Here is an 81,833-nt window from a genome sequence, read left to right as displayed (position 1 = left end):
AGTACATCGACACGCTCACCCTGCCCGCCGACGGCGCCTACCGGTTCACGATCAACCCCAAGGACGCCTGGACGGGCACGCTGACGTTCGCCTTGACGGGCGTCCCGGCCGACGTGGCCGTGGCGAGCGCGCCGGACGCCGCCCCGGCCGCGGTGGCGATCGCCAAGCCGGGCCAGGGCGGGGCGGTGATGTTCACCGGTACGGCAGCCCATCGCCTCTTCATCAAGCTGGCCATTCCGGCCGGTGCGCCCGCCTGCGCCCTGGACGTGCGGCTGCTCAAGCCCGACGGCACGGAGCTGGTCAAGGACACCTGCGTCTACCAGGCGGCCGAGTACATCGACACGCTGGAATTACCGGCCGCGGGGGCGTACAAACTGACCTTCAACCCGCAGGACGCGTGGACCGGCACGATCACGGTCACCCTGGTCGACGTGCCCGCCGACGCGCAGAAGGCGGCGACCGTCGGCGGGGCGGACGTCGTGGTCACCACGACCAAGGCCGGACAGAACTCGGCGGTCACCTTCACCGCCACCGCCGGGCAGAGCATCAAGATCACCATGGTGGACAAGACGTACACGAGCTGCCTCACCACGGAGCTGTGGCCGCCCACCGGCGCTCGCCTGTGGAACTCGTGCCTGTCCAAGAACAGTTCACGCGTCACCGCCCTGACGGCCGCCGGCACCTACACCCTGAAGATCAATCCCCAGGACGCCGAGACGGGGGCGGCCACCATCCGCGTCGCGGTCGGCACCGCCGTCGCACGCGTCGGCAAGCAGGCCGCGAAACCCGACGAGACGGCCCAGAAGGCGCTGCCCGACGGGGTGAAGCGCGGCGCGGCCATGGCGACGTTCACCGCGAAGAAGCACAAGGAGGCGAGCCTCACCGGGGTCGTGAAGACCACCGCGGGGCTGCCGCTGCCCGGCGTCACCCTGCGCGCCGACGGCCGCGAGGCCCGCACGGACGCCAAGGGCGCCTTCCACCTCACCGACCTGCGCCAAGGCGTGCGCCGCCTGCGCATCGACGGCCGTAGCGCCTCGACGAGCAAGCTCAAGTACGGCGTGTTCGACGTGCAGGTGCCGCTCAAGGCGGGCGACAACGAGCTGTTCTACACGCCGTACCTGCCCGCCCTGGACACCGACTACGAGATCGACATCCCCTCGCCGACCACCAAGGAGGTCGTGCTCTCCAACCCGGGCGTGCCCGGCCTGGAGGTGCGCATCCCGGCGGGCGTGACGATCGAGGACGCCGACGGCAAGCCCGTACGGCGCGTCGGCGTCACCCCGATCCCGGTGGACCGCACGCCGATCCCCATGCCGGACGGCGTGCGCGTGCCCGTCTACTACACGGTCCAGCCCGCGGGCGGTCGTCTGGTGGGCGGGACCGCACAGATCACCTACCCGAACTACCTGAAGCTCCCGGCGGGGCAGCGGGTCAACTTCTGGCACTACGACAAGAGCGGCGAGGGCTGGGAGATCTTCGGCGCGGGCAAGGTCGATCAGGCCGCCCGGCAGGTCGTCCCCGACGCCGGTACGGCGATCTCCGACTTCGACGGCGCCATGATCAACGTGCCGGGCAACGAGGAGCCGCTGTGGAAGTGGCTGCTGAAGTTCCTGAACTCCTCGGGCGACCCCGTCGACCTCGGCAGCGGACTGTTCACCCTGAGCCAGACCGACCTCATGGTGGACGACGTCATGCCGCTGACCGTCAACCGCGGCTACAACCCGGGCGACACCCGCAAGCGCTCCATGGGCATCGGAAGCAACGACCTGTACAACATGTACCTGTCGTCGCGGAAGCAGTACCAGGAGGCCGACCTCAACTTCCCCGACGGGTCCCAGGTGCACTATGTGCGGACCTCGCCGGGCACCGGGTTCTGTGACGCGGTCTTCGAGGCACGCGACACCTCGCCGGAGTTCACCGGGTCCACCTTCCACTATGTGGGCGGGTGCAACCAGGGCGGCTGGCACCTCAAGCTGCGCAACGGCATGACCTACGTCTTCGGTGACGAGGCGCCGTTGCAGGAGATCCGGGACGCGCAGGGCAACACCGTCAAGATCCTGCGCAAGTACAAGAACAGCTTCGGCAGCTACCTCGGGCCGATCACGGAGGTCCGCTCGCCGAACGGGTTCTGGCTCAGCTACTCCCACGACGCCGCCGACAAGGTCACGAAGGTGGAGGACAACGCGGGCCGCTCGGTCACATACGGCTACGAGGGCGACCGGCTCAAGACCGTGACCGGCCCCACCGGCCAGACCACCACCTACGGCTACGACACCGCGGGCCGGATGAACGCCATCACCGACTCCCGCGGCCACACCTACCTGACCAACGTCTACGACGCCAACGGCAGGGTCGCCACCCAGACGATCCTCGGCCAGGGCACCTACGCCTTCACCTACGCCCTCAACGGCTCGCGAGTCGTCGCCGCCCAGGTCACCGAGCCGGACGGCGCCGTACGCAAGACCACCTACGACGACCTCGGTTACCTGGCCACCGACACGCAGGCGGCGGGCACCGGCCGCGAGCACACCATCCGGATCACCCGCGACCCGGACAGCGACCTGCCCAGAACGATCGACGACGGCCTCGGCCGCACCACGACGATCACCTACGACCCCGCGGGCAACCCGCTGGAGCTCAAGGGCGCGGCGGGGTCGGCCACCGTGACCGGCCGGGCCACGTACCAGGGCACTCCGTACGGCAGGCCGGACACGCTGACCGACCCCACGGGAGCCGTCACCCGCTTCGAGTACGACGCGCACGGCAACCCCGAGAAGATCACCGACGCGATGGGCCGCACCTGGAAGACCAGCTACGACGCCCAGGGCCATCCACGCACCCAGACCACCCCGCAGGGGCGCGTCACCACCTACGACTACGTCGACGGCGCTCTGAGCACGGTCACCGACCCGGCGGGACGCAAGACCCGCTTCGTCCGGGACGCGGCCAACCGCGTGATCGAGACGATCGCCCCTGACGGGACCTCGACCGGGCGGGTCTACGACGCGGCCGACATGCTCAGGTCGGTCACCGACGCGGGCGGCGACGAGACGACCTTCGACTACGACGAGAACGGCAACATCACCTCGGTCAAGGACGCCCGCGGAAAGATCACCTCCTACGGCTACGACAACGCCGACAGGCTGCTCGAACGCACCGACCCGCTCGGGGCGAAGGACACCTTCACCTACGACGGCATGAACCGCCTGTCCACGGTCACCGACCGGCGCGGCAAGGTCACCGAGTACCGCTACGACGAGCTCGGCCGCGCGACCTTCACCGGCTTCGGCAAGAACGGCCAGAACTACGAGTCGACGCAGAGCGCCCAGTACGACGACAGAGGCCGCATCCGCGAGCTGACCGACAGCACCACCGGCGCCGGGAAGATCACCTACGGCTACGACGACCTCGACCACCTGACCGCCGAGACCAGCTCGGCGGGGACCGTCGGCTACACCTACGACGCGGCCGGGCGCCTGAAGTCCATGACCGCCTCGGGCCAGCCCGCGGTCGGCTACGACTACTTCCCCAACGGCCTGCTCAAGTCGGTCACCCGGGGCGCGGTCAGCACCGTGTACGGCTATGACGACGACGCGAGGATGACCTCCAAGTCACTGCCCGGCGGGATCACGGCCGCCTACGGCTACGACGACTCGGGCCTGCTGACCTCGATCGGCTACAAGCGGGGCACCACCGGCGTCGGTGACGTGGCCTACGACTACGACCGGCTCGGGCGCCGGACCCGGATGCGCGGCACCCTCGTACGCGCCCAGCTCCCCGCGCCCGCGACCGGCCTCACCTACGACGACGCCAACCGGCTGACCGGCAACGGCGGCCGGACACTGGGCTACGACCCGGCGGGCAACCTGACCTCCGACGGCGTCTTCACCTACGCCTGGAACGCCCGCGGCGAGCTCGTGACGGTGTCGGACGGCAGCGTCACCACGACCCTCGGCTACGACCCGGCGGGGCGCAGGGTCGGCAGCACCACGGGCTCCGACACCACCCGCTTCCGCTTCGACGGCGACGCCCTCATCGGTCAGAGCGGGCCCGGCGGGGCGGACGTCTCCTTCCTCAACGGCTTCGGCCAGGACGAGGCCCTCGCCAGGATCAGCGGCGACGGCCAGGTCCAGGGGCTGCTCCCCGACGCGCTCGGTTCCACGCTGGCCCTGACCGACGGCTCGGGCCAGATCACCACCACCTACGGTTACGACCTGTTCGGCTCCACCACGTCCTCCACGGCCGGCGACTCCAACACCGTGCGCTGGACCGGCCGGGTCTCCGGCGCGCCGATCCCCGGCGGGCTGCAGGACAACAGATCCCGGCTGTACTCCCCGTCGCTGCGCCGGTTCGTCTCCGAGGACACCATCGGCTTCGGCGGCGGCTACAACCTCTACGAGTACGCGCTGGGCGACCCGGCCGACTACACCGACCCCGACGGCACGATCCCGCCGCAGGTGGTCGCGGCCGTCGGCGCCTGCGTCGGCAACGGCCTGATCAACACCGTCGCCGGTGCGCTGCTCGGCCGCAAGCACTCCTTCGGCGACTACGCCCGGGGCTTCGGCAAGGGCTGCCTGGAGGGCGCCCTGGGCTCGATCACCTTCGGCGGCACCAAGTTCGCCCGCTTCGGCAAGTACGGCGATGAGGCGGTGGAAAGCCTCGGCAAGACCTGCCGTCTGACCAGCAGCTTCGTGCCGGGCACCAAGGTACGGATGGCCGACGGCAGCGCCAAGGCCATCGAGGAGGTCGCCGTCGGCGACCGGGTCCTGGCGACCGACCCGGCCACCGGGAAGACGAGCTCGCAGCCGGTCGTGGCCACCATGACCAGCCAGGGCGCCAAGGACCTGGTCAAGGTGGGCATCGCGGGCGGGGTGCTGGTCGCCACCGACAACCACCCGTTCTGGGTGCCCGCGCTGAAGACCTGGCTGCCCGCCTCGGAGCTGCGGCCGGGCATGTGGCTGCGTACTTCGGCGGGCACCCTCGTCCAGGTGTCGGCGGTGGAGACCGAGCACCGCGACAGCCAGCGCGTCCACAACCTCAGCGTGGACGGCCCGAACACCTACCACGTGGTCCAGGGCGGGACCGACGTCCTCGTCCACAACAGCCCGCGTCCCAAGTACCCCTGCGGCTGGCTGTCCCCGTCGGAGTGGGCCAACTCCGTCAAGCGCGAGATCCGCGACAGGTACCGGGGCGACGGCGGCTTCGAGAGCGGGCGGCACGGCGAAGGCTTCAAGGCCGCCGCCAGAGACCTCGAACGCTTCATCAGGGAGCACCCGGGTATGCTGCCGGAGATCGAGAGGGAGCTGCGCGCCACCGCCAAGCGCTGGATGGCCAACGGCAGATCCACCGGCCACTCCGGAGGATGGTGAGCGGTGCCCGCTGACACCCCCAACGCCGGACCCGCCTCGATCGCCGAGTTGATCGAGGCGGCGGAGGACGGGCCGGAGGTTCCTGAGACGTTCGGGCGGCTGCTGCGGGAGAGCGAGCGGCTGCTGAAGGAGGCCCCCGGCTCGGCCGACGCCCACTACGTGCGGGGCTACGCTCTCTACCTGCTGGGCGCCCACGCCGAGGCGCGGGCCGCCTTCGAGCGGGCGGAGCTGCTGCGGCGCGGGCATCAGTGGGCGCTGTTCCACCTCATCGTGCTGGCCTACCGCGACGGTGACCACGGTGCGGTGCTAGGCGCCTTCTCCCGGCTGGAGCGCGCCTACTTCGAGGGCGAGGACAAGCTCTGGCGTTACCTGGTGGCCTGGGAGTACGCGCTGTGCTCGGCGGTCCGGCTCGGACTGGACGAGCACGTCGCCGCCCGCCTGCCGGAGCTGATCACCGACTACACCGACCGCCAGGACGACCCCGAGGAGATCCTGGAGCGGCCGGGCAGGCTGCTCCAGCTCTACGGCGAGCAGCCCGAGGGGCCGCTGCGCGACCTGCTGCGCGAGCAACTCGCCCGGCTGGTGCCCGGCGGCTGGATCCGCCCAGGCGATCTCTAGGCTTTCTCACCCAGCAGGGTGTCGCCCCAGTGCCCGCCGGGAGACACGCCGGGTGGGCACGCCCACAGGCCCGACCCCACGTGCCGGATGTAGGTCGAGAGCCGGTCGTCGGTGGCCAGCCTGCGCTGCACGGGCACGTACTGGCGGCGCGGATCGCGCTGGTAGGCCAGGAAGAACAGGCCGGCGTCGATGCGTCCCTGGGTGTCGCTGCCGTCCACGAAGGAGTAGCCGCGCCGCAGCAGCCGTACACCGCCGTTGGACAAGGGATGGGCCAGGCGCACGTGGGAGTCGGCGGGGAGCGCGGCCGGGCTGAACTTGTCGCGCTCGCCCTTGCCGCCGAGCGGGGCGCCCTCGGTCTTGGTACGGCCGATCGTGGCCTCCTGGTCCTCCCTGGAGGCCTGGTCCCACGCCTCCAGGTGCATGCGGATTCGCCGCGCGACCAGGTAGCTGCCGCCCGCCATCCACGCGGGCCCGTCGGCGGCGCCCACCCAGACGTGCTGGTCGAGCGCGGTGTGATCGTCGTGCGGGATGTTGTCGGTGCCGTCCTTGAAGCCCATGAGGTTGCGCGGGGTGAGCTGGGCGGGCGTGGTCGAGGAGGTCTTGCCGTAGCCGAGCTGCGACCACCGCATGCTCACCCGGCCCAGCCCGATGCGGGCCAGCGTGCGGATGGCGTGCACCGCGACCTGCGGGTCGTCGGCGCACGCCTGGACGGCGATGTCGCCGCCGCCGCGTGCCGGGTCGAGCTTCTCACCGGGGAAGGGCGGTAAGTCGGCCAGCGCGGGAGGCCGCGAGGCGGCCAGGCCGAAGCGGTCTTCCCCCGCCCGCTCGAACAGCGTGGGCCCGAATCCGACGGTCATCGTCAGGCGGGAGGCGGGCAGGTCGAGGGCCTCGCCGGAGTCGTCGGCGGCGCTGACCCGGCCCGCCGTCATCGACTCGGCGGCCCTGGTCCAGGAGACCAGGAGCGCGATCAGCTCCTCGCACGTGCCCACGGCCACGTCGAAGGCCGCGAAGTGGAGGCGGTCCTGTACGGGCGTCGCGATGCCCGCCTGATGCGGCCCATGGAAGTCCACGACCTGCGCCGGGGCCGCGCTCGCCGGCGGCTCCGCCTCGCCCAGCAGAAAGGCGCCCGCCGTCGCCGCCGCCCCGGCCACCACACCCGCGCCGGAGGCGGTCAGCAGCCCGCGCCTGCTCAGTCTCCCCACCGAACCTCCCTCCGAAGATCTTGACCTTATCCTGCCGCCCGGCGGCCGGTATCTCGCCTCCCGGCCGGCCATCGGTCAGCCGGTCGGTGGGGCGGATCAGCCGTTCGGAGGGGCGGAGAGTTCAGCCGTCGATTCATGACATGGGGTGATGTGCGGCTTGTGGCCGGATGGAGAGGCTGATGGTCTCCAATCGAAAAGGGGCGAGACCCATGCCAGAAATGAGCGATGGGAGTACGAGCGGCGCAGCGGTGAGTCGTCGTGGGCTGCTCGCCGGTGCGGGTGCCGTGGCGGTCACAGCGCTGGGTACCGGGGTGGCCGCCGCCGCGGCGGGGCCGGAGGCGACGGGGTTCGGGCCGGTGACGGTACGGCCGGGCGACCTGCGCTACGACAACCTGTTGCGCGGCAACAACTTCCGGTTCGCGGGCCGGCCGGACGAGATCCGCGTGGCCGGGTCGACCGATCAGGTGGTGCGCGCGGTGTCGGAGGCGGTGCGGTCCGGTCGGCGGGTCGCGGTGCGCAGTGGCGGGCACTGCTTCGAGAACTTCACCGCCGATCCGGCGGTGCGGGTGCTGCTCGACCTGTCTCCGATGGACGCGGTCGGCTATGACGCCGACCGGCGGGCGTTCGCCGTGCAACCCGGAGCCACCCTGGGGCAGGTGTACCGGACGCTGTTCAAGGGCTGGGGCGTGACGATCCCTGGGGGCGGCTGCCCGGAGGTGGGTGCCGGTGGGCACTTCGCGGGCGGCGGGTACGGGCCGCTGTCCCGGCGGTACGGCTCGGTGGTGGATCACCTGTACGGCGTGGAGGTCGTGGTGGTCGACCGCGACGGCACCGCCCGCGCGGTGGTCGCCACCCGCGAGCCGGACGACCCGAACCATGACCTGTGGTGGGCGCACACCGGCGGTGGCGGCGGCAACTTCGGCGTGGTCACGCGGTACTGGTTACGCTCGCCCGACTCCACCGGCACCGACCCGTCCAAGCTGCTGCCGGCCTCGCCCCGGCGGATGCTGCAGCACGTGGTCTTCTGGTCCTGGGAGCACATGACCGAACAGGCGCTCACCGGGCTGCTGCGTAACTTCGGGACCTGGCACGAGCGCAACAGCGCGCCCGGCTCTCCGTACACCGGGCTGTACGGGATCCTCCTGCTGTCGCACCGCGCCGGCGGAACCGTCACGCTGGTCGCGCAGATCGACGCGGACCTCCCTGACGCCGACCGCATGGTGACCGGCTTCGTGTCGGCGGTGACCGCCGGTGTCGACCTCACGCCGGCGCTCGACATCCGGCGGACGATGCCGTGGCTGCACCGGATGACCTGGCCGGGCAGCGGCGAGCCGGGTGACGTGCTCAACCGGCGGTACAAGATCAAGGCCGGCTATCTGCGACGCTCGTTCACCGAGAGCCAGCTCGCGGCCGTCTACCGCAACCTGACGAACGAAACCGGGGGGCCGGACTCCGGCATGCTGCTCGTCGGCTACGGCGGCCAGGTCCGTGCGGTGGCGCCCGGGGCCACTGCGATCGCCCAGCGAGACGTGGTCATGAAGGCGGTCTATCAGACCATCTGGGGTGACGAAAAGGACGACGCGGCCAACCTCGCCTGGGTCCGCCACTTCTACCGCGACGTGTACGCCGACACAGGCGGCGTGCCCGTACCCGGCGAGGTCAACGACGGCTCCTACATCAACTACCCGGACGCCGACCTGGCCGACCCGGCGTGGAACACCTCAGGCGTGCCCGCGCACCGGCTCTACTACAAGGACAACTACCCACGCCTCCAACGGGTGAAGGCCCGGTGGGACCCGCGCAACGTCTTCCGGCACGCTCTGGCCATCGAGCCTGCGACATAGGTGGCAGATCTTGCCGCCTTCTGAAGGTTCTCGCAGCTCAAGCCGGTGATTCTGGCCGGGTAGGGTGGCGCAATCTCCTCGTTATCCCATTTTTCCTACTCGTTGAGTAGGTTTAGCGGCATGAAGCGGGTGGAGCTCGACGATCGGCGGTGCCGGGCGGATCGTGCCCGGCAGGTGGCCGACCTCTTGAGAAGACAGATCATCCACGGCAGCTTCCCTCATGGGCAGCTGCCGCTGGAGGCGGTGCTCGCCCGTGAGTTCGACACCTCGCGCAACACCGTCCGGGAGGCGCTCGACCTGCTGCGCGAGGAGGGCTTGGTCGAGCGGAGCCCGGGCGTGGGCACCACCGTGGTGGCCGAGAAGTACCCGCATGGGCTGCATCGCCTGCTCGGTCTGGCCGAGACCCTGCACGAACACGGGCGGGTGACCAACCAGGTCCGCACGATGACCCTCATGGAGCCGCCCGCTCCGGTCAGCCACCGGCTCGGGCTCGCGCCCGGTGAGCAGGTCGTCTACCTGGAACGGCTCCGCAGCCTGAACGGCCTGCCCCTCTCGCTCGACCTCACCTATCTCGTACGTGACGTCGGCGAGCCGCTGTTCGACGCGGACCTGGCGAACAACGACATCTTCGTGCTGCTCGAACAGATCTCCGGGCAGCCACTCGGCATGGCCGAACTCACCCTCGAAGCCGTCAACGCCGACCCGCACACCGCCGCCGCGCTCGGTACGCCGCGCGGAGCCGCGCTGCTGATGGTCGAGCGGCTCACCCACCTGGCCGACAGCAGGCCGGTGGACCTGGAGTTCATCCGTTTCAGAGGCGACCGGCTGACGATGCGCGGCCATCTGCGCCGCACTGAGCCCGGCCGACCCGAGGACAAGGAGTAGGTATGGCCCTGATCACCCAGCGTGTCGAGGTCCCCGTGACGATCGACGAATCCCTGTGCATCGACGGCTGCACGCTGTGCGTCGAGGCGTGCCCGCTCGACTCCCTGGCGATCAGCGACGAGACCGGCAAGGCGTACATGCACGTCGACGAGTGCTGGTACTGCGGCCCCTGCGCGGCCAGGTGCCCCGTGGACGCGGTCACCATCAACATGCCCTACCTGCTGAGATGAAGGAGATCGCGGTGCGCAAGATCCTGACGGCGGTCCTTCTGCTGGCCGCCACCGCCTGCTCGGTCTCCGGCGCCACGAGCGGCGACACGGGCGGCGAGGGGAAGACGAAGCTCGTCGTCGGCTACCAGTCCAAGACCATCAACACCGTGACGGCCGGAACCCTGCTGCGCTCGCTCGGCTACCTCGAGAAGCGGCTCGGCGGCAAGTACGCCGTCGAGTGGCAGGACTACGACACCGGTGCCCCCATCACCGCCAAGATGGTCGCCGGAAAGATCGACATCGGCTCGATGGGCGACTACCCGCTGCTGATCAACGCCTCCCGCACGCAGTCGATCCCGGCGGCCCGTACCGAGTTGATCTCCATCACCGGCTACAACGCGCGCGGCGGGCTGAACATGGTCGTCGTCCCGCCCGCGTCGAAGGCGCGGACCCTGGCCGATCTCAAGGGCGCCAAGATCTCGGCCAGCGTCGGCTCGGCCGGGCACGGCACGCTGGTCCAGGCGCTGGAGAAAGCGGGGATCACCGACGTCGAGACGGTCAATCACCAGCCCGCCGTCGGCGCGGCCCAGCTCGAGTCGGGTGGCGTGCAGGCGTACGCCCAGTTCGTGGCCTGGCCGGGGCTGCTGGCCTTCCAGAACAAGGGCCGGCTGGTCTACGACGGCTCGGCCCTGGACGTGCCGACCTTCCATGGCGTGGTGGTACGTCAGGCCTACGCCAAGGACCACCCGGAGATCGTGGACGCCTTCCTCAAGGCGCAGATCGACGCCACCCGCTATCTGCACGAGCACCCTCTGCAAGCCGCGGAGTCGGTGGCCCGCGCCACGGGCCTGCCGCCCGAGGTCGTCTACCTGTACAACGGCCGCGGCGGCATCGCCACCTTCGACGTCACGCTGAAGCAGTCCCTTCAGGCGGCACACGAGCATGACGTGGCCTACCTCAAGCGGATCAGCGCCGACTTCTCCGGGGTGAACGTCGCCTCCTTCGTCAACGACGCCTACCTCCGCAAGGCGTACGGGCCGGCGTACGACGCGGACCGGGCCTCGACCGTGAACCCCGCCCCGATCACGGGGAAGGACACCGTCTGCGGAGTGGCCGTCGACGATCCCAAGACCGCCTCGGAGCTGTGGCTGAGCGGGGAGAGCGAGACGCTGGCCGCCGCCACGCCGACCTGCCTGCTCCGGCAGGTGGCCGCCGCGAAACAGCCGGTACGGGCGGCCTACGTGCCGGACACCGCCACCGGGACCAGGTGGTTCGCCGACAAGTCCGTCTGGCTTCGGGATCCGGCCGCCGCCGCGAACGCCAGGTTCCTGCCCTTCACCACCGAGGAAGGGGCCGACGCCTACCGCAAGGAGCACCCGAAGACCGAGCCCGTCGCCTATGAAGCCGCGTTGAAGGGAGCGGGAGGTGACGCCCGATGACCACGGAGACAGAAGCCGGCACGACGTCCTGGACGGCTGCCGCGCCCGCGGTCCCGCCTCCCGTGCGGAGCCGGGCTCGGAGCGGTGCGGGGAAGGGACGCCGGTGGGCGGTCAGGGCGGGCTCGCTCCTGACCGTAGCCGCCCTGTGGCAGCTCCTCACGGTCACCGACGCGCGGCTGTGGCTCAGGTTCGACCGGCTGCCCACGCTCGATGAGGTCGCCGCGCGGTTCGCCGGGCAGCTCGCCACCCCCGTGTACTACCTCGACCTCCTGCAGAGCCTGATCAGGATCCTGACCGGATTCGGCCTGGCCGCGGTCGCCGGGATCACCGTGGGCCTGCTGGTCGCCAGGTCCCGCACGACGGGGGACGCGCTGCTGCCGCTGCTCGAAGCCGTCCGCCCCATTCCCGCGATCGCGCTGGTGCCGGTGGCGATCCTGCTGTTTCCCACCGATGAGCAGGGCATCGTGTTCATCACGTTCACCGCCGCCTTCTTCCCGGTCATGGTGAGCACGCGGCACGCCGTACGGGCGCTGCCCACGCTCTGGGAGGACGCGGTCAGGACGCTCGGCGGCGGCCGGCGCCACGTGCTCTGGAACGTGGTGCTGCCGGGCATCCTGCCCGGCGTGTTCGGCGGGCTCTCCGTCGGCATGGGCGTGGCCTGGATCTGCGTCATCTCGGCGGAGATGATCTCCGGCGAGTTCGGGGTCGGCTACCGGACCTGGATGTCGTACACGATCGTCGACTACCCGGCCGTCATCGTCGGCATGATCACCATCGGCCTGCTCGGCTGGCTCACCTCGGCCGCCGTCGAGCTGGTCGGGCGCCGGTTGACCCGCTGGCTGCCCCGGGCGGAAGGGAGCAGGTCGTGACCCTCGGCCTCACGTTGGAGTCCCTGTCGCTGGGGTACGCCCGGGATCCGGTCCTGAGCGAGCTCGATCTGGCGGTCCGCCCCGGCGAGGTGCTGGTCGTCGTCGGCGCGTCGGGCTCGGGCAAGTCCACGCTGCTGCGCGCGCTGGCCGGGCTGCTGCGGCCGTACGGAGGAAGGATCGTCGCGGACGGAGCGGAGATCGCGGCCACCTCGCAGGACCGCGCGATGATCTTCCAGGACGACGCGCTGCTGCCGTGGCGGACGGTCCTGGCCAACGTGGAGCTGCCGCTGCGCATCCGCAGGCTGCCCAGGCGTGAGCGCCGGGCCGCCGCGCGGGAGTGGATCGCCCGCGTCGGCCTGGCCGGGCACGAGGACCGGCTGCCGCGCGAGCTGTCGGGCGGCATGCGGCAGCGCGTGCAGCTCGCCCGCGCCCTCGCGGGAGCGCCCCGCGCGGTGCTGATGGACGAGCCGTTCGGCGCGCTCGACGCCCAGACCCGCGCCGAGATGCAGGCGCTCCTGCTCGACGTGCTCGAAGACACCAGGGCGACGGTCATCTTCGTCACCCACGACGTGGACGAGGCGCTCCTGCTCGCCGATCGGGTGGTGGTGCTCGGCCGCGGCGGCGTTCGCGCGGTGACCGAGGTGCCGGGGCCCCGCGACCCCGGCGCCGACAGAGCCGGGCTGCGCGCCCAGATCCTCAAGGAGCTGTGAATGGACATCCCCTCGATCGAGGACGGCCTGCGCCTGGAGTGCGAGGTGCTCGTCGTCGGCGGAGGCACCGCGGGCACGATGGCCGCGATCACCGCCGCGGAGCAGGGCGCCCGGGTGCTGCTGCTGGAGAAGGCCCACGTACGGCACAGCGGCGCGCTCGCCATGGGCATGGACGGCGTCAACAACGCCGTCATCCCCGGCAAGGCCACCCCCGAGGACTACGTCGCCGAGATCACCCGGGCCAACGACGGCATCGTCAACCAGAAGACGATCTACCAGACCGCGACCAGGGGCCACGACATGGTCCGCCGCCTGGAAAGCTACGGGGTGAAGTTCGAGAAGGACGAGCACGGCGAGTACGCGGTCCGCAGGGTCCACCGCTCGGGCAGCTACGTGCTCCCCATGCCGGAGGGCAAGGACGTCAAGAAGGTCCTCTACCGAGTGCTGCGGCGACGCGACATCCGGGAGAGGCTCCGCGTCGAGAACCGCGTCATGCCGGTCAGGGTCCTCACCTCGGAGGGCCGGGCGGTCGGCGTGGCCGGGTTCGACACGCGTTCCGGGCGTTTCGTCACGGTGAGCGCCGGAGCCGTGATCCTCGCGACCGGCGCCTGCGGCCGGCTCGGCCTGCCCGCCAGCGGCTACCTGTACGGCACGTACGAGAACCCGACCAACGCGGGCGACGGCTACGCCATGGCCTACCACGCCGGAGCCGAGCTCAGCGGCATCGAGTGCTTCCAGATCAACCCGTTGATCAAGGACTACAACGGGCCGGCCTGCGCCTACGTGGCCAACCCGTTCGGCGGCTACCAGGTCAACAACAAGGGGGAGCGGTTCGTCGACTCCGACTACTGGTCGGGCCAGATGATGTCCGAGGTGTCCGCCGAGATCGCCTCCGCCCGGGGGCCGATCTACCTCAAGCTCTCCCACCTGCCCGACGAGACGGTCACGGAGATCGAGAACATCCTGCACACCACCGAACGCCCCACCCGTGGCACGTTCCACGCCGGGCGCGGGCACGACTACCGCAGCCACGACGTGGAGATGCACATCTCGGAGATCGGCCTGTGCGGCGGGCACTCGGCGTCGGGCGTGTGGGTGGACGAGCACGGCGCGACCACGGTGCCCGGCCTGTACGCGGCCGGCGACCTGGCCTGCGTGCCGCACAACTACATGATCGGCGCCTTCGTCTTCGGCGACCTGGCCGGCGCCCACGCGGCCGAGCACCACCGACGCGGCGGGCCCCTGCCGGAGGATCAGATCGCCGCCGCGCACGAACTGGTCTACCGGCCCCTGCGCAACCCGGACGGGCCGCCGCAGCAGCAGGTGGAGTACAAGCTGCGCCGCTTCGTCAACGACTACGTCGCCCCGCCCAAGACCGGCGCCAAGCTCGAGATCGCGCTGGAGTCCTTCGAGCGGATGCGCGACGAGATCGCCTCGATGGGCGCGCGCACCCCGCACGAGCTCATGCGCTGCGCCGAGGTCGACTTCATCCGCGACTGCGCCGAGATGGCGGCCCGTGCCTCGCTCACCCGTACCGAGAGCCGGTGGGGCCTCTACCACGAACGCGCCGACCAGCCAGGACGCGACGACGAGGGGTGGCTGTTCCACCTCAATCTCCGCCGGCGCGGGGGGGCGATGGAGTTCGTCAAGCGCCCCGTGGAGCCGTACCTGGTGCCGGTCGAGGAGTTCTCGCCGGTCGCCGCCGAGCCGGTCGTGCTGGCCGCCCGGACCGCGACCGCGGTGCGCCGCCACGAGGTGCGCCGGGAGGCCCGCGCCGCGGTCGGCCGCTCGCCGCGCATCCTGGAGCTGCACCGCCTCGCCGAGGAGCAGCCGTCGGTGGCGCGGCTCGCCCCCTACCTCGCCGACGCCGACCCGAAGGTACGCCGGGCCGCCATCGCCACGCTCACCGAGACGGTGCCGGAAGGGACGGGCCTGGCCCTGGCCGGCGCCCTCGCCGACGAGCACGGCACCGTGCGCCGGGCGGCGGCCACCGGCCTCAAGGAGCTGGTCGAGGTGCTGCCGGCCACGCCCGAACTCGGCGCGGCCGTGACCGGGTGCCTGTCCGGCGGGGACGCCATGGTCCGGGCCACCGGCCTGGACGTGCTGCGCGCGATGCGGCTCGGCGACGCCGGGACGTTCCAGGCGGCGCTGGCCGATCCGGACCACCGGGTGCGGATCGCGGCGATCCGCGCCCTGGTCTCCCTCGACGAGGCCGACGCGGTGGCCACCGCCGCGACGGACCCCTCCAGAGAGGTACGCGTCTGGGCGGCCAAGGGACTGGGCCTCATCGGCAAGCCGTCGGCCGCGCTGGCCGCTCTCGCGGGCGACGCCGACCCGCTGGTCAGGGCCGCCGCTCTGGAGTCGTCGGGCGAGGTGGGGACACCGCTTGCGGCCGAGGCCATCCGGGGGCTGGACGATCAGGAGTGGCAGGTGCGGGTGGGGGCGGTGCGCTGTCTCGCCGCGGCGGACCCGGCCACGGCGCGGCGGCCGCTCGTCGGAGCGCTGGCGGACCCCAACCTCGACGTGCGCAAGGCCGCCGTGCTCGCGCTCACGCCGTGGGCCGCCGCCACGGAGGTGGCGGACGCCTTGCGGACCGCGCTGGCGGACTCCGACGCCGACGTCCGCTCCTACGCGAGAAAGGCGCTGACTGACTGCTGAGAGGCTCGTCTCCCGGCGTGGAACGGCATGGAACGCCTCATATAGAGAGCGCGAAAAAAGCCAGAGCCGCACTCCACGATAGGAGACTCGCATTGCGGAGGGGGCGCTACACGACAGGGAGGACGACGGTGCGACAGGGGTCGCCCGTCAGGCGTGCCGCCATCATGAGGGCGGCGCTTGAGGCCTTCCTGCAAGAAGGATTCGCCCGGACCAGCGTTGACACCATCGCGACCAAGGCCGGTGTGTCCAAACGCACCATCTATGACTATTACCAGGACAAAGAGCAGCTCTTCCTGTCGGTGATCCAGGAGGCCGGCGCCACGCGGAACGCGGAGTTCGGCGACCTGCTCGACCGCACCCTGGGCCAGGTGCATGACCTGGAGGCGGCCCTGCTGGCCTTCGGCCGCGAGTTCGCACACGCCGTGGTTCGTTGCCCCGAACGTTCGGCGATCACGAGGTTGATGATCGCTGAAGCGGTGCACTTCCCCGAGCTGCTGGACGCCTGGCGTCCCGTCGGACCGGCTCAGCGGGAGCTGGCCGCGCGCCTGGCACGGCTGGGCGAGCAGGGCCTGCTCGACGTGCCGGACCCCGTGGTCGCCGCGGAACACCTTGAGGTGCTGGTCGCCGGTGTGCTGAGCAACCGATCACTGTTCGGCGCGGCTCCGCTCGGAGAGGGTGAGATCGAGAGGGTGGTGATCGATGGGGTGAAAGCATTTCTCCGCGCTTATCGCACAAAACCGGATACTCCGTAAACCCCGTTTCGGAGCTGCGCCGGCCATCGAACCAGCTCCTTAATTTCCAAACCGCTGGACACTCGCGTTCCGGGAAACTAACTTCCTCGCTCGGGGGCATTCTTCTCAATAGCCACATATGTCCCCACATCATCGGGAGGGGGAACCTATATGGAGATCACGATCACGCAGGTAGAGGAAGTAGAGCTCACCTGCGGTAACAGCAACAGCTGAAACTCATCGCGGGATTGGTGACCCGCCTGTCGCCAATCCCGTGTCCGTGTCCCCGCTTGGAGCGGATATTGTCTCGCGTTCTGGTCAACCCGGCGTTTCCGCTGTTCATTGACGACCACCGGGAACTCGTCCGGCTGGGCGACCTGCCGGGAACGGGAAAGGTGCTCCAGTCCGCCGCCCCCGCCCTGCGCGAGCTCGTACGCCGGTGCGCCGCCACCGCGCTGCCCCGCGAGGAGCTGGTCAGCCTCACGGCCGGGATCGGCGGCGTCACGGCGGCCGAGGTGGACCAGGCCATCACCGCCCTGCTCACGGCCCGGATCCTGGTCGAGGAGCAGGAGGTCGAGCTGCTGACGCGCCACGGGCCTTCGTCGCGGCAGGCGCTGTTCTTCTCCATGTTCCAGCCCGCGTCACGGGCCGCCGAGATGATCGGGGACCTCGCCGGGCGTACCGTGGCCGTTCTCGGCGTCGGCGGGATAGGCGGCTTCGTCGCCCTGCAGCTGGCGACGGCCGGGGTGGGGCGGCTGCGGCTCGTCGACCAGGACGACGTGGACGAGTCCAACCTTCACCGCCAATATCTGTACAAGGCGGAGGACGTCGGTGACCCGAAGGTGGAGACGGCCGCCCGCAGGCTCGTGGAGCACAGCCCGGCGCTCAAGGTGGAGACGCACCACCGCACGCTGACCGGCGCCGGGGACGTCGCGGACGTGGTCGCCGGCGCGGACCTGGTCATCGCCACCGCCGACAGCCCGCAGCCGCAGATCCGCCGCTGGACGAACGCCGGTTGCCTGGCCGCCGGGGTGCCGTTCCTGCCGGGCGGGTTCACCCAGCACCTGGGCATCGCGGGGCCGTTGGTCGTGCCGGGGAGCTCGGCCTGCCTGGCCTGCCTGGACGAGGAGCTGCGGGTCCGCAATGGCGGGCGGGAGCTGCCCGCCGTACAGAATCAGGGGCGGATCATCCCGGCGTTCGGCCCGCTCTGCTCGATCGTGGCCGGGTTCCTCGCCGCCGAGGCGATCCGGTTCCTCACCGGAGTGGTCCCGGCGGCCCTGGCCGGCCGGGTGGTCCACTTCGACCTCCTGACGATGATGACGGCGGAGCAGTCCGTCACCCGGCTCGACACCTGCCAGGTCTGCGGTGCTCCGGCCGAGAGTGCGTAACGTCCTGCACCAGGCACGTGACGTGGCGGCGCGCGCTTGAGAGGCTTCCCCCATGCGCGAGATCCCGACCATTGACGACATGGCCGCGTTATTGCGGGAGCTGTGCGAGCGGTTCCCCGCGATCTGCAGGAGACGCCTCATCGGCGCCTCCCGCAAGGGCGAGCCGCTGGAACTGGTCTCGATCGGAGACGGCCGCCAGAACGCCCTGGTGTTCGGCGGTCCGCACGCCAACGAGCCCGTCGGCTTCCTGACCGTGCTCCGCCTCGCCTCGGCGCTGTGCGAGAACGCGGCCGAGCGGCAGGGGTTCACCTGGCACTTCATCGCGTGCGTGGATCCTGACGGCGCCCGGCTGAACGAGGGCTGGTACGGCGGGCCGTACACGATCAGCCACTATCACCGGCACTTCTACCGCCCGTCCATGAGCGACCAGCCCGAATGGACCTTCCCCATCCCCTCCGGGCGCAAGCGGTTCGACCGGCCGCTGCCGGAGACGCTGGCCCTGATGCGGGTCATCGACGAGCTGCGGCCGGCGTTCATGCTGTCGCTGCACAACGCCGACTTCGGCGGCGCGTACTTCCAGATCAGCCGCGACGTGCCCGGCCTGCCCGCCGAACTGGCCGCGATCGCCGCGGGCCAGGGCGTCCCGCTGGACCTGGGGCCCATCGACACCGTCGGCTACCAGGTCGCGGGGCCCGGCGTCACGCTGCTGCCACCGGCCGAGCACATCGACTTCGTCGAGACCGGCGGTGACGCGCGCACCCCTCGTACGTACGGGGCGTCGAGCTGGCACTACGCCGACCGCTACGGCACGTTCACGCTCATCGCCGAGGTGCCCCTGTGGACCACTCCGGGGTGCGACGACCCCTCGGACGCCGGGCTCTCCTTCGGGCACCTGGTCAAAGCGGCCGCGGTACGGCTGCGCGAGGAGCTCGAACCGCTGGCCCGGGCGCGTACGGACATCCGGTCCCAGTGCGTCGCGCACAGCCCGTTCCACGCGGCGGTCGACGACACGCTCGCCGTCTCCCACCTGCTGATCGCCTCGCTGGAAGGCGCCGTGGACCGGGAGGACGCCGCCAGGACCGTCACGCGGGCCGAGGCGAGCGGCATCCACGACACCGTGCGCCGCCTGCCGCTGCGGGCCTGCGCCATGTTCCTGCGGCTGCTGGAGGCCGAGACGGCGGCGGGCAACCACCAGGCCGCCCTGACGGCCGTCCGGGCCACGCTGGAGGAGCGCCTGCGGCGCCTCTGCGCGGCTGCGGAGGAAGAACTCGTCCCGTCCGTCGATCCGATCGGCAGGATCGTCACGATCCAGACGGAAGCGGCGCTGGCGACCGCCCGCCGCCTGCGCTTCGCCCAAGGGTGAGGGGCGAAGGGTGCCGATGCCCTTCGCCCCTCCGGCCCCTGGGAGTGCGGACCGGCCGTCGCGCCAGGCCAGGTGGGGGACCAAGGTCGACCGTGCGCGACACCCCTGACGCTAACCCGGCGCCACCTCCGGGTCTGCGCATGATTACTCAGAACGGCCCGCGGATGGGGCCGGTCAGATCTTCACCGAGAGTGAAGCCGGTGGAGGCGGCAGCATGTGCACCCTCGCGGAGCTGATGTCGAAGTACAGTCCCACCAGTTCCAGTTGCCCGGCTCGTACCTGTTCGTCGACCTTGCGATAGGTCCGCAGGTTCTCCAGTTGCTGCTGCACGTTGACCTTGCACAGCCGGTCCAGCGCCCCGGCGTCGAGCGGTTCGTCCGCCGTCTCGATGAACGTGGCCAGGCTGTGGTAGCCGTGCCGCAGCCAGCGCCGCAGCCCCGGCAGGCTGCCCGCCTTCACCCCGCCGCTGAGCAGCCCGGACATCGCCCCGCAGCCGGAGTGCCCGCACACCGTGATCGTGTGCACGCCCAGCACCTGCGTCGCGTACTCGATGGCGGCCACGACGGAGTCGTCATGCGGCTCGGCGCCCCTGCGCGGCACCAGGTTGCCGATGTTGCGCACGGTGAACAGGTCGCCGGGGCCGCTCGCGGTGATCAGGCTGGGGATGACCCGCGAGTCGGCGCAGGTGATGAACAGGTGCGTGGGCTGCTGCTTGCGGGCCAGCTCGGTGAAGATGGGCCGCACCAGCGGAGCCGTACGCCGGTGATACTCCCGCGCACCCGCCGTCAGCTGGCACTCCACGCTGGCCGGACGGGGGCCGCCCGGAACGGGCATGCCGTGCCGGGCGGGGCGGCTGTGGCGGTGCGACCACGGCAGCCACCACCGGTCCGGCGCCCTCGGCGGAGTCTTGGACCGGGACCGGCGGGTTCCGCTGGCCGCCATGGCGTACCACTCGTCGTGTATCTCGTCGATGTCGACGCTGCCGCCCAGCCGCTCGTGGTTCAGCCGCCAGGAGTGGATCGCCTCGAAGGCGGCATTGTCCATGAAGTCGATGTTCAGGTCGAGGTCCACGGCCGCGCCGGGCGGGATGGCGCGCAGCTCATGGGTGAGCCGGGGCACGCCCAGGAAGGTGAGCGAGCCGGAGATCGTCGCGTGGAAGCGCCCGTCCTGCTCCGGCCGCGTCTTGACGGTGACCCAGGTCAGCCGCCGCAGCGCGAGCAGCGCGGCCAGCGCGAGACCGGCCAGCACACCCTCGGCGAGCCCGAGGACCAGCACGCCCCCCATCGTCACCAGGTAGACCGGCACCTCGCCGTGGCCGTGCACCTTCCTGACGTGGCCCAGGTTGACCATCTGCACGCCGATGAAGACGAGCAGCGCCGCCAGCGCCTCCATCGGGATCAGCTTGATCATCCAGCCGAAGCCGAGGGCGAACACGAGCACCCACACCCCGTGCAGGAACGCCGAGAGCCGGGTGCGCCCGCCCGCCTGCACGTTCGCGGTGCTGCGGACGATCACGCCCGCCACCGGCAGCCCGCCGAGCGCTCCGGAGACCATGTTGGCCACGCCCTGCCCGCTCAGCTCCTGGTCGAGGTCGGCACGGGGGCCGTTGTGCATGCCGTCGACCGCGACCGAACACAGTAGCGACTCGACCCCGGCCAGCAGCGCGACGAGCAGCACGGACGCCACGATCCGGTGCCAGTCGCCGGACGGCAGGACGGGGACGGTCCATGAGGTGACGCTGTCGGACAGGTCGATGCGGGTGACATCCCAGTTGAACGCCCACGCGGTCACAGCGGCCACCAGCAGCGCGGCCAGCGGCGCCGGCACCGCCTTGACCCGCTTGGGCAGGCGCGTCCACAGCGCCAGCATCGCGATCGTGAGCAGGCCCACCACGACCGTGTGGCCCTGCATCTCGGCGAGCTGCGCGGGCAGCTCCACGATGTTGGCCAGCGCCGAGCGCTGCGGCTGGCCGCCCAGCACGATGTGCAGCTGGGAGAGCGCGATGGCCACGCCGACGCCCGCCAGCATGCCGTGGATGACGGCCGGTGAGACCGCCAGCGCCGCCCTGGCCGCCCGGAACACCCCGAGCACCAGCTGCACCAGCCCGGCCATCAGCGTGATCATGCAGGTGGCCCGCCAGCCGTACGTCTGCACGAGATCCGCGACCACCAGGGACAGGCCCGCCGCGGGCCCGCTCACCTGTACGGCGGAGCCGCCGAGCGCGCCCGCCACGATGCCGCCCACCATGGCGGCGATCAGCCCGGCGGCGAGGGGGGCGCCCGAGGCCATCGAGATGCCCAGCGAGAGGGGCACCGCGATGAGGAACACCACGAGTGAGGCAGGCACGTCGTACCTGAGCGTGCTCAGCACGCGACGCAGAGTGTCGCCGATCATACGGCAAACCCTATTGCCCCGCGCGCCGGGGCCTTGAGGGGTCCTTGGCGGCTTTACAGATTAATGAGTGGCCGCCTCACTCAGCCGCTGGTCAGCGGTAGTAGTCGGGGAATTCCTGCTCGGGGGTGGTGGCGCGACGACGCCCGCCTTGGCTGCCGCCACCGGGGGCGCCCTGCCGGGCGCCTGCGTCGGGCGCGCCGCCGTAGTTGGGCCAGGCGCCGCTGCCCGCCGGCGGATCATTCCAGCCCGCCGGGAGCTGGCCGGGCGGAATGCTGGTGATGTCGCCGGTCTCGTACGCGAAGGTCTGCGCGATCTGACCGGGCGGGAGGCTGGTGATGTCACCCGTCTCGTACGCGAAGGGCGCCGGCTGCACGGGCGGGGCCGACAGCACGTCGTCGTAGGCCGAGACCGAACGCGCGGGCGCCGTGGGGGTGCCGGTCGCGGGGGAGGGGCCGGTCAGCGGGTCGGAGTCGTCGGCCACGGCCCAGCCCGCGCGGACCTCGTAGGACGCCGGATAGGAGGCGCGGGGGGCGGCGGCGGGCTGCTGCGGCTCGAACGCCGGCCAGGAGTCGCTCGACGGGGCGCCGGGCGCGGGGTCGTCGAGGATGTCGTGCTGCTGAAGCGCGGGCCACGAGCCTGACGCCGTCGGCACGATCGGCGGGTTGGTCCAGGTGGTCTCGAGCGGGTCGGTGTTGGCGCCGTAGATCGTGAACGGGGCGCTCGTCGGCGCGCCGTTGATGGGCGAGACCGGCGTGGCGGGGAACGAACCGCTGTTGGCGGCCGGAGTCGCGGGGAAAGCTCCGCTGTTGGAGGAGGCCGGCGTGGCGGGGAACGAACCGCTGCCGACGGCGGGGAACGCGCCGCTGGAGGTCGCCGGGCTGTTGGTGCTCAGCGACGTGGCGCTGCCGACGGCCGGGAAGGAGCCGGTGCCGGATCCGGGCTGAGGCCGGTTCGGCGGCGGCACCTGCTGGGCGCCCACGCCGAGGATGCTCATCACGTCGGGCGGGGTCGGGGCCGAGAACGTCACCGTGCGCTGGTCGGCCATCTCGGCGGCCGTCGGGGCCGGACGCTGCGCCGACTCCACGAGATCGGCCAGGCCGGACGAGGCGGCGGCGGCCGCGGGGGTGGGCCGCTGGGAACGCGAACGGTTGGGGCGGTTGGGCAGCGGTGCCTGGACGGTCGCCGCGTTGGGGTCGGCGGTGACGGGCTCGCGCTTGGCGGGCCGCTGCTCACGCTTGGCGCCGGGCCGCTGCTCGCGCTGGGCCGCCGTCGGCTGCTTCTCGCGCTCGGCGGGTCGCCCGGCGGGCCGTTCGGAAGGACGCTCGACGGGGCGAGAGGCGCCCTTGCGCGCCGCGACCGTGCCGCCGGCGCCGAAGCCGCCTTCTTCCGCGTCGCTGCGGATGTTGGCCCAGAACTCCTCGTCCTCGACGTCGGTGTGCGGGTTGCCCCACTCGTCCACGCCACGCTTGCCGCGCTGACCCGTGCGTACCGGCTTCGCCTTGGCCTCGCCGATAGGACTGAAGTCAGGGCTGAAGTTGTTCATGCGCGGTTCGCTCTTGGAGAACTCGTCCGTGGAGCGCGTCTGTGTCCTCTCATCCTTCTCGGCCATCTGCTTCAGCCGCTCAGGAGGGAGAGAGCTCTCCCGACGGTTCATAGAACGCATGCCCAGTGCCACGACGACGAGCACGAGGAGCACGACAGCGACCAAGCTGACTACGACCGCGATCATTGCACCACCCTCAAAGCCATGGCCTCCCTGCGGCACCGGTGAGATCGCGCGGCCATCGACGCGACCTTCCCCCTTTGATCACCAGCACCTAGCAATTGGATCTGATTGTGTCGGACCACTATGAGCGTTGTCACACCCTACGTGAAGAATTGGTAACTATTACTACGTTTAGTGATTGGTTTCTCACTGGATGTTCACCACCGTGAGCCGGCCGCGGGCGATGGTCAAGTCCGCGATCTTCTTCAAGACATCGGAGAGGGGGGAGCCCTCCGGGAGATCGACCTTGCCGCTCAGCGAGTAGACGCTGAACCGGTAACTGGCGTTCTTCACACATGGCGGCTGATAGCCCGCCTTGCCGCTGGTCACCTTCGCCTGGCTCGCGCCTTCCGGCGGGCTCGCGGCGGCGTTCGGCCCCAGCTCGGTCGTCGTCGCGGGGATGTTGTAGAGCACCCACTGGACGGCGGATTCTGATGGTGAGTGAGAGTCGACCACGATGGCGATCGACTTGGCGTCGGACAGGGGTTCGCTGGACCAGCGCAGCGGCGGGCTGCCCTGGGCGCCATCGCAGGAGAACTCGCTCGGCAATGGTTCGCCCTCGCGCAACTCCGGACTCGAGACGTTGATCTCAGCGATCTCCTTGGCCTGGGACCTTCCGACGAGGAAGTTGCAACCGGACGACGCGAGCATGACGGTCACCACTGTCACAGAGACAGCGATGCGTCTCACGCGTCTTGCCGTGTTACACAGCCCCATGCCGCATGATGCTACGCGGCTATCGGCCGTGCGCCGACCGTTTCGCGAGGGTCGGCGGTCGGTAAAGGACGGCAAAGCCGCCACAAAGCGGGCATGGGGGAGTGAACTTCGCCACATCCTGAGCGCCGCTGTTCTCGGCCCGCAGGCGGTTCGCCGGGGCGGGGTGGTCGCGGACGGCGCCGGAGAATCCTGCCGCGGCCTGCTGGTTCTCGAGGCCGGGGAGGCCGGGGCGGTTCGCCCGGCGGTTCGAGAGGTGCGGGGATCGCGAGTGTGGGCACCGTGTGCGGGGGTTCCGCCTCCGCCACCCCGGCGAAATCGGGGCGCCAGGTCGTCAGCCGCGGACCCGGCCTTTACCTGAGACGGCCTGTGCGCGGTGCCCGGTCAGGGCGGGAACACCTCGTCGAGGCTGGACATGCGGCAGCGCTCCCACTGTGGCCTACGGCACCGACACTTCTCCGATGACATCCGCCGCCTCTGGGAGATCACTGACGCGGGCGGGAGTCATAAGCTGGCCCTGTGACGACTTCTGGCCCGTTGCGTGATCCGGAACACCGTGTGTCGCCCAAGGCCGTCCGGCTCTGGCTGGCCGAGGCGTTGTTCGGGTTCGTGCTGCTGGTGGGCTGCTCGATCCTGGTCGCGCGCTGGGTCGGGGGGAGCGGGTGGGCGTGGGTGCCCGGCTGGTTCGCGGACGATCCGTGGCTGCTGCCCGTGGGGGTGGGGGTGCTGACCACCCCGTTCCTGATCGCTGAGCCGTTCGTGCGCTATGCGGTACATCGGTGGGAGTTGTCGGGCGATGTGGTCTACACCCGGTCGGGGTTCCTGACCCGGGAGTGGGTCTTCGTGCCGATCAGCCGGATCCAGACGGTCGACAAGGCGCAGGGATGGGTCGAACGGCTGCTCGGGCTGGCGACGCTGGAGATCCGTACGGCGTCCCACGCGGGGTCGTCGACGATCAAGGGGCTGGACTACGAGGTGGCGGCGGGGCTGGCGGAGGAGCTGGCGCGCCGGGCGGAAGAGCTCAGGGACGATGCCACATGACCGAACCTCCCCCCCACCCCACCGCACCACCTGGTCCCGAGGGCCCGCCTCCACCACCCTCGGCACCCCCGGTGCCCGTGCGGGCGCCGTTGCGGCTGAGTCCCAAGGTGCTGCTCATCCAACCGGTGCGGATGATCCCGTCGCTGCTCCTCCCGCTGGTCGGGCTGCTGTTCGTCGGCGGGTTCTCCGGCAGGTCGTACCTCTGGGCGGCGGTCGGGGTCGGCGTCACGTTCGCCTTCGCCGTCGTCCGGTGGGCGGTGTTCAGCTACGAGATCGTGGGCGACCGGCTGGAGATCAAGCGTTCCCTGATCAGCCGGTCGGTCCGTACCATCCCCCTGGAACGGGTACGCGGCGTGGACGTCTCCACCCCGCCCATGCACCGGCTGCTCGGCCTGGCCGTACTGAAGATCGACACGGGGGCGAGCGGCGACGCCGAGGAGGGCAAGCTCGACGGCGTCACCCTGGAGGAGGCCGAACGCCTGAAGTCGGTCCTGCTCCGCCGCACCCGCGCGGCCCGCGCCGCCGAGCACCCCACCGCCACCGGCCCGGCCCCCGCGTCTGACGGCGCCTCCCACTCCGTCGCCGTCACGGATTCGGCCGGCCCACCGCGCGCCACCGCACCTGGGCACACGGCGGAGGCCGATCGGGAGATCATCAGCGTTCCGTGGACCTGGCTGCTGTACGGCCCGCTGTCCGGCGCGTACCTCCTGACCCCGTTCGCGCTGGCGGGCGGCGCCGTGGGGTTGGCGTTCCAGTGGGGGGACGACCTCGGCTTCGGCCGGGACGCCGCGCTGACCGTCGGGGAGTGGCTGTGGGAGCACCCCTACCTGCTGCTCGCCGTGGTGCTGCTGCTCGTGGTGGCGATGCCGGTGGTGGGCGGCGTGATGTACGCGGTGTTCAACTGGAACTTCCGGCTCACCAGCCGCGACCGCTACCTGGTGGCGGAGCGCGGGCTGATCAACCGGCGCAGCGTGTCGCTGGAGGCCCGGCGTGTACGCGGCTACGAGATCGTCGAGGGACTCGCCGAGCGCTGGGCGGGCGTCGCCCGCGTCTGGGCCATCGTGACAGGACTCGGCGACACACAGACGCGCGGTCAACTCCTGCCGGACGTCCCGCGCGCGGTCGCCTTCAAGGTCACCGGCGACGCCATCGGCTCCTACCAGGCCGAACTCCGCCCCCACCCACCCATCGCCCGCAACCGCCGCCTCTTCCGCGCCATCGCCCCATGGCTCCTGCCGGCCGCCGTCACCGCGCTGACGGCTCTGCTGACCGCCCAGTCGGCCTGGTGGATCGCGGCCGTGGTCGCCCTCCTCCTGGCGGGCGCGGGGATCCCCCTGGGCCTCGACCGGTACAGGTCTCTGGGACACGGATACGACGGCGTACGCCTGGCGGTCCGCTCCGGCTCCCTCCGCCGATCACAAGCCGTGGTCGAACGCCGCGCGGTGGTGGGCTGGCACCTGAGGCAGACCTGGTTCCAGCGGCGGGCCGGCGTGTACACGCTCACGGCCGGGGTGGGAGCAGGCAAGGGCGGCTACTCGGCGATCGACGTCTCCCAGTCCCAGGCGATCGGCTTCCCGGCCGAGGTGACGCCGGAATGGCTGGCTCCGTTCATCGAGAAGGGGGAGTAGGCGGGCGCGCGTTGCGCACCGCCGCTCCCGGGGGGCTTGCCGCTCACCGGGCCGTGGAGGTCCTGCCTGGTTTTGAGACCACCGACGAGCCGCCGGGCGACCGGTGTCGGTTCGGCGACGGCGGGTCCCAGCGTCGGCAAGGGGCCGGGGCCGGGTAACCGGCGTGGTGGGTCGGCAGGGTCGGTCACGACGGCGCCTGGGTGGCGCTCGGGCAGGTGTGATGGCGTTTCCAGCCGTCAGTGCGGGACGGCGCGTTCCGGCGTCGGTACAGGAACGGCGCGTTCAGGCACTGGTACGACGGGGCGAGGCCGGGGCCGGGCGCCGGTGCGGTCGGTGGCTGGTCGGTTAGTCCTGGCGGCGGGCGCCGAACATGATCTCGTCCCAGGTCGGTACCGAGGCGCGACGCCCCCTGGAGCCCTTGCGCGGCTGACGGGCCGCGGGGGCAGGCGGGGGAGAGGGCACCGGGACCGGGGGCTCCTCCTTGGCCGCCGGCTGCTCGGGCTTCGCGGTGCCGTCCTTGCTCGTCCTCGCGGCCGGCACGGCGGGCTCAGGCGCGGCCGGCTCAGCCTTGGCCGCCGCAGGCTCAGCCTTGGATTTGGCCACTGCGGGCTCGGGCTTGAGTTCGGCCGCTGCGGGCTCAGCCTTGGGCGCGGACTTGGGTTCCGCCGCTGCGGGCTCAGCCTTGGTGGCCGGTGTTGGGGTGGGTGCGGGTGTCGCGGAGTCGGCCTTGGGCTCAGGCTTCGTGGGCTGAGGCTTTGGCTGTGGTTTGGGCGCGGCTGCGGTGGGCGCGACTGCCGACTGCGACGTTGCCTCGGGCGCGGCCTTGGAGGGCTGCTTGGAGGCGTCGGTTGCCGTTGCGGGGGCGCTGGTGTCCGTGGCAGCCACCGCCTCGGGGGCAGGCGGTGTCGTGACGGCGTCCGGCTTTGCTGGGGTCTCGACCGCCGTGGCGGCTTCCTGCCCAGCGGCTTCCTGCACCGGGGCTTCGGTCTTGCCCTCCGTGGCCGGGGACGTTTGCGGCGTGGTCACCGTGGCGGGGCCACCGGACTGCGACTCGATAGCGGTGTCGCTGGACTGCGACGCGATGACGGCCTCGTCGGACTGAGGCTCAGCGACCGCCCCGACGACCTTCGACTCGGTGAGTGCGCTGCTGGTTGGCGTCTCGGGGACGGCGATGGTCGCCTGCGACTCGGCCGTGACACCCAGGGCGGGCTGCGACTCGGCCGTGACTCCCGTGGCGGGCTGCGATTTGGCCGCGACCTCCGTGGCGGGCCGCGACTCGGCTGGGGGTGGTGTGGCCGGCTCCGGGACAGTGCTGGGCTCCGGAGTCTCGGAAAGGCGTGCGTTCTCCGCTGCCGGGGTGTCGGTGCGTGCCACCGTGGGCACGGCAGACGGTGAATCCGCAGCCGAGGACGCATCGGTGGTGGGCGCCGACTGCGCAGAGGCCTGCGCGGCGGATGCGGGCGCCGAGTCTGCGACAGCAGCGTCCGTGACTGGGGCGTCCGAGATGGCAGCCTTCGTAGCGGCGGTGTCCGTGGCAGGGGTGTCCGAGACACGGGCGGTCGCCGTGGCGGGTTCGGCTATGGCCGGGGCCGTTGTGGCAGCGGCGTCAGACGCGGGGGCTGAGGTAGCAGGGGCAGGCGGCGCGTAGTTCGCCGGCTCTGTAGCGCGGTCAGCCGCCGCAGGAGCGCTCGAAGCCGGGTTTCCGACGGCGGGGGCGCCAGTGGCCGGGCCGTCTACGGCGGGTGCGTTAGCGACCGAGCTGTCCACGGCGGGCGCGCCGGCGGCAGGCCCGTCCACGGCGCGGGCGCTGGTGGCCGGGGCCTCAACAGCGGGCGCGTTGGCGACCGGGCCCTGTACGGCGCGGGCGCTGGTGGCCGGGTCTTCAACGACAGGCGCGTTGAAGACCTCGCCCTGCACGCCGGCTGCGCCGGTGGTCGAGCCCTGCACGGCGGGCGTGCCGGCAATTGGCGTCTCTACGGCGGGTGCGCCGTAGGCCCCAGCACGCGTACCAGGGGTCGTGGCCGGGGGCAGCGTGAAAGCGTCCTCGGTGGGACGGTTACCCGAAGGCGCGACGTCACGGGTCGCCGGGGCGTAGATGGCCTCGCCGTCCCGGCCCGCCGGGCGGTCGGGAGTGCGGGGAGTGTCGTAGCCCGGGAGCCAGGGCGAAGGCTCGCCGGGGCGGCCGGCGTCCTGTGCGGGCGGCTCGGCACGGTAGCCGGTGTTGTGCGCGGGCGGCTCGGCGCGATAGCCGGGGTCCTGCGTCGATGGCTCGGTACGGTAGCCGGTCTCCTGCGCGGGCGACTGGGTACGGTAGCCCGTCTCCTGAGCGGACGGCTCGGCGCGGTGGCCGGTTTCCCGGGCGGCGGGCTCGGTGCGGTAGCCGGGCTCCCCAGCGGGCGGCTGCGAGCGATAATCCCGAGAGGGAGGGTCTGAGCGGTGGCCGGGCTCCGCCGTACGGCCCGAAGGGTCGGCCGGGGCACGGTCGAAAGGGGCCTCGCGGGCGGGGGTGAAGGGGGCCTCGCGGGACGGGGTACGGCTGTAGGACGGCTCCGTGCCCCTCGGCTGGTAGCCGACCGCCGGCTCCTGCGACTCGGGCTCGTGCCGGACCATCGCGGGGAACGGCAGCGGGTCCGACGCGAGCGGTGGCACCGGCTGCAGCTTGGCCACGCGCGGCGTGAACGGCGTGACCGTGGTGTCCTCCACCACGGGGCTGGGGTCGAAGTCGGCGGCCGAGAGCCGCATCGACTCGTCGTCGTGCGGCGTGACGTGCCGCCTGCGCGGGTCGAAGAGCCACTCCGCGTGCCTGGTGTGACCGTTCCAAACGTAACCGAGCTTGACGCGCCAAAGGCCGTCGTCGCGCTTGGCGGAGTCCCAGTCGATCTCGTCGGTGGGCACGCCGCGCCGGGTCAGCCGTTCGGCGACGAGCTCGCCGAGCGTCGGGCCGGCCGAAGATTCTCCGGGCATGCGTACGGACACGCGCTGCGCCTGTTGGGCCACGTACTCGCGCTCCTGGAGCACGGGGCCCTCGAACCAGCGGACGCGTTCGACCGGGATGCCCGCTGTCGCGGCGATCTCCTCGGCCGTTTCTCCGGCGCGAATGCGGGCCTGGATCTCCTTGGGGCGCAACGGACTCTCCACTTCGATCTCGTACTGGCCGAGACGGGAGAAGTTGCCGCGGACGGCAGCACGGAGCCGGTCGTCCACGGGAAGCGTGAACCGAGTACCTCGCCCTGCTGTCGCCAGCACGAGATAGGTACCGTCCTCACTTACCGCGACGAGTCGGAGCTCCTGCATGCGAGTCCCTTCGTCAGCGTGCTGCTCATTCTTCCCCCGGACCCTTGAGTCTCTCGCGTGTGCCGGTTGCCTGCCAGCACCGTACCCGGCATGTCCGAACATCGCCTTCATGGGATAGCCCAGTGGCGTTGTGACGCCGGTCACATTTGTAGATTCCATCATGTTCAGGGTCTGCCGGTGCGCATTGCCCTCGACGGATTCTGGCGAATAGTGTCCCGCGCCGCCGTGCACTTCAGCCAAGACGCCAGAACGGATGGGTTGGCACCCGGATGGAGCTCCAGGTAGCGGGCGGCGGCTCCGGCCAGGTAGGGGGATCTGGTGGAGTACGTCTCGCCGGTGGGGGCCAGCCGGCACCCGCCCGTGTCCGCGGACGCGACGACGAACACGCCGGACCGTGCCAGGCGGGCCATGGCGGTTCGCAGGGCCGGGGAGCGGGCGCCGTCGATCGAGAGATTGGCGACGGCGGAGCCATGGGCGTGTCGGCGTACCCAGTCGAGACCGGCCAGGACGTCCGACAGGCTGCCGGAGCCGCCGCAGCCGAGCACCCGTACGGAGGCGATGCGGGCCCGCGGCGCCACGCCGTGTGACCGGCCGGCTATGACGCGCGCCACCCGCGTGCCGTGGCCGCCGCAGTCGTCGCCGGTACGACCGGTGGCGTCGAAGGCCCGCCAGGCCCGATCTCCGAACCCGCCCGCCCTGCGCGGGCCACCCATCGGCTGCCCACTGACGCCGCTGTCCACGATATAGACCGTGACACCTCTCCCGCGGGCCCGGGAAGGCCCGGTGATCGGCCTGGCGTGGATCGGGCGGGCGGCCCCCGTGATCGGCATAGGGTGGATCTCGCGGTCGGGTTCGATCGCCAGGACCCGCGGATCCGCGCGGAGCTCCGCCAGTTCGGTCGCGTTCACCCAGGTGGCGAAGCCGGGGATGGCCGCGGTGTAGAAGCGGCGCACCCGCCATCGCATCGCGCCGACCAGGTCACGGGCCGCGGCCCGGTTACGGGCGGTGACGATGTACGGGCGCGTAGGCTCGATGACCGGCGGCCGGAAGGCGAGACCGGAAGCGGGCGCCATGGCGAGGGGAATCGCGGTGGTCACGGCCGTCGCCACGGCCGCGGCGAGGTACAGGGAGGGCAGGCCGATTCGTCGGGGCACGAGCGACGAGGGTGTCTGTCGCACACGTCACAGGAACAACAGGACACGCGCTCGCGTCTATTCACGAGAAAGCTCTTTACCGAACACAGGCGAGCACAGGCGAGAAAGGACTGATCCGAGGGGATGAGCGGCGAGCAGCGGAAGTTCGAGCTGAGCGTGCCGCAGATCGCGGGTAGTGCCCTGGCGGCCGTCACGGCCGCGGTCGCGGCCTCATACCTCGGTGTGGGGGGAACGGTGATAGGCGCGGCACTGATGAGCGTGGCCAGTACGGTCGCCACCGCCGTCTACACGCACTACCTGAAGCGCACGGGCGACAAGGTCAAGCAGCACACGGTGATCGCCTGGCGCGAGTACGGCCCTGAGCGGCCGCCACTGGAGCGGGACGAGGGCCAGGGCGAGCTGGCGACGGCCGTACTGACAACGGTGCGGGAAGGCGAGGAGAGCCGGGGCGAGTCCACGCTGGTCATGGCGCCGATCGAGGTGCCGGCGCCGAGGCGCGTGCCGTGGGCGAAGACGGGCGTGGCCGCGGCGCTGGTGTTCGGGGTGAGCATGGGCGGCATCCTGGCCTACCAGACGATCGCTCAGACGACCGTGCACGACCAGCTCACCGGCGCCAAGCCGGGGACCAAACGCGACGAGGCGCCCGCCAAGGAGAAGAAGCGTTCCGAGGAGCCCGCGCTCCAGCCTCGGACGACGTTCTCCGGCACCCCGGCGACACCCAGCGACACGCCGACCGGATCGCCCACGCCGACGGCCTCGCCGACCCGCACGTCCCAGAGCCCGACGCCGGCGCCCACCGCCACGGGCAAGCAGACGAGCAAGAACACGGTGGAGCCGTCCGCCCCGTCCGCGACCACGACGGCCCAGGACCCCGGCGACCTGACCGAGGAGACGTCCGTGCCGACCGAGGTGCCGCAGTCGCCACCGGTGCAGCAGGACAAGGAGACGCCGTGATGGTGGGCCCCTATCCCAGCACCGTCTCCAGGTAGGCGTTGCCGAACAGCCGCCCGGGATCCAGCCGATCCCGCAGCGCCACGAAGTCCGCGAACCTCGGGTACACCTTCTCGAGGTAGGCCGCGTCCCGGGTGTGCAGCTTGCCCCAGTGCGGCCGCCCGTCCAGCCGCGTCATGATCTCCTCCACCCCGGCGAAGTACGCGGGGTTGGGCGTGGGCCGGTACATGTGACAGGCGATGTACGCCGACTGGCGGCCGTACGCCGTGGACAGCCAGGCGGTGCCGGGCGGCGTGACCCGCACCTCCACCGGGAACGTGATCCGCCACCCCATCCGCTCCACCAGCGCCCGGGTCTCCCGCAGCGCCTGGCCGAGGTGCTCGCGCGGCACCGCGTACTCCATCTCCAGGAAGCGCACGTCCCGCCGGGAGGTGAAGATCTTGTACGACGCGTCCACGGCCTCCGACTCGCCGAGCGCGGCGGCGCTGACCCCGTTGATCCGCGGGATCAGCCCAGGAAATCGCGCCCCCACGGCGCAGGCGGCGCCGAACAGCGTGTTCTCCAGGAACACGTTGTCCAGCCAGTACTTGACCGCGCCGGGCGGCCGGGCCGGGCCGGGATCGCGGTTGTTGGTCTTGACCAGGCAGGCGTCGGTGTGCGGCAGCCAGAAGAAGTCGAGATGCTCGTTCTCCGAGGTCAGGGAGTCGAGCGAGTCGAGGATGGCGCTGAGCGTCATCCTGCGCCGCCGGTTGCGCAGCAGGAAGGCGGGCTCCACCCGGAACGTCACCGAGGTCAGCACCCCGAGCGCGCCCAGCCCCACCCGGGCCGCGTCGAACAGGTCCTCGCCGGGGCCGGCCGTCACCACCGAGCCGTCCGCGAGCACCAGCTCCAGCGCCACGACCTGATCGGCCAGGCCGCCGCTGTCGCGTCCCGTGCCGTGCGTGCCGGTCTGGATGGCGCCCGCGACCGTCTGCTCGGTGATGTCGCCCATGTTGGCCAGCGCCAGCCCGCGCGCGGCGAGCAGCGAGTTCAGCACCCGCACCGGCGTGCCGGCGAGCACGGTGACGCGGTCGCCGGTGACGGACGTGAGGCCGGTCAGCGCGGAAGGGCGGAGCATGATGCCGTCGGTGAGGGCCACCCCGGTGAAGGAGTGGCCCGTGCCGATCATGCGCAGGCGCCGGCCGCCGGCGGCGGCGTCCCCGACGGCGCGTACGACGTCCTCGGTCGACGCCGGCGTACGCACCTCGGCGGGCGCGGCCGTCTGGTTGCGGGCCCAGTTCGTGAAGGCCATGGCCGCCCTTGCGCTAGAGCTTCGTTCCGTTAAACGTGAACGATACTCAGTTCTCCCAGCCTTCGGGAACCGGGAAGGCGTCCCCGGGCTGCAGGTTCTGCGACTTGATGACGTCGGAGACCTTCACCAGCGTGTAGCCGCGGCTCTGCAGCAGCTTGACGAGCGACGGCATCACGTCGACGGTCTGCTTCACCCAGTCGTGCATGAGGATGATGCCGTCGCGCTTGGCCACGGCCAGCGTCTGCTTCTTGATCTCCGCGGAGTTCTTGGTCGCCCAGTCGCGCGAGCCGGCGGTCCAAAGGATCATCGGCATGCCGAACTCGGCCGCGACCTCCGAGGTCTGCACGTCCAGCATGCCGTACGGCGGGCGCAGCAGTTTGGGCTCGACGCCCGCGGCCTTCTTGACGGCGTCCTGGGTCTTCTGGATCTCGTTCTTGACGGCGTCCGGCTCGATGGTGGTGAAGTTCGGGTGCGAGTAGCTGTGATTGCCGAGCTCGTGGCCCTCCTTGGCCATGCGCTTGACGAAGGCGGGGCGGCTCTTCACGTACTGGCCTTCGAGGAAGAACGTCGCCTTGGCGTTGTACTTCTTCAGCGTGTCGAGGAGCGTTCCCGCGTACTTGCCCGGCCCGTCGTCGAAGGTCAGGGCGATGCACTTGAGCTGCGCGCAGTCGACTGCCTTCGCCTTGGCCTGGGCGACGGCAGCGGCCTGGACGGGCGCTTTCGGGGTGGGGGCGGCGGATGCCGCCGTTGGTGTCAAAGTGACGGCAACAGCCGCGATAGCAAGAAGTGAAACGATTTGTCGGGACATGCGAAAGCTTTCGTGTGTGAAGGGTGTTGCGAGGGTTGTCCCGACGGTAGCGGATCAGTTCCCGGCAGGTGAAGGCGCCTCGGGAAGTCTCAGCAAACCCGAACCTCCGATGCCCACGACGACCGCGACCGCCGCGGCGGCGAGCGTGAAGCCGTACGCGTTGGACGCCCCGAACGCCTCCGTGAGCCGCCCACCGGCCCAGGCCCCGATCGCCACCCCGAATCCGATCGAGGTGGAGATCCATGCCAGCCCCTCGGTGAGCACCGCGGACGGCACGAGCCGCTCGGTGAGCGAGAAGCCGGTGATGAGCGTCGGCGAGATCGACAGCCCGGCGAGGAACAGGCCGAAGGCCATGATCCGCGCGTCACCGATGAACATGATCGGCAGCAGTCCCACCACGAGCAGCCCGAGCGCCCGCACGAACCGGCGGCGTAGCGAGAGCCGCCAGTGCCGCGAGCCGAACCAGAGCCCCGACACCATCGACCCGCCCGCGATGGCGGCCAGCAGGAACCCGGAGGCACCCTTGACCCCGTGCTCCTCGGCGAAGGCCACCGTGATCAGGTCGATCGACCCGAACACCGCTCCCAGTGCCAGGTAGACGCAGGACAGCAGGGCGATCCCCGGGATCAGGATGGCCGCCCCACCGCCGCCGTCACCCGGCCGCACCGCCGGCTGGGTGCGCCGCTGCGCCGCGAGCGCGAGGGATCCGCCGAGCATGCAGATCAGCGCCACGAGCAGTCCCATGTACGGGTTGACCGCCGTGGCCAGCACGGTGACCAGCGCGGGCCCGGCAACGAAGATCATTTCGTCGGCGACGGACTCGAACGCGAACGCCGTGTGCAGCTTGGCCGAGCCGGCGTGCAGGGTCGACCAGCGCGCCCGCACCATCCCGCCCAGGGACAGGGAGGTCGCGCCGACCGCCAGCCCGGCGGCGTACAAGGTCCATTCGGGCAGCCCGAAGCCCGCGGACAGCATGAGCGCGGCCAGCGAGAGCCCGTTCACGATCGAGAAGGGCACGATCACCCGGGCCTGCCCGAACCGGTCGACCAGCCGCGCGGTCAAAGGGGCGGCCACCGCGAAGGAGACGTTGGTGGTGGCCGCGACGGCGCCCGCGGTCGCGTAGGACTCGGTGAGGCCGGAGATCAGCAGGACGATGCCGATGCCGAGCATGGACATCGGCATCCGGCCGATGAAGCCGGCCAGCACGAATCCCTTGACGCCGGGCCCGTTGAACAACCCCCGGTAAGGCCCGACCACGTCTGTTCCCCTCCCCAAGTGCGTCCCAACCTTTACGCACGCGCTGACCGGACAGCAAGTGATTTTTCCGGCAACTCGGCTAACGTGTGCCGGGTGTCCGGTCTTCCCTCCTTCCGTGCCGTCCTGATCGTGATCGCCTCGGTCATGGCCGTTTCGGTCGTGGCCGTGGGGGTGGCGCTGTCCACGCGGGACGACCTTTTCGCCAGTACGGCCGACAAGCAGCCGGTACGGAAGGCGCAGAAACCAGCCCAGAAGCCGCAGCAGCAGACCGCCGGTCTGGACAAGATCGTGCCCACCGCCGAGCCGGTGAAGGACTTCGGCGAGGGCGGCCCCAGCGTCACCCCGACCCCGCCCCGCGTGCTCGCGATCGCCCGCGCCGAGGTGCCCAAGCCCACCCGCTTCGCCCTGGCGAAGCTCAAGCACGTGCAGAAGGTGGCCGTCGTCGACGCGGGCTCCGTCAAGGTGTCCGGCACCGGCCTGAACCTGCTCGCCGTCGACCCGGCCGACTTCCGCTCCTGGACGCCCAAGGCCGTCGCCGACCAGCCCGCCGTGTGGAGCGCGCTGTCCAGGGGCGAACTGGTCGCCGACACCGCCACGGTCCGCAGGCTCGGCATGATCCTGGGCGCCGAGTACCAGGTGGACGGCGGCCCCCGGCTGCGCGTCGCGGCCTCGGCCACGCTCGGCCTGACGGGGATCGACGGCCTGGTGGGCGCCGACATGGGCAAGGCGCTCGGCCTGGCGCCGGGCGTCGCGGTGCTGCTGCACGGCAAGTCCGCCATCAGCGAGCCGGGCGTACGCAAGCTGCTCGGCAAGGGCGCCCAGGTCGTGACGCTGGGCGCGCGTCCCAAGGCGAAACCGAAGCAGACGGCCACGGCCACTCCGCAGCAGCAGGTCAACGTCGGGCGGCCGAGCAGCTACCTCGACCTCTACAAAGCCTCAGCCACCCACTGCCCCGGCCTGTCCTGGACGGTGCTGGCGGCGATCGGCCAGGTGGAGAGCGGGCACGGCCGCAACAACGGCCCGTCGAGCGCGGGCGCGCTCGGCCCGATGCAGTTCATGCCCGCCACCTGGAAGCACTACGGGGTGGACGGCGACGGCGACGGCAAGGCCGACATCTGGAGCCCGTACGACGCGGTGCCCGCGGCGGCCAAGTACCTCTGCGCCAACGGCGCCGGTCAGGGCGGCCAGAAGCTCCGCAAGTCGATCTGGTTCTACAACCACTCCTGGGACTACGTGAACAAGGTGATGGGCATCGCCGAGGCGTACGCCCGCGCCTACACCTGACGCCGCCGGGGCGGCGGGCAGCAGGTGAGCGCGCAGGGCTGCGGCTCGGGCTCGTCCATCAGCTCGCGGACCATGCGGACGAAGGCCGGGTGGACGCCCGCCGTCGCGGCCCGCTCCATGGGCAGGCCCAGCTCGGTGGCGACCTGCCTGGCCTCGGTGTCGAGGTCGTAGACGACCTCCATGTGGTCGGAGACGAACCCGATCGGCACCAGCACGACCGACCGGGCGTCGGTCTTGCGCAGGTGATCACAGACGTCCGGCTCCAGCCACGGCACCTCGGGCGGCCCGCTGCGCGACTGCCACACCAGGTCCCAGGGCTGGGTGCGGCCCAGCGCCGCGTTGACCAGCTCGGCGCTCCTGCGCAACTGCGCCTCGTAGAGGCCGCCGTACGGGCCCGCGGTGCGCGCCATCGAGACCGGCACGCTGTGCGCGGTGAACACCAGCCGGGCGTCGTCGCGGCCGAGCCGGTCGAGCGCCTGCCGGACGTGGTCGGCCATCGCGGCCACGAACCCCGGATGCTCCCCGAAGTGCCGCATCTTGACCAGCTCGGGGCCGCCCTTGACGGAGATCCTGGCGATGTCCTCGTAGTACTGGCGGCAGCTGGAGTATCCGGCGAAGGCCGAGGTGGCGAACACCGCCGCCTTGCGGACCCCGTCGTCCTTCATCCGCAGGACGGTCTCCTCGCCGAACGGGTGCCAGTTGCGGTTGCCCCAGTAGACGGGCACACCGACCACGGGTCGCAGCGCCTCGATGAGCTCGCGGTTCTGGCCGTTGATCGGGCTGACCCCGCCGAACCCCTGGTAGTGCTCGGCCACCTGCAGCAGCCGCTCACGCGGCACCCCTCGGCCGCGCACCACATTCTCCAGAAACGGCAGCACGTCGTCAGGACCCTCGGGCCCCCCGAACGACAGCACCAGCAGAGCGTCGTAAGTCCCCACGTACCAACCCTATTCCCGCTAGGGACCGCCCTCGCCCGCGAGGAAGGAAGTGCCGTCGCTTGGCTCACGGAGGGGGGCAACAAGCAGGTAGGTTCGATGGAGTGAGCGCATTCGACGATATTCGTGATTACGTTGCCATCCCCCGGGTTCTCTCGCTGAAGCTCTCGCCCGACGGTTCCCGGTTGGTCTCCGCGGTCCAGTCCCTCAACCCCGACGGCAAGTCGTACGGCACCGCGCTCTGGGCGATCCCAGTCGACGGCGAGCCGTACCGGCTGACCCGCTCGGCCAAGGGTGAGAGCGCGGCGGAGTTCACCGGCGCGGGCGATGTGCTGTTCACCTCGGCCCGTCCCGACCCGACCGTCAAGGACGCCACCGACGAGGTGGCCGCGCTGTGGCTGCTGCCCCGCTCCGGCGGCGAGGCCCGGCAGGTGGCCGCCCGGCCCGGCGGCATCGGCGCCTTCCGTACGGCCGGCGACGTGGTGGTGTTCGCCTCCGACGTGCTCACCGGAGAGGAGGCGGCAGAGGAGGAGCGCCGCAAGGCGCGCAAGGACGCCGGCATCAGCGCGATCCTGCACGAGAGCTACCCGATCCGCTACTGGGACCACGACCTCGGCCCGGGACGTACCCGGCTGTTCGCCGCGAAGCTCGGCGGCGACCGGCTGGAGGACGTGCGCGACCTCACTCCCGACCCGGGCGAGGCGCTGCGCGACGTCACCTTCGCGCTCACACCTGACGGCGCCACCGTGGTCGCGACCTGGCGTACCTTCCTCCCGGGCGGCGAGCAGCGGGTCGACCTGGTCGCCATCGACGTGGCCACCGGCGAGCGGCGCACGCTCTTCACCGACGAGGGCCACGACTTCGGCGGCCCGCTCGCGATCTCGCCCGACGGCACCCGCGTCGCCTGCGTCCGCGAGCGCGTCGGCGGCATCGACGTCTCCGTCCGCAACGAGCTGTGGATCGGCGCCCTGGCCACCGGCGAGGCCCGCGGTTACGCGCCCGACCTGTTCCCGATGGACGTCGAGTGGGCGCCCGACTCGTCGGCCGTCTACCTCGTGGCCGACCACCAGGGCCGCCGCCCGATCTTCCGCGTGCCGCTGGACGGGGAGGTCGCCCGGCTGACCCAGGACGACGCCGCCTATCTCGGGCTCAACCCCTCGGCCGACGGCCGGTTCGTCTACGCGCTGCACAGCGGCGTCGACCGCGCCCCCGGCCCGGCCAGGATCGACACCGCCACCGGCGAGATCACCGACCTGCCCTCGCCCGCCCCGCGCCCCGAGGTGCCCGGCACGCTGACCGAGATCTCCGCGACGGCCGACGACGGCGCCACGATCCGCGGCTGGCTCGTGCTGCCCGAGGGCGCCTCGGCCGCCAGCCCGGCGCCGTTCCTGCTCTGGATCCACGGTGGCCCCGTCGCCTCGTGGAACGACTGGCAGTGGCGCTGGCAGGCCTGGATCATGGCCCAGCACGGCTACGCCGTCCTGCTCCCGGATCCGTGCCTGTCCACCGGCTATGGTCAGGAGATGATCGAGCGAGGCTGGGGCGACTGGGGCCCGCGCACGCTCGCCGACCTCGACGCGATCGTGGACGTGGCCGTGGCCAGGGACGACATCGACGGCGAGCGGATCGGCGCGATGGGCGGCTCGTACGGCGGCTACATGGCCAACTGGATCGCCGGCCACAGCGACCGCTACAAGGCCCTCGTCACCCACGCCGCCCTGTGGAACCTCGACCAGTTCGCCGGCACCACCGACGCGGCCATGTACTGGCAGCGCGAGTTCGGCGCGCCCGGCTCCGAGCGCTACGCCAAGCTCTCCCCGCACCACGGGCTCGGCGACATCACCACCCCGATGCTCGTCATCCACGGCGACAAGGACTACCGGGTGCCGATCGGCGAGGCCCTGCGTCTGTGGTGGGACCTGCAGCGCAGCAACGTCGAGTCGAAGTTCCTGTACTTCCCCGACGAGAACCACTGGATACTCAAACCCGGCAACGCCGTCGCCTGGTACGAGACCGTGCTGGCCTTCCTCGCCCAGCACGTGCTCGGCCAGGAGTGGAAGCGCCCGGACTCGGTGGCGTGATGAAGGATCGACGGGCTCTGCTCGAACTGGCCGAGGACATCGCGCGCGAGGCGGGCGACATGCTGCTCGCCAAGCGGCCCACGATGTCGGAGGTCGTCGAGACCAAGTCCAGCCCCACCGACGTGGTCACCGCCCTGGACACGGCCTCGGAGCGGCTCATCCGCGCCCGCGTGCTGGAGGCCAGGCCGGACGACAGCATCCTGGGCGAGGAGGGCGGCGAGGCGGCCGGCGGCTCCGGCGTGCGCTGGATCGTCGACCCCGTCGACGGCACGGTCAACTTCCTGTACGGCCTGCCCGAGTGGGCGGTGTCGATCGCCGTCGAGGTGGGCGGCGAGATCGTCGCGGGCGTGGTGAACGTGGTGCCGCGCGGCGAGGTGTTCACCGCCTCGCTCGGTGGCGGCGCCTGGCTCGCCGGCGAGCGGCTGCGCTGCAACACCGGCGTGCCGCTGTCACAGGCGCTGGTCGCGACCGGCTTCGGTTACCTGCGCGAACGCCGGGCCGTACAGGCCCAGGTGCTGGCGTCGGTGCTGCCGCGGGTACGCGACATCAGGCGGGGCGGCTCGTGCGCCGTCGATCTCTGCTCGGTGGCCTCGGGCCGGGTGGACGCCTACTACGAGCGGGGCACCAACTACTGGGACTTCGCCGCGGCCGGACTGGTCGCGACCGAGGCGGGGGCCAGGATCGGCGGGCTGAACGGCAGGCCGTACAGCAACGACTTCGTGCTCTGCGCGGCGCGGGGGCTGTTCGAGGAGCTGCACGACCTGCTCGTACCGCTGGATCCGCAACGCGACGCCTGACGCCGTGACGTGACGGCGCGAAACGGCCGGAGCCCCTCTCCAGGGCTCCGGCCGTTCTGTCACACCAGGCACCGATCAATGAGGCAACGAGACGCCGTTGTCATCCGCCAGGCGGCGCAGGTCCTCGATCTCGGCGGTGAGGGTGTCGGCGAGGAAGTCGTCCCCGGCGCACCGGGCCTCCCGGAGGCCCTTGTAAGCCTGGTCGAGGCGGCTTTCGATCGTGGTCGTGAACTCGCCCATCTCACCTACTCTCTTCAGGGGTTGCGGGGCGAAGCGCCCAGCGCGCGTGGCACCCAACGAGGCACACGGCGATGGGTGTCCACCAGGCATACCCCGGCCTGTCGCATACCAAAACATGAATTTGGCTGTGCCTTGCAGCACAGCCGCCGCACATGCCTTACCGTGCGCTTATCGCAGGTGTGGGCAGAATGAGGCAGCGGATCCGGAGAGAGGTGCCAGTCGTGCGAGTGCTGGTTGTAGAGGACGAGCGAGTGCTCGCCGACGCGATCGCGACCGGTCTGCGGCGCGAGGCCATGGCGGTGGACGTGGCCTATGACGGTGGTGGCGCGCTGGAGCGCACCTCCTACATCGACTACGACGTGATCGTCCTGGACCGCGATCTGCCGGTGGTGCACGGGGACGAGGTCTGCCGCCGTCTGGTGGAGCAGCGTACGGCCTCGCGCATCCTGATGCTGACCGCGTCCGGTGACGTCGACGACAAGGTGGAGGGGCTCGGCCTGGGGGCCGACGACTACCTGGCCAAGCCGTTCGTCTTCGTCGAGCTGGTCGCCCGGGTGCGCGCGCTCGGCCGCCGGTCCGCGCCCGCGCTGCCGCCCGTTCTGGAGCGGGGCGGGGTCCGGCTGGACCCGGGCAAGCGGCTGGTCGAGCGTGAGGGCAAGGAGATCGTCCTCACGAAGAAGGAGTTCGCGGTCCTGGAAGAGCTGATGCGGGCGGAGGGCGCCGTCGTCAGCCAGGAGGACCTGCTGGACAAGGCGTGGGACGAGAACATCGACCCGTTCACCAACGTGGTGCGGGTGACGATGATGACGCTGCGCAAGAAGCTTGGCGATCCGCAGGTGATCGAGACGGTGCCCGGAGTGGGATACAAATTGTGACAGAACGGCCGGAGCGCGAGGCTATGCCGACGCACCCGATGATCAGCCCCCATTCGGAGCGGGCGGTGTCGCGGAGCAAGCTGATGCCGCCGGTCCCGCCGCCGAGCGGGCCGCCCGTCTGGGACGGCCCGCCGCCACCGTCGTACACCCGGCCGCAACGCACCACGATGGAGCGGGTCAAGGCGCTGCCGGGCAGGCTGAGCATTCGATGGCGGCTCACCATCACCTACGGCTCGCTGTTCTTCGTGGCCGCGGCGGTGCTCCTCGTCTCCATGTACGTCATCGTCGGCACCGCGATCAACGTCGTGTGGCCGGAGCTCAACACCGACAACATCGACGCCATCGACGCGGCCATCGTGCACGCGCGGTGGTACGCCGCGAAGGACCAGACCGTCGCCAGCGCCCGCGACGCGCTGCTGCAGAGCTCCTTGATGGCGCTGGCGGGCGTCGGCATCCTCGCGGTGATCCTCGGCTACTTCGTCGCCGACCGGGCGATGCGGCCGGTTAGCCAGATGACGGCCACGGCCAAGAAGCTCTCCGAGAGCACTCTGGCCCATCAGCGCATCGACCTGGAGGGCCCGGACGACGAGCTGAAGGAGCTGGCCGACACCTTCGACGCCATGCTCACCCGGCTCAATCTCGCTTTCGACACCCAGCGCAGGTTCGTCGCCAATGCCTCGCACGAGTTGCGGACCCCGTTGACCATCAACAGGACGGTCCTGGAGATCGCGCTGTCGGATCCCGAGGCGTCGCAAGATCTCAAAGCGCTGGGGCGTACCCTGCTCGAAGTCAACGCGCGCAACGAGAAGCTCATCGAGGGTCTGCTGCTGCTCGCCAGGAGCGAACGCGAGCTGGCGGTACGCAAGCCGCTGGACGTCCAGGAGGTCGCCCAGACGGCCGTCGAGCAGGTGACTCCATTCGCCGAAGATAACTCTGTAACCATCACCACCGAACTGGTCAGCGCGCCTACCATAGGCGATCCGGTGCTCTTGGAGCGCTCGGTGAGCAACCTGCTCGAGAACGCCATCAAGTACAACATTCCAGAAAACGGAAAAGTATGGATCCGAACGGGAATGGTGGACGGGGCACTGGTTGTTCAGGTGGCCAACACGGGGCAGCACGTCCCGGCGTACGAGGTGAACACCCTGTTCGAGCCCTTCAGGAGGCTCCACGCGGACCGCGTGGATTCGGCCAAGGGATCAGGGCTGGGGCTGTCCATCGTTCGTGCTGTTGTGCAGGCTCACGGTGGAAATGTGACCGCCGTGCCTCGGGAGGGCGGAGGACTTGTGGTGACCATTCGGCTGCCGAGCCGCTGATCCGGCGTGTTGCACCACGGCGGGCGTCTCGTTCTCGCCGCACATGTGGTTGGATGTGCCGTCGAACACGGTGGTGCATGCCGCCAAGGCTGTGGGTTTGGCCATATTTGGCTAACCATTGGCGATGGCAGCAGGCCCTGACGTGTTGGGAGGTTCGTGCTTCCTTCCTGCTGGGTACCGATGCAAAAATTCCCCCGGCGGAACGGGCACAAGATGAGGCTCCTGGACGTTAGAAGACGCGCGATGAGCGCGAAGACTTATAGATGAGGGGGATGGAGCAAGCACAATGGCTACCGATTACGACAGCCCGCGCAAGACGGACGACGACCTGGGGGAAGACAGCCTCCAGGAGCTCCAGGCGCGGCGTACCGACAAGTCGTCGGGCAGCATCGACATCGATGAGACGGATCTGGCCGAGTCGCTCGAACTACCCGGTGCAGACCTGTCGAACGAAGAGCTGAGCCTGCGCGTGATCCCGCGCCAGGCTGACGAGTTCACCTGCTCGCGTTGCTTCCTGGTGCATCACCGCAGCCAGCTGGCGTCTGAGAAGAACGGCCAGCAGGTGTGCCGGGAGTGCGCCGCCTGACGAAGGAGGCTCCGCGTGGCCGCACCTGAGAAGGACCGGCAACCAGGAAACGAGATCGCCGACCCCGATCAAGAGGTCGGCGAGCTCGTAGGCAGGCTCGCCGACCCCGGTGAGCTGGAGCCGGCCGAGCGGCGTCGGCTGCTCGGCCGTCTAGCCCGCACTCTGGCCTCTGGCGCGAACAAGGCGCGTGAGACCGGGGTCGGGCGCGGACGCTGGCTGGCGGATGTGTTCATGAACATCGCGCCCCGCATCCCCATCAGAGATCTGCACACGCTTTCCGAGCATCATCACGGACTGACCGGCGAGCAACTCGCCGACGACCTGGTGCGCACCGCCCAAAAGGCGACCATGACGGTAGGCGCCATCGGCGGAGCGCTCGCCGCGGCCGAGTTCGCGGCACCACCCCTTCTCCTCTCCGCCCCCGCGCAGCTCGTCGCCGAGACGATCGTGGTGGCCGCCATCGAGGTCAAGCTGCTGGCCGAACTGCACGAGGTCTACGGCGTGCGCGTCGAGGGCACCGGCACCCAGCGCGCGGCCGCCTTCGCCGCGGCCTGGGCCAAGCAGCGCGGTGTCGACCCCCTCAGCCCCGCCTCCGTCTCACTCGCCCTCGGCGCGGCCACCAAGACCGCCGTGCGCAACCGCCTCCTGCGCACCCTCGGGCGTCACCTGACCACGCTGGGCCCGTTCCTCACCGGCGCCGTCGCCGGCGGCGCGCTCAACCGGATCGCGACCAAGAAGCTGGGCCAGGCCATCCGCGAGGACCTACGCGGCAAGCTGCCGCCCGGCGGCCGGTCGCGGGAGCTGGACCAGGGTTAGACCCGCAACCCGTCGAACGTCATCTTGAGCAGCGCGTCGGCCAGGTCGTCCGCCGATCCGCCGCGCGGCGGCCGGTACCACTCGGTGATCGAGTTCACGGTGCCGAACAGCAGCCGCGTCACCAGCGACGGGTCCACGTCGGGCCGGATGCCGCCGGCCGCCGCCGCCTCCTTGACCAGGTGGCTGACGAACCTGTCGATCTCCCGCCGCCGCTCCAGCGCCGCCTGCTCGGTCGCGCTGTTGCCCCGCACGCGCAGCAGCAGCGTCACGTACGGCAGGTGGTCGACGAGGATGCGGACGCTCTGCCGTACCACCCATTCCAGGCGGGCGATCGCCGGGCCCGAGGTGGCGCGCTCGTCGGCGATCATCGCGAACAGGCCGCCGAGCGCCCGGTCCAGCGCCCGCGCCAGCAGCTGCTCCTTGCCGGGCACGTGGTAGTAGATCGCCGACTTGGTGACGCCGAGCGCCCTGGCCAGGTCCTCCATGCTGGTGCCGTCGTAGCCGCGCTCGTTGAACACGTCCACGGCGATGGCGAGCACGGACTCGGGATCGTGTCCGCGTTTTCCCCGGCGGGTCGTACTGGTCGCCATATGGCTAAGTATCCCGCTCATCCATGACTCGCCGGAGTTTGCCCACCGAGCGCTCCAGCGTCTCCGGGTCCACCACCTCGACCTCGACCTGCACGCCGATCGTGTCCTTGACGGCCCGGCGCACCGCCTCCCCGGCCGCTGCGCGGGCCTCTGTGCCCGCCTCAAGGCCCCGCCGCGCCTCGACCTTCACCGTCATTACGTCGAGCCGCCCCGGCCTGGTGAGGTGCACCTGGAAGTGCGGTGACAGTCCCGGCACGCGCAGCACGATCTCCTCGATCTGGGTCGGGAAGACGTTCACCCCGCGCAGGATGATCATGTCGTCGGTCCGGCCCGTCACCTTCTCCATCCGCCGGAACGCCGGCCGCGCGGTGCCGGGCAGCAGCCGGGTCAGGTCGCGGGTCCGGTAGCGGATGATCGGCAGCGCCTCCTTGGTGAGGCTGGTGAAGACCAGTTCGCCCGTCTCGGCCGGGGCCCCGGTGAACGGGTCGACGGTCTCGGGGTAGAAGTGGTCCTCCCAGACGTGCAGGCCGTCCTTGGACTCGACGCACTCGTTGGCCACGCCGGGGCCCATCACCTCCGACAGGCCGTAGATGTCGACGGCGTCGAGGTCGAAGCGGTCCTCGATCTCCGCGCGCATCTCCTCGGTCCACGGCTCGGCGCCGAAGACGCCGATCCGCAGCGAGGACGCGCGGGCGTCGAGGCCCTGGCGGTCGAACTCGTCGAGCAGCGCCAGCATGTACGACGGCGTGACCATGATGACGTCCGGCCGGAAGTCGGCGATGAGCCGCACCTGGCGGGGCGTCATGCCGCCGGAGACCGGTATCACCGTGCAGCCCAGCCGCTCGGCGCCGTAGTGGGCGCCCAGGCCGCCGGTGAACAGGCCGTAGCCGTAGGAGATGTGCACGATGTCGCCGGGCCGCCCGCCAGAGGCGCGGATCGAGCGGGCCATGACCTCGGCCCAGATGTCGAGATCGTTCTTCGTGTAGCCGACCACCGTGGGCTGCCCGGTGGTGCCGCTGGAGGCGTGCACCCGCGCCACCCGCTCCCGTGGCACGGCGAACATGCCGAACGGGTAGCAGTCGCGCAGGTCCTGCTTCGTGGTGAAGGGGAACTTCGCCAGGTCGCCGAGCTCCTCGCAGTCGGCGGGGTGGACGCCGTGCTCATCAAACTTCTGCCGATATTTCGGTACATTTTGGTATGCGTGGTGGAGTGTCCATTGGAGGCGCTCCAGCTGGAGCGCCATGAGCTCGTCGCGCGATACCCGCTCGATCGGGTCGAGCTCTCCGGGCCGAGGGGCGGCGCCGAGTCTCATCGCATCTCCCTGCTGCGGCCACGGAACTCCGCGACCACCTCGCCGTCATCCTTCTTCACCGTGATGTCGTAGATGCCGCTCCGCCCGTAGCGGGTGCGTTCGGCGGCCTCGGCCACCAGCACGTCGTCCGCGTGGGCCGGCGCCACGAAGGTGATCTCCGCGCCGGCCGCGACCGTCACCGGGCCGTGGCTGTTGCACGCGCAGGCGAACGCGGTGTCGGCCAGCAGGAAGACGTAGCCGCCGTGGCACAGCGCGTGCCCGTTGATCATCCGCTCGGTGACCTTCATGCGGCACACCGCCCGGCCGGCCCCCAGCTCCGTCAGCTCGATGCCCAGGGCCGCGGAGGCGGTGTCGGCGTCCATCATGCGGCGCGCGCTCTCCAACGCAAGTCTCCCTTGTCAACTGACCGAATGTTCGGTAAACACTTCACCGTCCGGCCCGATCCCTGTCAAGAGACGGACGGAACCCCCCGAGGTACGCCTGAACGGGAGGAAACCATGGTCAAGCCGTTCGCCTCGTCCGCCGATCTCGGCGAGAAGCGGCAGTCGCTGGAAGTGCTGGCCGAGGGCGTCTACGCGCTCACCGCCGAGGGCGACCCGAACGTCGGCGCGATCGAGGGCGAGGACTTCCTGGTCTGCTTCGAGGCGCTGGCCACCCCGGTCGCCGCCCGCGAGTGGCTCGCGCGGCTGCGCGAGCACACGGACAAGCCGATCAGATACCTCGTGCTGTCGCACTATCACGCGGTACGGGTGCTGGGCGCCTCGGCGTTCGGGGCCGACGTGATCGTCACGCACGACAAGACCAGAGAGCTGATCGCCGAACGCGGCGCCGAGGACTGGGCCAGCGAGTACGCCCGGATGCCCCGGCTGTTCAAGGAGCCCGGCTCCATCCCCGGCCTGACGTGGCCCACGGCGACGTTCAGCGACCGGTTCACCATCGCGCTCGGCGGCGGGCGCGGCGACCTGGTGCTGGCCTACTGCGGGCGCGGGCACACCGAGGGCGACCTGGTGGCCTGGCTGCCGGAGCGGCGCATCATGTTCGCCGGCGACCTGGTCGAGTCGCAGGCCGCCCTCTACACCGGCGACGCCTTCCACCGCGACTGGTCCACCACGACGCTCGACCGGGTCGCCGCGTTCGGCGCGGAGACGCTGGTGGGCGGCAGGGGAGCCGTGGCCCGCGGCGCGCGGGGGGTGGAGGCGGCCATCGCGCAGACCCGCGACTTCCTGGCCGTGATGCTGCGCGAGGTCGGCCGGGCCCACGAGGGCGGTGGCACGCTGAAGGAGGCGTTCGCGAACACCCACCGGGCGCTCGAACCCCGTTACGGCGCCTGGCCCATCTTCGAGCACTGCCTGCCGTTCAACGTCTCGCGGCTGTGGGACGAGCTCGACGGCGTCGAACGACCGGTCATCTGGACGGCCGAACGCGACCGCGCGGTCTGGGAGCAGCTCCAGTCATGACCGGCACCGGCTCTGGGATCGGTCCCGGCGCTGAGAGCGGGACGAGCGTCGGGGGCGGGGACGCGACCGCCGCGGTCATCGTCATAGGGGCCGGGCCCGTCGGGCAGACGGCGGCGCTGCTGCTGGCCCGCTGGGGGCTGCCCGTGCTCGTCCTCGACCGGAGTCCCGCGCGCGCCGCCACGGGTTCCAGGTCCATCTGCCAGCAGCGGGACGTGCTCGACATCTGGTCGGCCGTCGGCGCGGGCCGGATCGCCGAGGAGGGCCTGGCCTGGACCACCGCCCGCACCTACTACCGGGACCGCGAGCTGTTCTCGTGGACGTTCGGCGGCCAGGGCCCGCTGCCGCCGTGCGTCAACATCTCGCAGTCGCGCACCGAGCGGATCCTGGACGACGCCATCGCCGCCCAGCCGCTCATCGAGGTGCGCTGGGACCACGAGGTCACCGGCCTGACCCAGGACGCCGAGGGCGGCGTCACGGTCCGCTGCGGGGAGCGGGTGCTGCGCGCCCCCTACGTGCTGGCCTGCGCGGGCGCCAAGGCCCAGCCGGTACGCCGGGCGCTGGGCGTCACCTTCGACGGGGAGACCTTCGACGACCAGTTCCTCATCTGCGACATCAGGGCCGACCTGCCCGGCTGGGAGCACGAGAGGCGCTTCTACTTCGACCCCGAGTGGAACCCCGGCAGGCAGGTCCTCATCCACCCCTGCCCCGGATCGACGTTCCGCATCGACTGGCAGGTCCCGCCGGACTACACCCCAACAGAAGCCGATATTTCGCGAAAAATCAGGCAAATCATTGGTGAGCGGGACTATGACCTGCTCTGGCGGACCACGTACCGCTTCCACTCCCGCATCGCCTCCCGCATGCGGGCGGGCCGGGTGCTGCTGGCCGGTGACTGCGCCCATCTGGTGGCCCCCTTCGGCGCCCGGGGCCTCAACTCCGGCGTGCCCGACGCCGAGAACGCCGCCTGGAAGCTGGCCTTCGTCGCTCACGGCTGGGCCCCGGAGGAGCTGCTGGAGACGTACCACATCGAGCGGCACGCGGCCGCGCTGGAGAACCTGGAGGTGACCGGCGCCACCATGCGCTTCCTGGCGCCGAGGACCGAGGGGGAGCGGGCGCGCCGGCGGGCGGCGCTGGAGAGCGGCGTGCCCGAGGAGATCGACTCCGGCCGGTTCGCCGAGCCGTACTGGTACGTCGACTCACCGCTCACCACGCCCGACCCGAGGCGTCCGTTCGGGGGCCGGCCCCCCAAGGGGGCGAGTCCGGCGCCCGCTCCCGGGGTGGTCCTGCCCGATGTTCCGCTTCCGGGCGGCGGCCGGCTGCGCGAATTCTGCCGGGCCGGAATCCTTGTCCTATTGGGCGATATGTGCGATTCACGTTTGTTTGCGCAGGTCCTGGGCAAGGTCACTACGGCGCCGCTCGCCGTGCGGGAGTTCGCGGCATTGGACCGCTCCGGAGACCTGGCGGAGACGCTGGGTGTGGAGCGGGGCGAGGTCTGGATCGTCAGGCCGGACGCCCATGTCGCGGCGATTCTCTCCCAAGCGAAGCCCGAGCGGGTGGGCGCCGCCGTGAGCCGCGTCCTGCGGCTCGCGAAGGATGGAGTCTAGGAGGACCTGGGTGAGTGGCCGTAACTCGTTTATGATCGTCGCGAACCGGTTGCCGGTGGATCGAACGGTCGAGCCGGACGGGACGGCCTCATGGCGCAGGAGCCCAGGCGGGCTCGTGACCGCCATCGCTCCTGTCATGCAGCGCCGGCACGGCGCCTGGCTGGGCTGGCACGGCGCCGCCGACGAGCGCCTGGAGCCGTTCGACCAGGACGGCATGAGCCTGATCCCGGTGCCGCTCTCGGCCAGTGAGGTGGAGCTCTACTACGAGGGCTTCTCCAACGCCACACTCTGGCCGCTCTATCACGACGTGGTGGCGCCGCCGGTGTTCGAGCGCGGCATGTGGGACGCCTACCGCGCCGTCAACCAGCGCTTCGCCGAGGCCGCGGCCGAGGTGGCCGAGGAGGGGGCGGTCGTCTGGGTGCAGGACTACCAGCTCCAGCTCGTCCCCGCCATGCTGCGCAGGCTCCGGCCGGACCTGCGCATCGGCTTCTTCCTGCACATCCCGTTCCCGCCGGTCGAGCTGTTCTGGCGGCTGCCCTGGCGCAAGGAACTCGTCGAGGGGCTGCTCGGGGCCGACCTGGTGGGCTTCCAGCTGCCCGGCGGCGCCTCGAACTTCCGGCGGCTGTGCCGCAGGCTGCTCGGCCTGCCGTACAAGGGGAACGAGATCTTCCTCGACGACCGGATCGTGACCACGCAGGCGTTCCCCATCTCGGTGGACTTCGGCGAGCTCGACAGCATGGTGCGCGAGGAGCACATCATGACCCGCGCCAAGGAGATCAGGGCCGAGCTCGGCGACCCGGAGCACGTGCTGCTCGGCGTGGACCGGCTCGACTACACCAAGGGCATCGGGCTACGGCTGGAGGCGTTCGGCGAGCTGCTCAAGGAGGGGCGGCTGAAGCCCAACGAGGCGGTGTTCGTGCAGATCGCCACGCCTTCGCGCGAACGGGTGGAGGAGTACCGCCGGTTGCGCGACGACATCGAACTGCAGGTCGGCCGGATCAACGGCGAGCACGCGATGCTCGGCCTGCAGCCGATCCAGTATTTCCACCAGTCGTACGGGCGGGAGGAGCTCGCCGCGCTCTACCTGGCCGCCGACGTCATGGTGGTCACGCCGCTGCGTGACGGGATGAACCTGGTGGCCAAGGAGTACGTCGCCTGCCACCACGACCTGCGGGGCGCGCTCGTGCTCAGTGAGTTCGCCGGGGCGGCCGACGAGCTGCGGCAGTCGTACCTGGTCAATCCCTATGACGTCGAGGACGTCAAGCGGCAGATGATGACGGCGATGCGGGCCACGCCGCACGAGCTGTCCCGGCGGATGCGGACGATGCGCCGCCGGGTCGCCACCTACGACGTGGACCGCTGGGCCGGAGAGTTTCTCAATGCCCTGGAGTCACCTGCTTCACCGTCTTCCACGCCTCATAACGCTTCTTGGCGGTCCGGTTGACCACGATCTGCGCCACGGACATCCCGACGCCCATCACCACGGCGTAACCGATCGCCTCGCCCATGCTGACCTCGGGTGAGTCGGTGTCGATCGGCGGCTCCTTGCCGGTGGCCTTCACCCAGACGAACCCGAGGATCTTGCGCGCCGCCCAGGCGGTGACCAAACCGACCAGACCGCCGATGACCCGCCAGGCGAGGTCGGGCTTGTCGTCTGCCATCCGAACGTCTCCTTCCGCTTTGTAACGAACACTAGTCTGCAACGCCTCCCAGGCCGGTGAAGCCGTACCATATGGAGGCATGAATCAGCAGCGACTACGCCATGCCGCCATGCCGGAAAAACCCACTCTCGACGGCTTGGAGCAGGTATGGGTAGCGCGCTGGGAAGAGGACGGTACCTACCGGTTCGACAGGTCCAAGACGCGCGAGCAGATCTACTCGATCGACACGCCGCCTCCCACCGTCTCCGGCTCCCTCCACGTCGGTCACGTCTTCTCCTACACGCACACTGACACCATCGCCCGTTTCCAGCGGATGCGCGGGCGCGAGGTCTTCTATCCCATGGGGTGGGACGACAACGGCCTGCCCACCGAGCGCCGGGTGCAGAACCACTTCGGCGTCCGCTGTGACCCATCGGTGCCCTATGACCCCGACTTCACACCTCCGGCCAAGCCCGACCCCAAGCGGCAGGTCTCCGTCTCGCGCGGCAACTTCATCGAGCTGTGCGAGCGGCTGACCGCCGAGGACGAGAAGGCGTTCGAGGAGCTGTGGCGGCGGCTGGGGCTGTCCGTCGACTGGTCGATGACGTACGCGACCATCGACGCTGGGGCGCGGGCCGCCTCGCAGCGGGCCTTCCTGCGCACCCTTTCGCGCGGCGAGGCCTATATGGCCGAGGCGCCCACGCTGTGGGACGTCTCCTTCCGCACCGCCGTCGCCCAGGCCGAGCTCGAAGACCGTGAGTGGCCGGGAGCCTTCCACCGGGTCTCCTTCTACGGCGAGAAGGGGCCGGTCTGGATCGAGACGACCAGGCCCGAGCTGCTGCCCGCCTGCGTGGCCCTGGTGGCGCACCCCGACGACGAGCGCTACCAGCCGCTGTTCGGCACCTCGGTGCTGACGCCGCTGTTCGGCGCCGAGGTGCCGGTGCTGGCCCACCACCTGGCCGAGCCGGACAAGGGCTCCGGCATCGCGATGGTCTGCACGTTCGGCGACATCACCGACGTCACCTGGTGGCGGGAGCTGGCGCTGGAGACCAGGCCGATCATCGGCAAGGACGGCCGCCTGCTGCCCGAGCCGCCCGAGGGCGTCGAGCAGGAGCCGTACAAGGAACTGGCCGGCAAGACCGTGCACAGCGCGCGCGAACGCGTCGTGGAGCTGCTGCGCGAGTCGGGCGACCTGGACGGCGACCCGCGCCCCACGCGGCGGATGGTGAAGTTCTACGAGAAGGGCGACCGCCCGCTGGAGATCGTCACCACCCGTCAGTGGTACATCCGCAACGGCGGGCGCGACCCGGAGCTGCGCGAGCGGCTGCTGGACCGGGGCGCCGAGCTGCGCTGGCACCCGCCGCACATGAAGGTGCGCTACGACAACTGGGTGCGCGGGCTGGCCGGCGACTGGCTGATCTCCCGGCAGCGCTTCTTCGGCGTGCCGATCCCCGTCTGGTATCCGCTGGACGAGTCGGGCGAGCCCGACTACTCCCGTCCGCTGGTCCCGCCGGAGGACCTGCTGCCGATGGACCCCTCCTCGCAGGTGCCCGACGGCTACACCGAGGACCAGCGGGGCGTGCCGGGCGGCTTCATGGGCGATCCCGACATCATGGACACCTGGGCGACCTCGTCCCTCACGCCGGAGATCGCCGGCGGCTGGGAGCGGGATCCCGACCTGTTCGGCCGGGTCTTCCCGATGGACCTGCGGCCGCAGGCGCACGAGATCATCCGCACCTGGCTGTTCTCCACCGTGGTCAGGGCGCACCAGGAGTTCGGCACGCTGCCGTGGCGCGACGTGGTCATCGCGGGCTGGATCCTCGACCCCGACCGCAAGAAGATGTCCAAGTCCAAGGGCAACGTCACGACGCCGCTCGGGCTGCTGGAGGAGTACGGCTCCGACGCGATCCGCTACTGGGCGGCCAGCGGGCGGCCCGGCACCGACACGGCCTTCGACACCGGGCAGATCAAGGTCGGCCGGCGGCTCGCCATCAAGATCCTCAACGCCTCGAAGTTCGTGCTCGGCTTCCCGGACACCGAGGCGGCGGTCACCGAGCCGCTCGACCTGGCGATGCTGGCCCAGCTCTCGGCCGTGGTCGAGGAGGCCACCCAGGCGTTCGAGGGCTACGACTACACCCGGGCGATGGAGGCCGCCGAGCGCTTCTTCTGGGCGTTCTGCGACGACTACCTGGAGCTGGTCAAGGCCAGGGCCTACGAGAGCGGCCCGGCGGCCGCCTCGGCGCACGCGGCGCTGCGCCAGGCGCTCGACGTGCTGCTGCGGCTCTTCGCGCCGTTCCTGCCGTTCGTCACGGAGGAGGTCTGGTCCTGGTGGCGTCCCGGCTCGGTCCACCGCGCGGCCTGGCCGTCGGTGCCGGCGGGCGCGGGTGACCCGGCGGTGCTCACCGTGGCCTCCGACGTGCTCGCGCGGATCCGCAAGGCCAAGTCCGCGGTCAAGCTGTCGATGCGCGCCGAGGTCTCCCGCCTCACCGTGTCCGGCCCCGAGATCGCCCTGGTACGGCTGGCGCAGGACGACCTGTGCGGCGCGGGCAACGTCGAGGAGTTCGTCCTCGATGACGGTCCCGAGTTCGCCGTCGAGGTCACGCTCGAGCAGTAGCCGCTAGTAGTCACAGACCCCCGAGGGGAAGATCGCCTCAAGGCGGGACCGCTCCTCGGGGGAGGGGCGCCACGAGCCGTACAGGCCGCGTGCGATGGCCCTGGACACCGGCTGCAGGCGGCACTTGTAGACGCCGCCCTCCAGCGGACCGCCCGCCACGACGCGCGAGGTGGAGTACAGCGGGAAGCGCGCGGTGCAGGCGCCGGCGGCGTGGTGGTCCAGGATGCCGTCCCACACGTGCGGGCCGGCGGCGATCTGCGCCCCGGTGGTGCTGAAGCAGCGGTCCACGGCCGCGGCGGGCTTGTTGCCCGCCACCCCGCGCCACGGGCGGGCGCGGAGGTTGGCCATCCACTGGTCCATCACCCGCAGCGCCTCGGGCGTCTGGTCGAACGCTGGCCCGTCGGGGCGGGCGTCGGTGAACCAGATGACCTGGTTGCCGGCGTTGCCGTCGTAGTTCAGCATCCGCTGCCGTGAGACGAACGACTGGTGCGCGTCGTGCATGTCGAGCTGGTCTTCGAGGTAGTGGCGCCAGTCGATGACCGGGATGGCGATGTCGCCCTTGAACACCAGCCCGCTGCGCTCCACGTTCTTGATCGCGATCGGGTCGCCGGTACGCCGCGGAGCCGGGTCCCCCGTCTGCTGGTTGCGGGCGCTCCACGGGTCGAACTGGGCCGGATCCTGGCAGAGGGAGGGGGTGAACGGGCAGCCCTCCTGCACCATGTCCTTCGACTCCTTCCAGGAGCCGGCACGCGCGTTGACGTCGAGGAACTCCGCGGGCGTGATCAGGCCCTTCACCAGCGAACCCAAGCCGTACTGGACGCCGACGTTGTCCCAGGTGGAGCGGGCGTAGCCGTCGGGGGCGACGCCGTAGACCTCGCGCAGGTCGTCCCAGTGCGTCCACTGGACCGTGTCCTTGACGCCGGGCGGGTCCATCTTGGCCCACTCGGGATCGTTGCTGGAGCTCCACAGCGGGTTCATGGTCAGCGGGGTGAGCCCGCGCCAGCCCTTGACGCACTCGTCGGAGCCGGGCTTGCCGGTGTAGGGGTTGTCCACGGTGTCGCTGGCGTTCATCCCGATCAGCGCGGTCCGCGAGTCCCAGGACGCCCAGCGCGGGTTGTGGTCCATGTACCGTTCGAGCAGTTCGCAGTCGCCGACGTGGATGGTCTGGGTGACCATGTCGGGATAGGAGTACTGCGGGATCGCCGCGTCGATCACCTCGGTGCCGTAGTTCTGCCCGTAGATGTACTGCTGGAGTGCGCCGCCCGAGCCGCCCACGCCGACCGTGTAGAGCGGCACGCCGTACCGCTCGATGAACCGCTCCTTCACCATCAGCGCGGTCTCGCCGCCCAGGATCAGGTTGTAGTGCGTCGAGGTGCGGGTGCCCGACGAGTACAGGATCGCGTAGCCCTTGCCCAGGCCGTACACGTCGAGCGCGCTGCCGCCGAGCGTGCCCTGGTCGTGGCCGATCCCCACGCCGCCGTCGAAGCGGTAGATCGCCCGGCCGTTGTAGCCGTCCTCCAGCATCGCGATGGAGTAGAGGAAGCGGTTGATCACGCCGCGCTCGCGGCGCACCACGAAGTCCACCGTCCGGCCGTCCATCGTGGTGGTGGTCGACATGTCCGCGGGACGTTCGGCGGGCATCGTCTTGAACGTGCCGTCCGTCGAGCGGTAGAGCCGCTCCGTCAGCACCGGCGCGAAGCAGTCCCTGCTCCACCCGCCCGTGGTGCGCATGCCCTGGCCGTCCTGGTTGTCGGCGACCGGCGGGCCGAGCCCGCTCCGCTCGGTCTTGCACAGGAACGGGTACTGGTGCGGCCCCGAGAAGATCGGTCCAGCGATCGGGTGGTTGCGTAACTTCAGGGTCTCTTTGAACGGCCCGGCCAACGCCTTGATCGTGTTGTCGCCGTCGATCAGCCCGGTCACCAGGCCGCTGAACGACGCACCGCCGGGGTCCGGCTTGAACGCCGCGGTGACGTCCTCGCCGTTGCGCAGCACCTTGAGCCGCATGCCCTGGCTCACCTGTACCCGGATCAACGCGTCGCCGCCGCTGACCCGGTCGGCGCGGCTGGACAGCACATCGAGGGCGGGCTCGCCGCGCGAGGCGAGGGCGGGCACGGGGGCCGCGACGAGACACGCGATCACGGCGGTGATGGCGCTCACCTTAACCAGCGCGACGGTCTTCATGTGCATGACGTTCGCATGTGATCATGCCGTTGCCCAGACCCGATCTTTTATCCGCGCGCATCCATTCCGCTCACGTGCCAGTCTTGAACAGTGCTGACTGACCGCCCAACCAAGCTCGTGCCACCCGTGCTGGCCAAGATGGCCGCCTGGTGCCTGTGCCTGATCCTCGTCGGCGTGGTCGTCTACTTCTTCGTCCAGGGCATCGCGCGGCTCAGCTTCGTGGCCCTGCCCGTCGCCATCGCCCTGTTACTGACCGCGCTGCTGTTCCCGCTGACCAGGAGCCTGCGCGAGGCGGGCATGCGCCCCATCTACGCCACCTGGATCACCATGCTGGTGGCGCTCGCGGTGCTCATCGGCACCGGCTGGCTGGTCGGCGCGCGGGCCACCGAGGAGTTCCCCAACCTGGTCGAACAGGTCCAGTCCACCGCCCGCGACGTCCAGAACTGGCTGATCACCGGCCCGCTGCATCTCAAAGAGGCGCAGATCACCAGCTACGTCGACGAGATCGCGACGATGGTCAACGCCCAGCGCACGGCCATCACGAGCACGGTCCTGACCGCCGGAGCCGTCGCCTTCGAGGTGCTCGCGTCCCTCGTGTTGCTGCTGTTCGTCACGTTCTTCCTGCTCAAGGACGGGGACCGGATCTGGTCGTGGTTCCTGCGGGGGTTCGGCTCGATGTCGCCGCGGGTCGACCGGGCGGGCCGGGCCGCCTGGACCACGCTCTCCCACTACGTGCAGGGCACCGTCGCGGTCGCCGCCGTGCACGGTTTGATCATGGGCATCGTGCTGGCCGGCATGGGCGTGCCGCTCTGGGCGCCGCTGGCGGTGCTGATCTTCTTCGCCAGCTTCATCCCGATCGTCGGCATCTTCTTCGCGGGTACGATCGCCACCCTGGTCACACTGGGTGCCAAGGGGCCCGTCTACGCGCTGATCTTCATCGGCATCCTGATCGTCGAGCAGCAACTGGAGAACCACGTGCTCCAGCCGCTCATCGTCGGCCGGGCGCTCAACTTCCACCCGCTGGCCATCATCCTCGTGCTGGCCGTCGGCGGCATCCTGGCCGGCATCGCGGGAGCGGCGGTGGCCGTGCCCGTGGCGGCGGTGATCTACCGGGCGCTGCCCGAGCTGGTGCACAAACCGATCGCCCTGCCGCCGGCCCCTGCCCGGCCACCCGACTCCCCGATCCCAGCCCCGACCGAGGCCCCGATCCCAGCCCCGACCCCGGGCTCGGGCGGCAAGGACGATAGTCCGTCTGACAGCGAGTAATCTCGTCACCCGTGACCACCTCACCGAGGGACGCCCGAGTTCGGGGGTCTTCTCCCCTTTCCCGGTGGCCCGACACTCCACCCGCCTGTCTGGTGCGACCGGAGCGCGGGCGGAAGGGCGTACCTTGAGGCTGAGGGGGCGCATCGCCGCCGAGCACCACGACCGTGAGGTGAACCCTTGACCGACGTGCAGGTCCTCATCCAGCGACTCGACGACGGGTTGCCGGTGCCGTCCTACGCCCATCCGGGCGACGCGGGCGCCGATCTTTACGCGGCCGAGGACGTCGAGCTGCTGCCCGGCCAGCGGGCCGTGGTCGGGACGGGCCTCGCGATCGCGCTGCCCGACGGCTACGCCGCGTTCGTGCACCCTCGCTCGGGCCTGGCCGCCAAGTACGGCGTCACGCTGGTCAACGCGCCAGGCACGGTCGACGCCGGCTACCGCGGCGAGATCAGGGTGACGGTGATCAACACCGACGCCAAGGAGCCCTTCCGCCTGAGCCGCGGAGACCGGGTGGCCCAGTTGGTCATCAAACGCGTCGAGCGGGCGGCGTTCACCGAGGTGGAGCTGCTGCCCGGCTCGGCCCGCGGCACCGGCGGTTTCGGATCAACAGGACGTTAACCAGGGAGAGTGAGCACAGTGTTCCGACGTCGCCGTCGTGAGCAGCCGGATCAGGCGGCAGAGCAGAAGGCCTCCGCCGCCCCCATGCGCGAATCCGGCCCATGGGACGCCGACGAGCCCCACCCCGACACCGACAGGATCGATCTCGGCGGGCTGCGCCTGCCGCACAACCCCGACTTCGACCTGCGGCTGGCCTCGGTGGGTGACCAGAACGTCGGTGTCGTCGTGCTGTACGAGGAGAGCTCGCTGCAGCTCCAGGCACTCGCCGCGCCCAAGACCATGGGCCTCTGGGACGAGGTCCGGGCCAAGATCCTGTCGGGCGCCAAGGACCTCGCCGAGCAGGAGGGCCCGTTCGGTCCCGAGCTGCTCGGCGACATCGTCGGCGAGGGCAACGCCACCCGCAAGGCCCGCTACATCGGCATCGACGGGCCACGCTGGTTCCTGCTGGCGATGATCAGTGGCCGGGCCGCGCTCGACGAGAACGTGGCGAACGTGCTCCTCGACTTCGTCAGGGATGTCGTGGTCGTACGGGGCACCGAGCCGATGGCCCGGGAAGAGGCGATCACGCTGCGCCGCCCCAACGAGCAGAGCGCCGAGACGGACGAGAGCCAGGGGATCAACCCGTTCAAACGAGGACCCGAGATCAGCGAGATTCGCTGACCGTTCCTATCACGTAGGCTGAGTCATCATGAGTACGGCAGAACCTCCGAAACGCGGGGGATTGCGCGGTTTCTTCAGTCGGCTGGCCTCCACCCAGTCCGAGATCGAAGCCCAAGAACTACGGGAAGACGTCGACGAGGTCGGCGCTACCCCCATCGTCTCGTGTGGCGGGCGGCGTCGCTTCTGCGTAGCCGGTACGCTACGTACCGTGACACTGCGACCCAGAGGCGGCGCTCCCGCCCTTGAGGCCGAGCTCTACGACGGGTCGGACGTGATCGACCTGGTGTGGCTCGGCCGCCGCAAGATCGCGGGCATCGAGCCCGGGCGCACCGTCAAGGCAGAGGGCCTGGTCAGCATGCAGGACGGGCGCAAGGTGATGTTCAATCCTCGCTACGAGCTGCGCCCAGGGAGTTGATCAGGTGAGTGCCGAGGCGGAAGAGGTCGCCCACGACACCGTCGAAGCGGCGGTGCGAGCCCAGCTCGCCAAGGCGTTCGGCGGCGTGCGGGGCATCATCGAGGCGGCGGTGCCGACCATCGCGTTCACGCTGTCATGGATCTTCACCGAAGACCTGAAGATGTCGCTCATCATCAGCGTCTCGCTGGCGGTCGTGCTGCTGCTGGTCAGGATCGCGCAGCGGTCGACGCCGCAGTTCGTGATCAACAGCCTGATCGGCATCGCCATCGGCGCGTTCTTCGCCAGCCGCACCGGCGACGCGAAGGACTACTTCCTGCCCGGCATCCTGTGGAACGCCGGCTACTCACTCGCGATGCTGCTGTCGATCGTCACCCGCTGGCCCGTGGTCGGGTTCCTGATCGGCTCGGTCACCGGCGACCCCACGGCCTGGCACAAGGATCCGGGCATCGTCCGGCTCTGCACCAAGCTGACCTGGATGCTGCTGATCCCGTGCGTGGTCAGGGTGGCCGTGCAGCTGCCCGTGTGGCTGTTCGGCGGCGGCGACGAGGCCGTGGCCGCCCTCGGCTTCGCGAAGATCGTGATGGGCTGGCCGCTCCAGGTGGCCGCCCTCGGCGCGATGCTGTGGCTGCTCGGCAGGGGGCGAACGCCGATCAAGCCGGTCGCCCCCGCCTAGCCGCCCACTTAGCCGCTCAGTGCTGTGAGAGCAGGTGCGCGAGCTCCTGCTCCACCTCCTGGTTGGCGACGAACAGCAGCTCGTCGCCCGCCTCCAGCGGATCGTCGTTGGTCGGCACCAGCACCCGGCCCTCGCGCAGGATCGCGACCAGGGCCGAGTCGTTCGGCCACGGCACCGAGCCGGCCCGCTGGCCCACCACGGGCGCGTCCTCGGCCAGGGTGAGCTCGACCAGGTTGGCCTGCCCCTGGCGGAACGTCATCAGCCGCACCAGGTCGCCGACGCTCACCGCCTCCTCGACCAGCGCGCTCAGCAGCCGCGGCGTCGAGACCGCCACGTCCACGCCCCACGACTCGTTGAACAGCCACTCGTTGTTGGGGTGGTTGATGCGGGCGACCACGCGCGGCACGCCGTACTCGGTCTTGGCCAGCAGTGACACCACGAGGTTGACCTTGTCGTCGCCGGAGGAGGCGACGACGACGTGGCAGTTGCTGAGGCCCGCCTCGTCGAGCGAGGCGATCTCGCAGGCGTCGGCCAGCAGCCACTCCGCCCGCGGCACGCTGTCGATCTTGATGGCGCGGGGGTCGATGTCGATCAGGAGGACCTCATGGCCGTTCTCCAGCAGTTCGGCCGCGATGGACCGGCCCACGGCCCCGGCCCCGGCGATGGCGACGCGCATCAGTGGTCCTCTTCCGGTGCCAGGGCCAGCACCTTGTTGATCCGCTCCATGTCGTTCTCGGCGGCGACCACGTGCAGCACGTCGCCCTCCTGGATCACGGTGTCCTCGGCGATGACCAGGGCCTCGCCCATGCGGTTGAGGTAGGCGGCGCGGGTCCTGGCCCGTGCCTCGAGATCGACGACCCGGGTGCCGATCCAGCCGGGATGCGTGGCGACCTCCGCCAGGATCACGGTGCCGGTGGGGTCGCGCCAGAGCGGCTCGGCGCCCTCGGGCAGGATGCGGCGCAGGATCTGGTCGGCGGTCCACCGCACGGTGGCCACCGTGGGAATGCCCAGCCGCTGGTAGACCTCGGCCCGCCGCGGGTCGTAGATGCGGGCCACCACGTTGTCGACGCCGAACGTCTCGCGCGCCGCGCGCGCCGAGATGATGTTGGAGTTGTCTCCGCTGGAGACCGCCACGTACGCGGCCGCGGACTCGATGCCCGCCTCGGTGAGCACGTCACGGTCGAACCCGACGCCGGTCACCCGCCGCCCGCGAAAACCGGCCCGCAGCCGGCGAAAGGCCTGAGGGTCGCGATCGATGATCGCGACCGTGTGGCCGTTGTCCTCGAGGATGTGGGCCAGGGTCGAACCGACCCGGCCACAGCCCATGATCACTATATGCATACTCCCCCGCACTTCGCGGTCGGCCGGTTGCTCGACACCAGTATGGCCCGATAGGGGAGCGCCCCGTCGGCGCCCCTGGCACGGGGGGCTAGCATTTCGTTACGTGGCGAAGGTAACGGATCTTGTCAAACGCGTGCTTGTGGGGCGGGCGCTAAGAAGCGGCCAGCTTCACGAGCAACTGCTGCCCAAACGCATAGCCCTGCCGATCTTCGCCAGCGACGCCCTGTCCTCCGTGGCGTACGCGCCGCAGGAGATCCTGGTCATCCTGTCGCTGGCGGGCGTGTCGTTCTACTCCTACAGTCCGTGGGTCGCGATCGCCGTCGTGGTCGTGATGCTCACGGTCGTGGCCTCGTACCGGCAGAACGTGCACGCCTACCCGAGCGGCGGCGGCGACTACGAGGTGGCCACCACCAACCTGGGCAAGAACGCCGGGCTGACCGTGGCCAGCGCGCTCATGGTCGACTACGTGCTGACCGTGGCCGTGTCGGTCGCCAACGGCGTCGACTACGTGGGCGCCACGATCCCGTTCGTCGGCGAGCACAAGCCGGCCGTCGCCATCGCCATCGTGATCCTGCTCACCGTCGTCAACCTGCGCGGCCTGCGCGAGTCGGGGGCGGCCTTCGCCATCCCGACGTACGCGTTCATGCTCGCGGTGCTGGGGTTGATCGCCTGGGGCGGCTTCCGGCTGCTGGTGCTCGGCGACGACCTGCGGGCGCCCAGCGCCGGGTTCACCATCGACGCCGAGCAGGCGAACCTGACCAGCTTCGCCGCCGCCTTCCTGATCCTGCGCGCCTTCTCCTCCGGCTGTGCGGCGCTGACCGGTGTCGAGGCCATCAGCAACGGCGTGCCCGCCTTCCGCAAGCCCAAGAGCAAGAACGCCGCCACCACGCTGCTCATGATGGGCCTGGTGTCGATCACCATGTTCGGCGGCATCATCGCGCTGGGCCTGGCCTCGGGCGTGAAGGTGGCCGAGCCGTCGGTGGTCGCCCACGACCTGCACCTGCCGGACGGGTCGCCGGTCGGCCCCGGCTACTACCAGCAGCCGATCATCTCGCAGGTGGCCGACGCGGTCTTCGGCGGCGGCTCGCTGCCGTTCGTGGTCATCTCGGCCGTTACCGCGCTCATCCTGTTCCTCGCCGCCAACACCGCCTTCAACGGCTTCCCGGTGCTCGGCTCGATCCTGGCCCAGGACCGCTACCTGCCCCGCCAACTGCACACCCGCGGCGACCGGCTGGCCTTCTCCAACGGCATCGTCATCCTGGCGCTGGGCGCGTGCCTGCTGCTGTGGGGGTTCAACGCCGACGTCAGCCGCCTGCTGAACCTCTACATCGTCGGTGTGTTCGTCTCCTTCACGCTCAGCCAGATCGGCATGGTCATCCACTGGACGCGCCATCTCAAGACCGAGACCGACCCCAGGATCCGGCACCAGATGCACCGCTCCCGGGTGATCAACTTCTTCGGCGGCATCATGACCGGGCTGGTGCTGGTCGTGGTGCTGCTGACCAAGTTCCTGGTCGGCGCCTGGATCGTGTGCTTCGCGATGCCGGTCCTGTTCCTCATGATGAAGGCCATCCGGCGCCACTACGACAACGTGGCGGCCGAGCTGGAGATCACCGAGGAGTTCGACGAGTCGATGCTCCCGGCGCGCAACCACGCGATCGTGCTCGTCTCCAAGATTCACAAGCCGACGATGCGTGCCCTCGCCTACGCCCGCGCCACCAGGCCGTCCACGCTGGAGGCGATCACCGTCGGCGTCGAGGGCGCCGAGGCGCGGCACCTCCAGGACGAGTGGGAGCGCCTGGGCATCCCGGTGCCGCTCAAGATGCTCGACTCCCCGTACCGGGAGATCACCCAGCCGATCCTCGACTACGTCAAGACCCTGCGCCGCCGCTCACCGCGCGACGTGGTGACCGTGTTCATCCCCGAGTACGTGGTCGGCCACTGGTGGGAGCACCTGCTGCACAACCAGAGCGCGCTGCGGCTGAAGGCGCGGCTGCTGTTCAAGCCGGGTGTGATGGTGACGAGCGTGCCGTGGCAGCTCCACTCCTCCGACCGGCTCAAGGGGCGGCGCGAGCCGTTCGCGCCGGGCGCCTCGCGCCGCGCGGGACCCCAGGTCGTCCGGAAGGACGCCAAGGCGAAGGACGAGGTCAAGGCGAGCGACCACTCTCTGTAGCAGGGTAAGCCCGGAAAGTGGCAGGGTCGGCCAGGGCATAGGGTGTCCGTGTGGAACAGGCATCTCTCGAGCTGACGGTAGGTCCGGTCGCCCATGGCGGCTGGTGCGTGGCGCGCCATGAAGGGCGAGTGGTCTTCGTACGACACGCGCTGCCGGGCGAGCGGGTCATCGCCGAGGTCACCGAGGAGACCACCCGCTTCCTCCGGGCCGACGCCGTGCAGGTGCTCGACCCGTCACCCGACCGCGTGACCCCGCCCTGCCCCTTCGCCGGCCCCGGCCGCTGCGGCGGCTGCGACTGGCAGCACGCCACCCTGGAGGCGCAGCGCGGCCTCAAGGCCGCCGTGGTCGCCGAGCAGCTGAGCCGGCTGGCCGGCATCGAGCGTGCGGTCGTGGTCGAGGAGGTGCCGGGCGCCAAGGACGGGCTCGGCTGGCGCACCCGCGTCCAGTTCGCCGCCCGGCCCGGCGGCGAGCTCGGCTTCCGCAAGCACCGCTCGCACGACATCGAGGTGGTCGACGCCTGCCTGATCGCGCACGCGGAGGTGGAGGCCGTCGGGGCCGAGCAGCGCGAGTGGCGCGGCGCGGCCGTCGTCGAGGTGATCGCCTCCTCGGCCGGCGACCGGGCCGTGGTGGTCAAGCCGCGGCCCAGGCGCAGCGTGACCGTCCCGGACCTCGACGCGTCCGCCTCGATCCTGCTCGACCAGGGCAAGGGCCACACCGTGCCGCGCAAGGGCTCCGGAGTGCTGCACGAGCAGGTGGGCGACCGGGAGTTCAGGGTGGCGGGCAGCGGCTTCTGGCAGGTGCATCCGGGGGCCGCCGAGACCCTGCTCGACGCCGTCCTGTCCTACGCCGCGCCGGAGCCCGGAGAGTGGGCCCTGGACCTCTACTGCGGGGTCGGCCTGTTCGCCGCCGGTCTGGCGGAGGGCGTGGGGGCCGAGGGCGCGGTGTTCGGCCTGGAGTCGGAGGCGGCCGCCGTCCGCGACGCCCGCGCCAACCTACGCGACCTGCCGCAGGCCCGGGTGGAGCGGGGACGGGTGGAGGAGGCGCTGGACCGGTTCCAGATCGAGCGCGCCGACATCGTCGTCGTCGACCCGCCCCGCTCGGGGCTCGGGCGCGAGGTGGTCCACCGGGTCGCCGCGCTGGAGGCGTCGCGGATCGTGTACGTCTCGTGCGACCCGGCGACACTGGCCCGCGACCTGTCCTGGCTGGGCGACGACGGCTATGAGCTGGTGGATCTGCGGGCTTTCGACGCCTTTCCGATGACTCATCACGTGGAGTGCGTGGCACTGCTGGCCAGGAAGTAGCACGTGCTCAGTTGAGATAGAAGAGGTGCTCAACCGGGCGATCGGGGCAGGAACGACACTCGAAGAGGTACACACTGCCCCCGCCCGACACCATCAGGCCGGGCGGGTTCTCCGCGGCCGCGGCTCGTTCGGACCGGGAAAGGTAGATCTCCGGCCCGCTGTCGTCGTCGGGCCGATCCTCCACCGGGAGCCAGGTCTGCCAGGACTTCCCATCGAACTCCTCATAGGCCACGGTCAGAAGATGGTGGATGGGCTGTCCGCACCTCTCGCAGCTGAACGAGGTCGTCGAGCCGTTCCATCCGCGCGGATGACCACCGACCTTGGTTCCGGGGGCTGTGCTCAGGTGGTAGAAGTAATCCCACCCGGTGGTCTCCTCGGACCGGTGCAGCCGGTCGTCGATCTCGTCGCGCAGCTCCTGCGGTATGTCGTCCCAGTCGGGGTATTCCGTCACCTGCTCTGGGTGCACCACACAGGGGATGGGAACGTGACCCTCGGGAGCGTCAGCGGGTTCCGGGGGCGTGGCGAGCACATGGCGGACATCTGCCGCGTTCCTCCAGCGCACCTGCGGCAAGGGGCAGCGCTCGTAAGGGTCCTCCCCGTGGTTGAACGGGCACCACAGCACTTGGAGCAGATCGCTTCCCTGCGGGAACGGCACACCGGGCGCGTCCGCCGCGTAGAGCTGCACGACCGGCACCATGGGCACCACGGCCTCGTGGCGGGTGGCGTCCTCCAGGCCGTCGTCGTTGTAGTGCTCCTCGGCGCACAACGGCCAGGGCTCATCGGCCGGCCAACTCAGCGGCCCCCCGACAGAGCTGTCCTCGTACGACGGGGATCCCGCACGCGGATGCAGCCGGAGCGCGTTTCTGCTGAGCGGCTTCAGCTCGGGAAAGAGTTCCTCCACAGCTACCGGCCGAGGCGGAGTATGACGGGCCATTACTCACTTCTCCGATGACGTTCCGTTCCGGACGCGAGGACCTTACCGGCTGGGTCCGACACTCGGCCCGGCTCACGCCGTCGGGGGCAGGTCGGCGAGCCACCGTTTCACCGCGCGGGCCGTACGCAGGCGGATCGCCGTCACCTCCGGGTGGCGGGTGATGCGGTCGGCGGTCTGCGTCCTGCGGCGCTGATGGTGCGTCCATGCCCACCGGATCGGGTGATCGGGTTCGAGCCAGGCGCTCCAGTCCTCCCGGTTGCCGTTCCACAGCTCGCGCCGGGTGATCGCGCGGCCGAGTGAGCGGCGTACGACCCGCCACATCACGGTGCGGCGCGGCAGGTCCAGCCAGACGGCCGTGTCGGCGCGCTCCCAGAGGAGGTCGCCCAGGAAACGGTGGTACTGATCCTCGGTCACCCACCGCTCGCCCCGGCTGAACTCGTCCACCTCGGCCTCGAACTCCGGCCGCTTGACCCAGCCGGGACCGTGATGCAGGGCGTCGAGCTCATGGCGGGGCAGGCCGAGCCGGGCGGCCAGCTTCCTGGCGAGCGTCGTCTTACCCGACCCGGAGATGCCGCAGACGATGATCCTGTTCACCGTGCCAGTTTGACGGCTCGCCCAAATGGGTGCTGGATGGGACGACAATGAACCCACCCTCCGAACCGGACGGCCGCCTGACGGCGTTCGGCAACCAGTTGATCGAGGTGCACCTCTGGCTCCGTGAGGAGCTGGCCCGGCTGCGTGAGGACGTGCACGCCCATCCCGACGCGCAGGCCCGTCCCGAGCGGCTGCGGGAGCTGCGGGCCCACTGCCTGACGTTCTGCTCAGCCGTGACCAAGCACCACAGCGGTGAGGACGAGGGGGCCTTCCCCGCTCTGGCGGAGCAGTTCCCCGAGTTGCGTCCCGTACTGGACGAGCTGGCCCGTGACCACCGGCAGGTGGCCGACATCATGCGCCAGTTGCAGGAGCTGCTCGGCGACCTGGACGCGGATCCCGAACGGGTACAGGCCGAGCTGGACGGGCTGGCCGCCCTGCTGGAGTCCCACTTCGTCTATGAGGAGAAGCGGCTGGTCTCGGCGCTCAACGCGCTGGACGCCCCGCGCTGGCGCGCGTCGGTGCCCGCCTTCCTCAGCCGAACGCCATTGGCATAGTTTCGCGGCCCTGCGGCGTCCTTGCTTGGTGACACGGCGAGGAGGGTCTGTGAACGCAGGACGTCAGGCGGACATCTGAGAGCGATCGCCTAGCCGACACGAGCCCGAGGGCCCCAGGTCCAGTTCTGGTTCGTGTTGCCCGGATCGCAGCGCGAGCCGAAGACCTGCCCCTTGTCGTTGCTGTTCAGGCAGGTATCCGGCGACATGCCCTTCCACTTGATCAGGAACCGGTCGCCGAAGTTGGTCTTGATGGTGGTGAAGGTGAACCGCTGATGCTTGAGGTCGGCTCCGCAGCGGCGTACGAGCACGAGCGGCCCTTTGGGCGCACCGATGCAGAGCTTGCCGTGGAAGTCGGCGCTGGCGAGTTGGGAGCGGGCAGTGCGGTTCCATAAGTAGCCCTGGAGGCCGGGCTGGCACTCCCAGGTCCGCGCGATGTTGCCCATCCGCCGAGTTGAGCTGTCGCCGGCGATGGTGAGGCACATCAGGGTGGAGACGTTCTTGATCACGTATCCGCTGTCCGCCAGCGCGGGCGCGGTCGGTGTCAGGGTGGTCAGGACGGTTGCCGCGAGGGCCACATTTGCGATCTTTGCCGGTCTTCTCATGGATCGGCATGCTATCCAGACCGCGAGCGGCGAACGATCTTCAGAGCCACCCCATCCGCTGCGCCGTACGGATGGCTTCGAGGCGGTTCTGGGCGTTCAGCTTGGTCATCGCGCTGGACAGGTAGTTGCGTACGGTCCCCTCAGTGAGGTGGAGTTCGGCGGCGATCCGGGCGATCGTCGCGCCGTCGCCGGCCAGTCGCAAGGCGTCCCGTTCGCGGTCGGTCAGGGGGCTGTCGCCGGCGGCCATCGCCGCCGCGGCCAGTTCGGCGTCCAGGTAGCGGCCGCCCGACTGGACCTTGCGGATGGCCATGGCCAGTTCCTCGGCCGAGGCGTCCTTGCCGAGGAAGCCGCTCACCCCGGCCGCCATCGCCCGGCGCAGGTATCCGGGCCGTCCCAGGCTGGTCAGGATGACGATCTTGCACAGGGAGCTGATCTGCTCCGCCGCGCTCAGACCGTCCATGCCGGGCATCTCGATGTCGAGTACGGCCACGTCGGGGCGGTGTTCGACGACGGCGGCCAGCACCTCGTCGCCGCGGCCGACCTGGGCGATCACCTCGATGCCCGCCTCCAGGTCGAGCAGGGCCGCGATGGCGCCGCGGACCAGGTGCTCGTCGTCGGCCAGCAGGACGCGGGTCGTCCCCCCGGGAGCGGGTACGCGCGTCGTCATGCCGGCACCGCCGCCCGCAGCAGGTACGCGCCGTCGCCCGTGCAGGCCGTGGACAGCGTGCCGCCCGCGGCGCTGACCCGCTGCGACAGGCCGCCGAGCCCGTCCGGCGCGTGGTCGTTCACCGGCCCCTCGACCCCGTCGTTGGACATCTCCAGCACCCCATCCTCGATCGTGATCGTGCAATGCCCGGCCTTGCTGTGCTTGAGCACGTTGGTCGCGCCCTCGCGGACCACGGTGGCCAGCAGCGTGCGGGTCTCGGGGGTCAGCGAGGCCGTGTCCGCGCGGACGGCGCACCGTACGTCCGCCGCCTCCAGGACCGCCCGCACGCTGGCGAGGACCTCGTCGAGGTCCAGGGCCCGATAGTTCTGTACGGTGGAGCGCACCTCGCGCAGCGTCTGCCTGGCCAGGTCGCGTACCTCGAACATCTCACGCGCGGCCGCCGAGGGATCCTCGCGCAGTGTCCGCGAGGCGGCCCCGGCCCCGGCCGAGATGTCGGCCAGGCTCTGGCCGAGCAGGTCGTTCAGGTCGCGGGCGAAGCGCAGCCGTTCCTCCGACACCGCGAGCATGGCCCTGGCCTCCTGGCCCTCGTGGGCGTCCTTGGCCACGCGCCACAGCCACAGGTTGGCCAGGATGCCGCCGGTCACGATGCCGGTGATGATGGTCTGGAGCAGGAAGATCTCGATCAGGAACCCGGTGGCCAGCGTGATGTACACGTTGACGACGACGATCGACCCGATGGCCAGGACGAGGGTGGTGCGCCTGCGGACGTACGGGGCGAGCATCCCCAGCCACACGGGGATGGCCCAGATCAGCAGGAGGACGGACAGAAGCAGCGTGATGACGCCGGAGACCGCCAGGATCACGGTCGGCCGCCGCCCGCCCCTGACGGCGATCCTGAACGGGCCGGTGGCCAGCCCGATCAGGATGAGAAGCAGGACGGCCGCCGCTGCCGCGAGCGCCCCGGGGAAGCCCTGCTGCCACCGGATGGTCAGCTCCAAGAGCCCCATCAGGGCGAGCAGGTTGGCGACGTCGGAGCTGCAGAGCATCAGCCAGCGCACCTTGTCGAGCCGGCTCGCCCGCCGAAGCCGGCCCCTGCCGCGCAGGACGTGACGCACGCGGGCGACCCGCCTCGCGCGGGCGACCTGCCCCATGCAGGCGCCCCGCCTCATGCGGGCACCGCCGCGCGCAGCAGGAACTCGCCCGCGGGCGTGGGAGCCGCCGTGAACGTGCCGCCCGCGGTCGTCATCCGCTCGGCCAGCCCACGCAGGCCGCTCCCGGCCCCGCTCGCGGGCCCGTGGACGCCGTCGTTGCGCATCTCCAGCACGCCACCGTCGATGACGATCGCGCAGCGCGTGGCCTTGCTGTGTTTGAGCACGTTGGTGGCACCTTCGCGGACCGCCCAGGCGAGCAGCGCGCGGGCGGCGGGGGACAGGTCGTCGGCCCTGGCCTCGATGACGCACTGGGCGCCCGCCGCCTCCAGCGCCACGCGTACCCCGGCGAGCTCCGCGTCCAGGTCGAGCAGCCGGTAGCCGTCCACGGCCACCTGCACCTCGGCGAGCGACTCCGCGGCCAGGCGGCGTACCTCGGCCATCTCGGCCGCGGCCTTGCCCTCGTCGAGGGTGGCCAGCTTGGCGGCCAGTTCGCTCTTCAGCGTGATGACGGACAGGCTGTGGCCGAGCAGGTCGTGCAGGTCGCGGGCGAAGCGTAACCGCTCGTTCGCCACGGCCAGCGTGGCCTTGGCCTCCCGGCCGTCGTAGGCGTCCCTGATCGTCCACCAGAGCCAGCGCCAGAGCTTCATGGTGGCGGGCAGCAGCACGGCGGACAGCGTCATGGTGATCAGGACGACCGGCCACGGCTGGTCGGTGACCGCCGACAGGTAGACGGTGATCAGCGCGACCAGCACGGCGCCCACGCAGGCCGTCGCCCGGAGCGGGAGGTAGAGGGCGAGGACGGAGAGCCAGATGATCCCGGCCATGCCCCACGACCCGTCGGCGGTGGAGGGCGGCATGAGCGCCAGCGCGCCGGCCGCGAACAGCCCGCCCGCGGCCAGCTTCACCGCGGGACGCGGCCGGTCGTCGAAGGCGTTCCGCATGACGAGGAGGCCGAACGCCAGCGAAACCAGCAGGCAGCTCTCGGCGGCCACCGCGTGCGGTACGGAGATCCTCCGCTCGTTGGCCAAGGCGATGATCGGCAGCGTGAGAAGGACGGCCATCAGGACGACTGAGCCGTCCATCCAGTAGATGAGGATCTTCTTCGCTGTCTCCGGACGGGTCGCCATCTCACCCCTCCATCGCCGACACAAGCCACGTTGCTCACAAAATCCTATGGCCGTCGTGGGGGCGGCGCGGTGTGGTCGGGGGCATTCTCCAGGTGTCGTCCCATGTGTGGTGGTACGTCAGCGGATAATGGCCTTATGAAGTTGCGGATCTTCACCGAGCCCCAGCAGGGTGCCACCTACGATGACCTGCTCGCCGTCGCCCAGGCCACGGAACGGCTGGGCTTCGACGCGTTCTTCCGGTCCGACCATTACCTGCGCATCGGGGCGGGCGACCCGGGCCCCGGTTCGACCGACGCCTGGCTCACGCTGGCCGCGCTGGCCAGGGAGACCTCCCGGATCAGGCTGGGCACGCTGGTGAGCCCGGCCACGTTCCGGCTGCCGGGGCCGCTGGCCATCAGCGTCGCGCAGGTGGACCAGATGAGCGGCGGTCGGGTCGAGCTGGGTCTCGGCACCGGCTGGTTCGACCAGGAGCACACCGCGTACGGCATCCCGTTCCCGCCGGTGGGCGAGCGGTTCGGCCGGTTCGAGGAGCAGCTGGAGATCATCCAGGGGCTCTGGACGGCGGAGAAGTCCTACTCGTTCGAGGGCAGGTACTACCGTCTCGTCGACTCGCCCGCCCTGCCCAAGCCGGTCCAGCGCCCGCACCCGCCGATCATCATCGGCGGCACCGGGGCCAAGCGCACGCCCCGGCTGGTGGCCACCTTCGCCGACGAGTACAACGTGCCGTTCAGGACCCTGTCGGACACAGGCGAGGCCTATGACCGGGTACGGGAGGCGACGGCCGAGACCGGCCGTACCGTGATCCTCTCGGCGGCGCAGACCGTCTGCGTCGGCCGTGACCAGGCCGAGCTCGACCGGCGCGCGCTCGCCATCGGGCAGGACCTGGCCGGTCTGCGGGAAGGCGGCCTCGCCGGAACCCCGGCCGAGGTGGTCGACAAGATCGGCCGGTTGGGCGAGCTCGGCGCCGAGCGCGTCTATCTCCAGGTCATGGACCTGTCCGACCTCGAACACCTGGAGCTGATCGCGGCCGAGGTCCTGCCGCACGTCTGACATATCCGTTGGCGCCCCTTCGTCGGACTACGGCACACTTGCCCCCGTGCTGCTGACCATTTCGACCACCGCCACACCCGCCACCGATCTGGGCTTTCTCCTGCACAAGCATCCAGATCGGGTGCAGGAGTTCGGCCAGTCGTTCGGTACGGCCACGGTCTTCTACCCGGAGTCCGGCGAGGGGCGCTGCACGGCGGCGCTGCTGCTCGACGTCGACCCGATCGCGCTGGTCCGGTCACGCGGCAAGAACTCGCCCGACTTCAGCCTGTCCCAGTACGTCAACGACCGGCCCTACGCCGCCTCCTCGCTGCTGGCCGTGGCCCTGGGCGACGTCTTCCGGACCGCGCGGGCCGGGCGGTGCAAGGCCCGGCCGGACCTGCCGGGCCGGCCGATGCCGCTGGTGATCGGGCTGCCGGCGCTGCCCTGCCGCGGCGGGCCCGAGCTGGCGGCCCGGCTGTTCGAGCCGCTCGGCTGGGCCGTCGAGGCGCTGGCCGTACCCCTGGACGAGGGGTTTCCCGAGTGGGGCGACTCGCGTTACGTGCGGCTGACGCTCAGCGGGACCGTACGGCTGGCCGACGCGCTCAACCACCTGTACGTGCTGCTGCCCGTGCTCGACGACGGCAAGCACTACTGGATCGCGCCCGACGAGGTGGACAAGCTGGTCAGAGCCGGTGAGGGCTGGCTGTACGGGCACCCGGAGCGCGGCCTGATCATGCGGCGCTACCTGGGCCGCCGCTGGGCGCTGGCCCGGACGGCGCTGGCCAGGCTGGCCGAGCTGGGCGACGAGACCGAGGAGCAGCTGGAGCCCGCGGTCGACGAGGACGCGGCGGCGGGGGAGACCGCGGCCGACGAGGCGGCCGCCGCGGAGGCCGAGGCGCAGGGCGATACGCCGGCTGAGGCGCAGGGCGAGGCGCAGAGTGAGGTGCCGGAGGTCAAGCCGAAGGCGCTCAACGTCAGACGGCGCGAGGCCGTGCTGGAGACCCTGGAGGAGATCGGCGCGACGAGCGTGATCGACCTCGGCTGCGGGCAGGGCGAGCTGGTCGGCGCGATGCTGGCCAGGCCCAGGTTCGCCAGGGTCGCCGGGATGGACGTCTCGGCGATGGCGCTGACCATCGCCGCGCGCAAGCTCAAGCTGGACCGGATGCCCGACAGCAAGCGGGCCAGGCTGACGCTGTTCCAGGGCGCGCTCACCTACACCGACAAGCGGCTGTCCGGCTATGACGCGGCCGTGCTCATGGAGGTGATCGAGCACGTCGATCCGCCGCGGCTGGCGGCGCTCGAACGCGTCGTGTTCGGCCACGCCCGGCCCCAGCACGTGCTCGTGACCACCCCGAACATCGAGTACAACCCCCGCTACGAGTTCCTGACCGGGCTGCGCCACCGTGACCACCGCTTCGAGTGGACCCGCGCCGAGTTCGGCGCGTGGGCCTCGCGGGTGGCCGATGATTACGGCTACCAGGTCACCTTCAAGCCGGTCGGCGACGACGACCCCGAGGTCGGGCCGCCCACCCAGATGGGAGTGTTCACCCGATGATCAGCGTCCCCGAGCTGTCTCTCGTGGTGCTCGTCGGCGTGTCGGGCAGCGGGAAGTCGACGTTCGCCGCCAAGCACTTCAAGCAGACCCAGGTGATCTCGTCCGACTTCTGCCGCGGCCTGGTCTCCGACGACGAGAACGACCAGTCAGCCACCCCCGCCGCGTTCGACCTGCTCCACCACATCGTCGGCGTACGCCTGGCCAGAGGGCTGTTCACCGTGGTCGACGCCACGAACGTGCAGTACGCCGCCCGCCGCAGCCTCATCGAGCTGGCGAAGAAGCACGACGTGCTGGCCGACGCGATCGTGCTCGACACCCCCGAGGAGGTGGCGATCGAGCGCAACGCCGGCCGCCCCGACCGCGACTTCGGGCCCGGCGTGGTGATCCGCCAGCGCAAGGACCTGCGCCGCTCGCTGGGCAAGATCTCCCGCGACGGCTTCAGGAAGGTGCACGTGCTGCGCGGCCTCGACGCCATCGAGAGCGCCGAGCTCTCCTACGAGAAGGCGTGGACCGACAAGCGCGAGCTGACCGGCCCGTTCGACGTCATCGGCGACATCCACGGCTGCCGCTCCGAGCTGGAGACGCTGCTGGGCACCCTGGGCTGGGAGATCGAGCGCGCCGACGGCAAGGCGGTGACGGCCCAGCACCCCGCCGGTCGTACGGCGGTGTTCGTCGGCGACCTGGTCGACCGCGGCCCCGACTCGCCCGGCGTGCTCCGCCTGGTCATGGGCATGGTCGCGGCCGGCACCGCGATCTGCGTCTCGGGCAACCACGAGGCGAAGCTGGTGCGCGCGCTGAACGGCCGCAAGGTCACGGTCGCCCACGGCCTCAAGGAGTCGCTCGACCAGTTCGCCGCCGAGCCGCCCGAGTTCGTCGAGCGGGCCCGTACCTTCATGGAGGGCCTGATCAGCCACTACGTGCTCGACGGCGGCCGGCTCGTCGTCGCGCACGCCGGGCTCAAGGAGGCCTACCACGGCCGCGCGTCGGGCCGGGTCCGCGCGTTCGCCCTGTACGGCGACACGACCGGCGAGACCGACGAGTACGGCCTGCCGGTCCGCTATCCGTGGGCCGAGGAGTACCGCGGCCGGGCCATGGTCGTCTACGGCCACACGCCCACGATCAAGCCCGAGTGGATCAACAACACGATCTGCCTCGACACCGGCTGCGTGTTCGGCGGCACGATGACCGCGCTGCGCTACCCGGAACGCGAGCTGGTCTCCGTCCCCGCCGAGCAGATCTGGTACGCGTCGGTCAAGCCGCTCGGCAGCGAGTTCGCTCGCGACCCGGGCATGCTCGACATCGGCGACGTCCAGGGCACCAGGCACGTCGAGACCCGGTTCGGCACCCGCGTCAAGGTGATGGAGGAGAACGCGGCCGCCGCTCTGGAGATCATGAGCAGGTTCGCGGTGGACCCGCGCTGGCTGGTCTACCTCCCGCCGACCATGGCCCCGCCGGAGACGTCCAAGCTCGACGGCTACCTGGAGCACCCGCACGAGGCGTTCGAGGAGTTCGCCGCCGCCGGGGTGACCGAGGTCGTGTGCGAGGAGAAGCACATGGGGTCGCGGGCCGTCGCCGTGCTCGCCAGGACCCCCGAGGTGGCCGCGGCTCGCTTCGGCGTCACCGACGGCTCCGCGGGCGCGGTCTACACGCGTACCGGGCGCCCGTTCTTCGATGACATGGCGCCGCTGGTGGACCGGCTGCGGGAGGCGTGCGAGCCGCTCTGGGCCGAGCTCGGCTCCGACTGGGTGGCGCTCGACTGCGAGCTGCTGCCCTGGTCGGCCAAGGCGGGCGAGCTGATCAGGAGCCAGTACGCCTCCGTCGGCGCGGCGGCGCGGGCGGCGCTGCCCGAGGCGGTGTCGGTTCTGGAGGCGGCCGCCGGGCGCGGGCTGGATGTGGGCGGGCTACTCGCCCGCACTCGACGCCGCACCGACAACGCTGCCCTGTTCCGCGACGCCTATGCGCGTTACTGCTGGCCGGTTGACGGCCTGGACGGGGTACGGGTGGCGCCGTTCCAGATCCTGGCCTGCGAAGGCCGGGCCACGGCGCTGGAGCCGCACGCCTGGCACCTGGCGAAGCTCGCCCTGCTCGACTCGCCGCTGATCACCCCCACCAGGCACGTCTTCGTCTCGCTCGACTCCCCGCAGGCGCGGGCCGAAGCGGTGGACTGGTGGTCCTCGCTGACGGCGACCGGCGGCGAGGGCATGGTGGTCAAACCCGCCCAGTACGTGGCAGGCCGGGTCCAGCCCGGGGTCAAGGTACGCGGCCGCGAATACCTGCGCATCATCTACGGCCCCGACTACACCGAGTCGCTCGACGTGCTGCGCAGGCGCTTCCTGGGCAAGAAGCGGTCCATGGCGCTGCGCGAGTACGCGCTCGGCCTGGAGGCCCTGTCGCGCCTGGCCGAGGGCGACGCGGGCTGGCGGGTGCACGAGCCGGTCTTCGCGGTGCTCGCCCTGGAGTCCGAGCCGGTAGACCCACGGTTGTAGTTTTTGAGTAATCGTGGCCGTACGAGAAGTGACGGCGGGTAAATCCCCTTTCCGGGGAGGGAGTCCGCAATGGCTACTCAGTACGGCCGCCAGGAGAACCTTGGCCACGTCGTCTTCATCACGGCGGCGGCGGCCATCGGCGGATTCCTGTTCGGATACGACAGCGCCGTGATCAACGGCGCCGTCGTCGGGATCCAGAAGTACTTCCGCGTCGGCCCGGTGGAGATCGGCGTCGTGGTGGCCATCGCGCTGCTCGGCTCCGCCGTCGGCGCCTGGATCGCGGGCCGGCTGGCCGACTGGTGGGGACGTACCAGGACGATGCAGGTGGCGGCCATTCTGTTCTCCGCCAGCTCGATCGGGCAGATGCTGCCGTTCGCCCTGTGGGACCTGGCCCTCTGGCGGGTGCTGGCGGGCATCGCGATCGGGATGGCCTCCGTGCTCGGCCCGGCCTACATCGCCGAGGTGTCGCCGCCCGCCTACCGGGGCCGGCTCGGCTCGTTCCAGCAGCTCGCGATCGTGCTGGGCATCGCGTTCTCGCAGCTGGTCAACTACGCCTTCGTCCGGCTGGCGGGGGGCGACGTCAACAACGGCCTGTGGGGCCTGCAGGCCTGGCAGTGGATGCTGGGCGCGTGCGTCGTGCCGGCCCTGCTCTACCTGCTGTTCGCCTCGACCATCCCCGAGTCGCCCCGGTACCTGATCGCGGTCGGCCGGATCAGGCAGGCCCGTACGGTGCTGACCGAGGTCGAGGGCGAGCATGTAGACCTGGACGCCCGGGTGGCGGAGATCCATCAGGTCCTCAGGACCGAGGAAAGGACCACGATCAAGGAGCTGCGCGGGCCCGCCTTCGGGCTGCTGCCGATCGTCTGGATCGGCATCGCGCTGTCGGCCTTTCAGCAGTTCGTCGGCATCAACGTGATTTTCTACTACTCCTCGGTGCTCTGGCAGTCGGTGGGCATCACCCAGAGCAACTCGCTGCTGATCAGCTTCTCCAGCTCGGTCATCAACATCATCGGCACGTTCATCGCGATCTCGCTGGTCGACAAGATCGGGCGCAAGCCGCTGCTGCTCATCGGTTCGGCGGGCATGGCCATCTCGCTCGGCACGGCCGCGTGGGCGTTCTCCTACGCCCGCGGGCTCAGCCTGCCGCCTCCGCAGGGGCCCATCGCGCTGATCGCGGCCAACGTGTTCGTGCTGTTCTTCGCCCTGTCATGGGGTGTCGTGGTCTGGGTTCTGCTGGGGGAGATGTTCCCCAACCGCATCCGGGCCGCCGCACTGGGGGTGGCCGCCTCGGCGCAGTGGATCGCGAACTGGGCGATCACGGTGTCGTTCCCGGCCCTGTCGAAGTGGAACCTGCCGCTGACGTACGCCGGGTACGCGTTCTTCGCCGTGCTGTCATTCCTGTTCGTTGCCAAGTTCGTCAAGGAGACCAAAGGCCGCAAGCTTGAGGAGATGGGTTAGCGTCCGGTAGGTGATTGACGACGTACTCGGCCCCTCGCTCGACGTGTTGTTCTGCGGCATCAACCCCGGGCTCATGTCGGAGGCCACCGGCCATCACTTCGCCCGGCCGGGGAACCGGTTCTGGCCCGCGCTGCATCTGTCCGGGTTCACGCCTCGGCTGCTCGCTCCCGCCGAGCAGCACCTCCTGCCGTCGTACGGGCTGGGCATCACCAACGTGGTGGCCCGGCCCAGTGCCAAGGCGTCGGAGCTGTCGCGTGCGGAGCTGATCGAGGGCGGGGCGCGGCTGGCCGGGCTGGTGGCATCGGTGCGGCCTCGGGTGCTGGCCGTGCTGGGGGTGTCGGCGTACCGTACGGCCTTCGCCCGGCCCAAGGCGGCCGTCGGGCTCCAGGAGGAGGCGGTGGGCGGGGTGCCGGTGTGGGTGCTGCCGAACCCGAGCGGCCTGAACGCCCACTGGACCCTGGCCGGCATCGCCGGTGAGCTGAGGCTCGTTCGCGAGCATACCGAGCAGTCGGAATGAAGCCCCGCCGCGACTCTTGACGCGCTCAGATCTCGATCCCTACTATCGGGTAACCTCTAAAGGATCTACTCAATCCCCGTTTACGGTTCAACCACTTCAAGTTTTGCGGAGTGGCGCCTCGTAGGGAAATGCCGAATGACAGATGACTATGACGTCGTCATAGTGGGCGCGAGCATTGCCGGATGCGCCAGTGCAATACTCTTCGCGAATCTCGGCGCTCGCGTCGCCCTCCTGGAAAAGCATTCCGGCATGGCCGCGTACAAGGTGTTGTGCACCCATACGCTGCAACCGAGTTGCCTGCCGGTCATGAAGACGCTGGGCCTGCTGCCCCTGCTCGAGGAGGCCGGGGCGCACGGGCACGTCACCCACCTGTGGACGAAATGGGGCTGGATCGCGCCGCGGTCCGCGCCCGGCGAGGACCCGCTGCCGCACGGCGTCAATGTCCGGCGCCAGACCCTGGACCCCTTGCTCAGGCGGCTCGCCGCCGAGACCCCGGGAGTCGACCTCCGGCTCGGCCAGAACGTCAACGGCCTCCTGGAGGAGGACGGCCGCTGCACCGGAGTCCGCGTCACCGCGAACGGCGTGGAGACCCGGCTGACGGCGCGGCTGGTCGTCGGCGCGGACGGCCGCAACTCGACCGTGGGCGCCCTCAGCGGGCTCCCCGTGAGACTGAGCGCCAACAACCGGCTGGGCTTCTTCGCCCAGTACCGTGGCCTGCCGGAAGACGCGCCGAGCCGGGTGTGGTTCCTCGACCCCGACACCGCCTTCGCCTTCCCCAACGACGACGGCATCACCGTGGTCGCCTGCTCGCCGAACAAGGAACAGCACACCTCGGCCTTCCGCGGCGATCTCGAAGGCAGCTTCGAGCGGTTCGTCCGCGCACTGCCCGACGCTCCGCGCATCGACGAGGCCGAACGCGTCTCCAAGATCGTCGGGACGCTCGATCTGCCCAACGTCTACCGCAAGCCGTACGGTCCGGGACTCGCCCTGGTCGGCGACGCGGCGCTGGCCACCGATCCGCTGTGGGGAGTCGGCTGCGGCTGGGCGTTCCAGTCGGCGCAGTGGCTGGTGGACGCGGTCGGGGGCGCCGTGGCGAACCAGAACGACGTGCTGCCTGGTCTGGCGGAATACGGAAAAGCGCACCGTGCGGCACTGGACAGCCATCACAAGTTGATGGAGGACTATTCGGCCGTACGGCCGTTCAATGTCTTCGAGCGGCTGCTGCTTTCCGCGGCGGCCCGCGACGCCGGAGCGGCCAGGCATTATTACTCCTTCGCCTCCCGGCTCATCGACGTCAAGCAGTTCGCGTCACCGGGCTCGCTGCTGCGCGCGGCGCGGGTCAACGCATTCCACCGTCTCCGCAACGGGTCGGCCATGTAAATCAGATCTGAAGGAAAATCGTGACTTCTCGTATCGCCGTGGTCGGTATGGCATGCCGTTTTCCCGACGCCTCGACGGCCGGTGAGCTCTGGGACAACGCGCTGGCCGGCCGCAGGTCCTTCCGCCGGCTGCCGCCCGAGCGCATCCGGCTGTCCGACTACTGGTCCGCGGACCGTTCGGCGCCCGACCACTTCTACACGACCGAGGCGGCGCTGTTACGCGACTGGGAGTTCGACCGGCTGCGCTTCAAGGTGGCGGGCACGACCTTCCGCAACACCGACATGGTGCACTGGCTCGCGCTGGAGGTGGCCGCCGAGGCGCTCGCCGACGCCGGCTTCCCCGACGGCAAGGGCGCGCCGCACGAGACCACCGGCGTGGTCATCGGCAACTCCCTCACCGGCGAGGGCCAGCGCGCGGCCGGGATCAGGCTGCGCTGGCCGTACGTACGCCGCATCGTCGCCAACGCCCTGGAGGGCACGCTGGACACCGAGCAGCTCACCGAGCTGCTCGGCCGGATGGAGCACGACTACAAGGCGCCGTTCCCGGTGCCGGACGGCGACTACCTGGCCGGCGGCCTGTCCAACACGATCGCCGGGCGCATCTGCAACCACTTCGACCTCAACGGCGGCGGCTACGCCGTCGACGGCGCCTGCGCCTCCTCGCTGCTGGCGCTCACCACCTCCTGCAACGCGCTGGTCTCCGGCGACCTCGACGTCGCGGTCGCCGGCGGGGTGGACATCAGCATCGACCCGAACGAGCTGATCGGCTTCTCCAGGGCCGGCGCGCTCGCCACCGACGAGATGCGCGTCTACGACCAGCGCTCCGCCGGGTTCTGGCCGGGTGAGGGCTCCGGGATGGTCGTGCTGATGCGCGAGGAGGACGCCGTCTCCCGTGGCCACCGCATCCACGCCCTCATCGCCGGCTGGGGAGTCTCCTCGGACGGCGCGGGCGGGATCACCCGGCCGGAGTCCGACGGTCAGCGGCTCTGCCTCGACCGTGCCTACGAGCGCGCCGGGTTCGGCATCGAGGAGGTGCCGTACTTCGAGGGGCACGGCACCGGCACCGCCGTGGGCGACGCCGCGGAGCTGGAGACGATCTCCGAGGCGCGCCGGGCGGCCGCGCCGGCCGCGCCGCCCGCGGTCATCGGCTCGATCAAGGCCAACATCGGCCACACCAAGGCGGCCGCCGGGATGGCCGGCCTGATCAAGGCGGTCATGGCGGTCAACAGCGGGGTCCTGCCGCCGACCACCGGTTGCGAACGGCCACACAAGATCATTTCCGGCGACGCCCCCGCCCTGCGCACCCTCCGTAAGGCCGAACCCTGGCCGCAGGACGCGCCGCTCCGCGCGGGCGTCAGCGCCATGGGCTTCGGCGGCATCAACACGCACGTGGTGATCGAGTCGCCGCGCCGCAGACGCCCCCGCCTGGACGGGCGGACCCGGACGCTCATGAACTCCCCGCAGGACGTGGAACTGTTCTGCCTGGACGCCGACTCACTGGACGACCTCCGGCAGGAGGCCGAGCGCCTCGCCGGGGTCGCGGTGGGCATGTCCCGGTCCGAGCTGCCCGACCTCGCCGCGTACCTGGCCCGGAAGATCGGCCGCAGGCCGAGACGCGCCGCGGTGGTCGCCGGCACGCCCGCCGCGCTCGCCGAGCGGCTGCGGCAGGTCGCCGAACTGGCCGGGCAGGGTACGGAACGGCACCTCGACAGCGCGGCCGGGATCTTCCTCGGCGCGCTCGGCGAGCTGCCGCGCATCGTGCTGATGTTCCCCGGCCAGGGCTCCGGCACCCGCTCCGACGGGGGCGCGCTGCGCCGCCGCTTCGACTCGGTCGACGAACTGTACGAGACGGCGGCCCTGCCCACGGGCGGCGACCAGGTCGAGACCGCCGTCGCCCAGCCGCGCATCGTCACCGCCTCGGTGGCCGGGCTGCGGGTGCTCTCCGAGCTGGGCATCGAAGCCGGCGCCGCGGTCGGGCACAGCCTCGGCGAACTCGTCGCGCTGCACTGGGCCGGATCGTTCGACGAGGCCGCTGCGCTGCGGATCGCCGCCGCCCGGGGCCGGGCGATGAGCGAGCTGTCGGAGAGCGGCGGCGCGATGGCGAGCATCACCGCCGACCACGACACCGTGGCCGCGCTGCTGGGCGACGACGATCCGGTGGTCGTCGCCGGCCTGAACTCGCCGCGCCAGACCGTGGTGTCGGGACCCGCCGAGGCGGTGACCCGGGTCGTCGAACGGGCGACCCGCCAGGGCCTGTCGGCGGTCAGGCTGCCCGTCTCGCACGCCTTCCACTCGCGGCTGGTCGCTCCGGCCGCCGACGTCTTCGCGAGCAGGCTGGCCGAAGAGCGGCCGGAGCCCGTCCGCCGGCACGTCATCTCGACCGTGACCGGCGCACCGGTCGTCGGCGAGCCCCTCGACCTGCTGCGCGAGCAGATCACCGCGCCGGTCCGCTTCATCGAGGCGCTCACGGCGGCGGCCAAGGACGCGGACCTGCTCATCGAGGTAGGGCCTGGGCAGGTGCTGACCCAGCTCGCGGGCGACATCGTCGCCGTCCCGGCCGTCGCCACGCGTACGGACGACGACTCGCTGACCGGCATCCTGCAGACGCTGGGCGCCGCGTTCGCCGTCGGCGCCGGTGTCACGGTCGGCGAGCTGTTCGCCGATCGCTTCACCCGTCTGTTCGACCCGGCCGCCACCCCGACCTTCATCACCAACCTGTGCGAGGTCGTCCCGGAGATCGACTCCGCCCTGCTGGTCGGCGCCGCCGCCCCCACGACCGCGTCCTCGTCGGAGGGGTCCTCGTCCTCGTCCTCGGATGAGCCCGCCGGCGACCCGCTGCTCCTGCTGCGCCGGCTGGTCGCCGAGCACGCCGAGTTCCCGCTGGAGGCGGTGCAGGCGGACAGCAAGTTCCTGGACGACCTGCACCTCAGCTCGATCGTGGTGGGCGAGATCGTCGGCGAGTCCATGCGCCGTCTCGGGCTGTCCGAGCCCGCCGCGCCCACCGGGTACGCCACCGCGACCCTGGGCCAGGTCGCGGAGACCCTGGAGCAGCTCGTCGCGACGGGCGAGGCGCCGGCCGAGGACGCCGAGACGGCGGCGGCCCGCATCGTGCCGCCCGGCATCGCGCCCTGGGTGCACGGCTTCGCCGTCGAGCGGCGGGCGAGCGCCTCACCGAGCCGTACGGTGCCGCGCAGCTCGGGCACCTGGCAGATCGTCGGCGACCATCCCGCCGCCGAAGCCGTGCGCACCGCGCTCGCCGAGGCGGAGACCGGCACCGGCGTCCTGGTCGTCCTCCCTTCGCCGTCGCCGTCGCCGTCGCCGTCGCCGTCGCCTTCGCCTTCGCCTTCGCCTTCGCCTTCGCCTTCGCCTTCGCCTTCGCCTTCGCCTTCGCCTTCGCCTTCGCCTTCGCCTTCGCCTTCGCCT

Annotated in this window: 65 protein-coding genes; 41 read left to right on the top strand and 24 right to left on the bottom strand. The window is 70.7% G+C overall.

What is annotated here, in order from left to right:
• Both AB0B91_RS03720 and AB0B91_RS03715 read left to right on the top strand, forming a co-directional pair.
• Positions 1-5,369 (top strand): polymorphic toxin-type HINT domain-containing protein (locus tag AB0B91_RS03720; RefSeq protein WP_358314817.1); only part of this gene is annotated, 5,369 nt, incomplete at its 5' end.
• A 3-nt stretch (positions 5,370-5,372) separates the two neighbouring features.
• The gene (locus tag AB0B91_RS03715; RefSeq protein ID WP_358314814.1) at positions 5,373-5,987 is read left to right on the top strand and encodes a hypothetical protein; all 615 of its coding nucleotides are present in this window, start codon (positions 5,373-5,375) and stop codon (positions 5,985-5,987) included.
• On the opposite strand, the gene efeB is transcribed toward AB0B91_RS03715, so the two are convergent.
• Positions 5,984-7,189, bottom strand: coding sequence for an iron uptake transporter deferrochelatase/peroxidase subunit (efeB, locus tag AB0B91_RS03710; RefSeq protein WP_358314811.1), 1,206 nt, complete (start codon positions 7,187-7,189; stop codon positions 5,984-5,986). The two genes, AB0B91_RS03715 and efeB, sit on opposite strands and share 4 nt — an antisense overlap.
• A gap of 248 nt (positions 7,190-7,437) precedes the next feature.
• Here efeB and AB0B91_RS03705 point away from each other — a divergent pair, with 248 nt between their 5' ends.
• The 10 genes from AB0B91_RS03705 (at position 7,438) to AB0B91_RS03660 (ending at position 19,285) form a co-directional block, all read left to right on the top strand.
• Complete coding sequence (locus AB0B91_RS03705; RefSeq protein WP_358314808.1) at positions 7,438-9,033, top strand: FAD-binding oxidoreductase; 1,596 nt, start codon at positions 7,438-7,440, stop codon at positions 9,031-9,033.
• A 120-nt stretch (positions 9,034-9,153) separates the two neighbouring features.
• Positions 9,154-9,918, top strand: coding sequence for a GntR family transcriptional regulator (locus tag AB0B91_RS03700; RefSeq protein ID WP_358314805.1), 765 nt, complete (start codon positions 9,154-9,156; stop codon positions 9,916-9,918).
• Between the two features lie 2 nt (positions 9,919-9,920).
• Positions 9,921-10,148: a 4Fe-4S dicluster domain-containing protein gene (locus tag AB0B91_RS03695; protein ID WP_214635861.1), complete on the top strand. Its 228-nt coding sequence runs from the start codon at positions 9,921-9,923 to the stop codon at positions 10,146-10,148.
• 11 nt (positions 10,149-10,159) lie between these two features.
• Positions 10,160-11,566, top strand: coding sequence for an ABC transporter substrate-binding protein (locus tag AB0B91_RS03690; RefSeq protein WP_358314802.1), 1,407 nt, complete (start codon positions 10,160-10,162; stop codon positions 11,564-11,566).
• Complete coding sequence (locus AB0B91_RS03685; RefSeq protein WP_358314799.1) at positions 11,563-12,435, top strand: ABC transporter permease; 873 nt, start codon at positions 11,563-11,565, stop codon at positions 12,433-12,435. The genes AB0B91_RS03690 and AB0B91_RS03685 overlap by 4 nt, the downstream gene beginning before the upstream one ends.
• Complete coding sequence (locus AB0B91_RS03680; protein WP_358314797.1) at positions 12,432-13,145, top strand: ABC transporter ATP-binding protein; 714 nt, start codon at positions 12,432-12,434, stop codon at positions 13,143-13,145. The genes AB0B91_RS03685 and AB0B91_RS03680 overlap by 4 nt, the downstream gene beginning before the upstream one ends.
• On the top strand, positions 13,146-15,803 hold the full coding sequence (locus AB0B91_RS03675) for a fumarate reductase/succinate dehydrogenase flavoprotein subunit (protein WP_358314794.1): 2,658 nt from the start codon (positions 13,146-13,148) through the stop codon (positions 15,801-15,803). It begins immediately after the preceding gene.
• Between the two features lie 164 nt (positions 15,804-15,967).
• A complete protein-coding gene (locus tag AB0B91_RS03670; protein ID WP_358314791.1) occupies positions 15,968-16,555 on the top strand; it encodes a TetR/AcrR family transcriptional regulator in 588 nt (195 codons plus the stop codon).
• A 281-nt stretch (positions 16,556-16,836) separates the two neighbouring features.
• Positions 16,837-17,922: a TOMM precursor leader peptide-binding protein gene (locus tag AB0B91_RS03665; RefSeq protein WP_358314789.1), complete on the top strand. Its 1,086-nt coding sequence runs from the start codon at positions 16,837-16,839 to the stop codon at positions 17,920-17,922.
• Positions 17,923-17,974: 52 nt separating this feature from the next.
• The gene (locus AB0B91_RS03660) at positions 17,975-19,285 is read left to right on the top strand and encodes a M14 family zinc carboxypeptidase (protein ID WP_358314786.1); all 1,311 of its coding nucleotides are present in this window, start codon (positions 17,975-17,977) and stop codon (positions 19,283-19,285) included.
• A 174-nt stretch (positions 19,286-19,459) separates the two neighbouring features.
• Here AB0B91_RS03660 and AB0B91_RS03655 read toward each other — a convergent pair whose 3' ends face one another.
• The 3 genes from AB0B91_RS03655 to AB0B91_RS03645 all read right to left on the bottom strand — a co-directional run bounded on the left by AB0B91_RS03655 (position 19,460) and on the right by AB0B91_RS03645 (position 24,113).
• Positions 19,460-21,679 carry a bifunctional SulP family inorganic anion transporter/carbonic anhydrase gene (locus AB0B91_RS03655; RefSeq protein ID WP_358314783.1) on the bottom strand — a complete coding sequence of 740 codons (2,220 nt, stop codon included), beginning with the start codon at positions 21,677-21,679 and terminating at the stop codon, positions 19,460-19,462.
• A 91-nt stretch (positions 21,680-21,770) separates the two neighbouring features.
• Complete coding sequence (locus AB0B91_RS03650; protein WP_358314780.1) at positions 21,771-23,408, bottom strand: hypothetical protein; 1,638 nt, start codon at positions 23,406-23,408, stop codon at positions 21,771-21,773.
• A gap of 183 nt (positions 23,409-23,591) precedes the next feature.
• Positions 23,592-24,113, bottom strand: a complete 522-nt coding sequence (locus AB0B91_RS03645) for a YbhB/YbcL family Raf kinase inhibitor-like protein (RefSeq protein WP_358314777.1) — start codon at positions 24,111-24,113, stop codon at positions 23,592-23,594.
• 564 nt (positions 24,114-24,677) lie between these two features.
• On the opposite strand from AB0B91_RS03645, the gene AB0B91_RS03640 reads away from it, so the two are divergent.
• Positions 24,678-25,199: a PH domain-containing protein gene (locus tag AB0B91_RS03640; protein ID WP_358314774.1), complete on the top strand. Its 522-nt coding sequence runs from the start codon at positions 24,678-24,680 to the stop codon at positions 25,197-25,199.
• Positions 25,196-26,827, top strand: coding sequence for a PH domain-containing protein (locus AB0B91_RS03635; RefSeq protein ID WP_358314771.1), 1,632 nt, complete (start codon positions 25,196-25,198; stop codon positions 26,825-26,827). Before AB0B91_RS03640 ends, AB0B91_RS03635 begins: the two co-directional genes overlap by 4 nt.
• 345 nt (positions 26,828-27,172) lie before the next feature.
• Here AB0B91_RS03635 and sepH read toward each other — a convergent pair whose 3' ends face one another.
• Complete coding sequence (gene sepH, locus AB0B91_RS03630) at positions 27,173-30,121, bottom strand: septation protein SepH (protein WP_358314768.1); 2,949 nt, start codon at positions 30,119-30,121, stop codon at positions 27,173-27,175.
• Positions 30,122-30,285: 164 nt separating this feature from the next.
• A complete protein-coding gene (locus AB0B91_RS03625) occupies positions 30,286-31,275 on the bottom strand; it encodes a S8 family serine peptidase (RefSeq protein ID WP_358314765.1) in 990 nt (329 codons plus the stop codon).
• 123 nt (positions 31,276-31,398) lie between these two features.
• Here AB0B91_RS03625 and AB0B91_RS03620 point away from each other — a divergent pair, with 123 nt between their 5' ends.
• Positions 31,399-32,229 carry a hypothetical protein gene (locus AB0B91_RS03620; RefSeq protein ID WP_358314762.1) on the top strand — a complete coding sequence of 277 codons (831 nt, stop codon included), beginning with the start codon at positions 31,399-31,401 and terminating at the stop codon, positions 32,227-32,229.
• Between the two features lie 10 nt (positions 32,230-32,239).
• On the opposite strand, the gene AB0B91_RS03615 is transcribed toward AB0B91_RS03620, so the two are convergent.
• The 3 genes from AB0B91_RS03615 to AB0B91_RS03605 all read right to left on the bottom strand — a co-directional run bounded on the left by AB0B91_RS03615 (position 32,240) and on the right by AB0B91_RS03605 (position 35,582).
• Positions 32,240-33,517: a D-arabinono-1,4-lactone oxidase gene (locus AB0B91_RS03615; protein WP_358314759.1), complete on the bottom strand. Its 1,278-nt coding sequence runs from the start codon at positions 33,515-33,517 to the stop codon at positions 32,240-32,242.
• Positions 33,518-33,563: 46 nt separating this feature from the next.
• On the bottom strand, positions 33,564-34,274 hold the full coding sequence (locus AB0B91_RS03610; protein ID WP_358314756.1) for a polysaccharide deacetylase family protein: 711 nt from the start codon (positions 34,272-34,274) through the stop codon (positions 33,564-33,566).
• A 105-nt stretch (positions 34,275-34,379) separates the two neighbouring features.
• Positions 34,380-35,582 carry an MFS transporter gene (locus AB0B91_RS03605; RefSeq protein ID WP_358314752.1) on the bottom strand — a complete coding sequence of 401 codons (1,203 nt, stop codon included), beginning with the start codon at positions 35,580-35,582 and terminating at the stop codon, positions 34,380-34,382.
• A 93-nt stretch (positions 35,583-35,675) separates the two neighbouring features.
• Here AB0B91_RS03605 and AB0B91_RS03600 point away from each other — a divergent pair, with 93 nt between their 5' ends.
• Positions 35,676-36,866, top strand: coding sequence for a lytic transglycosylase domain-containing protein (locus AB0B91_RS03600; protein WP_358314749.1), 1,191 nt, complete (start codon positions 35,676-35,678; stop codon positions 36,864-36,866).
• Here AB0B91_RS03600 and AB0B91_RS03595 read toward each other — a convergent pair.
• A complete protein-coding gene (locus AB0B91_RS03595) occupies positions 36,857-37,804 on the bottom strand; it encodes a ferrochelatase (protein ID WP_214635880.1) in 948 nt (315 codons plus the stop codon). The two genes, AB0B91_RS03600 and AB0B91_RS03595, sit on opposite strands and share 10 nt — an antisense overlap.
• Positions 37,805-37,905: 101 nt before the next feature.
• Between AB0B91_RS03595 and AB0B91_RS03590 the strand changes: the two genes are divergently transcribed.
• On the top strand, positions 37,906-39,882 hold the full coding sequence (locus tag AB0B91_RS03590) for a S9 family peptidase (protein ID WP_358314746.1): 1,977 nt from the start codon (positions 37,906-37,908) through the stop codon (positions 39,880-39,882).
• Entirely contained in the window at positions 39,882-40,679 is a 798-nt protein-coding gene (locus AB0B91_RS03585; RefSeq protein WP_358314743.1) for an inositol monophosphatase family protein, read from the top strand. The genes AB0B91_RS03590 and AB0B91_RS03585 overlap by 1 nt, the downstream gene beginning before the upstream one ends.
• A 75-nt stretch (positions 40,680-40,754) precedes the next feature.
• Here AB0B91_RS03585 and AB0B91_RS03580 read toward each other — a convergent pair whose 3' ends face one another.
• Positions 40,755-40,919, bottom strand: a complete 165-nt coding sequence (locus AB0B91_RS03580; protein ID WP_358314740.1) for a hypothetical protein — start codon at positions 40,917-40,919, stop codon at positions 40,755-40,757.
• A gap of 221 nt (positions 40,920-41,140) precedes the next feature.
• Here AB0B91_RS03580 and AB0B91_RS03575 point away from each other — a divergent pair, with 221 nt between their 5' ends.
• The 4 genes from AB0B91_RS03575 (at position 41,141) to AB0B91_RS03560 (ending at position 44,512) form a co-directional block, all read left to right on the top strand.
• Entirely contained in the window at positions 41,141-41,794 is a 654-nt protein-coding gene (locus AB0B91_RS03575; protein ID WP_214635884.1) for a response regulator transcription factor, read from the top strand.
• A 23-nt stretch (positions 41,795-41,817) separates the two neighbouring features.
• Entirely contained in the window at positions 41,818-43,110 is a 1,293-nt protein-coding gene (locus tag AB0B91_RS03570) for a HAMP domain-containing sensor histidine kinase (protein ID WP_358314737.1), read from the top strand.
• Positions 43,111-43,396: 286 nt separating this feature from the next.
• A complete protein-coding gene (locus AB0B91_RS03565) occupies positions 43,397-43,696 on the top strand; it encodes a DUF4193 domain-containing protein (RefSeq protein ID WP_020542847.1) in 300 nt (99 codons plus the stop codon).
• Positions 43,697-43,711: 15 nt separating this feature from the next.
• Entirely contained in the window at positions 43,712-44,512 is an 801-nt protein-coding gene (locus AB0B91_RS03560; RefSeq protein ID WP_358314734.1) for a hypothetical protein, read from the top strand.
• Here the strand turns inward: AB0B91_RS03560 and AB0B91_RS03555 are convergent.
• Genes AB0B91_RS03555 through paaI form a run of 3 tightly spaced genes read right to left on the bottom strand, consistent with a single transcriptional unit; the run spans position 44,509 to position 46,779 of the window.
• Complete coding sequence (locus tag AB0B91_RS03555; protein ID WP_358314731.1) at positions 44,509-45,102, bottom strand: TetR/AcrR family transcriptional regulator; 594 nt, start codon at positions 45,100-45,102, stop codon at positions 44,509-44,511. The two genes, AB0B91_RS03560 and AB0B91_RS03555, sit on opposite strands and share 4 nt — an antisense overlap.
• 4 nt (positions 45,103-45,106) lie before the next feature.
• The gene (paaK, locus tag AB0B91_RS03550; RefSeq protein WP_358314728.1) at positions 45,107-46,414 is read right to left on the bottom strand and encodes a phenylacetate--CoA ligase PaaK; all 1,308 of its coding nucleotides are present in this window, start codon (positions 46,412-46,414) and stop codon (positions 45,107-45,109) included.
• The gene (gene paaI, locus AB0B91_RS03545; RefSeq protein ID WP_358315726.1) at positions 46,411-46,779 is read right to left on the bottom strand and encodes a hydroxyphenylacetyl-CoA thioesterase PaaI; all 369 of its coding nucleotides are present in this window, start codon (positions 46,777-46,779) and stop codon (positions 46,411-46,413) included. Before paaI ends, paaK begins: the two co-directional genes overlap by 4 nt.
• Before the next feature lie 132 nt (positions 46,780-46,911).
• On the opposite strand from paaI, the gene AB0B91_RS03540 reads away from it, so the two are divergent.
• The 3 genes from AB0B91_RS03540 to AB0B91_RS03530 are packed head-to-tail and all read left to right on the top strand — an operon-like array spanning position 46,912 to position 50,919.
• The gene (locus AB0B91_RS03540; RefSeq protein WP_358314725.1) at positions 46,912-47,871 is read left to right on the top strand and encodes an MBL fold metallo-hydrolase; all 960 of its coding nucleotides are present in this window, start codon (positions 46,912-46,914) and stop codon (positions 47,869-47,871) included.
• A complete protein-coding gene (locus AB0B91_RS03535; RefSeq protein ID WP_358314722.1) occupies positions 47,868-49,475 on the top strand; it encodes an FAD-dependent monooxygenase in 1,608 nt (535 codons plus the stop codon). Before AB0B91_RS03540 ends, AB0B91_RS03535 begins: the two co-directional genes overlap by 4 nt.
• Positions 49,476-49,485: 10 nt before the next feature.
• Entirely contained in the window at positions 49,486-50,919 is a 1,434-nt protein-coding gene (locus tag AB0B91_RS03530) for a trehalose-6-phosphate synthase (RefSeq protein ID WP_358314719.1), read from the top strand.
• Here AB0B91_RS03530 and AB0B91_RS03525 read toward each other — a convergent pair.
• Positions 50,852-51,136, bottom strand: coding sequence for a DUF4235 domain-containing protein (locus AB0B91_RS03525; protein WP_358314716.1), 285 nt, complete (start codon positions 51,134-51,136; stop codon positions 50,852-50,854). The two genes, AB0B91_RS03530 and AB0B91_RS03525, sit on opposite strands and share 68 nt — an antisense overlap.
• A gap of 79 nt (positions 51,137-51,215) precedes the next feature.
• Here AB0B91_RS03525 and valS point away from each other — a divergent pair, with 79 nt between their 5' ends.
• Positions 51,216-53,729, top strand: a complete 2,514-nt coding sequence (valS, locus tag AB0B91_RS03520; protein WP_358314713.1) for a valine--tRNA ligase — start codon at positions 51,216-51,218, stop codon at positions 53,727-53,729.
• Between the two features lie 3 nt (positions 53,730-53,732).
• Here valS and AB0B91_RS03515 read toward each other — a convergent pair whose 3' ends face one another.
• On the bottom strand, positions 53,733-55,910 hold the full coding sequence (locus AB0B91_RS03515) for a DUF6351 family protein (protein WP_358314711.1): 2,178 nt from the start codon (positions 55,908-55,910) through the stop codon (positions 53,733-53,735).
• Positions 55,911-56,000: 90 nt separating this feature from the next.
• On the opposite strand from AB0B91_RS03515, the gene AB0B91_RS03510 reads away from it, so the two are divergent.
• The 5 genes from AB0B91_RS03510 (at position 56,001) to AB0B91_RS03490 (ending at position 59,542) form a co-directional block, all read left to right on the top strand.
• A complete protein-coding gene (locus AB0B91_RS03510; RefSeq protein WP_358314708.1) occupies positions 56,001-57,176 on the top strand; it encodes an AI-2E family transporter in 1,176 nt (391 codons plus the stop codon).
• A gap of 177 nt (positions 57,177-57,353) precedes the next feature.
• Positions 57,354-57,794, top strand: coding sequence for a dUTP diphosphatase (gene dut, locus AB0B91_RS03505; protein ID WP_358314705.1), 441 nt, complete (start codon positions 57,354-57,356; stop codon positions 57,792-57,794).
• Between the two features lie 9 nt (positions 57,795-57,803).
• Entirely contained in the window at positions 57,804-58,454 is a 651-nt protein-coding gene (locus AB0B91_RS03500; RefSeq protein ID WP_358314701.1) for a DUF3710 domain-containing protein, read from the top strand.
• A gap of 28 nt (positions 58,455-58,482) precedes the next feature.
• A complete protein-coding gene (locus AB0B91_RS03495) occupies positions 58,483-58,869 on the top strand; it encodes an OB-fold nucleic acid binding domain-containing protein (protein ID WP_214635894.1) in 387 nt (128 codons plus the stop codon).
• A 4-nt stretch (positions 58,870-58,873) separates the two neighbouring features.
• A complete protein-coding gene (locus AB0B91_RS03490; protein ID WP_358314698.1) occupies positions 58,874-59,542 on the top strand; it encodes a DUF3159 domain-containing protein in 669 nt (222 codons plus the stop codon).
• A 16-nt stretch (positions 59,543-59,558) separates the two neighbouring features.
• Here AB0B91_RS03490 and AB0B91_RS03485 read toward each other — a convergent pair whose 3' ends face one another.
• Positions 59,559-60,218, bottom strand: coding sequence for a TrkA family potassium uptake protein (locus AB0B91_RS03485; protein WP_214635895.1), 660 nt, complete (start codon positions 60,216-60,218; stop codon positions 59,559-59,561).
• Positions 60,218-60,883 (bottom strand): TrkA family potassium uptake protein, encoded by a 666-nt coding sequence (locus AB0B91_RS03480; RefSeq protein ID WP_358314694.1) that lies wholly within the window; start codon positions 60,881-60,883, stop codon positions 60,218-60,220. The genes AB0B91_RS03485 and AB0B91_RS03480 overlap by 1 nt, the downstream gene beginning before the upstream one ends.
• A 103-nt stretch (positions 60,884-60,986) precedes the next feature.
• On the opposite strand from AB0B91_RS03480, the gene AB0B91_RS03475 reads away from it, so the two are divergent.
• Both AB0B91_RS03475 and AB0B91_RS03470 read left to right on the top strand, forming a co-directional pair.
• On the top strand, positions 60,987-63,056 hold the full coding sequence (locus tag AB0B91_RS03475) for an APC family permease (RefSeq protein ID WP_358314691.1): 2,070 nt from the start codon (positions 60,987-60,989) through the stop codon (positions 63,054-63,056).
• 50 nt (positions 63,057-63,106) lie between these two features.
• Positions 63,107-64,357 (top strand): class I SAM-dependent RNA methyltransferase, encoded by a 1,251-nt coding sequence (locus tag AB0B91_RS03470; RefSeq protein ID WP_358314688.1) that lies wholly within the window; start codon positions 63,107-63,109, stop codon positions 64,355-64,357.
• A 7-nt stretch (positions 64,358-64,364) separates the two neighbouring features.
• Here the strand turns inward: AB0B91_RS03470 and AB0B91_RS03465 are convergent, their stop codons facing one another.
• Both AB0B91_RS03465 and AB0B91_RS03460 read right to left on the bottom strand, forming a co-directional pair.
• Positions 64,365-65,258 carry a DUF1963 domain-containing protein gene (locus AB0B91_RS03465; protein WP_358314685.1) on the bottom strand — a complete coding sequence of 298 codons (894 nt, stop codon included), beginning with the start codon at positions 65,256-65,258 and terminating at the stop codon, positions 64,365-64,367.
• A 105-nt stretch (positions 65,259-65,363) separates the two neighbouring features.
• Positions 65,364-65,885, bottom strand: coding sequence for a hypothetical protein (locus AB0B91_RS03460; RefSeq protein WP_358314682.1), 522 nt, complete (start codon positions 65,883-65,885; stop codon positions 65,364-65,366).
• Between the two features lie 47 nt (positions 65,886-65,932).
• Between AB0B91_RS03460 and AB0B91_RS03455 the strand changes: the two genes are divergently transcribed.
• Positions 65,933-66,439, top strand: coding sequence for a hemerythrin domain-containing protein (locus tag AB0B91_RS03455; protein ID WP_358314679.1), 507 nt, complete (start codon positions 65,933-65,935; stop codon positions 66,437-66,439).
• Between the two features lie 89 nt (positions 66,440-66,528).
• Here AB0B91_RS03455 and AB0B91_RS03450 read toward each other — a convergent pair whose 3' ends face one another.
• Genes AB0B91_RS03450 through AB0B91_RS03435 form a run of 4 tightly spaced genes read right to left on the bottom strand, consistent with a single transcriptional unit; the run spans position 66,529 to position 69,986 of the window.
• Positions 66,529-67,041 (bottom strand): ricin-type beta-trefoil lectin domain protein, encoded by a 513-nt coding sequence (locus tag AB0B91_RS03450; protein WP_358314676.1) that lies wholly within the window; start codon positions 67,039-67,041, stop codon positions 66,529-66,531.
• A gap of 40 nt (positions 67,042-67,081) precedes the next feature.
• Positions 67,082-67,708: a response regulator transcription factor gene (locus AB0B91_RS03445; RefSeq protein WP_358314673.1), complete on the bottom strand. Its 627-nt coding sequence runs from the start codon at positions 67,706-67,708 to the stop codon at positions 67,082-67,084.
• Complete coding sequence (locus tag AB0B91_RS03440) at positions 67,705-68,877, bottom strand: histidine kinase (protein ID WP_358314670.1); 1,173 nt, start codon at positions 68,875-68,877, stop codon at positions 67,705-67,707. Before AB0B91_RS03440 ends, AB0B91_RS03445 begins: the two co-directional genes overlap by 4 nt.
• A complete protein-coding gene (locus AB0B91_RS03435; protein WP_358314667.1) occupies positions 68,874-69,986 on the bottom strand; it encodes a histidine kinase in 1,113 nt (370 codons plus the stop codon). The genes AB0B91_RS03440 and AB0B91_RS03435 overlap by 4 nt, the downstream gene beginning before the upstream one ends.
• Before the next feature lie 135 nt (positions 69,987-70,121).
• Between AB0B91_RS03435 and AB0B91_RS03430 the strand changes: the two genes are divergently transcribed.
• The 7 genes from AB0B91_RS03430 to AB0B91_RS03400 all read left to right on the top strand — a co-directional run.
• Positions 70,122-71,036, top strand: coding sequence for an LLM class F420-dependent oxidoreductase (locus AB0B91_RS03430; protein WP_358314653.1), 915 nt, complete (start codon positions 70,122-70,124; stop codon positions 71,034-71,036).
• 46 nt (positions 71,037-71,082) lie between these two features.
• The gene (locus AB0B91_RS03425; RefSeq protein ID WP_358314650.1) at positions 71,083-72,570 is read left to right on the top strand and encodes a 3' terminal RNA ribose 2'-O-methyltransferase Hen1; all 1,488 of its coding nucleotides are present in this window, start codon (positions 71,083-71,085) and stop codon (positions 72,568-72,570) included.
• Positions 72,567-75,056, top strand: coding sequence for a polynucleotide kinase-phosphatase (locus AB0B91_RS03420; protein WP_358314647.1), 2,490 nt, complete (start codon positions 72,567-72,569; stop codon positions 75,054-75,056). The genes AB0B91_RS03425 and AB0B91_RS03420 overlap by 4 nt, the downstream gene beginning before the upstream one ends.
• 69 nt (positions 75,057-75,125) lie before the next feature.
• Positions 75,126-76,514, top strand: coding sequence for a sugar porter family MFS transporter (locus AB0B91_RS03415; RefSeq protein ID WP_358314643.1), 1,389 nt, complete (start codon positions 75,126-75,128; stop codon positions 76,512-76,514).
• 10 nt (positions 76,515-76,524) lie between these two features.
• Positions 76,525-77,031 (top strand): G/U mismatch-specific DNA glycosylase, encoded by a 507-nt coding sequence (gene mug, locus AB0B91_RS03410; RefSeq protein ID WP_358314640.1) that lies wholly within the window; start codon positions 76,525-76,527, stop codon positions 77,029-77,031.
• 135 nt (positions 77,032-77,166) lie between these two features.
• On the top strand, positions 77,167-78,411 hold the full coding sequence (locus tag AB0B91_RS03405) for an NAD(P)/FAD-dependent oxidoreductase (protein ID WP_358314637.1): 1,245 nt from the start codon (positions 77,167-77,169) through the stop codon (positions 78,409-78,411).
• Positions 78,412-78,431: 20 nt separating this feature from the next.
• The coding region (locus AB0B91_RS03400; protein ID WP_358314635.1) for a type I polyketide synthase at positions 78,432-81,833 on the top strand (3,402 nt) is incomplete at its 3' end.

Origin of the sequence: Nonomuraea sp. NPDC049141, assembly GCF_040648415.1 — a bacterium.
Taxonomy (GTDB): Bacteria; Actinomycetota; Actinomycetes; order Streptosporangiales; family Streptosporangiaceae; genus Nonomuraea.
The sequence above is the reverse complement of the archived record's forward strand: the minus strand, read 5'-3'. Positions and strand labels throughout refer to the sequence as shown.

Coding starts and splice junctions, on each gene's coding strand:
- AB0B91_RS03700 (WP_358314805.1), top strand. CDS start 9,154: ATGAAGCGGGTGGAGCTCGACGATCGGCGGTGCCGGGCGGATCGTGCC.
- AB0B91_RS03695 (WP_214635861.1), top strand. CDS start 9,921: ATGGCCCTGATCACCCAGCGTGTCGAGGTCCCCGTGACGATCGACGAA.
- AB0B91_RS03685 (WP_358314799.1), top strand. CDS start 11,563: ATGACCACGGAGACAGAAGCCGGCACGACGTCCTGGACGGCTGCCGCG.
- AB0B91_RS03675 (WP_358314794.1), top strand. CDS start 13,146: ATGGACATCCCCTCGATCGAGGACGGCCTGCGCCTGGAGTGCGAGGTG.
- AB0B91_RS03670 (WP_358314791.1), top strand. CDS start 15,968: ATGAGGGCGGCGCTTGAGGCCTTCCTGCAAGAAGGATTCGCCCGGACC.
- AB0B91_RS03660 (WP_358314786.1), top strand. CDS start 17,975: ATGCGCGAGATCCCGACCATTGACGACATGGCCGCGTTATTGCGGGAG.
- AB0B91_RS03655 (WP_358314783.1), bottom strand. CDS start 21,679: ATGATCGGCGACACTCTGCGTCGCGTGCTGAGCACGCTCAGGTACGAC.
- AB0B91_RS03650 (WP_358314780.1), bottom strand. CDS start 23,408: ATGATCGCGGTCGTAGTCAGCTTGGTCGCTGTCGTGCTCCTCGTGCTC.
- AB0B91_RS03635 (WP_358314771.1), top strand. CDS start 25,196: ATGACCGAACCTCCCCCCCACCCCACCGCACCACCTGGTCCCGAGGGC.
- sepH (WP_358314768.1), bottom strand. CDS start 30,121: ATGCAGGAGCTCCGACTCGTCGCGGTAAGTGAGGACGGTACCTATCTC.
- AB0B91_RS03620 (WP_358314762.1), top strand. CDS start 31,399: ATGAGCGGCGAGCAGCGGAAGTTCGAGCTGAGCGTGCCGCAGATCGCG.
- AB0B91_RS03615 (WP_358314759.1), bottom strand. CDS start 33,517: ATGGCCTTCACGAACTGGGCCCGCAACCAGACGGCCGCGCCCGCCGAG.
- AB0B91_RS03585 (WP_358314743.1), top strand. CDS start 39,882: ATGAAGGATCGACGGGCTCTGCTCGAACTGGCCGAGGACATCGCGCGC.
- AB0B91_RS03580 (WP_358314740.1), bottom strand. CDS start 40,919: ATGGGCGAGTTCACGACCACGATCGAAAGCCGCCTCGACCAGGCTTAC.
- AB0B91_RS03570 (WP_358314737.1), top strand. CDS start 41,818: ATGCCGACGCACCCGATGATCAGCCCCCATTCGGAGCGGGCGGTGTCG.
- AB0B91_RS03565 (WP_020542847.1), top strand. CDS start 43,397: ATGGCTACCGATTACGACAGCCCGCGCAAGACGGACGACGACCTGGGG.
- AB0B91_RS03555 (WP_358314731.1), bottom strand. CDS start 45,102: ATGGCGACCAGTACGACCCGCCGGGGAAAACGCGGACACGATCCCGAG.
- paaK (WP_358314728.1), bottom strand. CDS start 46,414: ATGAGACTCGGCGCCGCCCCTCGGCCCGGAGAGCTCGACCCGATCGAG.
- paaI (WP_358315726.1), bottom strand. CDS start 46,779: ATGATGGACGCCGACACCGCCTCCGCGGCCCTGGGCATCGAGCTGACG.
- AB0B91_RS03540 (WP_358314725.1), top strand. CDS start 46,912: ATGGTCAAGCCGTTCGCCTCGTCCGCCGATCTCGGCGAGAAGCGGCAG.
- AB0B91_RS03535 (WP_358314722.1), top strand. CDS start 47,868: ATGACCGGCACCGGCTCTGGGATCGGTCCCGGCGCTGAGAGCGGGACG.
- AB0B91_RS03525 (WP_358314716.1), bottom strand. CDS start 51,136: ATGGCAGACGACAAGCCCGACCTCGCCTGGCGGGTCATCGGCGGTCTG.
- valS (WP_358314713.1), top strand. CDS start 51,216: ATGAATCAGCAGCGACTACGCCATGCCGCCATGCCGGAAAAACCCACT.
- AB0B91_RS03515 (WP_358314711.1), bottom strand. CDS start 55,910: ATGAAGACCGTCGCGCTGGTTAAGGTGAGCGCCATCACCGCCGTGATC.
- AB0B91_RS03495 (WP_214635894.1), top strand. CDS start 58,483: ATGAGTACGGCAGAACCTCCGAAACGCGGGGGATTGCGCGGTTTCTTC.
- AB0B91_RS03485 (WP_214635895.1), bottom strand. CDS start 60,218: ATGCGCGTCGCCATCGCCGGGGCCGGGGCCGTGGGCCGGTCCATCGCG.
- AB0B91_RS03480 (WP_358314694.1), bottom strand. CDS start 60,883: ATGCATATAGTGATCATGGGCTGTGGCCGGGTCGGTTCGACCCTGGCC.
- AB0B91_RS03455 (WP_358314679.1), top strand. CDS start 65,933: ATGAACCCACCCTCCGAACCGGACGGCCGCCTGACGGCGTTCGGCAAC.
- AB0B91_RS03450 (WP_358314676.1), bottom strand. CDS start 67,041: ATGAGAAGACCGGCAAAGATCGCAAATGTGGCCCTCGCGGCAACCGTC.
- AB0B91_RS03445 (WP_358314673.1), bottom strand. CDS start 67,708: ATGACGACGCGCGTACCCGCTCCCGGGGGGACGACCCGCGTCCTGCTG.
- AB0B91_RS03440 (WP_358314670.1), bottom strand. CDS start 68,877: ATGAGGCGGGGCGCCTGCATGGGGCAGGTCGCCCGCGCGAGGCGGGTC.
- AB0B91_RS03435 (WP_358314667.1), bottom strand. CDS start 69,986: ATGGCGACCCGTCCGGAGACAGCGAAGAAGATCCTCATCTACTGGATG.
- AB0B91_RS03430 (WP_358314653.1), top strand. CDS start 70,122: ATGAAGTTGCGGATCTTCACCGAGCCCCAGCAGGGTGCCACCTACGAT.
- AB0B91_RS03420 (WP_358314647.1), top strand. CDS start 72,567: ATGATCAGCGTCCCCGAGCTGTCTCTCGTGGTGCTCGTCGGCGTGTCG.
- AB0B91_RS03415 (WP_358314643.1), top strand. CDS start 75,126: ATGGCTACTCAGTACGGCCGCCAGGAGAACCTTGGCCACGTCGTCTTC.
- AB0B91_RS03405 (WP_358314637.1), top strand. CDS start 77,167: ATGACAGATGACTATGACGTCGTCATAGTGGGCGCGAGCATTGCCGGA.